Origin of the sequence: Enterobacter sp. HK169 (assembly GCF_001719105.1) — a bacterium.
Classification (GTDB): domain Bacteria; phylum Pseudomonadota; class Gammaproteobacteria; order Enterobacterales; family Enterobacteriaceae; genus Enterobacter; species Enterobacter asburiae_B.
In genome coordinates this window covers 111,885-226,291 of sequence record NZ_CP017087.1, presented here as the reverse complement: position 1 = coordinate 226,291, position 114,407 = coordinate 111,885, and the positions used below count along the sequence as shown (strand labels likewise).

112 protein-coding genes and 2 pseudogenes (2 of these 114 cut by a window edge) are annotated in these 114,407 nt (G+C 55.6%); 47 read left to right on the top strand and 67 right to left on the bottom strand.

Features of this window, described 5'->3' with window-relative positions; all coding sequences use genetic code 11:
* Positions 1-381 carry the 3' portion of a cystine/sulfocysteine:cation symporter gene (gene tcyP, locus EnteroDNA1_RS01180; protein WP_008500667.1) on the top strand. 1,011 nt of this gene lie to the left of the window's left edge, so only the last 381 of its 1,392 coding nucleotides appear in the window; the start codon falls outside the window, past its left edge; the stop codon is at positions 379-381.
* Between the two features lie 48 nt (positions 382-429).
* Here tcyP and cedA read toward each other — a convergent pair whose 3' ends face one another.
* A complete protein-coding gene (cedA, locus tag EnteroDNA1_RS01175) occupies positions 430-669 on the bottom strand; it encodes a cell division activator CedA (protein ID WP_008500668.1) in 240 nt (79 codons plus the stop codon).
* A 203-nt stretch (positions 670-872) separates the two neighbouring features.
* Between cedA and katE the strand changes: the two genes are divergently transcribed.
* Positions 873-3,122 carry a catalase HPII gene (gene katE / locus EnteroDNA1_RS01170; RefSeq protein WP_069302675.1) on the top strand — a complete coding sequence of 750 codons (2,250 nt, stop codon included), beginning with the start codon at positions 873-875 and terminating at the stop codon, positions 3,120-3,122.
* Between the two features lie 129 nt (positions 3,123-3,251).
* Here katE and chbG read toward each other — a convergent pair whose 3' ends face one another.
* From chbG to osmE, 7 genes are all read right to left on the bottom strand, one after another.
* Entirely contained in the window at positions 3,252-4,001 is a 750-nt protein-coding gene (gene chbG / locus EnteroDNA1_RS01165) for a chitin disaccharide deacetylase (protein ID WP_069302674.1), read from the bottom strand.
* A gap of 11 nt (positions 4,002-4,012) precedes the next feature.
* Positions 4,013-5,368, bottom strand: coding sequence for a 6-phospho-beta-glucosidase (locus tag EnteroDNA1_RS01160; protein WP_069302673.1), 1,356 nt, complete (start codon positions 5,366-5,368; stop codon positions 4,013-4,015).
* A 109-nt stretch (positions 5,369-5,477) separates the two neighbouring features.
* On the bottom strand, positions 5,478-6,296 hold the full coding sequence (gene chbR, locus EnteroDNA1_RS01155) for a transcriptional regulator ChbR (RefSeq protein ID WP_033145266.1): 819 nt from the start codon (positions 6,294-6,296) through the stop codon (positions 5,478-5,480).
* Between the two features lie 29 nt (positions 6,297-6,325).
* Positions 6,326-6,673 (bottom strand): PTS N,N'-diacetylchitobiose transporter subunit IIA, encoded by a 348-nt coding sequence (gene chbA / locus EnteroDNA1_RS01150; protein ID WP_023311284.1) that lies wholly within the window; start codon positions 6,671-6,673, stop codon positions 6,326-6,328.
* Positions 6,674-6,720: 47 nt separating this feature from the next.
* Positions 6,721-8,079, bottom strand: coding sequence for a PTS N,N'-diacetylchitobiose transporter subunit IIC (chbC, locus tag EnteroDNA1_RS01145; protein ID WP_023311283.1), 1,359 nt, complete (start codon positions 8,077-8,079; stop codon positions 6,721-6,723).
* A gap of 79 nt (positions 8,080-8,158) precedes the next feature.
* Complete coding sequence (gene chbB / locus EnteroDNA1_RS01140) at positions 8,159-8,476, bottom strand: PTS N,N'-diacetylchitobiose transporter subunit IIB (RefSeq protein WP_069302672.1); 318 nt, start codon at positions 8,474-8,476, stop codon at positions 8,159-8,161.
* Between the two features lie 281 nt (positions 8,477-8,757).
* Entirely contained in the window at positions 8,758-9,102 is a 345-nt protein-coding gene (gene osmE, locus EnteroDNA1_RS01135) for an osmotically-inducible lipoprotein OsmE (protein ID WP_010430142.1), read from the bottom strand.
* Positions 9,103-9,334: 232 nt separating this feature from the next.
* Between osmE and nadE the strand changes: the two genes are divergently transcribed.
* Both nadE and cho read left to right on the top strand, forming a co-directional pair.
* Positions 9,335-10,162, top strand: a complete 828-nt coding sequence (nadE, locus tag EnteroDNA1_RS01130; protein ID WP_047061618.1) for an ammonia-dependent NAD(+) synthetase — start codon at positions 9,335-9,337, stop codon at positions 10,160-10,162.
* Between the two features lie 147 nt (positions 10,163-10,309).
* Positions 10,310-11,188, top strand: coding sequence for an excinuclease Cho (gene cho / locus EnteroDNA1_RS01125; protein ID WP_073001255.1), 879 nt, complete (start codon positions 10,310-10,312; stop codon positions 11,186-11,188).
* Here cho and ves read toward each other — a convergent pair.
* From ves to astC, 7 genes and pseudogenes are all read right to left on the bottom strand, one after another.
* Positions 11,166-11,723, bottom strand: coding sequence for an environmental stress-induced protein Ves (gene ves, locus EnteroDNA1_RS01120; RefSeq protein ID WP_069302671.1), 558 nt, complete (start codon positions 11,721-11,723; stop codon positions 11,166-11,168). The two genes, cho and ves, sit on opposite strands and share 23 nt — an antisense overlap.
* 297 nt (positions 11,724-12,020) lie before the next feature.
* Complete coding sequence (spy, locus tag EnteroDNA1_RS01115; RefSeq protein WP_033145263.1) at positions 12,021-12,515, bottom strand: ATP-independent periplasmic protein-refolding chaperone Spy; 495 nt, start codon at positions 12,513-12,515, stop codon at positions 12,021-12,023.
* A 338-nt stretch (positions 12,516-12,853) separates the two neighbouring features.
* Positions 12,854-13,819, bottom strand: coding sequence for a succinylglutamate desuccinylase (gene astE, locus EnteroDNA1_RS01110; RefSeq protein WP_069302670.1), 966 nt, complete (start codon positions 13,817-13,819; stop codon positions 12,854-12,856).
* A 10-nt stretch (positions 13,820-13,829) separates the two neighbouring features.
* Positions 13,830-15,154: pseudogene (astB, locus tag EnteroDNA1_RS01105) on the bottom strand (N-succinylarginine dihydrolase).
* Positions 15,141-16,628: a succinylglutamate-semialdehyde dehydrogenase gene (astD, locus tag EnteroDNA1_RS01100; RefSeq protein WP_069302669.1), complete on the bottom strand. Its 1,488-nt coding sequence runs from the start codon at positions 16,626-16,628 to the stop codon at positions 15,141-15,143. The pseudogene astB and the gene astD overlap by 14 nt, the downstream one beginning before the upstream one ends.
* Entirely contained in the window at positions 16,625-17,659 is a 1,035-nt protein-coding gene (astA, locus tag EnteroDNA1_RS01095) for an arginine N-succinyltransferase (protein WP_023311275.1), read from the bottom strand. The genes astD and astA overlap by 4 nt, the downstream gene beginning before the upstream one ends.
* Positions 17,656-18,876, bottom strand: coding sequence for a succinylornithine/acetylornithine transaminase (gene astC / locus EnteroDNA1_RS01090; RefSeq protein WP_029742016.1), 1,221 nt, complete (start codon positions 18,874-18,876; stop codon positions 17,656-17,658). Before astC ends, astA begins: the two co-directional genes overlap by 4 nt.
* Positions 18,877-19,309: 433 nt before the next feature.
* Between astC and xthA the strand changes: the two genes are divergently transcribed.
* From xthA to EnteroDNA1_RS01060, 6 genes are all read left to right on the top strand, one after another.
* The gene (gene xthA, locus EnteroDNA1_RS01085; RefSeq protein ID WP_069302668.1) at positions 19,310-20,116 is read left to right on the top strand and encodes an exodeoxyribonuclease III; all 807 of its coding nucleotides are present in this window, start codon (positions 19,310-19,312) and stop codon (positions 20,114-20,116) included.
* 6 nt (positions 20,117-20,122) lie between these two features.
* The gene (locus tag EnteroDNA1_RS01080) at positions 20,123-20,806 is read left to right on the top strand and encodes a TVP38/TMEM64 family protein (RefSeq protein WP_069302667.1); all 684 of its coding nucleotides are present in this window, start codon (positions 20,123-20,125) and stop codon (positions 20,804-20,806) included.
* A 15-nt stretch (positions 20,807-20,821) separates the two neighbouring features.
* Positions 20,822-21,982 (top strand): ABC transporter substrate-binding protein, encoded by a 1,161-nt coding sequence (locus EnteroDNA1_RS01075; RefSeq protein WP_069303905.1) that lies wholly within the window; start codon positions 20,822-20,824, stop codon positions 21,980-21,982.
* Positions 21,955-23,484, top strand: a complete 1,530-nt coding sequence (locus EnteroDNA1_RS01070) for a thiamine ABC transporter permease (RefSeq protein ID WP_069302666.1) — start codon at positions 21,955-21,957, stop codon at positions 23,482-23,484. The genes EnteroDNA1_RS01075 and EnteroDNA1_RS01070 overlap by 28 nt, the downstream gene beginning before the upstream one ends.
* Positions 23,484-24,104, top strand: coding sequence for an ATP-binding cassette domain-containing protein (locus EnteroDNA1_RS01065; protein ID WP_069302665.1), 621 nt, complete (start codon positions 23,484-23,486; stop codon positions 24,102-24,104). The genes EnteroDNA1_RS01070 and EnteroDNA1_RS01065 overlap by 1 nt, the downstream gene beginning before the upstream one ends.
* A 73-nt stretch (positions 24,105-24,177) precedes the next feature.
* Complete coding sequence (locus tag EnteroDNA1_RS01060) at positions 24,178-25,485, top strand: sulfurtransferase (RefSeq protein WP_069302664.1); 1,308 nt, start codon at positions 24,178-24,180, stop codon at positions 25,483-25,485.
* Here the strand turns inward: EnteroDNA1_RS01060 and EnteroDNA1_RS01055 are convergent.
* Positions 25,482-26,099: a CDP-alcohol phosphatidyltransferase family protein gene (locus tag EnteroDNA1_RS01055; protein WP_033145253.1), complete on the bottom strand. Its 618-nt coding sequence runs from the start codon at positions 26,097-26,099 to the stop codon at positions 25,482-25,484. The two genes, EnteroDNA1_RS01060 and EnteroDNA1_RS01055, sit on opposite strands and share 4 nt — an antisense overlap.
* Positions 26,092-26,661 (bottom strand): carboxymuconolactone decarboxylase family protein, encoded by a 570-nt coding sequence (locus EnteroDNA1_RS01050; RefSeq protein WP_069302663.1) that lies wholly within the window; start codon positions 26,659-26,661, stop codon positions 26,092-26,094. Before EnteroDNA1_RS01050 ends, EnteroDNA1_RS01055 begins: the two co-directional genes overlap by 8 nt.
* A gap of 75 nt (positions 26,662-26,736) precedes the next feature.
* Between EnteroDNA1_RS01050 and EnteroDNA1_RS01045 the strand changes: the two genes are divergently transcribed.
* Positions 26,737-27,153, top strand: a complete 417-nt coding sequence (locus EnteroDNA1_RS01045) for a pyrimidine (deoxy)nucleoside triphosphate diphosphatase (protein ID WP_032657918.1) — start codon at positions 26,737-26,739, stop codon at positions 27,151-27,153.
* Here EnteroDNA1_RS01045 and EnteroDNA1_RS01040 read toward each other — a convergent pair.
* On the bottom strand, positions 27,113-27,391 hold the full coding sequence (locus EnteroDNA1_RS01040) for a DUF1496 domain-containing protein (protein WP_029742006.1): 279 nt from the start codon (positions 27,389-27,391) through the stop codon (positions 27,113-27,115). The two genes, EnteroDNA1_RS01045 and EnteroDNA1_RS01040, sit on opposite strands and share 41 nt — an antisense overlap.
* 228 nt (positions 27,392-27,619) lie before the next feature.
* Between EnteroDNA1_RS01040 and gdhA the strand changes: the two genes are divergently transcribed.
* A complete protein-coding gene (gdhA, locus tag EnteroDNA1_RS01035; RefSeq protein WP_048979437.1) occupies positions 27,620-28,963 on the top strand; it encodes an NADP-specific glutamate dehydrogenase in 1,344 nt (447 codons plus the stop codon).
* Between the two features lie 128 nt (positions 28,964-29,091).
* Here gdhA and EnteroDNA1_RS01030 read toward each other — a convergent pair whose 3' ends face one another.
* The 3 genes from EnteroDNA1_RS01030 to EnteroDNA1_RS01020 all read right to left on the bottom strand — a co-directional run bounded on the left by EnteroDNA1_RS01030 (position 29,092) and on the right by EnteroDNA1_RS01020 (position 32,720).
* A complete protein-coding gene (locus tag EnteroDNA1_RS01030) occupies positions 29,092-31,005 on the bottom strand; it encodes a DNA topoisomerase III (protein ID WP_069302662.1) in 1,914 nt (637 codons plus the stop codon).
* Between the two features lie 4 nt (positions 31,006-31,009).
* Complete coding sequence (selD, locus tag EnteroDNA1_RS01025; RefSeq protein WP_069302661.1) at positions 31,010-32,053, bottom strand: selenide, water dikinase SelD; 1,044 nt, start codon at positions 32,051-32,053, stop codon at positions 31,010-31,012.
* A gap of 115 nt (positions 32,054-32,168) precedes the next feature.
* Entirely contained in the window at positions 32,169-32,720 is a 552-nt protein-coding gene (locus tag EnteroDNA1_RS01020) for an NAD(P)H nitroreductase (protein WP_048977355.1), read from the bottom strand.
* A gap of 167 nt (positions 32,721-32,887) precedes the next feature.
* On the opposite strand from EnteroDNA1_RS01020, the gene sppA reads away from it, so the two are divergent.
* From sppA to pncA, 3 genes are all read left to right on the top strand, one after another.
* On the top strand, positions 32,888-34,744 hold the full coding sequence (gene sppA / locus EnteroDNA1_RS01015) for a signal peptide peptidase SppA (RefSeq protein WP_039262030.1): 1,857 nt from the start codon (positions 32,888-32,890) through the stop codon (positions 34,742-34,744).
* A gap of 63 nt (positions 34,745-34,807) precedes the next feature.
* Positions 34,808-35,824 carry an asparaginase gene (gene ansA / locus EnteroDNA1_RS01010; protein WP_008500705.1) on the top strand — a complete coding sequence of 339 codons (1,017 nt, stop codon included), beginning with the start codon at positions 34,808-34,810 and terminating at the stop codon, positions 35,822-35,824.
* A 9-nt stretch (positions 35,825-35,833) separates the two neighbouring features.
* Positions 35,834-36,475, top strand: coding sequence for a bifunctional nicotinamidase/pyrazinamidase (gene pncA, locus EnteroDNA1_RS01005; RefSeq protein ID WP_069302660.1), 642 nt, complete (start codon positions 35,834-35,836; stop codon positions 36,473-36,475).
* Between the two features lie 45 nt (positions 36,476-36,520).
* Here the strand turns inward: pncA and EnteroDNA1_RS01000 are convergent, their stop codons facing one another.
* Positions 36,521-36,784 (bottom strand): YeaC family protein, encoded by a 264-nt coding sequence (locus EnteroDNA1_RS01000; protein WP_196238666.1) that lies wholly within the window; start codon positions 36,782-36,784, stop codon positions 36,521-36,523.
* A 56-nt stretch (positions 36,785-36,840) separates the two neighbouring features.
* Positions 36,841-37,254 (bottom strand): peptide-methionine (R)-S-oxide reductase MsrB, encoded by a 414-nt coding sequence (gene msrB, locus EnteroDNA1_RS00995; protein ID WP_008500710.1) that lies wholly within the window; start codon positions 37,252-37,254, stop codon positions 36,841-36,843.
* A 340-nt stretch (positions 37,255-37,594) separates the two neighbouring features.
* Here msrB and gapA point away from each other — a divergent pair, with 340 nt between their 5' ends.
* A complete protein-coding gene (gene gapA, locus EnteroDNA1_RS00990) occupies positions 37,595-38,590 on the top strand; it encodes a glyceraldehyde-3-phosphate dehydrogenase (RefSeq protein WP_023311257.1) in 996 nt (331 codons plus the stop codon).
* Positions 38,591-38,663: 73 nt separating this feature from the next.
* Positions 38,664-39,548, top strand: a complete 885-nt coding sequence (locus tag EnteroDNA1_RS00985; protein ID WP_064672304.1) for a D-hexose-6-phosphate mutarotase — start codon at positions 38,664-38,666, stop codon at positions 39,546-39,548.
* A 78-nt stretch (positions 39,549-39,626) separates the two neighbouring features.
* On the opposite strand, the gene EnteroDNA1_RS00980 is transcribed toward EnteroDNA1_RS00985, so the two are convergent.
* On the bottom strand, positions 39,627-40,373 hold the full coding sequence (locus tag EnteroDNA1_RS00980) for a MipA/OmpV family protein (RefSeq protein ID WP_032657936.1): 747 nt from the start codon (positions 40,371-40,373) through the stop codon (positions 39,627-39,629).
* A 431-nt stretch (positions 40,374-40,804) separates the two neighbouring features.
* Here EnteroDNA1_RS00980 and yeaG point away from each other — a divergent pair, with 431 nt between their 5' ends.
* The 3 genes from yeaG to EnteroDNA1_RS00965 all read left to right on the top strand — a co-directional run bounded on the left by yeaG (position 40,805) and on the right by EnteroDNA1_RS00965 (position 44,697).
* Positions 40,805-42,739: a protein kinase YeaG gene (yeaG, locus tag EnteroDNA1_RS00975; protein WP_008500713.1), complete on the top strand. Its 1,935-nt coding sequence runs from the start codon at positions 40,805-40,807 to the stop codon at positions 42,737-42,739.
* Positions 42,740-42,814: 75 nt separating this feature from the next.
* Positions 42,815-44,098, top strand: a complete 1,284-nt coding sequence (locus EnteroDNA1_RS00970; protein ID WP_032651499.1) for a YeaH/YhbH family protein — start codon at positions 42,815-42,817, stop codon at positions 44,096-44,098.
* Between the two features lie 98 nt (positions 44,099-44,196).
* Positions 44,197-44,697: a YbaK/prolyl-tRNA synthetase associated domain-containing protein gene (locus EnteroDNA1_RS00965; protein WP_064672303.1), complete on the top strand. Its 501-nt coding sequence runs from the start codon at positions 44,197-44,199 to the stop codon at positions 44,695-44,697.
* 21 nt (positions 44,698-44,718) lie between these two features.
* Here EnteroDNA1_RS00965 and yoaI read toward each other — a convergent pair whose 3' ends face one another.
* Complete coding sequence (gene yoaI / locus EnteroDNA1_RS22250) at positions 44,719-44,823, bottom strand: small membrane protein YoaI (RefSeq protein WP_087822389.1); 105 nt, start codon at positions 44,821-44,823, stop codon at positions 44,719-44,721.
* 145 nt (positions 44,824-44,968) lie between these two features.
* Between yoaI and EnteroDNA1_RS00960 the strand changes: the two genes are divergently transcribed.
* Complete coding sequence (locus tag EnteroDNA1_RS00960) at positions 44,969-45,415, top strand: DUF441 domain-containing protein (protein WP_024908579.1); 447 nt, start codon at positions 44,969-44,971, stop codon at positions 45,413-45,415.
* On the opposite strand, the gene EnteroDNA1_RS00955 is transcribed toward EnteroDNA1_RS00960, so the two are convergent.
* Positions 45,399-46,190 (bottom strand): AraC family transcriptional regulator, encoded by a 792-nt coding sequence (locus EnteroDNA1_RS00955; protein WP_033145241.1) that lies wholly within the window; start codon positions 46,188-46,190, stop codon positions 45,399-45,401. The genes EnteroDNA1_RS00960 and EnteroDNA1_RS00955 overlap by 17 nt on opposite strands.
* A 99-nt stretch (positions 46,191-46,289) precedes the next feature.
* On the opposite strand from EnteroDNA1_RS00955, the gene EnteroDNA1_RS00950 reads away from it, so the two are divergent.
* Positions 46,290-47,477 carry a CynX/NimT family MFS transporter gene (locus tag EnteroDNA1_RS00950; RefSeq protein WP_069302659.1) on the top strand — a complete coding sequence of 396 codons (1,188 nt, stop codon included), beginning with the start codon at positions 46,290-46,292 and terminating at the stop codon, positions 47,475-47,477.
* Positions 47,478-47,509: 32 nt separating this feature from the next.
* Here EnteroDNA1_RS00950 and EnteroDNA1_RS00945 read toward each other — a convergent pair whose 3' ends face one another.
* On the bottom strand, positions 47,510-48,217 hold the full coding sequence (locus tag EnteroDNA1_RS00945) for a CTP synthase C-terminal region-related (seleno)protein (RefSeq protein ID WP_047648075.1): 708 nt from the start codon (positions 48,215-48,217) through the stop codon (positions 47,510-47,512).
* Positions 48,218-48,318: 101 nt separating this feature from the next.
* Between EnteroDNA1_RS00945 and EnteroDNA1_RS00940 the strand changes: the two genes are divergently transcribed.
* On the top strand, positions 48,319-48,663 hold the full coding sequence (locus tag EnteroDNA1_RS00940) for a DUF488 domain-containing protein (protein WP_064672300.1): 345 nt from the start codon (positions 48,319-48,321) through the stop codon (positions 48,661-48,663).
* On the opposite strand, the gene EnteroDNA1_RS00935 is transcribed toward EnteroDNA1_RS00940, so the two are convergent.
* Entirely contained in the window at positions 48,664-48,969 is a 306-nt protein-coding gene (locus EnteroDNA1_RS00935) for a periplasmic protein (RefSeq protein WP_039262013.1), read from the bottom strand.
* Positions 48,970-49,049: 80 nt separating this feature from the next.
* Positions 49,050-49,304, bottom strand: a complete 255-nt coding sequence (locus EnteroDNA1_RS00930) for a putative hemolysin (protein ID WP_069302658.1) — start codon at positions 49,302-49,304, stop codon at positions 49,050-49,052.
* A 310-nt stretch (positions 49,305-49,614) separates the two neighbouring features.
* Between EnteroDNA1_RS00930 and EnteroDNA1_RS00925 the strand changes: the two genes are divergently transcribed.
* On the top strand, positions 49,615-50,643 hold the full coding sequence (locus EnteroDNA1_RS00925) for a sensor domain-containing diguanylate cyclase (protein ID WP_047061889.1): 1,029 nt from the start codon (positions 49,615-49,617) through the stop codon (positions 50,641-50,643).
* Positions 50,644-50,688: 45 nt separating this feature from the next.
* Positions 50,689-50,787: a YoaK family small membrane protein gene (locus EnteroDNA1_RS22245; protein WP_029739841.1), complete on the top strand. Its 99-nt coding sequence runs from the start codon at positions 50,689-50,691 to the stop codon at positions 50,785-50,787.
* Between the two features lie 130 nt (positions 50,788-50,917).
* Here the strand turns inward: EnteroDNA1_RS22245 and EnteroDNA1_RS00920 are convergent, their stop codons facing one another.
* The 3 genes from EnteroDNA1_RS00920 to EnteroDNA1_RS00910 form a co-directional block, all read right to left on the bottom strand.
* Positions 50,918-51,166 carry a GlsB/YeaQ/YmgE family stress response membrane protein gene (locus EnteroDNA1_RS00920; protein ID WP_069302657.1) on the bottom strand — a complete coding sequence of 83 codons (249 nt, stop codon included), beginning with the start codon at positions 51,164-51,166 and terminating at the stop codon, positions 50,918-50,920.
* Positions 51,167-51,451: 285 nt separating this feature from the next.
* Positions 51,452-52,936: a sensor domain-containing diguanylate cyclase gene (locus tag EnteroDNA1_RS00915; protein WP_407057509.1), complete on the bottom strand. Its 1,485-nt coding sequence runs from the start codon at positions 52,934-52,936 to the stop codon at positions 51,452-51,454.
* A 113-nt stretch (positions 52,937-53,049) separates the two neighbouring features.
* Positions 53,050-54,570, bottom strand: a complete 1,521-nt coding sequence (locus tag EnteroDNA1_RS00910; RefSeq protein ID WP_083239567.1) for an EAL domain-containing protein — start codon at positions 54,568-54,570, stop codon at positions 53,050-53,052.
* Positions 54,571-54,805: 235 nt separating this feature from the next.
* Here EnteroDNA1_RS00910 and EnteroDNA1_RS00905 point away from each other — a divergent pair, with 235 nt between their 5' ends.
* On the top strand, positions 54,806-56,305 hold the full coding sequence (locus tag EnteroDNA1_RS00905) for an EAL domain-containing protein (RefSeq protein ID WP_069302656.1): 1,500 nt from the start codon (positions 54,806-54,808) through the stop codon (positions 56,303-56,305).
* Positions 56,306-56,595: 290 nt separating this feature from the next.
* Here the strand turns inward: EnteroDNA1_RS00905 and EnteroDNA1_RS00900 are convergent, their stop codons facing one another.
* From EnteroDNA1_RS00900 to icd, 3 genes are all read right to left on the bottom strand, one after another.
* The gene (locus EnteroDNA1_RS00900) at positions 56,596-56,841 is read right to left on the bottom strand and encodes a YmjA family protein (protein WP_069302655.1); all 246 of its coding nucleotides are present in this window, start codon (positions 56,839-56,841) and stop codon (positions 56,596-56,598) included.
* A gap of 74 nt (positions 56,842-56,915) precedes the next feature.
* The gene (locus EnteroDNA1_RS00895) at positions 56,916-57,263 is read right to left on the bottom strand and encodes a DUF1304 domain-containing protein (protein WP_047061595.1); all 348 of its coding nucleotides are present in this window, start codon (positions 57,261-57,263) and stop codon (positions 56,916-56,918) included.
* 77 nt (positions 57,264-57,340) lie between these two features.
* A complete protein-coding gene (gene icd, locus EnteroDNA1_RS00890; protein WP_032657958.1) occupies positions 57,341-58,591 on the bottom strand; it encodes an NADP-dependent isocitrate dehydrogenase in 1,251 nt (416 codons plus the stop codon).
* Positions 58,592-58,708: 117 nt separating this feature from the next.
* On the opposite strand from icd, the gene rluE reads away from it, so the two are divergent.
* The 8 genes from rluE (at position 58,709) to EnteroDNA1_RS00850 (ending at position 66,516) form a co-directional block, all read left to right on the top strand.
* The gene (gene rluE / locus EnteroDNA1_RS00885) at positions 58,709-59,362 is read left to right on the top strand and encodes a 23S rRNA pseudouridine(2457) synthase RluE (RefSeq protein ID WP_069302654.1); all 654 of its coding nucleotides are present in this window, start codon (positions 58,709-58,711) and stop codon (positions 59,360-59,362) included.
* Between the two features lie 9 nt (positions 59,363-59,371).
* The gene (locus EnteroDNA1_RS00880; protein ID WP_058840814.1) at positions 59,372-59,845 is read left to right on the top strand and encodes an NUDIX hydrolase; all 474 of its coding nucleotides are present in this window, start codon (positions 59,372-59,374) and stop codon (positions 59,843-59,845) included.
* A 40-nt stretch (positions 59,846-59,885) separates the two neighbouring features.
* Positions 59,886-60,998 (top strand): tRNA 2-thiouridine(34) synthase MnmA, encoded by a 1,113-nt coding sequence (mnmA, locus tag EnteroDNA1_RS00875; protein ID WP_069302653.1) that lies wholly within the window; start codon positions 59,886-59,888, stop codon positions 60,996-60,998.
* A 26-nt stretch (positions 60,999-61,024) separates the two neighbouring features.
* Positions 61,025-61,654, top strand: coding sequence for a high frequency lysogenization protein HflD (hflD, locus tag EnteroDNA1_RS00870; RefSeq protein WP_047061594.1), 630 nt, complete (start codon positions 61,025-61,027; stop codon positions 61,652-61,654).
* A 19-nt stretch (positions 61,655-61,673) separates the two neighbouring features.
* Positions 61,674-63,044, top strand: a complete 1,371-nt coding sequence (gene purB / locus EnteroDNA1_RS00865) for an adenylosuccinate lyase (RefSeq protein ID WP_008500757.1) — start codon at positions 61,674-61,676, stop codon at positions 63,042-63,044.
* A 123-nt stretch (positions 63,045-63,167) separates the two neighbouring features.
* A complete protein-coding gene (phoP, locus tag EnteroDNA1_RS00860) occupies positions 63,168-63,839 on the top strand; it encodes a two-component system response regulator PhoP (protein ID WP_033146521.1) in 672 nt (223 codons plus the stop codon).
* A complete protein-coding gene (gene phoQ / locus EnteroDNA1_RS00855) occupies positions 63,840-65,303 on the top strand; it encodes a two-component system sensor histidine kinase PhoQ (protein ID WP_033145232.1) in 1,464 nt (487 codons plus the stop codon). It abuts the gene before it with no gap.
* 91 nt (positions 65,304-65,394) lie between these two features.
* Positions 65,395-66,516, top strand: a complete 1,122-nt coding sequence (locus EnteroDNA1_RS00850) for a ribosomal protein uL16 3-hydroxylase (RefSeq protein WP_023311180.1) — start codon at positions 65,395-65,397, stop codon at positions 66,514-66,516.
* Between the two features lie 92 nt (positions 66,517-66,608).
* Here EnteroDNA1_RS00850 and EnteroDNA1_RS00845 read toward each other — a convergent pair whose 3' ends face one another.
* Both EnteroDNA1_RS00845 and pepT read right to left on the bottom strand, forming a co-directional pair.
* Entirely contained in the window at positions 66,609-67,100 is a 492-nt protein-coding gene (locus EnteroDNA1_RS00845; protein WP_064672295.1) for an REP-associated tyrosine transposase, read from the bottom strand.
* Positions 67,101-67,195: 95 nt separating this feature from the next.
* Positions 67,196-68,419: a peptidase T gene (pepT, locus tag EnteroDNA1_RS00840; protein ID WP_064672294.1), complete on the bottom strand. Its 1,224-nt coding sequence runs from the start codon at positions 68,417-68,419 to the stop codon at positions 67,196-67,198.
* A gap of 237 nt (positions 68,420-68,656) precedes the next feature.
* Between pepT and potA the strand changes: the two genes are divergently transcribed.
* The 6 genes and pseudogenes from potA (at position 68,657) to potD (ending at position 74,510) form a co-directional block, all read left to right on the top strand.
* Positions 68,657-69,805 carry a spermidine/putrescine ABC transporter ATP-binding protein PotA gene (gene potA, locus EnteroDNA1_RS00830; RefSeq protein ID WP_170864495.1) on the top strand — a complete coding sequence of 383 codons (1,149 nt, stop codon included), beginning with the start codon at positions 68,657-68,659 and terminating at the stop codon, positions 69,803-69,805.
* Positions 69,789-70,652, top strand: a complete 864-nt coding sequence (potB, locus tag EnteroDNA1_RS00825; protein ID WP_069302651.1) for a spermidine/putrescine ABC transporter permease PotB — start codon at positions 69,789-69,791, stop codon at positions 70,650-70,652. The genes potA and potB overlap by 17 nt, the downstream gene beginning before the upstream one ends.
* 386 nt (positions 70,653-71,038) lie before the next feature.
* A complete protein-coding gene (locus tag EnteroDNA1_RS21565; protein WP_071891535.1) occupies positions 71,039-72,250 on the top strand; it encodes an acyltransferase family protein in 1,212 nt (403 codons plus the stop codon).
* A 90-nt stretch (positions 72,251-72,340) separates the two neighbouring features.
* A pseudogene (locus tag EnteroDNA1_RS21560) lies at positions 72,341-72,526 on the top strand (hypothetical protein); the annotation flags it as partial.
* A 161-nt stretch (positions 72,527-72,687) separates the two neighbouring features.
* On the top strand, positions 72,688-73,479 hold the full coding sequence (potC, locus tag EnteroDNA1_RS00815) for a spermidine/putrescine ABC transporter permease PotC (protein ID WP_033145228.1): 792 nt from the start codon (positions 72,688-72,690) through the stop codon (positions 73,477-73,479).
* Positions 73,476-74,510: a spermidine/putrescine ABC transporter substrate-binding protein PotD gene (potD, locus tag EnteroDNA1_RS00810; protein WP_069302650.1), complete on the top strand. Its 1,035-nt coding sequence runs from the start codon at positions 73,476-73,478 to the stop codon at positions 74,508-74,510. The genes potC and potD overlap by 4 nt, the downstream gene beginning before the upstream one ends.
* A 46-nt stretch (positions 74,511-74,556) precedes the next feature.
* On the opposite strand, the gene EnteroDNA1_RS00805 is transcribed toward potD, so the two are convergent.
* Positions 74,557-75,786 (bottom strand): EAL and HDOD domain-containing protein, encoded by a 1,230-nt coding sequence (locus EnteroDNA1_RS00805; protein ID WP_069302649.1) that lies wholly within the window; start codon positions 75,784-75,786, stop codon positions 74,557-74,559.
* Positions 75,787-76,022: 236 nt separating this feature from the next.
* On the opposite strand from EnteroDNA1_RS00805, the gene EnteroDNA1_RS00800 reads away from it, so the two are divergent.
* A complete protein-coding gene (locus EnteroDNA1_RS00800; protein WP_069302648.1) occupies positions 76,023-77,954 on the top strand; it encodes a methyl-accepting chemotaxis protein in 1,932 nt (643 codons plus the stop codon).
* A gap of 45 nt (positions 77,955-77,999) precedes the next feature.
* Here EnteroDNA1_RS00800 and cobB read toward each other — a convergent pair whose 3' ends face one another.
* The 5 genes from cobB to lolC are packed head-to-tail and all read right to left on the bottom strand — an operon-like array spanning position 78,000 to position 82,938.
* The gene (gene cobB, locus EnteroDNA1_RS00795) at positions 78,000-78,821 is read right to left on the bottom strand and encodes a Sir2 family NAD+-dependent deacetylase (RefSeq protein ID WP_045888802.1); all 822 of its coding nucleotides are present in this window, start codon (positions 78,819-78,821) and stop codon (positions 78,000-78,002) included.
* 14 nt (positions 78,822-78,835) lie between these two features.
* Entirely contained in the window at positions 78,836-79,747 is a 912-nt protein-coding gene (nagK, locus tag EnteroDNA1_RS00790) for an N-acetylglucosamine kinase (RefSeq protein WP_058840821.1), read from the bottom strand.
* A gap of 53 nt (positions 79,748-79,800) precedes the next feature.
* Positions 79,801-81,045 carry a lipoprotein-releasing ABC transporter permease subunit LolE gene (gene lolE / locus EnteroDNA1_RS00785; RefSeq protein WP_069302647.1) on the bottom strand — a complete coding sequence of 415 codons (1,245 nt, stop codon included), beginning with the start codon at positions 81,043-81,045 and terminating at the stop codon, positions 79,801-79,803.
* Positions 81,045-81,746 (bottom strand): lipoprotein-releasing ABC transporter ATP-binding protein LolD, encoded by a 702-nt coding sequence (lolD, locus tag EnteroDNA1_RS00780; RefSeq protein ID WP_008500772.1) that lies wholly within the window; start codon positions 81,744-81,746, stop codon positions 81,045-81,047. Before lolD ends, lolE begins: the two co-directional genes overlap by 1 nt.
* Positions 81,739-82,938 (bottom strand): lipoprotein-releasing ABC transporter permease subunit LolC, encoded by a 1,200-nt coding sequence (gene lolC, locus EnteroDNA1_RS00775; protein ID WP_032668182.1) that lies wholly within the window; start codon positions 82,936-82,938, stop codon positions 81,739-81,741. The genes lolD and lolC overlap by 8 nt, the downstream gene beginning before the upstream one ends.
* Before the next feature lie 256 nt (positions 82,939-83,194).
* Between lolC and EnteroDNA1_RS00770 the strand changes: the two genes are divergently transcribed.
* The 3 genes from EnteroDNA1_RS00770 to ldtC all read left to right on the top strand — a co-directional run bounded on the left by EnteroDNA1_RS00770 (position 83,195) and on the right by ldtC (position 89,488).
* The gene (locus tag EnteroDNA1_RS00770) at positions 83,195-84,268 is read left to right on the top strand and encodes an acyltransferase family protein (protein WP_069302646.1); all 1,074 of its coding nucleotides are present in this window, start codon (positions 83,195-83,197) and stop codon (positions 84,266-84,268) included.
* Between the two features lie 149 nt (positions 84,269-84,417).
* Positions 84,418-87,864, top strand: a complete 3,447-nt coding sequence (gene mfd, locus EnteroDNA1_RS00765) for a transcription-repair coupling factor (protein ID WP_047061581.1) — start codon at positions 84,418-84,420, stop codon at positions 87,862-87,864.
* Between the two features lie 658 nt (positions 87,865-88,522).
* Positions 88,523-89,488, top strand: a complete 966-nt coding sequence (gene ldtC / locus EnteroDNA1_RS00755; RefSeq protein WP_029739865.1) for a L,D-transpeptidase LdtC — start codon at positions 88,523-88,525, stop codon at positions 89,486-89,488.
* Between the two features lie 75 nt (positions 89,489-89,563).
* Here the strand turns inward: ldtC and bhsA are convergent, their stop codons facing one another.
* A complete protein-coding gene (gene bhsA / locus EnteroDNA1_RS00750; RefSeq protein ID WP_023616599.1) occupies positions 89,564-89,821 on the bottom strand; it encodes a multiple stress resistance protein BhsA in 258 nt (85 codons plus the stop codon).
* Positions 89,822-90,065: 244 nt separating this feature from the next.
* Between bhsA and EnteroDNA1_RS00745 the strand changes: the two genes are divergently transcribed.
* The gene (locus EnteroDNA1_RS00745) at positions 90,066-90,701 is read left to right on the top strand and encodes a TetR/AcrR family transcriptional regulator (RefSeq protein ID WP_029739866.1); all 636 of its coding nucleotides are present in this window, start codon (positions 90,066-90,068) and stop codon (positions 90,699-90,701) included.
* Positions 90,702-90,761: 60 nt separating this feature from the next.
* On the opposite strand, the gene EnteroDNA1_RS00740 is transcribed toward EnteroDNA1_RS00745, so the two are convergent.
* From EnteroDNA1_RS00740 to yceD, 22 genes are all read right to left on the bottom strand, one after another.
* Complete coding sequence (locus EnteroDNA1_RS00740) at positions 90,762-91,301, bottom strand: glycine zipper 2TM domain-containing protein (protein ID WP_008500779.1); 540 nt, start codon at positions 91,299-91,301, stop codon at positions 90,762-90,764.
* Between the two features lie 193 nt (positions 91,302-91,494).
* A complete protein-coding gene (locus EnteroDNA1_RS00735) occupies positions 91,495-92,799 on the bottom strand; it encodes an NAD(P)/FAD-dependent oxidoreductase (RefSeq protein WP_023335290.1) in 1,305 nt (434 codons plus the stop codon).
* A gap of 238 nt (positions 92,800-93,037) precedes the next feature.
* Complete coding sequence (gene ycfP / locus EnteroDNA1_RS00730) at positions 93,038-93,580, bottom strand: alpha/beta hydrolase YcfP (RefSeq protein ID WP_008500781.1); 543 nt, start codon at positions 93,578-93,580, stop codon at positions 93,038-93,040.
* A gap of 34 nt (positions 93,581-93,614) precedes the next feature.
* Positions 93,615-94,640: a beta-N-acetylhexosaminidase gene (nagZ, locus tag EnteroDNA1_RS00725; RefSeq protein ID WP_069303902.1), complete on the bottom strand. Its 1,026-nt coding sequence runs from the start codon at positions 94,638-94,640 to the stop codon at positions 93,615-93,617.
* Positions 94,641-94,651: 11 nt separating this feature from the next.
* Entirely contained in the window at positions 94,652-95,476 is an 825-nt protein-coding gene (gene thiK, locus EnteroDNA1_RS00720; protein WP_069302645.1) for a thiamine kinase, read from the bottom strand.
* Positions 95,457-96,101, bottom strand: coding sequence for a penicillin-binding protein activator LpoB (lpoB, locus tag EnteroDNA1_RS00715; protein WP_103791505.1), 645 nt, complete (start codon positions 96,099-96,101; stop codon positions 95,457-95,459). The genes thiK and lpoB overlap by 20 nt, the downstream gene beginning before the upstream one ends.
* A gap of 13 nt (positions 96,102-96,114) precedes the next feature.
* On the bottom strand, positions 96,115-96,489 hold the full coding sequence (locus EnteroDNA1_RS00710) for a YcfL family protein (protein WP_023311159.1): 375 nt from the start codon (positions 96,487-96,489) through the stop codon (positions 96,115-96,117).
* Position 96,490: 1 nt separating this feature from the next.
* The gene (gene hinT / locus EnteroDNA1_RS00705; RefSeq protein ID WP_069302644.1) at positions 96,491-96,850 is read right to left on the bottom strand and encodes a purine nucleoside phosphoramidase; all 360 of its coding nucleotides are present in this window, start codon (positions 96,848-96,850) and stop codon (positions 96,491-96,493) included.
* Between the two features lie 247 nt (positions 96,851-97,097).
* Positions 97,098-98,531, bottom strand: coding sequence for a PTS glucose transporter subunit IIBC (ptsG, locus tag EnteroDNA1_RS00700; protein ID WP_023311158.1), 1,434 nt, complete (start codon positions 98,529-98,531; stop codon positions 97,098-97,100).
* A gap of 296 nt (positions 98,532-98,827) precedes the next feature.
* Positions 98,828-99,622, bottom strand: a complete 795-nt coding sequence (locus EnteroDNA1_RS00695; protein ID WP_029739870.1) for a metal-dependent hydrolase — start codon at positions 99,620-99,622, stop codon at positions 98,828-98,830.
* Between the two features lie 10 nt (positions 99,623-99,632).
* The gene (gene holB / locus EnteroDNA1_RS00690; protein ID WP_033145217.1) at positions 99,633-100,637 is read right to left on the bottom strand and encodes a DNA polymerase III subunit delta'; all 1,005 of its coding nucleotides are present in this window, start codon (positions 100,635-100,637) and stop codon (positions 99,633-99,635) included.
* Entirely contained in the window at positions 100,634-101,275 is a 642-nt protein-coding gene (gene tmk / locus EnteroDNA1_RS00685; protein WP_023311155.1) for a dTMP kinase, read from the bottom strand. The genes holB and tmk overlap by 4 nt, the downstream gene beginning before the upstream one ends.
* Complete coding sequence (gene yceG / locus EnteroDNA1_RS00680; RefSeq protein ID WP_064672281.1) at positions 101,265-102,287, bottom strand: cell division protein YceG; 1,023 nt, start codon at positions 102,285-102,287, stop codon at positions 101,265-101,267. The genes tmk and yceG overlap by 11 nt, the downstream gene beginning before the upstream one ends.
* A gap of 2 nt (positions 102,288-102,289) precedes the next feature.
* On the bottom strand, positions 102,290-103,099 hold the full coding sequence (pabC, locus tag EnteroDNA1_RS00675; protein ID WP_069302643.1) for an aminodeoxychorismate lyase: 810 nt from the start codon (positions 103,097-103,099) through the stop codon (positions 102,290-102,292).
* 119 nt (positions 103,100-103,218) lie between these two features.
* Positions 103,219-104,460 (bottom strand): beta-ketoacyl-ACP synthase II, encoded by a 1,242-nt coding sequence (gene fabF / locus EnteroDNA1_RS00670; protein WP_024909028.1) that lies wholly within the window; start codon positions 104,458-104,460, stop codon positions 103,219-103,221.
* Between the two features lie 91 nt (positions 104,461-104,551).
* Positions 104,552-104,788 (bottom strand): acyl carrier protein, encoded by a 237-nt coding sequence (gene acpP / locus EnteroDNA1_RS00665; protein WP_003857954.1) that lies wholly within the window; start codon positions 104,786-104,788, stop codon positions 104,552-104,554.
* Positions 104,789-105,065: 277 nt separating this feature from the next.
* Positions 105,066-105,800, bottom strand: coding sequence for a 3-oxoacyl-ACP reductase FabG (gene fabG, locus EnteroDNA1_RS00660; RefSeq protein ID WP_008500795.1), 735 nt, complete (start codon positions 105,798-105,800; stop codon positions 105,066-105,068).
* 12 nt (positions 105,801-105,812) lie between these two features.
* The gene (gene fabD / locus EnteroDNA1_RS00655) at positions 105,813-106,742 is read right to left on the bottom strand and encodes an ACP S-malonyltransferase (RefSeq protein WP_033145214.1); all 930 of its coding nucleotides are present in this window, start codon (positions 106,740-106,742) and stop codon (positions 105,813-105,815) included.
* Positions 106,743-106,757: 15 nt separating this feature from the next.
* Positions 106,758-107,711 carry a beta-ketoacyl-ACP synthase III gene (locus EnteroDNA1_RS00650; protein ID WP_023311150.1) on the bottom strand — a complete coding sequence of 318 codons (954 nt, stop codon included), beginning with the start codon at positions 107,709-107,711 and terminating at the stop codon, positions 106,758-106,760.
* Positions 107,712-107,717: 6 nt separating this feature from the next.
* Positions 107,718-108,752: a phosphate acyltransferase PlsX gene (gene plsX, locus EnteroDNA1_RS00645; protein ID WP_060568787.1), complete on the bottom strand. Its 1,035-nt coding sequence runs from the start codon at positions 108,750-108,752 to the stop codon at positions 107,718-107,720.
* Positions 108,753-108,832: 80 nt separating this feature from the next.
* Entirely contained in the window at positions 108,833-109,006 is a 174-nt protein-coding gene (gene rpmF / locus EnteroDNA1_RS00640) for a 50S ribosomal protein L32 (RefSeq protein WP_003857964.1), read from the bottom strand.
* Between the two features lie 16 nt (positions 109,007-109,022).
* Positions 109,023-109,544 (bottom strand): 23S rRNA accumulation protein YceD, encoded by a 522-nt coding sequence (gene yceD, locus EnteroDNA1_RS00635; RefSeq protein ID WP_014883375.1) that lies wholly within the window; start codon positions 109,542-109,544, stop codon positions 109,023-109,025.
* Between the two features lie 140 nt (positions 109,545-109,684).
* On the opposite strand from yceD, the gene EnteroDNA1_RS00630 reads away from it, so the two are divergent.
* The gene (locus EnteroDNA1_RS00630; protein WP_069302642.1) at positions 109,685-110,269 is read left to right on the top strand and encodes a Maf family protein; all 585 of its coding nucleotides are present in this window, start codon (positions 109,685-109,687) and stop codon (positions 110,267-110,269) included.
* 132 nt (positions 110,270-110,401) lie between these two features.
* Here the strand turns inward: EnteroDNA1_RS00630 and rluC are convergent, their stop codons facing one another.
* Entirely contained in the window at positions 110,402-111,349 is a 948-nt protein-coding gene (gene rluC / locus EnteroDNA1_RS00625; RefSeq protein WP_021240761.1) for a 23S rRNA pseudouridine(955/2504/2580) synthase RluC, read from the bottom strand.
* 572 nt (positions 111,350-111,921) lie between these two features.
* Between rluC and rne the strand changes: the two genes are divergently transcribed.
* A protein-coding gene (rne, locus tag EnteroDNA1_RS00620) for a ribonuclease E (protein ID WP_069302641.1) crosses the window boundary here: on the top strand, positions 111,922-114,407 show its 5' portion. 655 nt of this gene lie beyond the right edge of the window; the window shows 2,486 of its 3,141 coding nt (coding positions 1-2,486); it begins with the start codon at positions 111,922-111,924; its stop codon lies beyond the right edge, outside the window.

Here is a 114,407-nt window from a genome sequence, read left to right as displayed (position 1 = left end):
GGTGCCACCATTGGTCAGAACGGCTGTGCGGGTCTGTACCCGGCGATGCTGGCGGTGATGGTTGCCCCTACCGTTGGGATTAACCCGCTGGATCCGGTCTGGATCGCCACGCTGGTCGGGATTGTTACCGTCAGCTCCGCAGGCGTTGCGGGGGTTGGCGGTGGCGCAACCTTCGCCGCGCTGATTGTGCTGCCTGCGCTGGGTCTGCCCGTGACGCTGGTCGCGCTGCTGATCTCCGTTGAACCGCTGATCGACATGGGCCGTACCGCGCTGAACGTGAGCGGCTCCATGACCGCCGGTACGCTGACCAGCCAGTGGCTGAAGCAGACCGACAAAGCGATTCTGGAAAGTGAAGACGACGCCGAGCTGGCGCACCGTTAATCACTTTAGAAATAAAAAAACCGCCTGATGGCGGTTTTTTTATGGCTGTTATTCTTCAACCTCTTCATCCTGGCGGATCTGCATCGCCCACCGTTGCGCTGACTCCGGCACGGTAAACGTGGGCGAGCGGCGGAAATGTTCGCCGATCAGCACAAAGGCCACGTATTTTCCCCGCAGCTGCCAGACATCGCGAAAACCCTCCACTTTCAGGGCATGGTCAGGCGGCGCGGGCTCAACGCGGGGCACATAGCTAATAACCTGGCGGTTTTGTTGACGAAGAGGTTTCATAAGCGACTGGTTCACTAAAGCAAATTCTTGAAGCAGGAAAATTCTATGATAGCCGATCCTGCTGCCTTCCGTCGCGCCCCGAGTGGGCGAGAAGGCTCCTTTCGTCAATGACGGCATGTGAAAACTCTTAGTTCGCGAGCCATCTCGCGACATTGTTCTATCCTTAATAGGGTTTTTAGCAATGGATAAAGGAGAAGCGTGCAATGTCGAACAAAGATAAAACACATCAATCACCGATTCATGGCACTGAGGAATCTCAACCGGGTATGGACTCTCTCGCCCCTGCTGACGGCTCTCACTGCCCCTCCCCTGGCCCTTCCGCACCGGGCGAACAGCCTACCGCACCGGGAAGCATGAAATCACCGGAGACGGGAAACGAGAAGCTGAAATCGCTTGAGCCGCACCGCAAAGGCGGCGAAGGTTTTGCGCTGACCACCAATCAGGGCGTGCGCATTGCTGACGATCAGAACTCCCTTCGCGCAGGCGCGCGCGGGCCAACCCTGCTGGAAGACTTTATCCTGCGGGAAAAAATCACCCATTTCGACCATGAGCGCATTCCGGAACGCATCGTTCACGCGCGCGGTTCCGCTGCGCACGGCTACTTCCAGCCATACAAGAGCCTGAAAGCGATCACCAAAGCGGACTTCCTCTCCGACCCGGACAAAATCACTCCGGTATTTGTGCGCTTCTCCACCGTACAGGGCGGCGCCGGTTCGGCAGATACGGTTCGGGATATCCGCGGCTTTGCCACCAAGTTTTATACCGAAGAGGGTATTTTCGATCTGGTGGGCAATAACACCCCGGTGTTCTTCATTCAGGACGCGCATAAATTTCCTGACTTTGTCCATGCGGTAAAACCGGAGCCCCACTGGGCCATACCGCAGGGACAAAGTGCGCACGACACCTTCTGGGACTATGTCTCCCTGCAGCCTGAAACCTTACACAACGTGATGTGGGCGATGTCAGACCGCGGCATTCCGCGCAGCTATCGCACCATGGAAGGCTTTGGCATCCATACCTTCCGTCTGATCAACGCCGAGGGTAAAGCCACGTTCGTCCGTTTCCACTGGAAGCCGGTGGCGGGTAAAGCCTCCCTGGTGTGGGATGAGGCGCAGAAGCTGACCGGTCGCGATCCGGATTTCCATCGCCGCGAGCTGTGGGAGTCCATCGAAGCGGGCGACTTCCCGGAGTACGAGCTGGGCCTGCAGCTCATACCGGAAGAGGACGAATTTAAGTTTGATTTCGATCTTCTTGACCCGACGAAGCTGATCCCGGAAGAGCTGGTGCCGGTTCAGCTGGTGGGTAAAATGGTGCTCAACCGTAACCCGGATAACTTCTTTGCCGAGAACGAACAGGTCGCGTTCCACCCTGGGCATATCGTACCGGGGCTGGATTTCACCAACGATCCGCTCCTGCAGGGACGTTTGTTCTCGTATACCGATACGCAGATCAGCCGTCTTGGCGGACCGAACTTCCACGAAATTCCAATTAACCGCCCAACCTGCCCGTACCACAACTTCCAGCGCGACGGGATGCACCGTCAGGATATTGATACCAACCCGGCTAACTATGAGCCGAACTCCATCAACGATAACTGGCCGCGCGAAACCCCTCCCGGGCCGAAACGCGGTGGATTCGAATCGTACCAGGAGCGTATCGACGGCAACAAAATTCGCGAGCGCAGCCCGTCGTTCGGCGAATATTACGCCCACCCTCGCCTGTTCTGGAACAGCCAGACGCCGATTGAGCAGCAGCACATTATCGGCGGCTTCAGCTTTGAGCTGAGCAAAGTGGTGCGTACCTACATCCGCGAGCGGGTGGTCGATCAGCTGGCGCGCATTGATATTCAACTCGCCCAGAGCGTTGCGGATAACCTGGGCATTACGCTGACCGACGAGCAGCGCAACCTTGCCCCGCCGAAAGAGGTTAACGGCGTGAAGAAAGATCCGTCGCTGAGCCTGTATGCCGTGCCGGGTGGCTCGATTAAAGGCCGCGTGGTCGCCATCCTGCTGAACGATAAAACCCGCGCCAGCGACGTGCTGGGGATTATGCAGGCGCTGAAGACCCAGGGCGTGCATGCGAAACTGCTTTATTCCCGCATGGGGGAAGTGACCGCCGATGACGGCTCCGTGCTGCCGGTGGCGGCGACCTTTGCCGGGGCGCCATCGCTGACCGTCGATGCGGTGATTGTGCCGTGCGGAGACATTGACAGCCTGCTGAACAACGGTGACGCCGTGTATTATCTGCTGGAAGCCTATAAGCACCTGAAACCGATCGCGCTGTCCGGCGACGCGCGACGGTTTAAGGCGCACCTGAAGGTGGCCGATCAGGGTGAGGACGGCATTGTCGAGGGCGACAACGTTGACGATGCCTTTATGACGAAGCTGTTTGATTTGCTCGCCGCGCACCGCGTCTGGTCGCGCAGCAGTAAGATTGACCAAATCCCGGCGTAAAAAATACCCTCACCCCGGCCCTCTCCCTGAAAGGGAGAGGGTGAAATGCAGACCTGTGTTCGCATTACAGACCGCACGGCCCAGTCCCCTCTCCCTTTTGGGGAGAGGGTTAGGGTGAGGGGGAATTTCTCACAAATCCCCGAACGTTCCCAACCGATACCCACGCTCGGCAATCGCATACTTCAGCGACGCCGACGTCAGCACGTCCAGCTCCGCCAGGCGCGGCCAGCAGTAGGCGCTTTTCCGCACGGTATTATCGACAAAAGCAGGATGCGCCATCACCTCTACGGACTTTTCACCGCGAGCGGCGGACTCATCCAGCACCTTCAGGAACAGCGCTTCGTCGATCTCGTCGCCGTAAAATGCGCTGCTGAACCCCTCTGTGGTGGTCACGTCGCAGTCGGGCACGCCGCGCGCCTCCCGATCCACGCGCATCGCCACGCCTTTGCGCTGCGCAAACTCCGCGACAATCGGGAAAATCGCCGGGATCATATGCACGTGGTGATGGCTGTCGATATGCGTCGGCGCCGTACCAAACACATCAATAAAGCGGTTGAACTGACGCTCCAGCTCTCCGGCAATCTCTTCGAGCGGCAGAGCGCCCTGCTCCGCCAGTTCCCAAATCCATTTACCCAGCAGGCCGTCGCGCGTCAGGCCCGGCATCGGTGAAAGCGGCATCCCGAGCGTCAGCACAAAATGCATGCCGACGCCCAGATCCGGCACCTCGCGGCTCAACTGCGCCGCGTGTTCAACCGCCTCACCATTCACCAGTGCCGTGGTCGAGGTCACAACACCCCGGCGACAGGCTTCAATAATGCCGTAGTTCTGACCTTTCGAGAGGCCAAAATCATCAGCATTAACGATCAGCAGGTTTTCCATTGTGCGTCCTCTCAGTGGTGTTTGAACTTGAGCTTCTCGATCGTGGCGGCAAAGTTCGGCAACCATTTTTCATGCGCCAGGATCATTTCGCTGGCCAGCTGCTCCGCATCACGGTCGGAATGCACCAGCGGGCTGAGGTTCAGCGCCAGAAGCACGTCATTGAGCTCGCCGCTCAGCGCCGCGTTGCTTGCCGCCACTTCAAAGCCTTTGATGGTGTGGATCAGGCCCATAACCTTATCATCGAAGTGGGTGATGCGTGGATGCGGTTTAGCGCCATCGCGTCCCAGGATGCAGGTCATCTCGACCGCCCAGTCCGCCGGGATATTGTCGATATGGCCGTGGTGCGGCACGTTGACATAGTGCTCCGCCTGCTTGTCGTTGTAGATGGCATTAATCACCTCGCACGCCGCATCGGAGTAGTAGGCCCCGCCGCGCTGCTCCAGCTCTTTCGGTTTGACGTTCAGGTTCGGATCTTTATACAAATCGAACAGCTGCTTCTCGACTTTCTGAACGATCTGCGCGCGCGCGCCGCCCTTATAGTACTCGCCCATTTCGATGGCCAGCATCTCTTTCTGCTTGAAGTAGTAAAGCAGGTACGAGCACGGCAGCAGGTTCAGCGAGCGGATCAGCCCTTCGCTGAACGGCAGGTCAAAGATGTTTTTCACCGATGCCGCCGTCAGGCGACCGGAAGCCACGCCGTCGAGCAGTTCGGCAAAGCGCGATTTACCGTTCACGATCACGTCTTTAATGAACACCATGTGGTTCAGGCCGAACAGGTCGATGGAGAGATCGTCGCTGTCGGTCAGCGCCAGCACGTCGCGGATAAACATCTTCATGCCGATCGGAATATTACAGACGCCGATAAAGCGTTTGAAACCGGTATGACGATAGACCGCCTCGGTCACCATCCCGGCCGGATTGGTGAAGTTAATCACCCACGCGTTCGGGCAGATCTCCTGTACGTCTTTGACGATGTCGAAAATCACCGGGATGGTACGCAGGCCTTTGAACAGGCCGCCCGCGCCGTTGGTCTCCTGCCCGAGATAGCCGTGGCTCAGCGGAATACGCTCGTCCAGTTCGCGCGCCTTCAGCTGGCCAACGCGCAGCTGGGTGGTCACGAAATCCGCATCTTTCAGCGCCAGACGACGGTCCAGGGTTTTATGCACGGTCAGAGGCACGCCCGCTTTCTCCACCATGCGCTTGCACAGGTCGAAAATAATATTCAGCTTTTCCTGACCTTCCTCAACGTCTACCAGCCATAATTCGCTGACCGGTAATTCATGATAACGTTTCAGGAAACCTTCAAGTAATTCCGGGGTATAGCTGCTGCCGCCACCAATAGTTACGACTTTTAATTTCTTCTGCATAATATCTCCCTTAGCGTATCAGGTTAATCGCCTGCAAGGTATAGCGTACTCTTCCCGCCATTTGGGCAAGCCATTAAAGCAATATTTGTGGCGGGTAATCCGCCGAAAGTTAATTAATTACCGTTAAATTCTTCCGGTAACTGTTCGGTGTGAATGAAGTCAATTTCTTAAAGGTCTTAATAAACAGGCTGGGACTGCTGTATCCTGACTCGTACGCAATATCGGTGACAGAGTAGTTGGTAATTTCCAGCTGTTTCCTGGCAAAATTAATGCGGATTTCATTAATAATTTGCACGGGTGTTTTACGATAATAGCGCTGCGTCGCGCGGGTCAGATATTCCTGTGATTTTCCCGACAGTGACACCATATTTTCCAGCGCATTTTCGCTGAACTGGCCTTTATCGTGCATCAGCTCAACGGTGCTGCGCAGCCACTGTGGAATATCATCCGTCACCTGCTGCTCCTCACGATGATGGCGCAGCCGGTTCATCACGTAGAAGGTCACCGTTTCAATAAACTCATCAAATTCATTGTCGCGGAAGTTAAGCGAGGCGATAACCGTTTCAATCCAGGTCATGAACTCGTTTTTGACCCGATAGACCTGGGAGGCCACAAAGCAGAACGGCACCAGCGGCAGATAGTGCTTCTCAAAGAAGCGTCTGCTGACGCCCACATTCAGAATACGGGTGGCACCAAATTCGTAAAAGCTCTGGTGATAAGACCCCATTGGCAGGAAGACAAAATCCCCTCGCTCAAGCAGGACGCGCTTACCGTTGATCTCCTGGTAGTAGCGGCCGGTCAGAACAATCGTGAACTCGTAGTAGTCATGCTGGTGCAGACCGCTGGCGCTCTCCGTCTTGTTGTAGATAACCACGTGAAAATTTTTGCCGTTAAACAGCTGCTGTTCAAGTGCGGTTTTAATTTCCATCGTGCTGACCTCCTGCTGCGAAATCCGACTCAGTGCATTTTCTCGTGAAGCTCGATGAGCTCCGCCACCAGCTCACGCGCCAGCATCGAGGTCATCAGGTGATCCTGCGCGTGGACCAGCACCAGGCTGACCTTCATCTTCCCTTCGCCCTGATCGCCTTCAATCAGCTTTGTCTGCACCAGGTGCGCTTCGTTCAGCGCCGTGCGGGACTGGTCCATCATGGTTTTCGCGGCGGCGAAATCTCCCTGCTTGGCCTGCTTCAGTGCGGCATAGGCCAGGCTGCGGGCCTGTCCGGAGTTGATGATAAGCCCCATCACCACTTCTTCGAGATCGTTCTCGACGGCTTCGTCTGCGACAATACTATCCAAATCTAACATGTTTAAGCTCCTTGTGGCTGGCGCGGGCTTCCCCGCGCCGGTCAATCCTAGAATTTCAGTGAGAGGGCAATATCCTCTTCGCTCTCTTCTTCATCAATAATGGTGGCGGCTTTGTTGGCAATCGCCACAAACGGCATGTACAGCAGGGTGGCAATCCCGAGGTTGAATATCGCCAGCAGGAAGGCCGCGACGCTACCGTTGGTGTTGAAGAAGGCGCCCAGGCCCGCCGGCATGGTCCACGGTGCAATGTTGGTGACCGGTGGAATGATGCCCATGTAATACGCCGTCAGGGTGATCGCGGCCAGCAGTGGCTGAATCAGGATGAACGGAATGAACATTACCGGGTTCATGATGATTGGCAGACCGAACAGAATCGGTTCGTTAATCTGGAAGATGCCTGATGGCAGCGCCAGCTTCGCGACCTGACGGTAGTCAGCACGACGAGAGACAATAAAGACCGCGATGATCAGACCCAAGGTCGCCCCGGTACCGCCCAGGAAGATATAGGAGTCAAGCATCGGCTTCGCCCACACATGGAAGGTTTTACCCGCTGCCAGCGCCGCGTCAACGGAGCCGTACTGCTGGTAAAGCGCAACGTTTTCCAGTGCCCAGGGGGTCATAATCCCGCTGTCCAGCGCGGCCAGTGCCAGTGAACCATGCACGCCAAAGAACCACAGCAGAGAGGTGAAAATCACATACGCCCAACCGACCACGCCACCCATCGACGCCAGCGGCGTAGAGATAGAGTCCATGATGATCTGGTGGAAGTTAGTGCCCCAGTGGGAGAGCGCCCAGGCGATAATCCCCATGATGGAGAGAATAATGAAGCCTGGAATCAACGCGGAAAATGAACGAGAAACGGAAGCCGGTACGCTATCCGGCAGGCGGATAACCCAGTTGCGGCGGATAATAAAGGTGAACATTTCTGCCACCACCAGGCCGATAACAATACCGGAGATGATGTTGGCCCCGCCCAGCCAGTTGGCGCCAACGGCATAGGCTTCGCCCACGCTGTAAGGCGTCACGGTCATAAAAGCGGCGACGGATAATAACCCGGCAGCCAGCGGATCCACTTTACGCTCTTCTGCCAGTGCCATCCCAATAAAGAAAGGCGCCATCAACGACATAATCCCTAACGTACCGTTATAGACGTTGCCGCCAATGGCTTTAAAACCATTAAGGGTTTCAATAGTGGAAGCGTCTAACCGAATTCCTAATGAATAAAAGAAGGAACCTTCACCAAAGCTCAGAAAAACGTTGTTAATTAAAACGAACATGGCCCCGGCCAGCGTCAACGGCATTAATTTAATAAAGCCGTTTTTGATGGCGTTAACGTGAGGCTGCTTTCCTATTTTAACAGCAAAAGGAAGGAGTACCTTTTCAAGTGAAGCGATGACTTTACTCATAGGAAAATACCCTTAAATGCCGTAACGCATGTTACGGCGTATTGTGTGTGAAATAACTCTTTGACGGGAAAAATAAAAATTAATTAGCAGCTTTTTTAATGGCTGCAACAGCAGCTTTAAGAACACCTAAACCATCAATCTTGCCGTACAGCCCCGAGTCGATCACTTCGACCGGTTTATTGGGTAACAGTCGTTGAATTTCGGGCAACATATAGGCAATTTGCGGCCCCAGTAAAACAACATCGGCTGTCTGGCCTTTTTCGCCCGCCAGCGTCTCTGGAAACGCTTCAATCATCACAGGGACTTCATACTTTTCAGCCTGCGCACGCATCTTTGACACCAGAAGCGACGTTGACATGCCCGCTGAGCAGAACAGGTAGATATGTTTCTTTTCCATCGTGATTTCCCTCTTGTATGACTACCTGCCATCGCGCTATCACTCGACTCGCTGTCCCGGCAGACAGGTAGCTTGCGTACTGTTGTTTATCGTTGGAGTGAGTATACGCAATGGTACAGACAGGGGATAATTCTGGATAGGCTCAAATTGTCTCTCATTGACCTGGCTTGTTGACTCCCTTCACATTTCGGGCAAATAATTCGCGCAAAGAAATAAGATTTTCTGATGCATAAAAAAACCGGCCCATGGGCCGGTTTGTTAACATCCTCAGGCAAGCAGGGTTACTGCGCCTTAGGTGCCTGAGGATCGGTATCGTATTCAGCACAGGTCTGATAGCCGGAGTTGATCACATGACCGGTATCATCCAGGGCGACGAAGTAGGTTTCTGCCTTACCATCACGTTGACCCAGGATATAGGTCTGGCAGGTCCCTTTCGCATGAATCATGGTCACTTCAGAAGAAGGTTTACCGGCAATCGCAGCCACCTGCGAACGGGTCATCCCTTTTTTAACGTCTTTTACTACGGGCTGCGTAAACTGATCCTTAGTGCGATCGTAAGCCGTACACCCTGCCAGCATAGTCAGTACCGCCGCTGCGCTAAGAATTCCTGCTACGTTCTTGTTCATATTCCGTCCTCTTGTTTATCAGCGTGTTATCTAAGCATGGGATAAAAAGTACTATTGTTCAACTTTGTGAGTTACGCCAGACGAATTTCGGAAAATTCTAATAAAACAACGATAACCTGCTAAATCGGCGCAAATTAGCGCACTCGAAACTGTGATCCTTGTCGTTTCTCGCCCAAAGGGTTAGTTTTAACAGCTAACACATTCTGTTTATGTACTGCATATGGAGGGCGTGATGGCTCTGCAACAAGAGATTATTCAGGCACTGGGCGCGAAGCCTACGGTAGATGCACATGAAGAGATCCGCCGCAGCGTGGATTTTTTAAAATCGTACTTAAAAAAGAACGCTTTCCTGAAATCCCTGGTGCTGGGCATCAGCGGCGGCCAGGACTCTACCCTGACCGGTAAACTCTGCCAGATGGCGATTTCAGAGCTTCGCGAAGAGACGGACGATGAGAAACTGCAGTTTATCGCGGTGCGTCTTCCTTATGGCGTACAGGCGGACGAGCAGGATTGCCAGGATGCCATTGCCTTCATTCAGCCTGACCGCGTGCTGACCGTGAATATTAAGGGCTCGGTGCTGGCAAGCGAGCAGGCGCTTCGCGAAGCGGGCATTGAGCTGAGCGATTTTGTTCGCGGCAACGAGAAGGCCCGCGAGCGCATGAAAGCGCAGTACAGCATCGCCGGGATGACCAAAGGCGTTGTCGTCGGCACCGACCATGCGGCAGAAGCGATTACCGGTTTCTTCACCAAATACGGCGACGGCGGCACCGACATTAACCCGATCTTCCGTCTCAACAAGCGTCAGGGTAAGCAGCTGCTGGCCGCGCTGGGCTGTCCTGAGCATCTGTATAAGAAAGCGCCGACAGCGGACCTTGAAGACGATCGCCCTTCCCTGCCGGATGAAGCGGCCCTTGGCGTCACCTATGACAACATCGATGATTATCTGGAAGGCAAAAAGCTGGATGAACGGACCGCGAAAATCATCGAAGGCTGGTATCTGAAAACCGAGCACAAGCGCCACACGCCAATTACGGTGTTTGACGACTTCTGGAAAAAATAAAGCAAAGCGGTAACCAGGTTACCGCTTTTAATGTTTGCGCCCTCTCCCGTGGGAGAGGGTTGGGGTGAGGGCATCAAGCCACCCGGCTCTTTTTTAACCACCACACTCCTGCTACACTGTATGCCTGAACAGTATATGGAGCAGTATGTGAGCAGGCGTCAATCCGCCCCGCGTCTTGAATTTGAAGCGGCGGCTATCTACGAATATCCCGAGCACCTTCGCCCCTGGCTTGAGGCGCTGCCTAAACAGCCGGGCGTCTACATCTTTCACGGTGAAAGCGACACCCTGCCGCTCTATATCGGCAAGAGCGTTAACATTCGCAGCCGGGTGTTATCCCATCTCCGTACGCCGGACGAGGCCGCCATGCTGCGCCAGTCGCGACGCATTACCTGGTTCCAGACGGCGGGAGAAATGGGCGCGCTGTTGCTGGAGGCGCGGTTGATAAAAGAACAACAGCCGCTGTTCAATAAGCGCCTGCGCCGCAACCGTCAGCTCTGCTCCCTGCAGATAAACGATGGCAGGCCGCAGGTCGTCTACGCGCGCGACGTCGATTTTTCTCATGCCCCGAATCTCTATGGGCTATTCGCCAATAAACGCGCCGCGCTCCAGGCGCTGCAGACGCTGGCGGACGATTTACAGCTTTGCTACAGCCTTTTAGGTCTGGAGGCTACCACCCGGGGACGCGCCTGTTTTCGATCCGCGCTGAAGCGCTGCGCCGGTGCGTGCTGCGGGAAAGAGAGCGTTGAGGCGCATCACGCCCGGCTTCTCACCGGTCTGGCGGCCATCAGCGTGAACTGCTGGCCCTGGGAAAGCGCCGTTGCGCTAAAAGAAGTGGGCGAGGCCATGACCCAGTATCACATCGTCAACAACTGGCTCTGGCTGGGCGCCGTCGACGACATCAACGACGCGGCAACCCTGCTGCGCACGCCCGCCGGATTTGACCACGATGGCTACAAAATTCTCTGTAAACCGGTCCTGACAGGAAAGTTTGAGATCATTGTGCTCAATGACCCGGCAGCCACGTGATTTCGCTGAACAATAAGGTGCCCTGAGCTTCCAGCAGACGCAGCGTATGGGTACCCTCCTCCCAGCTAGCCCCCTGATCGGCCGTCAGCAATTTATCGCCCAGCTGCCACGCCCCGCTTAGCACGAACACCACGCCCCCGCGTGAGCCAAAGGTGGTGAAGGTTCGGTCAGCAACGCGCACCTTCGCCCGGCAGCAGTCGCGCCGGGTCATGATGTTAAAGTCCATCGCCATCCGCCCATCTGAAAGCAGCGCTTTTACCGGCAGATCGCCGGCAAAACTGTAGGGCTGATGATGCTTGAGGGTATGGGAGAACGCCTGACCCGCGTCCAGCGTCAGTTCTCCCCCTTCCAGCAAGGTAATCACCCGGTCAACACCGGGAAACGAGGAGAATTCGCCGTTGCTGGCAATCGTCGCGATACTGGCACGCCAGTAAAAATCGCGCGTCGCGGGAGGGAAGCAGCAAATCTCACGCGTTTCGCCAGCACCATTGCGCCAGAGGCTGACCGGCATCTTACGGATATCAAAGAACTCCATCACCACTCCTGAATGGCACAACCCGTGCCAGGGCAAGGATATCGCTATCGTTGCTGTCTTGTTTGTTATCGTTAGGTATTCACAGAAACAGTATCGGCAGCAGAGCGGGCAGGCCTTAGCTGAACGTTAATAAAAATTCTAACGCCATGACTCTGCAAACATTCTCTGACGCGACTACAGGAGGATACCGCGCTGGCGGCGGCAGGCAAGAGGGCAGGAAAGAAAAACCGCCGGTCCTGTCCACAGCGGTTGCGCTTTTGTGGACAGGATCCCGGCGGTCTTAAGAGAGTGAACCGATTATTCGGTTGGAGCTGGCATTTTACCTTCCATCGCCGGACGTTCTGTCAGACGCTTCTCAAAATTCGCATTAAATTGCTTTTTCTGTTCCGGGGTCAGAATGTTGTAGATCTTGTTCTGGGTTTCCATGTGAGCCAGCATGCGGGCTTTGTGCTGCTCGGCCATTTTGTCGATCTGCGCTTCGGCTTTCGCCTTATCGAAGCTGTCGCTGGCGATGATGTCATGCATCGCACGACGCTCTTCAAGCGGAGGACGTTTCATCTGGTCGCGTTCGCCTTTTCTGATGTCGCGGATCTGCTGCTTCTGCGCATCCGTCAGGTTGAGATCCTTAAACATCATCATCTCGTTGTGCATACCCGGACCTTTATGATGCATCATCATTTTGCCTTCAGCAGGCGCGGTAGGTGTAGTGGTCGCAGTATCTGCGGCGAACGCCATGCTGGTAGCGCCCAGAGCCAGGGTAGAAGCAACAAACAGTGCAGTAAACTTACGCATAATTTATTTCCTTTCTTTCAGTTATTCTTCGGCGCTATGCCGTGTTGACGAGATTAACTTTACGGGGTTTATCGTCAATTAGTCAGAGCAACGGTAAAACAATGAAAGTGTAAAAAACAAATTTTCGCCAAATGTGGAGGAAATAAGGATAAAGCGTGGAGACTTGCAACAAAAAATATTTAACAGGATGATTTTAAAGAGATTAAGCAGAAGTATAGCGAAGTGAAGATCAATAATAAAGCAATTCACCAGGAATATTCTGCAAAACAAGCGCAAGCGCTTTAATCGTTAAGAAAAGTTTTTTGCTTCCCCCACCCGGATGATGGGAGGGGAAAGGTTCAGGATATTTTTTCCAGCATCAGCCCGGCCCGCAGGCCAAACGCGACGGTGGGGTTAGGGAATAAGACATACTCGGTGGTGTTCTGCACCTCGTAACGTTCCTCGCCATCCTCAGCCAGCAGCGCCCCTTTGCGGAACGGGGTGAAGTTCAGGGTGTGCGCGGCCATATGGAGCTGGAAGGCATCGCTGCGGCGCGTGATCTGCTGTACGACCCGATACCGCTCAACGGGCTGATGCGCGTGCTCGGGAGCCGTTCCTCCCAGCAGCGCCCGAAGGGCGAGATGCGTAGGCGCAAAGCGGGTCAGATCGTTCTGGCCGAACGGCAGCGCTTTTCCCAGTTCCAGCGTGCAGGACAGCGCAGCGAAACGTTCACAGGTGAAATGGGTAAACGTTCCGCCCGGCGACTGATGAAATACCAGCGCCTCCAGCCCGGCGTCACCCAGCCAGCTCAGGAACGCTTCATCCCAAGGCTGACTGCGCTGCGGCAGAACGCCGAAGCGAACGTGGTAGGACGCGCGGATTGCCGTATGCAGATCCAGATGCCAGCGCGCCGGTCCCGCGGCGGCAAAAAACGCGGTCACGACGTTCTCCAGCCACTCAGCCCGCGCCGTTTCATCGCTCTGGGGAAACTGCGACCAGCGGCCGCCGAACATGCGGTTAATGTCGCTCACCAGATACCGTTTGTTTTGCGCCAGCGCAGGGGGATTGCCGAGCACCACCAGCACGCGGCACTTTAGTTCGATCTCATTGCGGTACAGCGCACGCAGCAGCAGATCAACAATCTCAACGGGCGCGGTTTCATTCCCGTGGATACCCGTTGAAAGCAGCAGGGAGAGATCGCTTTTTACGGTCGGCGTCAGCTCAAGCACCCCGCGCCCCAGCCACCGCCAGCGAAATGAGGGGCCGTCCCCCTCTTTCTGTTCCGGCGTCTCGTCGGCCAGGGTCAGCGCCAGTAAATTTTCCATATCCACTCCTTTAGCGCTGGAACGGGTAAACCGATCCCAGCTGCAGGATTGTCGATAACGCGTCCAGCGCCTCGCGCCCTTCACGCAGAAGCTGCGGGTCAACCAGATCCGCCTGCGTCAGACGATCGCGATAGTAGCGATCGACCCAGTCATTCAGCCGCGTAAAGAGCGTATCGTTCATCATGACCGCCGGGTTCACCGCCTGCACTTCGTCCTGGGTCAGGACCACGCGCAGACGTAAACAGGCTGGACCACCGCCGTTGGCCATGCTTTCGCGCAGGTCAAACACGCGCAGTTCGTCAATCGGGTTATCGGCCTTCACCAGCTCCGTCAGGTAGCGCCACACGCCTTTATGATCCCGGGACTCCTGCGGCAGGACCAGCATCATGCTGCCATCGTCACGGCTCAGCAGCTGGCTATTGAACAGATAGGTTTCTACCGCGTCCTGCACGCTCACCGCCTCCGTGGGCACCTGGACTGGCGTGAAGCCGCGCACGCGCTCATGCAGCGTGGCGAGCAGCTTCTCCTGATGGGCAAACGCCTGCTCGTGGCAGAACAGCACCTGGCGGTTAGAAACGGCAATCACGTCGTTATGGAACACGCCCTGGTCAATCACATGCGGGTTTTGCTGGGCAAAAACCACCTGGGAAGGATTGACCTGGTTCAGGCGCGCAACCGCCTGGCTGGCCGCCAGCGTCTGACGAGCAGGATAACGGGTTGGCGCGGCGTGGCCCCCCTCTTCTCGCCCGTAGATAAACAGCTGCAGGCCCGGGTCGCCATAGTCGCCCCCAGGCGGTTATGGTTGGCCGCGCCTTCGTCACCAAACATCGCCACCTGCGGCAGGGCCTGATGCACCTCAAAATGGGCGTCATGGTTGAAAATGGCGCGCAGCACGCGCTCGGTGGTTTCCGCTTCGGTGGCGCGGTGGAATTTATTGTTCAGGTTCGCCACCGTCAGATGAACTTTGCCATCAAGCGTGTCGGATGACGGCGCGACGGTCGCCGCGTTTGCCACCCACATCGAGGAGGCGGAGCTTGCCGCGGAGAGCAGGTGCGGGGTCTGCGTACCCGCTTTTTCGACGACCTGCTCATCGGTACCGCTAAAGCCGAGCTGACGAAGGACCGCCACGTTCGGGCGTTCCTGCGGCGGGATCACCGCCTGCGGGAAACCGGCATCCGCCAGCGCTTTCATCTTCAGCAGCCCCTGCTTCGCCGCCAGCTTCGGGTTGGAGACCTGAAAACGGTGCTTCGTCGAGGCTTCATTACCAAAAGAGAGACCGGCATAGTGGTGCGTCAGCCCCACCAGCCCGTCAAAGTTAACCTCACGCGCTTTCATGACGATCCCCTCCGGTAAAATCCAGCCCCGGATTAAGCGTCTCCGGCAGCGTCAGCGCCGGGGTTTCCAGGCTCGCCATCGGCCACGCGCAGTAATCGGCGGCATACCACGCGCTGGCGCGATGGTTGCCCGACGCGCCCACCCCGCCGAACGGCGCGGTGCTCGCGGCCCCGGTCAGCGGTTTATTCCAGTTCACAATCCCGGCGCGCGCTTCCAGCAGCAGCCGATCAAACTTCTCGCGATGCGGCGAAATCAGCCCGCTCGACAGGCCGTAGCGGGTGTTGTTCGCCATCGCAATGGCCGCATCGAAATCGTCATAGCGCCAGACACAGAGCAGCGGGCCAAAGACCTCGTCATCCGGCACGTTGCTCGCGCCGCTCATCTCTACAATACCCGGCGTCAGCAGCGAGCTACCCGGCTGAACCTGCTTCGGCTCCAGCAGGGTTTTCGCGCCGCGCGCGACGTGGTCCTGCCAGGCCTTCAGCACGTTCAGCGCGGCCTGTTCGGAAATCAGCCCGCCGATAAACGGCTGCGGTTCGGCATCCCATGCGGCAGGCACCAGACGCGCGCTCACTTCTACCAGACGCTTCAGGAAGGCATCCCCCTGCGCGCCGCGCTTGACCAGCAGACGGCGAGCACAGGTACAGCGCTGTCCGGCGGTAATAAAGGCGGACTGAATCGTCAGGTGCACCGCGGCGTCGATATCGTCAGGGTCTTCCACAATCAGCGGGTTGTTGCCGCCCATCTCCAGCGCCAGGATTTTCTCCGGCTGCCCTGCCAGCTGGCGGTGCAGCTGATAGCCCGTACCGGCGCTGCCGGTAAACAGCAGGCCGTCGATATCGCTCAGCGCGCTCAGCGCCTGACCGGTTTCCCGCCCGCCCTGCACCAGGTTCAGCACGCCCGGCGGCAGGCCGGCCTGTTCCCACAGCTTAACCACCGCCTCGCCGGTGAATGGCGTGAGCTCGCTCGGTTTGAAAATGACGGTATTGCCCGCCAGCAGCGCAGGCACAATATGGCCATTCGGCAGATGCCCCGGGAAGTTATACGGGCCAAACACCGCCAGCACGCCGTGCGGACGGTGGCGCAGCGTGGCCGCGCCGTCCGGCATGTCGGTGTGCTGTTCACCGGTGCGGGTGTGGTACGCCTTCACCGAAATGGCGATTTTGTTGATCATCGCCGTCACTTCGGTTGTCGCTTCCCAGCGCGGCTTGCTGGTTTCAGACGCGATGATGCGCGTCAGTTCGGCCTTGTTTGCCTCCAGCAGCCCGGCAAACTTTTCAACAATTTCCTGACGCACGGCGAAAGGCTGTTTTGCCCACGCAGGAAACGCGCGGCGCGCGGCACGGCAGGCTTGTTCCACCTGCGCGGCGCTGGCGTCATGCCCCTTCCAGAGCACCTCTTTTCCAACCGGATTGGTCTTTACGCGCTCTTCGCCTTCGCCCGTGACCCAGTCACCGTTAATCCATAATGTCATGCTGTTTTCTCCTCAGGGCAGAGACGCACCAGGCGAACCGTATCGCCGGCGTTACATTTCAGGGCATCCAGTTCTGCAGCCGTCAGCACCAGACGTTCACATTTCGGGTTGGTACGCACCAGCATGGCGCGGAAGTTGGCGTAATTTTCGTTCGACACCAGACAGGCGGGCCAGTCACCCGGCGCGGGCTGACCTTCAGAGACCTCAACCAGACGGCTTTTACGGATCGCGCGCACGCGGTCGATATCGCACTCAAGCGTTGGGCCGCCGTCAAAGATGTCGACATAGTTCCGGTAGCGGAACCCTTCTTTTTCCAGCACCGCGCGGGCGGGCGCGGTCTGCGGATGGACTTCGCCAATCACCGCCTGCGCTTCCGGGCTGAGGAAATGGGTATAGATAGGATGCTTCGGCATCAGTTCGGCGATAAAGGCTTTCTGGCCGGTGCCGCAGAGATAGTCCGCCCGGCTGAACTCCATCGAGAAGAAGCGCTCGCCCAGGCTCTCCCAGAACGGCGAGTAGCCGGTGTCGTCGATCACGCCGCGCATCTCTGCGACCACTTTTTCGTTAAAGCGATCGCGGAAGGCGGCCATAAACATAAAGCGCGATTTGGAGAGCAGATAGCCGTTGCCCTCTTTGCGCCACGCCGGGTCGAGGAACAGCGTGCACAGCTCGCTGGCGCCCGTGTGGTCATTACAGAGGAACAGCGTGGGCAGCGCGTTATAGACGTTCAGCTCTTTCGAGGCGTGAACCATGGTGCCGACGCGGTAGTTGTACCACGGGTCGTTAAGCCCGACGGCCACTTCAATGGCGCAGATCCCGGCCACGGTCCCCGTGTCGGTGTCTTCCAGCACGAACACATACCCCTGTTCGCTTTTTGGCAACGTCCCCTGCCAGGTTTGCAGGGCGCGCTCAATGCGCGCCGACAGCGTTTTTTCATCGGCAGGAAGCGAGGTCAGCCCGCCTCCCGTCTTACCGGCAAGCTGCATGAGCCCGGCGAGATCGCCGCGCTCAACGGGACGGATGACCATCATGATGACACCCCGGATTTCACTTTTTCACACGCCAGCGCAAAACGGTCCAGACCGGTTTGCACCTCTTCCTCGCTGACGATCAGCGCCGGCGCAAAACGCACCACGTTGGCACCGGCAATCAGCACCATCACGCCCACTTTTGCCGCTTCCTGTGAAATAAGTTTAGCTTTTCCGGCAAACTCGGCGGTGAGCTCGCAGCCGATTAACAGCCCCAGACCGCGAATTTCTTTAAACAGCCCCGTTTTGCCGTTGATGGCGTTCAGACGTTCAACAAACCAGTCGTGACGCTGCTTAACGCCTTTCAGCACCTCAGGCGTGTTAATGATGTCCAGAACCTGCCCGGCGACGGCGGTGGCCAGCGGGTTACCGCCGTAGGTGGTGCCATGGGTACCTACGGTCATTACGCTGGCGAATTTATCGGTGGTCAGCGTCGCGCCAATCGGGAAGCCGCCGCCCAGCGCTTTGGCGGTAGAAAGCACGTCCGGCGTCACGCCGTAGTGCATATAGGCATACAGCTCGCCGGTGCGGCCCACGCCGGTCTGGACTTCGTCGAAAATCAGTACCGCGTTGTGGCGATCGCACAGCTCGCGCAGCCCCTGCAGGAAGGCTTTTTGCGCCGGAAGCACGCCGCCCTCGCCCTGCATCGGTTCGACGATCACCGCGCAGGTGGTGTCGTTAATCAGCTCGCTGGCGGACTGCAGATCGTTATAAATACCGTGACGGATATCCGGCGGCAGCGGGGCGAAATCCTGCGAGTAGGAAGGCTGGCCGCCCGCGCTGACGGTAAATAGCGTGCGCCCGTGGAAGGCATTTTTAAACGCCACGATGCCGCTCTTGTGGGTACCAAATTTATCGTGCGCATATTTGCGCGCCAGCTTCAGCGCCGCTTCGTTGGCTTCCGCCCCCGAGTTACAGAAAAAGACCTTTTCGGCAAACGTCGCGTCGATCAGTTTTTTGGCCAGGCGCAGCGCGGGCTCGTTAGTAAAGCCGTTGCCGGTATGCCAGAACTTCGCCGCCTGGTCATTTAGCGCCTGACGCAGCGCAGGGTGCGCATGACCCAGCGCGTTGACCGCAATCCCACCTGCAAAGTCGATATACTCTTTACCCTGCTGATCCCACAGGCGCGAGCCTTCCCCACGAACCGGAATAAAAGCCGCCGGAGCGTAAACCGGCATCATCCATTCATCGAAATTTTCACGCGTAATTGACAGAGACATAGCGACCTCATCCGGTAAATAAAAAGTTATTTGAATGTTAAATAATTGAGTGTTTGCACTGTGAATGTAGATTGCAGCCTTCGTGCCAGCCAGCGATAAAATTGCATAAACGGGTTGAGGTAACAGAATATCAATAAGTTACAATATGGAGTTATTCACTGTTGGTGCATAAAAAGTGAATATTTTTACGACAAGCGGCGCTTTGCCGCATGAAAATCAGAAAGAGTATGCACAGGCCAAATATAATTCTGGAATTGTGATCGCTCGCGAAATTTATCGGTCATTTACGCCCTGTTTGAGGGCGAGGCGCGTCAGAATGGTGCAAATATTGCACCACCGGCATTAACTGTCGCAGTTATTGGCCGAACCCGGTAACAGTTGACGCAAATTCTGCTACCATCCATGCACTATTCACCTTGCACTGGCAGCGACTATGAAATTTGTCTCTTTTAATATCAACGGCCTGCGCGCCCGCCCCCATCAGCTTGAAGCTATCGTTGAACAACATCAGCCAGATGTGATCGGCCTGCAGGAGACCAAGGTTCACGACGACATGTTCCCCCTCGAAGAGGTGGCGAAGCTCGGCTACAACGTCTTCTATCATGGGCAGAAAGGCCATTACGGCGTTGCGCTGTTGACCAAAGAGACGCCAGTTTCAGTCCGCCGCGGGTTTCCCGGCGATGACGAAGAAGCACAGCGCCGCATCATCATGGCGGAACTTCCTTCCCCGCTGGGGAACATCACCGTGATTAATGGTTACTTTCCCCAGGGCGAGAGCCGCGACCATCCGACCAAATTCCCGGCTAAAGCCAAGTTTTATCAGGATCTGCAGGACTATTTGACCACCGAACTGAACAAAGAAAATCCGGTGCTGATCATGGGTGATGTGAATATCAGCCCGACCGATCTGGATATTGGCATCGGTGAAGACAGCCGCAAACGCTGGCTGCGTACCGGCAAATGCTCCTTCCTGCCGGAAGAGCGCGAGTGGATGCAGCGCCTGCTGGACTGGGGGCTGGTGGATACCTTCCGTACCGCCAACCCGGACACGCAGGATCGCTTCTCGTGGTTTGACTACCGCTCAAAAGGCTTTGACGACAACCGCGGCCTGCGTATCGACCTGCTGCTCGCCAGTTCGCCGCTGGCAGAGCGCTGCATCGAAACCGGGATCGACTACGAGATCCGCAGCATGGAAAAACCGTCTGACCACGCGCCGGTGTGGGCTAAATTCAAGCTGTAATGACGCGTGAACATTCGAAAAATTGCTTTCCTGTGCGCCCTTCTGGGCGCATTTATTCTGTTGTTTGTCATGCTTCCCCCAGGCACGCTCTCCCTGGAAGGGATTAAAACCCACCAGCAGGCACTCCTCTCCCATGTTGACCACGCGCCGCTGCGAAGCGCGCTGATCTTTTTTGCGCTCTATGTGGCGGTTTCCGCCCTGTCGATCCCCGGCGCGGCGATCCTCACCCTGCTGGGCGGAGCGTTATTTCCCCTGTGGGAAGGCACCGTTCTGGTCTCGTTTGCCTCCACGCTCGGGGCGACGCTTGCGATGCTCGCCAGCCGTTATCTGCTGCGCGACGGGGTCCAGCGGCGGTTTGCTCAGCAGATGAAAACGGTGAACGCCGGTATGGCGCATGACGGCGCGGGCTATCTTTTTGCCCTGCGCCTGATGCCGCTGTTCCCGTTTTTCCTGGTGAATTTGCTGATGGGGCTGACCCGCATTGGCGTATATCGCTACTGGTGGGTCAGCCAGGTCGCCATGTTGCCCGCGACGGTTGTGTTTCTGAACGCCGGGCGCGAGCTGGGGAAAGTGGCGTCGCTGCGCGATATTGTGTCGCCGGGCATGCTAATCGCCTTTACACTACTGGGGTTATTGCCGCTGGCGACGCGCCGGCTGTTTTCCCGTTATCTCCCGTCTGTTAAAAAGTGAGGCATTATGCGCCGTGTGCGTTTTTGCGCGTTCCTGACCGGTCTGCTGCTGGCAGCCCCCCTCTGTGCCGCCGAAAGCTGGCACGATATTCAACAGCAGGCCAAAGGCCAGACCGTCTGGTTTAACGCCTGGGGCGGCGATCCGGCGGTCAACCGCTACCTTGAGTGGGTCAGCGGTGAGATGCAAACGCACTACGCCATTACCCTAAAAATCGTCCCGCTGGCGGATGCCGCCGATGCGGTAAAACGGATCCAGACGGAAGCCGCCGCAGGGCGTAAGACCAACGGCTCGGTTGACCTGCTGTGGGTCAACGGCGAAAACTTCCGCACGTTAAAAGAGGCGAACCTGCTGCAAACCGGATGGGCGCAGACGTTGCCAGACTGGCGCTATGTCGATACCCGCAAACCCGTCACGGAAGATTTTGCGATTCCAACCGACGGGGCGGAATCCCCGTGGGGCGGCGCGCAGCTGACCTTTATCGCCCGCAAAGCCAGCATGCCGACGCCGCCCGCGGATCCCCAGGCGCTGCTGGCGTACGCGCAGCAGCATCCGGGCAAAGTCAGCTATCCTCGCCCGCCCGATTTTACCGGCACGGCCTTTCTGGAGCAGCTGCTGCTGACGTTCACCGATCGCCCTGAGGCGTTACAAAAAGCGCCCGATGCAACGTTTGCTGAGGTTACGGCGCCGCTCTGGGCCTACCTCGATAAGCTGCACCCGCTGCTGTGGCGCGAAGGAAAAGATTTCCCTCCCTCACCTGCCCGAATGGATGCCCTGCTTGCCAGCGGCAGTCTGAACCTGTCGCTGACCTTTAACCCGGCTCATGCGCAGCAGAAAGTGGCGAGCGGCGAACTGCCCGCCGACAGCTACAGCTTTGGTTTCGAGAGCGGGATGCTCGGCAACGTGCATTTTGTGGCTATCCCGGCCAATGCCAGCGCGAGCGCGGGTGCTAAGGTGGTCGCTAATTTCCTGCTGTCACCGCAGGCGCAAATCCGCAAGGCCGACCCGGCCATCTGGGGAGACCCGAGCGTCCTGGATGCGAAAGCGCTGCCCGAAGAGGAAGCGAAACAGCTGCTGGCCCATACGCCTCAGGGGCTGCCGCAGGTGCTTGCAGAGCCGCAGTCCGCCTGGGTGAACGCGCTGGAGCAGGAATGGCTGCGTCGTTACGGCACCCGCTGAGCGGGCTTGTCTGGCTGGCGATGGCGGTGATTTATCTGCCGATCCTGCCCGCCGGCGTGATGCTGTTCGCACCGGCGCTTTCTGCGACAAACTGGCAGCGGCTGCTGAACGATCCGCAGCTGCCACAGGCGACCGTCGCCACGCTGGTCTCAACGCTCATCGCCACGCTGGGGGCGTTGCTGATTGCCCTTTTCTTCGTCTGCCTTTTGTGGTCCGGTCAACGCTGGCGACGCCTCACGACCCGCCTGCCGTGGCTACTGGCGATCCCCCATGTGGCTTTCGCCACCAGCGCGTTGCTGCTGTTTGCCGAGGGCGGTCTGTTTTATCAGCTCTGTACCGTCTGTACGGCTCCGTTTGACCGCTACGGCGTCGGGCTGGGCCTGACGCTCGCGGTCAAAGAGAGCGCGTTCGTACTGTGGGCCATTTACGCCGTGCTGCCGGAAAAACGGCTCGCGCAGCAGAAGATCGTCCTGCAAACCTTTGGCTACGGGCGTTATCAGACGCTCAGCTGGCTGATCCTCCCGGCGATCGCGCCTGTCCTCGGCGCGGTGATGCTGGCGGTGCTGGCATGGTCGCTCTCGGTCGTGGACGTGGCGATCGTTCTCGGGCCCGGCAACCCGCCCACCCTGGCCGTGCTGGCCTTTCAGTGGCTAAGCCAGGGTGACGCGCAGCAGCAGGAAAAAGGAATGCTGCTGTGCCTGCTTCTCCTTGTACTGCTGGCCGCGCTGGCCGCCCTCGGATACGGCCTCTGGAAGGCATGGCGTCGCACAATTCCGGAACTCGCGGGAACGCGCCGAAGGTCTCAGCGCGCCCTGCCTGAGCGGGCATTCAGCGGGTTACTGCCCATGTGCGGCGTCCTGTGCGCTGCGGTACTGCTGATGCTGGCGGAAGGGGGAGACGCGGGCCCCGTGGGGACCAGCCTTTCCTTCGGCCTGCTGTCGAGCCTGATCGCCCTCATCGTCATTTTTCTCTGGCTGGAATGGGGACCGCAGCGCGGCGCAGCGTGGGTGTGGTCACCGCTCGCCCTTCCGGCGCTGCCGCTCGTCACCGGGCAATACTTTATTGCATTGCGTCTGGGGCTCGACGGGCACTTTGCCGCCGTGCTGTGGAGCCATCTGCTGTGGGTATTACCCTGGATGCTGCTGGTTCTGCAGCCCGCCTGGCGGCGGATCGATCCCCGGCTTATCCTTACCGCCAGAACGCTCGGCTGGCGACGGGCAAAAATATTCTTACTGCTGAAATGCCCCCTGCTGGTGCGCCCGGCGCTGCTGGCCTTTGCCATTGGTTTTTCCGTCAGCATGGCGCAATACATGCCGACGCTCTGGCTTGGCGCGGGGCGTTTCGCCACGCTGACCACTGAAACCGTCGCGCTCAGCAGCGGGGGCAGCATCCCTGTTCTCGCTAACCGGGCGCTGGGATTACTGCTGGTCACGGGCACGGTGTTCGGTCTTGCCGCCCTGTTATCCCGGCTCGTGGGCCGCTACCGTCAAGGATTACGTTAATGCTGAAGGTAAAAGATCTCACCATCGAACCGCTTTTCCGCGAGGTCAGTTTTTGCGTTCCCCGCGGGGAGATCGTTACCCTGATGGGGCCGTCCGGCAGCGGTAAATCGACCCTTTTTGCGTGGATGGTCGGCGCGCTGTCAGACGATTTCCAGGCCCGGGGCGAACTGTGGCTCGACGCGCGTCGCTGCGACGGCCTTCCCGTTGAATCCCGCGGGCTGGGCATTCTCTTTCAGGATGCGCTGCTGTTTGAACCGTTCAGCGTCGGGCAAAATTTGCTGCTGGCCTTGCCTGAGCGGATCGTCGGACGCGCGCGTCGGGAAGCGGTCGAGCAGGCGCTGGATTCCGCCGGGCTGAGCGGTCATTACGCCAGCGATCCGGCCACCCTTTCCGGCGGGGAGCGTGCCCGGGTCAGCCTGCTGCGCGCCCTGCTCGCAGAGCCGCAGGCGCTGCTGCTGGACGAACCGTTCAGCCGTCTCGATAAAACGCTGCGCATAGCGTTTCGGGAATGGGTTTTTGACGCCGTCCGCGCGCGCAATATCCCGGTGGTGCTGGTCACGCACGATGAGGATGATATTCCGCCTGGCGGCGAGCTGATTGAGATTTCTCGCTGGCAATAATGTGCTAACGCAATGTTTTCCGTTTCGGGAGAGACGACAATGCCCCCCTCTTTTACTGACGTCAGGTTATTCGATGAAACGTGTTTCTCAACTGACCGCGCTGGCCCTGCTCTGCGGCCTCGCGTCCTTTTCCTCTCTGGCGGCTGATATGCCCAACGCGATGACGCTCTCCCAGCTTCAGGCGCAGCACGGCACGCCTGTCGACACCCGTCCCAGCGCGTTTTACAACGGCTGGCCGCAGACCCTCAGCGGCCCCTCCGGGCATGAACCCGCCGCACTCAACCTTGCTGCCGCCTGGCTGGGCGCAATGAGCGACGGGCAGATTGCGCTTTGGGCAAAGCAGCATCAGCTTACGCCCGCGACGGCCATCGCCCTCTACGGCGACGAGAACGATAACCTGGCGGTGAAGTCCCGCCTGGAGAAAGCCGGATACCGCCACGTCTCGCTGCTCAGCGACGCGCTGCAGACGCCCGACCGCCTTCAGCGCCTGCCTCACTTTGAACAGCTGGTTTACCCGCAGTGGATCCACCGCCTCCAGCAGGGTAAACCCGTGACCGCCGCGCCGGCGGGTGACTGGAAAGTGATTGAAGCCGCCTGGGGCGCACCGAAGTTTTACCTGCTGAACCACATTCCCGGCGCAGGCTACATCGACACCAACGAGGTGGAGAGCGAGCCGCTGTGGAATAAAGTCTCCGACGACGCGCTGAAAGCAATGCTGGCGAAGCACGGGATCCGTCACGACACCACCGTCATTCTGTATGGCCGTGACGTCTACGCCGCCGCGCGCGTGGCGCAGATCATGCTGTATGCGGGCGTGAAGGATGTGCGTATTCTCGACGGCGGCTGGAAGGCGTGGTCGGATGCAGGCCTGCCGGTTGAGCGCGGCACGCCCGCGAAAGTGACGCCAGCCCCCGATTTTGGCGCGCCGATCCCCGGCCAGCCGCAGCTGATGGTTGATATGGAACAGGCGCGCGGGATGCTGCACCGTCAGGATGCCTCCCTGGTCAGCATTCGTTCGTGGCCGGAGTTCATCGGCGAAACCAGCGGCTACAGCTACATCAAGCCAAAAGGTGAAATAGCCGGTGCCCGCTGGGGTCACGCGGGCAGCGACGCGACCCATATGGAAGATTTCCATAATCCGGATGGTACCATGCGCAGCGCGGACGATATCGCCGCCCAGTGGAAGCGCTGGAATATTCTGCCGGAACAGCACGTCGCGTTTTACTGCGGCACCGGGTGGCGGGCGTCAGAAACCTTTATGTACGCCCGGGCGATGGGCTGGAAGAATGTCGCCGTCTATGACGGCGGCTGGTACGAATGGAGCAGTCACCCGCAGAACCCGGTCACCACCGGAGAGCGCGGGCCCGAGAGTACTCTCTAACGGGTGAGTGACTTCAGCGTTACATAACCGCTCCAGACGCGCGTTGTGGTGGTCAGCCAGCACAGCGCGCCGAATACCCACGCGAACAGCGCAAAGTGCGCCGGGAAGAGGCAGCACAGCACGAACAGCGCGATGGTCTCCGTCCCTTCCGTTAACCCACCGATGTAATAAAACGACTTGTGCGCATAGCCGGGGTTGTCGATGTCGTGCTTTGCGGCCAGCGCCGCAAACGCCAGAAAGCTGCTGCCGGTACCGATAAACGCAAACAGCAGCCAGGCGGCCGCGAGCGCATTCTCTGCCGGAGCCGCGAGTGCAAAGCCAAACGGCACCAGGGCGTAGAACAGAAAATCGAGCGCGATGTCGAGAAATCCCCCCGCATCGGTCAGCCCTCTCCGGCGCGCCAGCGCGCCGTCCAGACCATCCAGCAGGCGGTTAAGCACGATGGCGGCCAGCGCCGCCGGATACCAGCCGAGGGCCAGAAACGGCAGCGCCAGCACGCCGAAGACAAACCCGGTCAGGGTCAATCCGTCGGGCGTGATGCCCGGCCTATCCAGCACGGAAACCAGACGATTCAGAACGGGCTTTACCCGCGGATGAAGATGGCGGTCAAGCATGAGGAGTCTCGTTAAACGTGGCGCACAGCCCCTGCGCCGGAATATCCAGCGCGGCATTAAAGCGCGCGGAGAGATTCTGAAACGCAATCAGCGCCGTCATCTCGGTGATGGCATCATCCGTGAAGTGGCGCTTCAGCGCAGTTCTGACTGCCTCATCCGCCCGGGGCGGCGTGGCGGTCATCGCCTCGGCGTAGGCCAGCGCCGCGCGCTCTTGCTCGTTGAACAAGGCGGAATCCTGCCAGTCGCTCACGGCCTGAACCTTATCCAGCGCGCCGCAGCGCTCGGCCAGCCGCAGGCTGTTGGCATCAATACAGAAAGCGCAGTGACAGAGCTGGGATACCCGCGTCATGAGCAGCGAACGCAGCGCGGGCGTCAGGCGCGCGTGACGACGCTCCAGAAAGCCGACAAACAGCGCCACCAGCCAGAACAGACGCGGCATTCGCCCCCACCAGCGGGTGGGATTCAGCACCGCGCCAAAATGCTTTTTCTGCATGGCGGCAATCGGTTTAAGGCTGGCGGGAAGGGATTCGAGGGGGGCAACCCAGGCGGTGGACTCTTTCACCTGATTCTCCTGTTTACTGGACTCTGAGAAAGGGCACGATAATATGTCTTTTTTCGCTATCAATTATTGACGACCATGCTGAAAACACTCGATGTCGTTGCCGCCATCATCGAAAAAGACGGCAACATTTTACTGGCGCAGCGCCCTGCCCACGCCGACCAGCCGGGAATGTGGGAATTTGCAGGCGGTAAAGTCGAGGCCGGAGAAACCCAGCCAGAAGCGCTTATCCGCGAGCTGCGTGAAGAGTTGGGCATTGACGCCCTGCCGGGGCAATACGTGGCAAGCCACCAGCGGGAAGTCTCGCAGCGGTTGATTAACCTGCATGCCTGGCACGTTCCTGCTTTCCGCGGCGAGCTCACGGCGCACTACCACAGCGCGCTCGCGTGGTGTACGCCGGAAGAGGCGTTTGGCTACGCCTTAGCCCCCGCGGATATTCCGCTGCTGGAAGCGTTTATTGTTTTACGCGACGCCAGACCAGCGGGTTCGTGCTGATGGCGCGCTCGTCGCGCTGGCACTGCAACAGAATGCCGTCCGCTTTCACAACGGCCCCCTCCGAGTAGTTCTGGTTCTGATAGATACAGCACTGATTGCAGGGCTGCACCGTTTGATTCTGGCCGCTGGAGCTAAACACTTCCGGCGGCACATTCACTTCCACATCCGGGAGAATGGGGTTGGCCTGCACGCCTGCGGTAAAGATCAGACATAACGCGGTGAGTAGATAACGTTTCATAGACACATCTTCCAGTAGTTCCTTGATAATGACTATAACGGTAAACCAGAGCCGAACCTTTAATTTATCTCTTCATCGCTTTTCGTTATGACGCCCGCCCTCTCATTAATTTCCCTTTCCTCATAAATTTCTGCTTGCCTCACAAAGCGGTACGGGTGGTATAGTCAAAAAAACAACACAAATCGCATGAGTAATAAACATAAAATACGATAAGAGGTTCTTATATCTATGGATCAGACACGCTCTCTGGAAAGTTTCCTTGCCCATGTTCAGCAGCGCGACCCGCACCAAAGCGAGTTCGCGCAGGCGGTGCGTGAAGTTATGACCACCCTGTGGCCCTTCCTTGAACAAAACCCGCGTTATCGCCAGATGTCTCTGCTTGAACGCCTTGTCGAGCCAGAGCGCGTGATCCAGTTCCGCGTGACGTGGGTTGACGATCGCAACCAGGTACAGGTTAACCGCGCGTGGCGCGTTCAGTTTAACTCGGCGATTGGTCCGTTTAAGGGCGGCATGCGTTTTCATCCGTCCGTGAACCTGTCGATTCTGAAATTCCTCGGCTTCGAGCAGACCTTTAAAAACGCCCTCACCACGCTCCCTATGGGCGGCGGCAAAGGCGGCAGCGATTTCGACCCGAAAGGCAAAAGCGAAGGCGAAGTGATGCGCTTCTGCCAGGCGCTGATGACCGAACTCTACCGTCACCTCGGCCCGGATACCGACGTTCCTGCCGGTGATATCGGCGTGGGCGGACGTGAAGTGGGCTTTATGGCCGGGATGATGAAAAAGCTCTCCAACAACAGCGCCTGCGTCTTTACCGGCAAGGGTCTGTCGTTTGGCGGCAGCCTGATCCGCCCGGAAGCGACCGGGTACGGCCTGGTTTACTTCACCGAGGCGATGCTCAAGCGTCACGGTTTAGGCTTTGAAGGCATGCGCGTCGCGGTGTCCGGCTCCGGTAACGTGGCGCAGTATGCGATTGAGAAAGCGATGCAGTTTGGCGCTCGCGTGGTGACCGCCTCTGACTCCAGCGGCACGGTGGTGGATGAAGCGGGCTTCACGGCAGAGAAGCTGGCGCGCCTGTGTGAAATCAAAGCCAGCCGCGACGGTCGCGTGGCGGATTATGCCCGGGAGCTTGGCCTGACCTACCTGGAAGGGAAACAGCCGTGGGGCGTGCCGGTGGATATCGCCCTGCCGTGCGCAACGCAGAACGAGCTGGATGCGGACGCCGCGCGTACCCTGATTAGCAACGGCGTAAAAGCGGTGGCCGAAGGGGCGAATATGCCGACCACCATCGACGCGACGGATCTGTTCCTGGAGGCGGGCGTGCTGTTTGCGCCGGGCAAGGCCGCTAACGCGGGCGGCGTGGCGACCTCCGGCCTCGAGATGGCGCAAAACGCCGCGCGTCTCGGCTGGAAGGCGGAGAAAGTGGATGCGCGCCTGCACCACATCATGCTGGATATTCACCATGCCTGCGTGGAGTACGGCGGCGAGGCGTCGCAAACCAACTACGTGCGCGGGGCGAATATCGCCGGGTTCGTGAAGGTGGCGGATGCGATGATTGGTCAGGGTGTGATTTAAGATTTATCGCGTGCGGCCGGATGCCCTCACCCCGGCCCTCTCCCACAGGGAGAGGGAGAAAACCGGGCGTATCAGGCCGCAGAGCTGCTTTTCGCCGGGTAGCGGCTGCGCCTTACCCGACCTACGGTTTAAGAGGCTGCCGCGCTCTTTTTCTTCTTGAACGGTTTCTTCGCGCCGCTACCGGGCGCAACCATCCCTCTGAACGTTTTCACCGGCGTCCTGCGCGCCTGATCGATCAGCTGGTAAAGCGTCCCGACCAGCGGCTGCATAAAGTCCTGATAGCGGCACTGCTTCTCGCTGATCTGCGTCAGCACCGATTCCCAGTGCGCGGTCATGTCCGGCCTCGCGGCCAGCTCCGGCAGAGAATGAATCAGCGCCCGGCCCGGTTCCGTTGAGTGGATGTAGCGTCCCTTTTTCTCCAGGAAGCCGCGCTTAAAGAGCAGCTCGATGATCCCCGCTCGCGTCGCTTCCGTCCCCAGACCGTCGGTGGCGCGCAGGATCTTCTTCAGATCTTTATCTTGCACAAACCGGGCGATCCCGGTCATCGCCGACAGCAGCGTCGCATCGGTGAAATGGCGCGGGGGCTGGGTCTGACGTTCAACCACTTCGCCCTTCTCGCACAGCAGTTCGTCATCTTTAGCGACCACCGGCAGCGGCGTGCCGTCGTTCTCTTCATCGCGCTCTTTGTTACCGAGCAGCGTGCGCCAGCCTGCTTCCGCGAGGAAACGCGCTTTGGCGATAAACTTGCCTTTGGCAATCTCAAGCTCAATCACGCACTTACGGAATACCGCGTCCGGGCAGAACTGCATCAGGTACTGACGGGCGATCAGGTTATAGACCTTCGCTTCGTTCTCGGTCAGGTTGACGTTGCTGGCGCGCGCCGTCGGGATAATCGCGTGGTGAGCATCGACTTTTTTGTCGTCCCAGCAGCGGTTATGGGTGTCAGGGTTTACCGCCGGCTGCGGGAGCAGATCCGGCGCGTGGACGCTGATGGCGTTCATCACCGAGTGGCGACCGGCAAAGTGCTCTTCCGGCAGATAGCGGCTGTCCGAACGCGGATAGGTGATGAGCTTATGGGTTTCGTAGAGCTTCTGACAGATGTCCAGCACGCTCTGCGCGCTCAAGCCAAACTTTTTGGCCGCCTCAATCTGAAGTGCAGAAAGCGAGAACGGCAGCGGCGCGGGTTCTGATTCCCGTTTATCGTTATAGCTGGTGACGATAGCCGGCTGGCCGGTAATGCGGTTAACCACGTGATCCGCCAGCGGACGATGGAGCAGTCGCCCCTCTTCATCCTGATACGATTCACAGGCATCGCTCGGCTGCCAGACGGCGGTAAAGCGTTCGTCCTTAGGCGTGACGATATGCGCTTTCACCTCAAAGAAATCTTTGGCGACGAAGTTCTCAATCTCTTCGTCACGACGCACGACCAGCCCCAGCACCGGCGTCTGCACGCGCCCCACGGAGAGCACGCCCTGATAGCCCGCGTTGCGCCCGAGGATGGTGTAGGCGCGGGTCATGTTGATGCCGTACAGCCAGTCGGCGCGGGCGCGGGCTAAAGCCGAGACGCACAGCGGAATAAACTCGCTGTTGGCGCGCAGGCGCGAAATCGCCCGCTCGACGGCCTGCGGGTTGAGGTCGTTGATCAGGCAGCGCTGCACCTGCTGGCGCTTTTCCGGCGCCAGCTCAAGATAGTCCAGCACCTCATCCACCAGCAGCTGCCCTTCCCTGTCCGGGTCACCCGCGTGCACGATTTCAGCCGCTTCATGCAGGAAACGCTTGATGACGTTGAGCTGTTTGGTGACCGAAGGACGGGGCTGCAGGCGCCATTTTTCCGGCACGATGGGCAGATCGTTCAGGTTCCAGCGGGCGTAGCGGCTGTCGTAAACGTCCGGCTGCGCCTGCTCAAGCAGGTGACCAATACACCAGGTGACCACCTGCCCGTTACCGCATTCGATAAAGCCGTCGCCCTTGCGATGCGGCTTAGGCAGCACGTCGGCGATGGCACGGGCCAGGCTCGGCTTTTCGGCAATAAACAACCGCATCGAATTAACGGATCTCAATCATCGGACGACCGCCGCGTGCGGTCACCAGCTCGCCGATCGCCGTCAGGGTGATGCCGAACTCGGCGGCAGTGGCCTGAACCTCGGCTTCGGATTCCGGCGTGACCGCCAGCAGCAGGCCGCCGGAGGTTTGCGGATCGCACAGCAGGTTGCGCCACTCCTCAGGCATTTCGCCCATCAGGTGACCATAGCTGGCGAAGTTGCGCTGGGTACCGCCCGGGACCGCGCCCTGAGCAATATACTCCTCCACGCCCGGCAGCTTCGGCACGTCCTGATACCAGACCTGCGCCTGCACGCCCGCGCCCTGACACACTTCAGAGAGGTGCCCCAGCAGGCCAAAACCGGTGACGTCGGTCATCGCCTTCACGCCGTCGATATTGGCAAACGCCGCGCCGGCGAGGTTCATCTGGCACATGACTTCGGTTGCCAGGCCTTTGTGCTCCGGTTTCAGCAGGGATTTTTTCTCGGCGGTGGTCAGCACGCCAATACCCAGCGGCTTGGTGAGGAACAGTTTGCAGCCCGCCTGCGCGGTGCTGTTGCGCTTCACGCGTTCGGTCGGCACTACGCCGGTAACGGCCAGGCCAAAGATAGGCTCCGGCGCATCAATAGAGTGACCGCCGGCCAGGGCAATCCCCGCCTGCTGGCAGGCAAAACGTCCGCCATCAATCACCTCACGGGCCACTTCCGGCGGGATGGTGTTGATCGGCCAGCCCAGAATGGCAATCGCCATGATCGGCTTACCGCCCATCGCGAAGATATCGCTGATGGCGTTGGTGGCCGCAATGCGCCCGAAGTCGAATGGGTTGTCGACAATCGGCATAAAGAAGTCGGTAGTACTGATAATGCTGGTGCCGTTACCTAAGTCATAAACTGCAGCATCGTCACGCGTTTCATTGCCGACAAGCAGGTTCGGGTCGACAAACTTCGCCTGTTCACTGTGCAGGATGGTCTCCAGCACTTTCGGGGAAATTTTACAACCGCAACCGGCTCCGTGGCTGTACTGCGTTAAACGAATGGTTTGCTCGTTCATGGACGTCTCCTGTCATCTCAATCGCGCTATGGTAGCGCTCATTCCATAAAGAGGTAAGTATGACTGTCTGAATTCTGCGGCAGATGCTCAGAATCCAGACAGTTTAGGTGCGTTATCAGAAATGGCTGACGAAAGGCGTGGTGTCCGGAATGCTGATGGTGCTGGAGGCTTTAAGCTGCGGGGTGCCGAGATAGAGGAAGCCGACAATTTTGTCATGCTCACCGCAGCCAAAACCGTCACGGACCGCCGGGCTTTCGGTCAGCGCACCGGTACGCCAGATACCGTTAAAGCCCTGCGCGACGGCGGCCATTTGCATCGCCATGACCGCACAGCCTGCGGACATTTCCTGTTCCCAGACCGGCACCTTATGGTCGGCATGGCATTTCGCCACGACGGCGATAATCATCGGGGCGCGGAACGGGGCATTGCGCGCCTTGTCGATACCTTTCTCATCCTGCCCGGCGGCAACCGCGCCCTGCTCCAGCAGCTGGCTGAAACGATCGCGGCCTTCGCCTTCTATCACAAAGAAGTGCCACGGCTGCAGCGTGCCGTGATCGGGGGCACGCATGCCGGCACGCAGAATGTTCTCCAGCTGCTCGCCTGCCGGGGCAGGTTCGGCCAGACGGGAAGCGCTACGGCGGTTAACAAGCAGTTCGAGTGCGTCCATTGGTTAACTCCTTTCTTGAAATTTACTCACAAAATTAACACGACGGCAGATTTTGTTACAGCCTGGCAGGCGATTCCTGCTGACAAGTGGCGGTTGGGTCATTACGATAACCCCACATTACCGTCCAGTGGCGACGGAAACAGTCATTTTCTGGTTAGGGAGAATACATGCGAACCCTTTGGCGAATCATTGCCGGTTTCTTTAAATGGACGTGGCGACTGCTCAACTTCGTCCGCAACCTGGTGATGAACATCTTCTTCATCCTGCTGGTTCTGGTTTGCGCGGGCATCTGGATGCATATCAGCAACGCGAATCAGGCGCAGCATTCGACTCGCGGGGCCCTGTTACTCGATATCACCGGCGTTATCGTTGATAAACCGTCCGCCAGCAACCGTCTGGGGGCAATCAGCCGCCAGCTGTTTGGCGCGACATCAGACCGTCTGCAGGAAAACTCCCTGTTCGATATCGTCGATACCATCCGCCAGGCCAAAGACGACCGTAACATCACCGGGATCGTGCTGGATCTGAAAGATTTCGCCGGAGGCGATCAGCCTTCAATGCAGTACATCGGTAAAGCGCTGCGCGAATTCCGCGACAGCGGCAAGCCGGTGATTGCCGTGGGCGACAGCTACAGCCAGGGGCAATATTATCTGGCGAGCTTCGCCAATAAAATCTGGCTCTCCCCGCAGGGGACGGTGGATCTGCACGGTTTTGCCACCAACGGCCTGTACTACAAATCCCTGCTCGACAAGCTGAAGGTTACCACCCACGTCTTCCGCGTCGGCACGTATAAATCAGCCGTCGAGCCGTTTATCCGCGACGACATGTCTCCTGCCGCCCGTGAAGCGGACAGCCGCTGGATTGGCGAGCTGTGGCAGAACTATCTCGGCACCGTTGCCGCCAACCGCCAGATTACGCCTGAGCAGGCGTTCCCCGGCGCGCAGGGCGTGCTGGATGGCCTGCGTAAGGTTGACGGTGATACCGCGAAATATGCGCTGGATAACAAACTGGTAGATGCCCTGGGCACCAGCGCCGAGATTGAAAAATCCCTGAGCAAGCAGTTTGGCTGGAGCAAAGAGGACAAAAATTACAGCGCCATCAGCATGTATGATTACTCGGCGAAAAAGCCGGATGACAGCGGTGACAGCGTCGCGGTGGTGTTTGCCAACGGCGCCATCATGGACGGCCAGGAGACGCCGGGGAACGTGGGCGGCGATACTACCGCGTCACAAATCCGCGATGCTCGCCTGGATCCAAAAGTGAAAGCGATCGTCCTGCGGGTGAACAGCCCTGGCGGCAGCGTCAGCGCCTCCGAGGTGATCCGCGCTGAACTGGCCGCGGCGCGTGCCGCCGGCAAGCCGGTCGTCGTATCCATGGGCGGAATGGCCGCCTCCGGGGGTTACTGGATCTCAACCCCAGCCAACTACATCGTGGCCAACCCAAGCACGCTGACCGGTTCGATTGGCATCTTCGGGGTGATCAACACCGTGGAGAATAGCCTGGATTCTCTGGGCGTGCATACCGATGGCGTGGCCACCTCTCCGCTGGCGGATGTGTCGGTGACCAAATCCCTGCCGCCGGAAGTCTCTGAGATGATGCAGCTCAGCATTGAGAACGGCTATAAGCGCTTTATCACCCTGGTGGCGGACTCGCGTAAAAAGACGCCAGAGCAGATCGACCAGATTGCGCAAGGCCACGTCTGGACCGGCCAGGATGCGAAGAGCAACGGTCTGGTGGACAGCCTGGGCGACTTCGATGACGCGGTGAAGAAAGCCGCCGAGCTGGCGAAGCTCAAGCAGTGGCATATCGAGTATTACCAGGACGAGCCGTCGTTCTTCGATATGGTCATGGACAGCATGTCCGGCTCGGTACGCGCCATGCTGCCGGAGGCGATGCAGGCTTACCTGCCTGCGCCGGTCGCCACGGCGGCGAAAGCGATGAAGGCGGAAAGCGATAAGCTCGCGGCCTTTAACGATCCACAGAGTCGTTACGCGTTTTGCCTGACCTGCGCTAACGTCCGTTAAAAACCGTCCCCTCTTCCCGCGAAGAGGGGATTTTTTTCTTTTGAAGAACAAGAACTCACTACCATGCAGAAGAAATCGATTTATGTAGCCTACACTGGCGGTACCATCGGTATGCAGCGCTCTGAAAACGGCTATATCCCTGTCTCCGGCCACCTTCAGCGTCAGCTTGCGCTGATGCCAGAATTCCACCGTCCGGAGATGCCTGACTTCACCATCCACGAATACGAGCCGCTGATGGACTCCTCCGACATGACGCCGGAAGACTGGCAGCATATCGCGGATGACATTAAAGCCCATTACGACCAGTACGACGGCTTCGTGATCCTGCACGGCACCGACACCATGGCGTTTACCGCCTCGGCGCTCTCCTTCATGCTGGAGAACCTGAGCAAGCCGGTTATCGTCACCGGGTCGCAAATCCCGCTGGCGGAGCTGCGCTCGGACGGGCAGATCAACCTGCTGAACTCCCTGTACGTGGCGGCGAATTACCCGATCAACGAAGTGTCACTGTTCTTCAATAACCGTCTGTATCGCGGCAACCGTACCACCAAAGCCCATGCTGACGGTTTTGACGCCTTCGCCTCCCCTAACCTGCAGCCGCTGCTGGAGGCCGGGATTCATATCCGTCGTCTGGGCACGCCGCCTGCGCCGAACACCGCCGGCGAGCTGATCGTGCATCCGATCACTCCGCAACCGATTGGCGTGGTCACTATCTACCCGGGTATCTCCGCCGACGTGGTGCGTAACTTCCTGCGCCAGCCGGTGAAAGCGCTGATTTTGCGCTCCTATGGCGTCGGCAACGCGCCGCAGAACGGCGAATTCCTGAAAGAGCTTCAGGAAGCCAGCGAGCGCGGAATTGTAGTCGTGAACCTGACCCAGTGTATGTCCGGAAAGGTCAACATGGGCGGCTATGCCACCGGCAACGCGCTGGCGCACGCCGGAGTTATCAGCGGGTTCGATATGACCGTTGAGGCAACGCTGACTAAACTTCACTATTTACTGAGTCAGGATCTGGACATTCAGTCTATTCGCAGCGCGATGATGCAAAACCTGCGCGGCGAGCTGACCCCGGACGAATAAGGAGTGCTCATGAAGCAACGCGCCCTGTTACTGGTCGATTTGCAAAATGATTTCTGCGCGGGCGGTGCGCTGGCCGTCGCCGAAGGTGACAGCACCGTTGACGTGGCAAACACGCTGATTGACTGGTGCAAAGCCCGCGGTGAAGCGGTTGTCGCAAGCCAGGACTGGCACCCGGCGAATCACGGCAGCTTTGCCAGCCAGCACGACGTCGAGCCTTTCACTCAGGGTGAACTCGACGGGCTGACGCAAACCTTCTGGCCGGATCACTGCGTACAGCAGACGGAAGGCGCGGAGCTGCATCCGCTCCTGAACCAGAAAGCCATCGACGCGGTGTTCCATAAAGGTGAAAACCCGGCTATCGACAGCTATAGCGCGTTTTTTGATAACGGGCATCGCCAGAAAACGGCGCTGGACGCGTGGTTACGCCACCATGAAATCACGGAGCTGATCGTGCTGGGCCTGGCGACGGATTACTGCGTGAAGTTTACCGTGCTGGACGCGCTCCAGTTGGGGTATACCGTCAGCGTCATCACCGACGGCTGCCGCGGGGTAAACATTCACCCGCAGGACAGCGCTCAGGCGTTTATGGATATGGCTGCGGAAGGCGCAACGCTGTATACGCTCGAAGACTGGCTGGAAACACAGGCGTAGTCTTTTACGCCCTCTCCCTGTGGGAGAGGGTATCAACCTGCACCGTTATTGCATTTTCATCGTCGCAATCGGCTTCGGCGTGATGCCAAAGTCTTCTTTCAGCTCGCGCTTGCTCTTCATGACCATCTGGCCTTTGGTGTCGATCGTCATGTGCTGCGCGTCGGTGTTATTGCGCGCCTGCCACAGCATCACCAGCTGCAAACTATTCTCTTTTTGCTCCGGCGTCAGCGCAACGCCGTCGGGCCATTTTCCCAGTTCTACGGCGGTCACCAGACGCTGATAAATCTCCGGCGTCATGCCGCTAATCATGTCATCAATATTCACTCTCGCGCCCTTTCAAAGGAATAATTTGCTGAATCGTTTTTTCAACCCTTAATCTGGTCACCGTTTTCATCATCGGTGAAGCTCATTGAGGCTGAATTTACGCAGAAACGCTCGCCCGTAGGCTGGGGGCCATCCGGGAAGACGTGCCCAAGGTGCGCATCGCAGTTGCCGCAGCGAATTTCCGTACGCACCATGCCGTGCGACGAGTCGGTCAGGTAGCGGATGGCCTCATCGCTCACCGGCTCGTAGAAACTCGGCCAGCCGCAGCCAGAATCAAATTTCGTTTGTGAATTGAACAGAGGCGCATCGCAGACCAGGCAGTGGTAGACGCCGTCTCGCTTGTTGTGCAGTAAACGCCCGGTGAACGGCGGTTCCGTTCCGTGATTCTGCGTCACGTAAAACTGCATTTCTGTGAGGTTTTTTTTCAAATCGTCAGGGTTACGTTGGTTCGACATATGCTTACATCTCGCTGTAGAAACAGACATCTTTCAACCCGGATTCTAACAAAACATTAACACCCTTGCGTGCACTTTTGATCTAAACTTATGTGTCGCGAATAAGCGGTCAGGCAATTGTGATCACGTTCACATTTTTATCCTGCGAGGACTTTAAAATCCCGGCTCAGCCCCCATATGGGTGCAAGCTCAAAGGGAAAGTGAGGCGAGTCAGTCGCACAAACGTTAGTCACAGGATTGATTTGTCGCAATGATTGACACGATTCCGCTTGACGCTGCGTAAGGTTTTTGTAATTTTACAGGCAACCTTTTATTCACTAACAAATAGCTGGTGGAATATATGACTATCAAAGTAGGTATCAACGGTTTTGGCCGTATCGGCCGTATTGTTTTCCGTGCTGCTCAGAAACGTTCTGACATCGAAATCGTTGGTATCAACGATCTCCTGGACGCTGAATACATGGCGTACATGCTGAAGTACGACTCAACTCACGGTCGTTTCGACGGCACCGTTGAAGTGAAAGACGGCCACCTGGTTGTTAATGGCAAAACCATCCGCGTTACTGCTGAAAAAGACCCAGCTAACCTGAAATGGAACGAAATCGGTGTTGACGTTGTTGCTGAAGCAACCGGTATCTTCCTGACCGACGAAACTGCGCGTAAACACATCACCGCTGGTGCGAAGAAAGTTGTTCTGACTGGTCCTTCCAAAGACAACACCCCAATGTTCGTTCGTGGTGCAAACTTCGAAACTTACGCTGGCCAGGATATCGTGTCTAACGCATCCTGCACCACCAACTGCCTGGCACCGCTGGCTAAAGTTATCAACGACAACTTCGGCATCATCGAAGGTCTGATGACTACCGTTCACGCGACTACCGCTACTCAGAAAACCGTTGATGGCCCGTCTCACAAAGACTGGCGCGGCGGCCGTGGCGCGGCTCAGAACATCATCCCATCCTCTACCGGTGCTGCTAAAGCTGTAGGTAAAGTACTGCCAGAACTGAATGGCAAACTGACTGGTATGGCGTTCCGCGTTCCAACTCCTAACGTATCCGTTGTTGACCTGACCGTTCGTCTGGAAAAAGCTGCTTCTTATGAAGAAATTAAGAAAGCAATCAAAGCTGCTTCCGAAGGCGCAATGAAAGGCGTTCTGGGCTACACCGAAGACGACGTTGTATCTACCGATTTCAACGGCGAAATCTGCACTTCAGTATTCGATGCTAAAGCAGGTATCGCACTGAACGACAACTTCGTGAAACTGGTTTCCTGGTACGACAACGAAACTGGCTACTCTAACAAAGTACTGGACCTGATCGCTCACATCTCCAAATAAGTGAGATGAGTGTTTGATCCAAAAAGGCGACTTCGGTCGCCTTTTTTATTGTTTTTAGACAGAGGATTGCTTAATGACTCATAAAATTTTTGCACTTCCGGTAGTCGAACAACTTACCCCTGTGCTCTCCCGCCGTCAGATTGACGGTGCTGATGTCATCGTCGTTGACCACCCACGCGTTAAAGCCTCCGTAGCGCTCAACGGCGCCCACCTGCTCTCCTGGAAACCGGAAGGCGAAGCTGAAGGCTTATGGCTGAGCGATGCGACCTCCTTCAAAAAAGGGGCCGCAATCCGCGGTGGCGTACCGATCTGCTGGCCGTGGTTCGGCCCGTCCGCACAGCCGGGTTTGCCGTCTCACGGTTTTGCCCGCAACCAGCAGTGGACGCTGAAAGCGCATAACGAAGATGACAACGGCGCAGTGCTGACCTTTGAGCTGCAGGCTAATGATGAAACCCGCGCCCTCTGGCCGCACGATTTCACCCTGTATGCCCGCTTCAAGCTGGGTAAAACCTGTGAAATCGAACTGGAAGCTCACGGCGAGTTCGAAACCACCTCTGCCCTGCACACCTATTTCAACGTGGGTGATATCAGCGCCGTGAAGGTGAGCGGCCTGGGCGATACCTATATCGACAAAGTGGATAACGCGAAAGAAGGCAAACTGAGCGACGGCGTCCAGGCATTCCCTGACCGTACCGACCGCGTTTACCTGCACCCGGAAGCGTGCAGCGTGATCCACGACGGCGCCCTAAACCGCGGCATTGAAGTGGTCCATCATCATCACAGCGACGTGGTGGGCTGGAACCCGGGCCCTGCGCTGTCCGTCAGCATGGCCGACATGACGGATGATGGCTACAAAACGTTTGTCTGCGTGGAAACCGCTTGCGTGAGCAACCCGCAAAAAGCGAGTGAGGAAAAACCGTCTCGTTTAGGGCAGACGATTCGCATTGTTAAGCGATAAATTCACTGCACCACGCTAAAGCAAACGGGGCGCAAGCGCCCCGTTTTGATGCATATATTGCACTAAATTAATGCACAATCAGAACTTGTAGCTCACACCCACAGAGAAGATGCCTGCCCAGGACTTATCGACCATCGGGCTATCCTTCACTTCGTCGCTCAGACGCTCATAGCGGCCGGTACCGTACACGCTCCAGTCGCCAAGGAAGTTGTAGCTCGCGGTCAGCTCCAGGTAAGGATCCCAGCCGTCATCTGCACTGTAGCTTTTCAGACCACTGCGGCGGGACTCGTTTTTAGAGACGCCGTAGTAGTAGTCGTTGTAGTTCTCGCTGTTGTACTGCACACCGATACCCGGCGTCAGCGTGAGCCCGCCGTTGGTGTAGCGGTACAACCACGCCAGATCCCAGATAAAGCCGTTGCTGTTATCCAGCGTGTCACCCGCCAGTGCCGTACGCAGGAAGCCATACTCGGTGTTATGTACATAAGAAAGCCCGGCCATCATGGTGCTTTTACGCTTGTCGAGCTGGCGAAGCGCATGGCTGTCGCTGTCGCCCGGCTTGAAGTGCGTTGGGTCGTAGTAGGCCATGATGGAGAGCTTATCGGCCTTATCGTTCCAGAGATAGTAGCCGCCGCCGAGCCCGCGGAACCAGACGTTGTCGCCTTCATAGGTGATAACGGGAACAGGATAAACATCACGGTCATACTGTTTATACGGGCTGTTAATGACGCCAACACCCGCACCAACCGTCCACTGACTTTCCGCCTGCGCGGTGTTCACTGCGGTCGCGGCAAGGATGCCTAATGCCAGAAGTTTGAGTTTGGTCACAATCCATTCTTTCCTGTAGTCAAATAATCAGCGGATGAAGTGTAACCGCCATTCCCGTACATCCCAAAATTTTTTGCCTGCTAATCAGTCTGATTAACCCGTTATTTTTAACTTTTCAGATGACAACACGCTTTCATTTATATGACCACTGAATGAAAAACGTGCATTTGTCTTATAACGACAGTGGAAATTTTTGGATGAGTTATTGATATGTCATTGAAAGTAGATTTTCTGGGCATGCAAGTTTTGCAAATGCCATCTACGCTTTAATTTAAGAAGAGTTTTCCTGAACACCCTGCGGTTCTTAGCGTCTGACCTGGCACACAGGTTGCTGCTCTGGCAGTGAGGTGCGAGAGATTCTCTTCCGGGAGCCTCCACTACTCATACGAACGGCTCTTATCCTGTGCTAAAAAACGAAAGGACGGCATGCCATGAATATATTCGATCACTATCGCCAGCGCTATGAAGCTGCCAAGGACGAAGAGTTCACACTGCAGGAGTTTCTTACCATCTGTCGGCAAGATCGCAGTGCCTATGCCAATGCGGCAGAACGGCTATTGATGGCCATTGGTGAGCCAAACATGGTTGACACTGCCCTGGAGCCTCGGCTTTCCCGTCTCTTTTCGAATCGGGTGGTCGCCCGATATCCGGCGTTTGAAGAGTTCTATGGTATGGAAGATGCCATCGAACAGATTGTCTCCTATCTGAAGCATGCCGCTCAGGGTCTGGAAGAGAAGAAACAGATCCTCTATTTACTCGGCCCTGTGGGGGGCGGTAAATCCTCGCTGGCTGAACGCCTGAAGTCGCTGATGCAGCGCGTTCCTATCTATGTGCTGAGCGCCAACGGTGAACGCAGCCCGGTGAACGACCATCCGCTGTGCCTGTTCAATCCGCAGGAAGACGCGCAAATTCTGGATAAAGAATATGGCATCCCGCGTCGCTACCTCGGCACCATCATGTCGCCGTGGGCGGCAAAACGCCTGCACGAGTTTGGTGGCGACATCACCAAATTCCGCGTGGTGAAGGTCTGGCCGTCTATCCTTGAGCAAATCGCCATCGCCAAAACAGAACCGGGTGATGAGAACAACCAGGATATCTCGGCGCTGGTGGGTAAAGTCGATATCCGTAAGCTGGAAAACTTCGCGCAAAACGATCCGGATGCCTACGGTTACTCAGGCGCGCTGTGCCGTGCGAACCAAGGGATTATGGAATTCGTCGAGATGTTTAAAGCACCGATTAAAGTGCTGCATCCTCTGCTGACGGCTACCCAGGAAGGCAACTACAACGGGACGGAAGGTATCTCCGCCCTGCCGTTTAACGGGATTATTCTCGCCCACTCGAACGAATCTGAATGGGTGACCTTCCGTAATAACAAAAACAATGAGGCCTTCCTTGACCGCGTGTACATCGTCAAGGTGCCTTATTGCCTGCGGATCTCCGAAGAGATCAAAATTTACGAGAAACTGCTTAACCACAGCGAGCTGGTGCACGCTCCTTGCGCACCGGGAACGCTGGAAACGCTGTCGCGCTTCTCCATCCTTTCGCGTCTGAAAGAGCCGGAAAACTCCAGCATCTATTCGAAAATGCGCGTCTATGACGGTGAAAGCCTGAAAGATACCGACCCGAAAGCGAAGTCGTATCAGGAATACCGCGACTATGCCGGGGTTGATGAGGGGATGAACGGTCTGTCCACGCGCTTCGCGTTTAAGATCCTCTCCCGCGTCTTTAACTTCGACCATGCGGAAGTGGCGGCCAACCCGGTTCATCTGTTCTACGTGCTGGAGCAGCAAATCGAACGCGAGCAGTTCCCGCAGGAGCAGGCTGAACGCTACCTTGAGTTCCTCAAAGGTTACCTGATCCCGAAATACGCCGAGTTCATTGGCAAAGAGATCCAGACGGCCTACCTGGAATCCTATTCAGAATACGGGCAGAACATTTTCGACCGTTATGTCACCTATGCTGACTTCTGGATCCAGGATCAGGAGTACCGCGACCCGGATACCGGCCAGCTGTTTGACCGTGAATCCCTGAACGCGGAGCTGGAAAAAATCGAGAAGCCTGCCGGGATCAGTAACCCGAAAGACTTCCGTAACGAGATTGTGAACTTTGTCCTGCGCGCCAGAGCGCATAACAACGGGCGCAATCCGAACTGGACCAGCTACGAGAAACTGCGCACGGTCATTGAGAAGAAAATGTTCTCCAATACCGAAGAGCTGCTGCCGGTGATCTCGTTTAACGCCAAAACCTCAACCGATGAGCAGAAAAAGCACGACGACTTTGTCGACCGTATGATGGAAAAAGGCTACACCCGCAAGCAGGTCCGTCTGCTCTGCGAATGGTATCTGCGCGTGCGTAAATCGTCTTAAAAACAAGTGCCCGGTGGCGGTTAGCGCTGACCGGGCCTACAAAATGCAAGTTGGCAAATGCAGTACGGGGGGTATATGACCTGGTTTATTGACCGGCGTCTTAACGGCAAAAACAAGAGCACGGTGAACCGCCAGCGCTTCTTGCGTCGTTATAAAGCGCAAATTAAACAGTCTATCTCCGAGGCCATCAACAAACGCTCGGTGACCGACGTCGACAGCGGCGAGTCTGTTTCCATCCCCACCGATGACATCAGCGAACCGATGTTTCATCAGGGGCGAGGCGGCCTGCGCCATCGCGTACACCCAGGTAATGACCACTTCGTTCAGAACGACAGAATTGAGCGTCCTCAGGGCGGCGGCGGTGGTTCAGGAAGCGGTCAGGGACAGGCCAGCCAGGACGGTGAAGGTCAGGACGAATTTGTCTTCCAGATTTCGAAAGACGAATATCTCGACCTGCTGTTTGAAGACCTGGCGCTGCCGAATCTGAAAAAGAATCAGCATCGTCAGCTTAATGAATACAAAACCCATCGCGCGGGCTATACCGCCAACGGCGTGCCCGCCAATATCAGCGTCGTGCGTTCGTTACAGAATTCGCTGGCGCGACGAACGGCCATGACGGCGGGCAAACGGCGCGAACTGCGCGAGCTGGAGAGCAGCCTGAAGGTCGTGGAAAACACGGAACCGGCGCAACTGCTGGAAGAGGAGCGTCTGCGTAAAGAGATTGCGGAACTAAGAGCGAAGATCGAACGGGTACCGTTTATCGACACCTTCGACCTGCGCTACAAGAATTACGAAAAACGCCCTGAGCCCTCCAGCCAGGCGGTGATGTTCTGTCTGATGGACGTTTCCGGCTCGATGGACCAGGCCACGAAGGATATGGCGAAGCGTTTTTATATTCTGCTCTACCTGTTCCTGAGCAGAACCTATAAGAACGTGGAGGTGGTTTATATTCGTCACCATACTCAGGCGAAAGAAGTAGATGAACATGAGTTTTTCTACTCGCAGGAGACCGGCGGGACCATCGTATCAAGCGCCCTGAAGCTGATGGATGAAGTGGTGAAAGAGCGTTACGACCCGGCGCAGTGGAACATTTATGCCGCGCAGGCGTCCGATGGCGACAACTGGGCCGATGACTCACCGCTGTGTCACGAGATTCTGGCGAAGAAAATTCTGCCGGTGGTGCGTTACTACAGCTATATCGAAATTACCCGTCGCGCGCACCAGACCCTGTGGCGGGAGTATGAACATCTGCAAGCAATGTTCGATAATTTTGCCATGCAGCATATCCGTGACCAGGATGATATCTATCCGGTGTTCAGGGAGCTGTTCCATAAACAATCTGCTACCAGCAACGCATAATCCAACAGCCAGCGAACCCGCTGGCTGTTTTCTTTCGACCCCGTTCATCCCGTGCTAATGTAGAACCCTGCAAAATGGATTATCACCGGGAAATCGTTATGACTGACGACGTTATTGGGGCAGGAACCCACCAGCAGCTGATTACCTTACTCACCGAGCAGGGCGCGCGTTTTCGCGTCATGGAGCACGAGGCGGTCGGGAAATGTGAAGCGGTAAGTGAAATTCGCGGGACCGATCTGCGGCAAGGCGCAAAGGCCCTGGTCTGCAAGGTGAAGGGAAACGGCGTAAAAAAACACGTTCTGGCGATTCTGGCCGCCGATCTGCAGGCTGACCTGAGCCAGCTTGCCAGCCATTTTGGCGGGCTAAAGGCCTCCCTCGCCAGCCCGGCCGAGGTCGATATCCTGACCGCCTGCGTTTTCGGCGCGATCCCGCCCTTTAGCTTCCATCCTGATTTGGCGCTGGTTGCCGACCCGCTGCTGTTCGAGCGCTTTGACGAAATCGCCTTTAACGCCGGCCTGCTGGAGAAATCCGTGATTATGGATACCCAGGATTACCTGCGCATCGCCCGTCCTGAGCTGGTGACCTTCCACAAAGCGTAACCGCGATGGCTGGCGACCCTGTCAGCCTTTTCTTTCCAGAAACAGCACGGAGGCGACGAGAATAATGGCAATAGCAAAAAACGATGAGGAGATAATCAGCGTTTCAACAAACATGTGATCGTTCATGATGGCGACCCCTTTTGCGATATCTGCCTTCGTTTTAATCCGCGTAAATGACAAGGTTATGACAGCAATATAATCTTTTTAAAACTGTCCTCCGCCGCGTTTGCGCGTAAAGTAAGCAAGTTGATTATTTTGGCAAGGATTCCCTATGTTTGACCCTACTCTGCTCATTCTTCTGGCACTCGCCGCGCTCGGCTTTGTCAGCCATAACACCACGGTCGCCATCTCGATTCTGGTGCTGATTATTGTTCGCGTGACCCCGTTAAATACCTTCTTCCCGTGGATAGAAAAACAAGGCCTTACCATCGGGATCATTATTTTAACCATCGGGGTAATGGCGCCTATCGCCAGCGGCACGCTTCCCGCCTCAACCCTGCTGCACTCGTTTGTAAACTGGAAATCGCTGGTGGCGATCGCGGTGGGGATTTTTGTTTCGTGGCTGGGCGGGCGCGGCGTTACGCTGATGAGCAGCCAGCCCTCGCTGGTGGCGGGTCTGCTGGTGGGCACCGTGCTGGGCGTGGCGCTCTTTCGCGGCGTTCCGGTGGGGCCGCTGATTGCGGCAGGCCTTGTCTCTCTGTTTATTGGGAAGTCGTAGTCAGGCTGGCCATATAACGCGCCGGCGTCTGGCCCAGTCCCTTTCTGAACATGGTGATAAACGCGGTGGTAGAGTCGTAGCCGAGTGTCTGTGCCACCTGCTGTACCGATTTCCCACCGATCAAATGCTGTAACGCCACGATCAGCTGCAGCTGGTGACGCCAGCGGCGAAAGCTTAAACCGGTCTCTTTCACTACCAGCCGCGCCAGGTTGCGTTCGCTCATGGCAAAGTGGCTCGCCCACTGCGTCAGCGTCTGCCAGGCGGCGGGCTCTTCCGCCATTTTCTCGCTCATCAGCCGAATTTTAGGATGGGGCGAGACGGGCAGCTGCAGATGCTCCTGACGCTGGAGCGGCAGCTCGTCAAACAGAACGTCTACCAGGCGCGACGTGGCCGCAAGAGAGAGTTGTTCACGCGATTTTTCCGCCAGGGATAAAATCAGCTCCCGCACCAGAGGGGAGATTTTCAGGGTGCAGCAGCGGTCGGGCAAGCTTGCCGCCCCCGGTTCAATGAACAAAAAGCAGAGCTGCGCGCCCGGGGTGGCCCTGTTGCTGTGCGGCATCTGGCCGGGGATCCAGACGGCGTACTGGGGCGGAACCATCAGCATGGCATTTTCCACTTCGCAGGTGATCGCGCCGCCGAGGGCCAGAATCAGCTGCCCCTTACGGTGATGATGCCGGGGAATATACTGTTCCTCCGCCACCACGCGGATGCGAAATGCGACGGCCGCGTCGTGCTGGCTATCGGGATCATAGCCGTCCAGTCCCAGACCAATCATCAGTTTGTCCGATTTTAGCGATAAACTGTCATTTTAGCCTGATTTAAACCGCCGGGAAAATCGGTATTGTGTGCGCTCGCTTGAACGTATGAGAACATAATGACTACTGCTATTCGCACCTCAGGAAAACACGGCGCGCTGTTGATTGCAGGCATCCTGATGATTGCCACTACGCTTCGCGTCACCTTTACCGGCGCAGCCCCGCTGCTCGACACTATTCGTCTTGATTATGGCTTAAGCACGGCGCAAACCGGTCTGCTGACTACCCTGCCCCTGCTGGCTTTCGCCCTTGTCTCACCGCTCGCCGCAGGCGTTGCCCGACGTATCGGCATGGAGCGCAGCCTGTTTGTCGCCCTGCTGCTGATTTGCGCCGGAATTGCGGTTCGCTCGCTGCCCTCCGCCGCGCTGCTTTTCATCGGAACCGCGGTCATCGGCTGCGGAATTGCGCTCGGGAACGTGCTGTTACCCGGATTAATTAAGCGTGACTTCCCGGGCCAGGTAGCCCGACTCACCGGGGCCTATTCCCTGACGATGGGCGTCTCGGCGGCGTTTGGCTCAGCGATGATTGTTCCCCTGGCGCAGGGTAGCGCAGGCTGGCATGGCGCGCTGCTGATGCTAATGACGTTTCCGCTGGTCGCGCTGCTGCTCTGGCTGCCGCAGTGGCGCCAGAAACACGTTGCGACGGTAACGGGCGCTGGCGCGCTGCATAACCGCGCCATCTGGCGCTCGGCCCTCGCCTGGCAGGTAACGCTCTTTTTGGGGATTAACTCGCTGATTTACTACGTCATCATCGGCTGGCTGCCGGCGATATTGCTCAGCCACGGCTACAGCGAAGCGCAGGCCGGCTCGGTGCACGGACTGTTGCAGCTGGCCACGGCCGTGCCGGGGCTTGCCGTTCCGCTGATCCTCCACCGTCTGAAAGACCAGCGGGGGATCGCCGGCGCGGTGGCGCTGATGTGCGCGGTAAGCGCGGCGGGGCTATGGTTTATGCCTGACATGGCGGTGATGTGGACGCTGGTGTTTGGCTTTGGCTCTGGAGCAACGATGATCCTCGGCCTGACGTTCATCGGTCTGCGCGCCAGCTCCGCGCACCAGGCTGCGGCGCTGTCCGGCATGGCGCAGTCGATTGGCTATCTGCTCGCCGCCTGCGGCCCTCCGCTGATGGGGAAAATTCACGATAGCGCGGGAAATTGGCAAATCCCGCTTCTGGGCTGCGCTCTGGCCGCCGTGATAATGGCGCTCTGCGGCGTGCTTGCCGGGCGAGACCGCGAGATCGCGCCCCGTTAAAGACTCTGGCAGACCATCGGGTCTGCCTTTTCCTACCCGCGAGCCGCGCGCAGCATCGCCTGCACCAGCACGACCGGACGGCCTTCCAGCGCTGCACGCTCATGCTGGAACAAGGTGATCACGAAGAACGGGTGCGTAACCAGCTCTGCGGCGCGAATTTCCCCCTGTTCGTCCCAGCCCGTAACATGCATATCACCGCTTTCCAGCGCCTGGGAAAACGCCGGCGACACGCCATAGTTACAGTGATAACCCTCTTCAATTTCCGGCTTGCCGTACGCCTTTGCGATCAGGGTATTTTTGCGCAGCTCAATCGCATCGGTTTTTTCCACCAGTGAGCAGGTCAGTGGCGCAATCACCATGGTGCCTTCTGTATCCGTCTCGGCATGTGCCGCATCGGCCCAGCCCAACACATTGCGGGCATACTCAATCAGCGCGTGCTGGAATCCGCCGCAGGTGCCAAGGAATGGAATGCCGTTTTCACGCGCATAGCGCGCGGCGATAAAGGCCGCCTCGGTGTTTTTATAGGGGCTGGCAGGCACCAGCCAGATGGCATCGTAGCCCACCAGATCTTCAGGGCTTGTCAGCTCAGTGGTGGCAAGCCAGTCGTAATCGGCGGTGAGGTCAAGGACTGCGGCGGCGTCGTCAATCGCCAGCGGGATCGCCTGATGCGCAATAACACTGGGATTGTAATCGCCAACCAGCGCAATGCGCAGCGTCGTTTTAACCGGGAGGTGTTCCATGAAAGGTTCCTTATGCCAGAGTATTATCAGATAACATAAGGAACCTCAGACTACCGATCTTCTGCAATTATCACAATACCTTAAATTGGGAGGGTGGAATTATGATTCAATGCAAACGCGTATACGAGCAGGCTGGTCCGGACGACGGCTATCGGGTACTGGTGGACAAGCTGTGGCCGCGCGGGGTCAAGAAAACGGACCTCGCGTATGATGAATGGTGTAAAGCGCTCACGCCCTCGAATGAATTACGCAAGGCCTTTCATAGCGAAACCGTTGATTTCGCCGCCTTCAGCAAAGCCTATCGGGAAGAGCTGGCGCAGCATGCTGACGAGGGAATGCGTCTGGCGACGCTGGCGAACAGGCAGACCGTCACCCTGCTCTACGCTGCCAAAGACACGAAGCAAAATCACGCCCTGGTATTAGCCGACTGGCTGCGCCATCTCTGATCAGCCGATCGCCAGCTCATCGAGGATTTGCGGCGCTTCATCGGGAGTGAGCGGCATCAGATGTTCGGCGCGGACAAAGGCAAAGCCGTGCTGATTGTCAAAGGCGTAAACATCGCCAGTCACCAGCCAAAGGGCGCGATCGGCGGTAGCGGGTAATTGCGTCATCACGCCGTTGACCGGGTTAACGAAACGCAGGCCGGGCTGACACAGGCCAAACAGCTCAACAGATTTACCAATATTGCGACGGCCTGACGCCGTGCGGGCACCGATGATCATCGCCATGCTGCCCGGTTTAAGCTGAAACATACTTCTCTCACGGTAACGGTAGCCAGGGACTGGCTAAGAATAATCCTAAAGAGAAGTGTATCGCAGGCAATATACGTCTGTCACCTGGTGGGTTGCGGACGATCGCGACGGTAGAGCGTCCATTCATCAATCACTTCGCCGCCCGGTAGTTTGCACTCCGTGCGTACGCCCTGCGGGCTTTGAACCGGGATCTGTTCCCCACCTTTCTCCAGGCAGTACACGGAGGCCGGGTTCGCCATACCGATAGCGTGAGGCGGTTTCGGGGCATCGGGTGGAGTTGTTTTTGCGGTGCAGGCCACCAGGGGAAGCGCCAGCGCCAGAAGCAGAAATCTCATCTCATTGATCCTTGTGACATCATGACAGTCTAAGGGTAACGGGTCATCGCCCCTTTCTCCATGATTTCTCCATTTTAACTGCACTTTTCAACACTATAGTGTGGCATGTTCTCGATATGACCAGAGAACATCATTCCGTAATCAAGATGTCTTTGCCCCGGTCTCAACAACGGGGCCTTTTTTTCTCTGCTGCTGCCCCCTCCCTGCATATATTAAATTTTCTATATTCATGTTTTACTATGCCTGAAGTCTAAAAACTCAGCATAACATGCAGATGCAGACGTCTTCTGCCTGGGAGTCATTCTACGTCATGTCGGATATTATCCTTGCCCGTGTTTCAGAAACCCTCGCCACTGAACAATCCCTTGAAGGTCTCGTTCGCCAGCTGCTGGAGATGCTGGAGATCGTGACTGACATGGAGTCGACTTACCTCACCAAGGTAGATATCGAAGCCCGACTGCAGCATATCCTCTACGCCCGCAACAGCAAGCAGATGACAATTCCTGAGGGGCTGAGCGTCCCATGGGATGAAACACTGTGCAAGCGCGCGCTGGATAGCGACACCGTATTCAGCAACGACGTTCCCGAACGCTGGCCGGAGTGCGAGGCGGCGAAAGCGCTCGGCATTACGACCTACATGAGTATTCCTGTCCATCTTGCGGATGGTTCACTCTACGGAACGCTTTGTGCCACCAGCACGGCCAGAAAGCCGCTTAGCGAGCGCGGTGAACAGGTTCTGAAGTTATTCGCCGGTCTGATTGCCCAGTCCATTCAGAAAGAGTCGCTGGTAACCCAGCTTCGCGAAGCCAACGCGGCCCTCATCGCGCACTCTTACACGGATGCCCTTACCGGTTTACCCAACCGTCGCGCCATTTTTGAAGATCTGACCACGCTGTTTTCGCTGGCGCGGCACCTTAAACGTAACACCGTCATCGCGTTCATCGATCTCGATGATTTCAAGCTGATTAACGATCGCTACGGCCACGAGGCTGGCGACCAGTTCCTGATTGAAGTGGGCAAGCGTCTGACGGAAGAAAAACAGCAGGACGATATCATTGGCAGGCTGGGCGGCGATGAGTTTCTGGTGGCGTCGTTGAGCACATCCCACAGCGAAGGAGATAACGCGCAGGTCACGCTGCTCAAAACGCGCCTCAGCGCCTGTATTGCCGGTGAATACTGGCTGGGTAGCGTCAACCTCATTTACCCCGGAGCCAGCGTCGGCGTTATCGAAGTGGACCCTCAGATAACCGATCCGGACAGCGCATTACGCGACGCAGATGTCGCGATGTATCAGGATAAGAAAGGAAAAAGCAAAACACGCTTTCTCACTATCGATTAACCCCGTACACTCTACGGCGTTACAAAAACCGAAACAGGTGATGATATGAGAATAGGGATCCTCTTCCCGGTCGTTATTTTTATAACGGCGGTGATTTTTTTAGCATGGTTTTTTGTCGGTGGTTACGCGGCGCCTGGGGCATAAATGAGAAAAACGACCCTCGTTATGCTGATCGTTGCCATCGCGGCGTTTGCCGGCACGCAGCTTGGCTGGTGGTAAACGCCACTACGTAAAAAGGCCGCCATCTGGCAGCCTTTTTTCACGCTTGTAAGCCTTAGCTTTTGATTTTTCTGTAGAAAAACAGAACAACCAGCGCACCGATGACCGCGACGGCAAAGCTGCCGAAGTTAAAGCCATCGACTTTGCCAAAACCGAACAGCGTACTGATCCAGCCGCCGACTACCGCGCCGATAATACCCAGTATTACGGTGACGATAAACCCACCGCCATCTTTGCCCGGCATGATCCACTTCGCCAGAATACCCGCAATAAGCCCAAAGATAATCCAGGATAAAATTCCCATAACTTTCCTCTCTGTATGGTTTTTGTCATTAAATCAACGACACAAAAAAGAATAGCACAGGATTTCAGAAAGGAAATTTGTGATAGGCATCACAATGAGAGAGTGCGCAATTATTCATCAACAAAAAGGTCCAGCCGCATAAACTGTGGGGTTGCATCTTTTGTTGAGAAAGATTATCTTTCTCAACACTGAATAGTTGAGCGTAACACTCAGGTATTTAGTACGACATTGCTCACATTGCTTCCAGTATTTCTTGCCCACTCCTGAGTGGGCTTTTTTTTCTGTTCATACCCCAACAAACGCGTACCGGTTACGTCCTGCGCGTTTTGCCTGGTAGAGCGCCTGGTCAGCGGCAATAATGATATTCTGCTGGCTGCCCGCGATGTCGACCGCACGCGCGGTAGAAATCCCGACGCTTACCGTCACCCGCCCGAAGGGGCTAAAATCATGCGCGATTTGAAGGGAGAACACGTTGCGAATAATCGTCTGCGCCAGTCGAAGCGCCTCCTGGATATCCGTATCAGGCAATATCAGCGCAAACTCCTCTCCGCCATAGCGCGCCACAATCTGATTATCACGGGTAAGGCTCTCCCGGAGACTGTTTCCCAGCAGCGTCAGACACCGGTCCCCTTCCGGATGGCCGTAGTTATCGTTGTATTTTTTGAAGTAGTCCACGTCCACAATCAGTATCGAAATTGCTGCGTCATGCGCGGCACAAGTCGCGATTTCCGAGAGGATTCTTTCATCAAAAATGCGACGGTTGTACAGCCCGGTCAACGCATCCTCGGAAGCGATAATCTTCAGCGCCTTATTATCTCTGGTTTTTCTGGATAAGTCGGAATACAGGAAGTATGACGCGACGATAAGTATCGCAGTGAAAACGAAAATGAGCAGCGCCAGCTGAATAGCCTGCTTGCGCCACGGAGCGAGGGCTTCATCAATGCTGACGGCCACGGTGGTCACCAGCCCGTAGCGTCGGTTTTTCTCATAGGCGTAAATGCGTTCGATTTTATCAAACCGCGAAACGGAACTGGCTATCCCGGTATTTTGTACCTTTAGGTATTTCCTGAAGAGGGGTGAATCAGAAAAAATCGTGCCGACGTAGGTATTTTTAAAGGGGTGACGGACCAGCAGCACGCCGGATTGTGTCGTTAAGCCAATGACGCCCAGGTGACCAATATTAATCTTCCCGTAAAGCGCGAGAAAATTCTCGATACCCAGCGTCACCACCACGACACCGTTAAATGCCCCGGTGTGGGTTTCAAGGCGACGACTAATGGTAATGACCCATTTGCCATTGGTTCTGCTGACCACGGGCTCACCAATAAAAATCTGCTGATTTTTATTTTCCTTGTGATAGATAAAAAATGACCTGTCCGATCCTTTGCGTGGGCCTGTAAAAGTTTCGTGCAACGCGGTAAAGATATCGCCCTGAGCGTCGTAAACAACCACATTATTAATCTGGGTAAGAAGATTATCCTGATTATTTATCATCCGCTGAATATTGGTCGCCTGTTGCGGCGTCATGCCATAAATTTCGATTATGTCGGAAACGGTAGTAATTAACATTTCGCTTTGGCGCATGATCCCCTCGGTGTAGACATCAAGGGTATGGCTCAGGTTAGCAACGCTGGTATTAATTTGCTGAATTGACTGCTGTCTGGACGTGGCAATTTGGACGGCAAGCGACAGCGAGATGATCAATGAGACAATGATGACGGTAATGGTTGTTGTGTAAAAAGTATTTTTCACATGCACGAGCTTTTCCACCTTATCACGCCTGACATCCCTGGCTGACAACTCTTGTCACTGTAACAAAGCTCGGGATAAGAGGAAAATGAATTGCACTTAAGCATACAACAGAAGCTCGTCTTTATTTCGTTTTACAAACTAACAGTCTCCCTGGGTTTAGATAAAATGACTTTAATAAAATCGATATAGGAGACGGGCTTACCAAAATAATATCCCTGTAACAGGGTTATCTCATTACGGTTGAGATACTCCAGTTGCTCTTTTGTTTCTACGCCTTCAGCGACAATGCGCAATGAGAGTTTTTTCGCCAGGTCAATGACGCAGTCCAGCAAGATGGTTGAGTCCTTTTCCTCTGAAACCCGGTTCACAAAGCTTTTATCAATTTTAATATAATCAATGGCAAGCGCATTAAGGCATGACAGCCCGGAATAACCCGTACCAAAATCATCCAGGGCAATAACAAAGCCGGCGTTATGCAGCATGTTAAGGTTCTCCACGAGGTGAGGATTATCGACCAGCGGTTCACGCTCGGTCACCTCGAGAACCAGTTTGACCTCTTTACCCTGAAACCCGTTCCCGAAAACGCGACAGTCACCGATAAATGAAGGCGCATTAATATGCCTGGCGCTGATGTTCACCCCAATATGAAACCCGTCCGGTAGCTTAGGCAAAAGCGGCTTAAGCTGGGTCACCACTTTCGCCATCAATCCTTTGGTCAGCGGAATAATCAACCCGCTACGTTCAGCAATCGGAATAAAGACATCCGGCGGGATAAAGCCTGACTTTGGATGCTTCCATCTTGCCAGGACCTCAACGCCGTACAGCCCGCCGGTATCGCCGTTCACGATCGGCTGGTAATAAGGCTCGATCTCCCCCTGCAAAATGGCCTTACGTAAGTCGTCTTCAAATGAGGTGCTTTTCCCCTTGTATCGGCGGATCAAAATACCCACCGCCACCGATAGCGCGAGAATAAGCAGTATCAGGCTCCATCCCTGTTGCAAAAGCCGCGTCAGGCTGAAAAAGGCAGGAGGTTGCCAGGCAAGGCTAAAGGGAAATTGCGTTGATGCCATAAGCGCCCCCGTCCAGGAGGCCGCTTTCCAGCCCCTCACATCGCCGTTGCGAACAAGCATGCTTTCGCCGACAACCAGCCCCAGATCCACGCTGTTCGATGCGCTTGCAATGACGTCCTGCAAATGCGCGTCACTGATGCTGACAATGACGCGCCCTCCCGCGATGGGCATCTGGAAGATAAGCACCGGAATGCCGTTCACCAGTCGATTGCCGGGTAACAGCATCAATTTTTCGGCAGGTAACGTCTCAGGATGAATAATCAACACGCCATTCCCGGGAAGGGAAGTACAGATGATTTTACCCTGCAACTCGATCATGATGGCGCGCAGATGCGGTTTTAGCGCTGCCTCTGTCCCCAGCGCCAGCTGTCCGCTACTGGTACACCCTTGAGCCGCAACGCGCTTTGCCGTGCTGGCCGCACTGACTGCTTCAGCCAGAATGTTTTCTATTTTTTGGGTGCTCGCCGTGGCGGTATGACTATTACTCAGCTTCGCCATCTGCCATAGCTGCCAGTTAATAATCAAAATGCCGCTCAGAAAAAGAAACAGAGCGCTAAGAATAGGGATCATCACGTTGCGCACGATGTTTTCCTTAATAGAAAAAACAAGCATGGATGTTCTGGTAGAAGAGCCTGTGCTAACCCGGTATTGCTTATAACAATGAAAATAGCTTAGCTGAGAATTGTCTTAAAAAACTGATACTTTCGTATGAGTTCACCTGCCGGCATTTACTCACATGACGTGACTATCAGGCTTGTTCCTTGCCCTGGCTGTGTTAAGATTTGTGAAATCAGGGAGCGGACTGGATAACTGGAAAATGAAAAAGCTCATTGCCGTTGCTATTGTTTCAACGCTTCTGGTCTTCCTGTCTCTTTACGCGGTCAATGCTGTAATCATTGGTCAGCAGAAGAGCAAACAGCGTGAAATATCCCGTACCCTTTTACATTATTCAGAAGACGTGTCCCAAAGCGTGGCGCTGGGTCTCAAAAGCATCACGACGCAGGGATGCGATAAAACCAGCCTCGATCGCTACAGACAAATTAAGCTTAATAATCTTTATTTTGCCGATATCGGCTTTATTGAGAAGGGAAAAATAGTCTGTACCGCTTTTTGGGGGAAACTCGCGACGCCCGTTGCACTTCCTGCAGAACTGCATAAAACGCCGAGGGGCTTTCTCCTGGCCCAGTTTTCGAGAAAAGACTTTTTCACGGGCAATGCGGCAATTTATAATAATATTATTATCTTCACCTCCCGCTATGCTTACGATAAATTCACCCCGGTTACCGCAAGCTATTCGCTCAGTGCTACCACCAAAGACTTCGGCAGAGTCTTTTTTTCGGCCGCCACGGAGCTAAATCAGCAGAGCTGGCTGCATTCGACGTTGTTTACCCTGACCCTGACACAGTGCAGCGCCTTCTGGGACCTGTGCGTCATCGTGAAGCATCACGACGCCGGGCTCGCCTCGTTGCCTCCGTTTATCTTTGCGCTTCTCGCGGTCATTCTCTGTTTTATCTGGATTGCGATAACGTTATTTATCTTCCGTATCTATGAAGACCGTTTTTCTCTGGAACGTACGCTGATAAAAGCCGTCCTCACGAATACCATCAGTGTTAACTATCAGCCCATTATTCGCATTCACGATCAAAAAATCGTGGGTGTAGAAGTTCTGTCGAGATGGCGTGACCAAAAGCACGGGGACGTCTCTCCGGAGCTGTTTATCCCATTAATTAAGAAGATCGGTCTGTATAAAAAATATTACAGTAACATTATCGAAAAATCCCTTTCCGAAATTGCCCCTCTGGCGATAAAACACCAGCTGATAGTCTCAATAAACGTTGGGCACAAGGAAATTGAAGATGGACAGTTCATTACCATTTTGCGTCGTGCGTGTTTTGCCAATCACCTTCCCCTTTCCCTGATGAAGGTCGAACTTTCTGAGAAAGCCGTTTCCACGGCAGATATCCTCGAGGGATTCTGTCAGGAGCTGAAATCGCTCGGCGTTAAAATATCAATAGATGATTTTGGCGTGCAAAACTCCAATCTCGCCCGCCTGTCGCTGCTTGAATATGATGAAATCAAAATTGATAAGTCGCTGGTGGACGGCATCAGCGAGCATTATAAGCAAAACATCTTTGCAATCTTCTGCGATGCCCTGGCAAGATTGAATAAAACGCTTGTTTTCGAGGGTGTGGAAAATGAAATTCAATATCGCTTTATTGCAAGCAGATATCCCGATGCGCTGATTCAGGGATGGTATTTTTCAAAAGCACTCACCCGGAGCGAGCTGGCGAAGCGACTCACCGGGGTCGCAACGTAATCCGAAGCCTTGCGCGTCCGTTTTTTTCCAGTCGGGCATTTCTATTTTTTACGCAAAAACATATAGTCGTCACATTCAGACGGTAGATTACCCTGAAGCACACTCATATTTTGGTTAAAAACGTGAAATTATCCTTACTATTCCCAGTGGTACTCTTTTGTCTGACCGTTATTTTCGCGCTGTTTATCGACGCCCCCGCGTCGCATATTCTGCGGAAAAAATGCATGTGGTCCGATAGCGTGATGCTGAGCTGTATCGCAAAGCATCAGCATAACGGCTTTTGAAGCAGACTATTCATTTCCCCACTGATTGAGGAAGTTCGCAATATCATCAACGCGACCCGCACGGATCCCGGCCTCAGTGGCCATCTCCTGCTGGGCTTCCTCGCTAATCTCCTCATTATTCGATAAACGGGTGAGCAGCAGCTGGAAATAATGTGCCAGCGTGTCGCGCTCTGACTCAGCGACCGGCTCTGCGGCTTCCGTCGCGTACTCATCGGCAATGTCATAATATTTCAGTGGGATATCGTTGTTCATAACAGTCTCGTCGCTAACCTGTAAGGGTAAAGCCATCAGTATATCGGACGCCTTATCTCAACCAAAGCATTGCTTCAGATGAGTAACGCAAGCAGCGCTGCGAGAGCGGGCGCGGCCTGTACATACAAAATTTTTCGGCTGGCGGTGGCTGCGCCAAAGAGTCCGGCGATCAGCACGCAGGCCAGGAAGAAGATGGCCACCTGAATCCCCTTTTCCCCGAGCCAGAGGCTCCAGAGCAGACCGGCCGCCAGAAAACCGTTATACAGCCCCTGATTCGCGGCCAGCACGCGGGTCTCGCGCGCAAAATCAGGACGCAGATTAAAGGCCTTGTGTCCTGTTTTGGTATTCCACAGGAACATTTCCAGCACAAGAATGTAGAGATGAATGAAAGCAACGACAGCGATAAGGACGGTGGCTAACATCGTGTTGTCTCCCGCAGGCAGAGGCAAAAAAAACGGGAACCCTCAGGCCCCCGCTCTTGTTTAACCCAGAATCTGGATTACATGTTCGCGATAATCGCGTCGCCAAACTCTGAGCATTTCAGCAGCTTAGCGCCTTCCATCAGACGTTCGAAATCGTAAGTTACGGTTTTCGCGTTGATCGCGCCTTCCATACCTTTAACGATCAGGTCTGCGGCTTCGAACCATTCCATATGACGCAACATCATCTCTGCGGACAGGATGATAGAGCCTGGGTTCACTTTGTCCTGGCCCGCGTATTTAGGTGCAGTACCGTGGGTCGCTTCGAACAGGGCGCACTCGTCACCGATGTTCGCGCCAGGGGCGATACCGATACCGCCAACCTGTGCTGCCAGGGCGTCAGAGATGTAGTCACCGTTCAGGTTCATACAGGCAATCACGTCGTATTCTGCAGGACGCAGCAGGATCTGCTGCAGGAACGCATCGGCGATCACATCTTTAATGATGATCTCTTTGCCGGTGTTCGGGTTCTTGATCTTCTGCCATGGGCCACCGTCGATCAGCTCACCGCCGAACTCTTCTTTCGCCAACTGGTAGCCCCAGTCTTTGAACGCGCCTTCGGTGAACTTCATGATGTTGCCTTTGTGAACCAGAGTCACAGAGTCACGGTCGTTGGTGATCGCGTATTCGATGGCCGCACGCACCAGACGTTTAGTACCGTCTTCAGAGCATGGCTTGATGCCGATACCGCAATGCTCAGGGAAGCGAATTTTCTTCACGCCCATCTCTTCGCGCAGGAATTTAATCACTTTTTCTGCGTCAGCAGAGTCCGCTTTCCATTCGATACCCGCGTAGATGTCTTCTGAGTTTTCGCGGAAGATAACCATATCGGTCAGTTCAGGGTGCTTAACCGGGCTTGGGGTGCCCTGATAGTAACGAACCGGACGCAGACACACGTACAGGTCCAGCTCCTGACGCAGTGCCACGTTCAGGGAACGGATACCGCCGCCAACTGGCGTCGTCAGTGGGCCTTTAATAGCAACGCGGTAGTCGCGGATCAGGTCCAGCGTTTCTGCTGGCAGCCAGACGTCCTGGCCATAAACTTGAGTAGATTTCTCACCGGTGTAAATTTCCATCCAGGAAATTTTACGCTCGCCTTTGTAGGCTTTCTCAACAGCGGCATCAACCACTTTCAGCATCGCCGGGGTAACGTCTACACCTATACCGTCACCTTCGATGAACGGGATAATCGGATTGTGAGGAACGTTAATCTTGCCGTTTTGCAGGGTGATCTTTTTACCTTCCGCCGGAACAACTACTTTGCTTTCCATTAACCTCTCCTTCGAGCGCTTCTGGTTGTTACTGATCTTATGTTAATAAATTGTAATGAGCCCTTCGATAGTACCTGATTGTCCTGCGCCATGAAAGGTCTTCGTTATTAGGCTATAATGCGGCAATTGATAACGCCTGAAAATACCATGAAGAAAACTTCTTTTACAAAACACCGGGTTGAGCGATTCAGCTCGCGACAAGCCGCCAGAAGACCGCAGGAAACCCAGCCGAAGCGGGTTATTTTGTTCAATAAACCCTACGATGTTTTGCCGCAGTTTACCGATGAAGCCGGGCGCAGCACGCTGAAGGACTACATTCCCGTTCAGGGCGTCTACGCGGCCGGGCGCCTGGACCGCGACAGCGAAGGCCTTCTGGTCTTAACCAACGACGGCGCGTTGCAGGCAAAGCTCACGCAGCCGGGCAAACGCACCGGCAAAATTTACTTCGTCCAGGTGGAAGGCGAGCCGGATGACGCGACGCTGGCAGCGCTACGCAGCGGCGTGACGTTGAACGACGGCCCAACCCTGCCCGCGGGTATTGAACGCGTGAATGAGCCGGAGTGGCTGTGGCCGCGCAACCCGCCGATTCGTGAACGTAAATCCATCCCGACAAGCTGGCTCAAAATCACCCTTTATGAAGGCCGCAACCGCCAGGTTCGCCGCATGACCGCACACGTCGGCTTCCCTACCCTGCGTCTCATTCGCTACGCCATGGGCAGCTACACCCTGGAAACGCTGGCAAACGGCGAATGGCGCGACGTCGCCCCTTAAGGAGTCACTATGTTTAAACCTCATGTCACGGTTGCCTGCGTGGTCCACGCCAGGGGTAAATTCCTTGTTGTTGAAGAGAGCATTAACGGCAAAGCGCTGTGGAACCAGCCTGCCGGACACCTTGAAGCCAATGAAACCCTGCTGCAGGCAGCAAAACGCGAGCTGTGGGAAGAGACCGGCATCCACGCTGAGCCCCAGCACTTCATCCGTATGCACCAGTGGATCGCGCCGGATCACACCCCGTTCCTGCGCTTTTTATTCTCCGTTGAGCTTAGCGAAACGTGCGCCACAGAGCCGCAGGATGACGATATCGATCGCTGTCTCTGGGTCACCGCCGACGAGATCCTGAACGCGCCAAACCTGCGCTCGCCGCTGGTTTCGGAAAGCATTCGCTGCTGGCAGTCTGCTGGCCGCTTACCGCTGGATGTCATCGGCGCATTTAACTGGCCGTTTACAGAGGGTGTCAATGGTGGGGGGGCGTGATAGAATACGCCGCCTTGAAGTTCAATGTCGTGAGTATTCCATGTCAGATAACAGCCAGAAAAAAGTGATCGTCGGCATGTCCGGCGGTGTCGATTCCTCCGTTTCCGCCTACCTGTTACAGCAACAGGGCTATAAGGTGGAGGGCCTGTTCATGAAGAACTGGGAGGAAGATGATGGCGAGGAATACTGCACCGCCGCTGCGGATCTCGCCGACGCGCAGGCCGTATGCGATAAGCTCGGCATTGAACTGCACACCGTTAACTTTGCCGCAGAATACTGGGACAACGTTTTTGAACTGTTCCTGGAAGAGTACAAAGCGGGCCGCACGCCGAACCCGGATATTCTGTGCAACAAAGAGATCAAATTTAAGGCCTTCCTGGAATTCGCCGCGGAAGATCTGGGCGCTGACTACATCGCGACCGGTCACTACGTGCGTCGCGCAGACGTGAATGGCAAAAGCCAGCTGCTGCGCGGTCTGGACGGCAACAAAGATCAAAGCTATTTCCTCTATACGCTGAGCCACGAGCAAATCGCCCAGAGCCTGTTCCCGGTCGGCGAGCAGGAAAAGCCGCAGGTGCGTAAAATCGCCGAAGAGCTGGACCTGATCACCGCGAAGAAAAAAGACTCTACCGGCATTTGCTTCATCGGCGAGCGCAAATTCCGCGATTTCCTGGGACGTTACCTGCCTGCTCAGCCGGGTAAAATTGTCACCGTCGACGGGGAAGAGATTGGCCAGCATCAGGGGCTGATGTACCACACGCTCGGTCAGCGTAAAGGCCTGGGTATTGGCGGGACCAAAGAAGGTAGCGAAGATCCATGGTATGTTGTCGACAAAGACGTCGAAAACAATATTCTGGTTGTTGCCCAGGGTCACGATCATCCGCGTCTGATGTCCGTTGGCCTTATCGCGCAGCAGCTTCACTGGGTCGATCGTGAGCCGCTGAAAGGCACGCTGCGCTGCACGGTGAAAACACGCTACCGTCAGACCGATATTCCTTGCACCATTACCGCGCTCGATGACGATCGCATTGACGTGCGTTTCGACGAGCCGGTCGCCGCCGTCACCCCGGGTCAGTCTGCTGTCTTCTACAGCGGCGAAATCTGTCTGGGCGGCGGGATCATTGAACAGCGCCTGCCGCTGCCTGCTGTTTAATACGATTCACACATAAAGGAGACCGTGTGGCGAAGAACTACTATGACATCACCCTGGCGCTGGCGGGAATTTGCCAGTCAGCCCGTCTGGTGCAACAGCTGGCGCATCAGGGTCATTGCGACGCAGATGCCCTGCACGTTTCACTGAACAGCGTTATCGATCTCAACCCCGGCTCGACCCTGGGCGTGTTCGGCGGCAGTGAAACTAATCTTCGTCTCGGTCTTGAAACCCTGCTCGGCGTGCTTAACGCCAGCAGCCGTCAGGGATTAAACGCGGAGCTGACCCGCTACACGCTGAGCCTGATGGTGCTGGAGCGTAAGTTGAGCGCTGCAAAAGGCGCAATGAATACCCTGGGCGATCGTATTGCCGGGCTGCAGCGCCAGCTCGATCATTTTGACCTGCAGTCCGACACGCTGCTGAGCGCTATGGCCGGCATTTATGTTGACGTCATCAGCCCGCTGGGCCCGCGTATTCAGGTCACCGGATCCCCTGCCGTGCTGCAAAGTCCGCAGGTACAGGCAAAAGTGCGCGCGTCCCTGCTGGCAGGTATCCGCGCCGCCGTGCTGTGGCACCAGGTGGGCGGTGGCCGCCTGCAGTTAATGTTTTCTCGTAATCGCCTGACCACTCAGGCAAAACAAATTCTTGCTCATTGTTAACCTCCCGGAGTTGCGAATTATGGAATTATCCTCACTGACCGCCGTATCCCCTGTCGATGGACGCTACGGCGATAAAGTCAGCGCGCTGCGCGGGATCTTCAGCGAATATGGTTTGCTGAAGTTCCGTGTTCAGGTTGAAGTACGCTGGCTGCAAAAGCTGGCCGCCCAGGCAGCAATCAAGGAAGTTCCTGCTTTTGACGAAAAGGCAAACGATTACCTTGATAAAATCGTTGCTGAGTTTAGCGAACAAGACGCCGCGCGCATTAAAACCATCGAACGCACCACCAACCACGACGTGAAAGCGGTTGAGTACTTCCTGAAAGAGAAAGTGGAAAGCGTCCCTGCGCTGCATGCCGTGTCTGAGTTCATTCACTTCGCCTGTACCTCTGAAGACATCAACAACCTCTCTCACGCGCTGATGCTCTCCACCGCGCGTAAAGAGGTGGTGCTGCCTTACTGGCGTAAAATCATCGACGCGGTAAAAGCGCTGTCCGTGGAATACCGCGACATTCCGCTGCTCTCCCGTACCCACGGCCAGCCGGCCACCCCATCCACGATGGGTAAAGAGATGGCGAACGTCGCGTACCGTATGGAGCGCCAGTACCGTCAGCTGGAGCAGGTTGAGATCCTCGGCAAAATCAACGGCGCGGTCGGTAACTATAACGCCCACATCGCCGCTTACCCGGAAGTGGACTGGCACCAGTTCAGCGAAGAGTTCGTGACCTCTCTGGGCATTCAGTGGAACCCGTACACCACGCAGATTGAGCCGCACGACTATATCGCCGAACTGTTTGACTGCATCGCGCGCTTCAACACCATCCTGATCGACTTCGATCGTGACGTGTGGGGCTACATCGCCCTGAACCACTTCAAGCAGAAAACCATCGCCGGTGAAATCGGCTCTTCCACCATGCCACACAAGGTAAACCCAATCGACTTCGAAAACTCCGAAGGCAACCTAGGCCTGGCAAACGCCGTGCTGCAGCATATGGCGAGCAAACTGCCGGTATCCCGCTGGCAGCGCGACCTGACCGACTCCACCGTACTGCGTAACCTGGGCGTGGGCATTGGCTACGCGCTGATCGCGTACCAGTCCACCCTGAAAGGCGTGAGCAAACTGGAAGTGAACCGCGACCGTCTGCTGGACGAGCTGGATCACAACTGGGAAGTGCTGGCGGAGCCAATCCAGACCGTGATGCGCCGTTACGGTATCGAAAAACCGTACGAGAAGCTGAAAGAGCTGACCCGCGGCAAACGCGTTGACGCCGAAGGCATGAAGCAGTTTATCGACGGTCTGGCGCTGCCGGAAGAAGAGAAAACGCGCCTGAAGGCGATGACCCCGGCGAACTACATTGGCCGCGCCATCACCATGGTCGACGAGCTGAAGTAACGCCCCTCTCCCCCTTTTCGCCCGAAAAGGGGGATGCTTTTCCCCGGTTTACTCAATGTTTATCCCCACAACAACATAATCAGCGTTAAACTATTCATACCAATTATTTAGGGAGAAGAGATGATGCGCGTACTGGTTGTTGAGGATAACGCATTGCTACGCCATCACCTGAAGGTTCAGCTTCAGGAGATGGGACATCAGGTGGACGATGCTGAAGATGCAAAAGAAGCCGATTATTATCTCAATGAACACCTGCCGGATATCGCCATTGTCGATTTAGGGTTGCCTGACGAAGACGGCCTGTCGTTAATTCGCCGTTGGCGCAGCCACGATGTCTCCCTGCCGGTTCTGGTTCTGACCGCCCGTGAAGGCTGGCAGGATAAGGTCGAAGTGCTCAGCGCGGGTGCAGACGATTACGTCACCAAGCCGTTTCATATTGAAGAGGTGGCGGCGCGCATGCAGGCGCTGTTACGCCGCAACAGCGGGCTGGCTTCACAGGTTATTTCCATCCCGCCATTCCAGGTCGATCTCTCCCGCCGGGAATTAGCGATCAATGAGGAAGTGATTAAGCTCACCGCCTTCGAATACACCATCATGGAAACGCTGATCCGTAACAATGGCAAAGTGGTGAGCAAAGATTCCTTAATGCTCCAGCTTTATCCTGATGCTGAACTGCGCGAGAGCCATACCATTGACGTGCTGATGGGACGTTTACGTAAGAAAATTCAGGCGCAGTATCCGCAGGATGTGATTACCACCGTCCGTGGCCAGGGCTACCTGTTCGAATTACGCTAAATGAGAGGGATTTTACGCCACATTCTGCCCCTCTCGCTGCGGGTTCGTTTCTTACTGGCAACAGCCGCCGTCGTGCTGGTGCTGTCGCTCTCCTACGGCATGGTCGCCCTGGTGGGCTACAGCGTCAGCTTTGATAAAACAACCTTTCGGCTGTTGCGCGGCGAAAGCAATCTGTTTTATACCCTGGCGAAGTGGGAAAACAACCGAATCACCGTCGAAATGCCGGAAAACCTCAACCAGCAGAGCCCAACGCTGGCCCTGATTTATAACGAAAAAGGTAAATTACTGTGGGCGCAGCGTGATATCCCCTGGCTGGTTAAAAGCATTCGTCCGGACTGGCTCAAAACCAACGGGTTTCATGAAATTGAAGCCGATCTCAACACCACCAGCTCGCTGATCCGTGAAGATCGCTCCCTGCAGCAAAAGCTGAACGAGATCCGCGCCGACAACGCCGAAACGGAGATGACGCACTCCGTCGCGATTAACCTCTATCCGGCGACGCTGAACATGCCGCAGCTGACCATTGTGGTGATCGACACCATTCCGGTCGAGCTGAAGCGTTCTTATATGGTCTGGAGCTGGTTCATCTACGTTCTGGCTGCGAATCTCCTGCTGGTGATCCCGCTGCTGTGGGTAGCGGCGTGGTGGAGCTTGCGCCCCATTGAATCACTGGCGAAAGAGGTTCGTGAGCTGGAAGAACATCATCGCGAGAAGCTGAACCCGGAAACCACCCGTGAGCTCACCAGCCTGGTGCGTAACCTCAACCGCCTGCTGAAAAGTGAACGCGAACGCTACGATAAATACCGTACCACCCTTACCGACCTGACCCACAGCCTGAAAACTCCGCTGGCCGTCATGCAAAGTACCCTGCGTTCAATGCGCAGTTCGAAGCTGAGCGTCGATGATGCCGAGCCGGTGATGCTGGAGCAGATCAGCCGTATTTCCCAGCAAATTGGCTATTACCTGCACCGCGCCAGCATGCGTTCCGGCAGCGCGCTTCTGAGCCGCGAGCTGCACCCGGTAGCCCCGCTTCTGGATAACCTCACGTCCGCCCTCAACAAGGTGTATCAGCGTAAAGGGGTGAACATCAGCCTCGATATCTCGCCAGAGATAAGCTTTGTGGGTGAAAAAAATGACTTCATGGAAGTGATGGGTAACCTACTGGATAACGCCTGCAAATACTGCCTGGAGTTCGTGGAAGTGTCAGCGCGTCAGACGGAAACCGAACTGCATATTATCGTTGAGGATGATGGCCCGGGGATCCCTCGAAATAAACGCGATGTGGTGTTCGATCGCGGTCAGCGCGCCGATACGCTACGTCCTGGCCAGGGCGTCGGATTAGCCGTCGCCCGTGAGATTGTCGACCAGTACGACGGGAAAATCGAAACCAGCGAAAGTCTGCTGGGCGGCGCCAGAATGGAGGTTATTTTTGGCCGCCAGCAGCCCACATTGAACGATAGTTAACCCGTTATGTGAAAAATGCGAGGATCTCGCAGCCGGGGGGCTGAGCTTCCGTTATAATCCGAGTCAGTAAGAGCCTGCGGAATAAAAAAATATGGATTATCACTTAACGCTTAACTGGCCCGAGTTTATTGAACGTTACTGGCAAAAACGCCCGGTGGTTCTGAAACGCGGATTCAGCAATTTTGTCGACCCTATCTCGCCTGACGAGCTGGCAGGTCTGGCCATGGAAAACGAAGTCGACAGCCGTCTGGTCAGCCACCAGGACGGGAAATGGCAGGTTAGCCACGGTCCTTTCGAAAGCTACGATCACCTCGGTGAAAACAACTGGTCGCTGCTGGTGCAGGCGGTCAACCACTGGCACGAGCCCACTGCCGCCTTAATGCGCCCGTTCCGCGCCCTGCCCGACTGGCGCATGGACGATCTGATGATCTCCTTCTCCGTGCCGGGCGGCGGCGTAGGTCCACATCTTGACCAGTACGACGTGTTCATCATTCAGGGTACGGGCCGCCGCCGCTGGCGCGTGGGCGAAAAAGTCCCGATGAAGCAGCACTGCCCGCATCCTGACCTGCTTCAGGTTGACCCGTTTGAAGGGATTATCGACGAAGAGCTGGAGCCGGGTGATATTCTCTACATTCCGCCGGGATTCCCTCACGAAGGCTACTCCCTGGAAAACTCACTCAACTACTCCGTGGGGTTCCGCGCGCCAAGCGGCCGCGAGATGATCAGCGGATTTGCCGACTATGTTCTGCAACGCGAGCTGGGCAGCTATCGTTACAGCGATCCTGATGTGCCTGCGCGCGAGCATCCGGCGGATATTCTGCCAGAAGAACTCGATAAGCTGCGCGGCATGATGCTGGATCTGATCAACGAGCCGGAGCACTTCAAACAGTGGTTTGGTGAGTTTATCAGCCAGTCTCGTCATGAGCTGGACGTTGCGCCGCCGGAGCCACCGTATCAGGCTGACGAGATTTATGATGCGCTTCAGCAGGGCGACAAGCTGACGCGTCTGGGCGGGTTGCGCGTGCTGCGCATTGGTGAAGAAGTGTTCGTTAACGGCGAGAAGCTGGACTCTCCGCACCGTCCGGCGCTGGAAGCCATTGCCAGCCATCTGGTGCTGACTGCCGACACCTTTGGCGATGCGCTGGAAGATCCTTCCTTCCTCGCGATGCTCGCCGCGCTGGTCAACAGCGGGTACTGGTTCTTTGAGGACTAAGTCGTGATATTTGCCGGGTGGCGGCTTCGCCTTACCCGGCCTACAAAAGCACGATCCCGTAGGCCCGGTAAGCGTAGCGCCACCGGGCGTTTTTATCTCCGCTCACCCGCCGCAAAATCCTCGATCTCTCCCGCCCAATCCACCGGATACAAGCCTTCCCGTACATCGCGATGAAACGTTGAATACGGCCAGTCGCTGACCTTACTGACATAGCCATGTTTCACCGGATTGATGTAGACGTAATCCACATGCCGACGGTAGTCTTTTTCGTTACGGACTGTGTGCTCCCAGAAGCGTGGCTGCCAGATATGGCGCATGCCGATGTAGCGGCTGAATGTCTTTTTAATGTCGCGCCAGCGGGCCGAAAAGTCACTGTCGCCTTCCGGTAAGGTCCAGATACAGTGCATATGTTCAGGAAGGATTACCCATGCGTTGATAGTAAATGGCTTTGCATGTTTAACCGTTGAGGTGGCAGCACGCAGGCTGTCGATATGACGGGTAAGCAAATCGCTTTGGCGGTTTTGCAGGTTGACGGTGAAGAACCAGGTTCCACCAGGGACGTAGTGGCGACGATAGTTTGACATGGCGCTCCTTGCCTGAATGCCGGGTGGCGGCTTCGCCTTACCCGGCCTACATTACGATCGTAGGCTCGGTAAGCGTAGCGCCACCGGGCTTTTTCTTACCGCTTCGCGGTCAACTCCGCTATCCGCACTATCACCTTCACCGCTTTTTCCATTCCTTCGAGCGTCACAAACTCATGCTTGCCATGGTAGTTGTAGCCACCGGTAAACAGGTTCGGGCACGGCAGCCCCATAAACGACAGCTGAGAACCGTCGGTGCCGCCGCGAATCGGCTTCAGCTGCGGTTCAATATCGCAATCGCGCATCGCCTGCTGGGCGATATCGAGAATATGCGGATGCGCCATCACCTTCTCGCGCATGTTGTAATAGCTGTCTTCAATGATCAGCTCAATATAGCAATCAGGGTGTAAACCTTTACCGACCTTCTTGGCGATCTCCATCATCTTGCGCTTGCGCGCCTCAAAGGCTTTGCGGTCGAAATCGCGGATGATGTAGTGCATCTGCGCGCTGTCCACGGTGCCTTTGATGCTGGTCAGGTGATAGAAACCTTCATACCCTTCGGTCTGTTCAGGGCTCTCTTCCGCCGGGACTTCTGCATGAATTCTGGACGCCAGCGACAGCGCGTTCACCATGACACCTTTCGCCGAGCCGGGGTGAACGTTGTTGCCGACAATTTTGATCGTGACGGACGCGGCATTGAAGTTTTCATACTCCAGTTCACCGACGCCACCGCCGTCGACGGTATAGGCCCACTGCGCGTTAAAAGCTTCCACGTCGAAGTGCTTCGCGCCCTTGCCGACCTCTTCATCCGGCGTAAAGGCCACGCGGATATCCCCGTGCGGGATATTTTTGCCCTTCAGCACCGCCAGCGCCGTCATGATCTCCGCGATACCCGCCTTGTCATCCGCCCCCAGCAGCGTTTTACCGTCGGTGGTGATCAGCGTCTGGCCCAGCAGCTGGTGCAGCACGGGGAACATCACCGGCGAGAGCACCTCGTCGCCAATGCCCAGCGCAATATCGCCGCCGCGGTAGTTTTCCACAATCTGCGGGTTCACATGTTTACCGCTAAAATCCGGAGAGGTGTCGACATGGGAGATAAAGCCAATCGCCGGAATATCACCCTTAACATTCGCCGGCAGCGTTGCCATCACAGTGCCTTTTTCACTTAACGTGACGTTGACCAGCCCCATGGCGTCAAGCTGCTCTTTAAGCAGGTTTAATAACTTCCACTGGCCTTCGGTGCTCGGCACCTGGCGAACACCCGGTTTAGATTGGGTATCCAGCGAAACGTACTGTAAAAAACGCTCAAGTAATTTATCCATGCAGTCACCCTCACTTTTCGTGACAACATTATCAGTAAGCATCAAAACGCAAATATTGCGTCAGGTCACTTTTATCCCGCAAACGAGAATATTTTCCGTTTATATGGTTATGCGTTAGTAAATGTAGCTTATGAATCAGTGACAAGGTTTGGCGTTCGCAGGGGATTGCCGTAGAATGTCCGCCCTCATTACGAGTCACCAAGGTGGTTACACACAAACCCCGCTTCAGTCTGCTGCCTGAGGCGTCTATATGGGACAGCGCAAAAATTGAATACACAATCCCGTTCACGTTCACCGCTGGTGCAACTGGAACGAATTCGTAAAAGTTTTGATGGTAAAGACGTTATTTCCGACCTCACTCTGACCATCAATGACGGTGAGTTTCTGACGCTGCTTGGCCCCTCGGGCTGCGGCAAAACAACCGTACTGCGCCTTATCGCCGGGCTGGAAAGCGTCGATAACGGCCATATCCATCTTGAAAACCAGGACATCACCCAAGTTCCTGCCGAAGACCGCCACGTCAATACCGTCTTTCAGAGCTACGCCCTGTTCCCGCACATGACCGTGTTTGAAAACGTGGCGTTTGGCCTGCGGATGCAAAAAACGCCGGCGAATGAGATCGAACCGCGCGTCACCGACGCCCTGCGCATGGTGCAGCTTGAGACGTTTGCCCAGCGTAAACCCCATCAGCTTTCCGGCGGCCAGCAGCAGCGCGTGGCCATCGCCCGCGCCGTGGTCAACAAGCCGCGTCTGCTCCTGCTGGATGAATCCCTCTCGGCGCTGGATTACAAGCTGCGCAAGCAGATGCAGAACGAGCTCAAAGCCCTGCAGCGCAAGCTCGGCATTACCTTTGTCTTCGTCACCCACGATCAGGAAGAGGCCCTGACCATGTCCGACCGCATCGTGGTGATGCGCGACGGCAAAATCGAGCAGGACGGCACGCCGCGCGAAATCTACGAAGAGCCGAAGAATCTGTTTGTCGCCAGCTTCATTGGCGAGATCAATATCTTCGACGCCACGGTGATTGAGCGTCTGGACGACCAGCGCGTGCGCGCCAGCGTCGAAGGACGCGAGTGTAATATCACGGTGACTTTCCCCGTCGAAAAGGGACAAAAACTCAACGTTCTGCTGCGCCCGGAAGATCTGCGCGTCGATGAAATTCACGGCAATACCGAGGCCGAAGGGTTAATCGGCTATATCCGCGAGCGCAACTACAAAGGGATGACGCTGGAGTCCGTTGTCGAGCTGGAGAACGGCAAGATGGTGATGGTCAGCGAGTTCTTTAACGAAGACGACCCTGACTTCGACCACTCTCTCGACCAGAAAATGGTTATCAACTGGGTAGAAAGCTGGGAGGTTGTGCTGGCTGATGAAGAACACAAGTAAATTCCAGAATGTGGTGATCGCCACGATCGTCGGTTGGCTTGTGCTGTTTGTCTTTTTACCCAACCTGATGATCGTTGCCACCAGCTTTCTGACCCGCGACGACGCTAGCTTCGTTTCGCTGGTCTTTACGCTGGACAACTACGCGCGCCTGCTCGATCCGCTCTATTTTGACGTGCTGCTGCACTCGCTCAACATGGCGCTGATTGCCACCCTTGCCTGTCTGGTGCTGGGGTATCCTTTCGCATGGTTCCTCGCGGGCCTGCCGCAAAAGGTGCGGCCCCTGCTGCTGTTTTTACTGATTGTTCCCTTCTGGACCAACTCGTTAATCCGCATCTACGGGCTGAAAATCTTCCTTAGCACTAAAGGCTATCTCAACGAGTTTCTGCTGTGGCTGGGGGTGATTGAGACGCCGATCCGCATCATGTTTACCCCGAGCGCGGTGATTGTCGGCCTGGTCTATATCCTGCTGCCGTTTATGGTGATGCCGCTCTACTCCAGCATCGAGAAGCTGGATAAACCGCTGCTGGAGGCGGCAAAAGATCTGGGCGCTAACAAGCTGCAGACCTTCATCCGCATTATTATCCCTCTGACCATGCCCGGCATTATCGCGGGCTGTCTGCTGGTAATGCTCCCGGCGATGGGCTTGTTCTACGTGTCGGATCTGATGGGCGGCGCGAAAAACCTGCTGATCGGTAAAGTGATCAAGAGCCAGTTCCTGAACATCCGCGACTGGCCGTTCGGCTCCGCGACCAGCATTACGCTGACGGTGATCATGGGCCTGATGCTGCTGGTCTACTGGCGCGCCTCACGCTTGCTGAATAAAAAGGTTAGCGATATTGATGATTAATCATCATAAATCAAAAAATTAAGTCGCGTTTTTTAGCACAAAACCATTGCTAATAAACGCTCCCCTAAAACAACCAAACTCAAGCATTTACGCTTGAGTTTTGGAGAACGATTTTTTAACCATCGTTAACGTAAAAATTTCTTTCATCATAAACGCGTTAGTGATGGACTCAGCCTTCACTACCCTGAGCCACCCTCTATTTCATATAGCGAAGCTGCTCAGTTTGCATCGGACATTTTCAGTGTCATTTGGTTAGACAACTTCACATTTTTAAATCTCTAGCATGTAATTTAGCCTTTTTAATCAGCTGAATTAACTATAGTTCTGTGACAATAAAAATTTCATGATATAATGTTCTTCCAGACTAACTCATCAAATCGCAAAAAATGTATAGTACAAAATCAGCTGTTGCTTATGATAAGCTTCATCACGTTGATGGGCTCAGAGGTATAGCCTGTCTTATGGTCGTTTTTTCACATTTGGCTTTAATTTTTTATCCTGGATTGCACGATTCCAATCTGATTAACAATAACCAATTTGTTAATTTCATATTCAATAGCCCTCTTTCATTTTTTTATTCCGGCACGGCAGCAGTCTTTATTTTCTTCACGTTAAGTGGTTTTATTCTTTCTCATGCATTTATGAATGGGAAAGATTTATTAGAAAATATTACGCCAATGGTCACAAAACGTTATTTTAGACTGGCAATACCTGCAGTTGTCTCTTGTTTTTTTTGTCTAATGGTTCTAACAAGTGATCTTCCAAACCGAGAAATGCTATCAAGTTGGATCCAATCTTATAGGGTCGACAACCCTTCAATTGCAAACGCTTTATATTCAGGTAGTATCAGCGCATTTTTGGGAGATGGTTCTTCTTACAACCCAGTGCTTTGGACTATGAAAATAGAATTAATAGGTTCGTTTCTTACATATTTTTTGTGCACAACTCTTATTAAATCTCATAAGAAAAGCCTAATAATTTTATTCTTTGGAATGATGTTTTTCCTTTCAACCATTCCTCAAAAAGAAAAGTATGGTTACATAGCATTTCTTGTTGGGATTTATCTTTTCTTCTCTAACTTTAGAGTAAGTAATATATCAGCATTCATTTTATTAATCCTTGGCATATATGCAGGGGGGATACATTATGGTTCATCCCCTTATATTTATACAATATATTATACTCGATTCTTTTTAAATGGCGAAGAATCAAATGCATACATCCTATTTAACTTCATATCCGGGGTTATAATCACAACCATTATCCTTAAAAACGTATCATTCAAAAAAACATTCGGGCATGGGATCTTTACATTTATGGGTAAAGTTTCCTTCAGCGTATATCTTTTCCACTTACCCATACTAGTAATCACATCCCCACTTATATTTAATTATTTTTATGGAAAAGGCTTCGGTTATGCAACCTGTGCCCTCAGTGCATCTATCGTATCTGCATTATTAATTTATGCGCTATCAAATTTAGTATTTAAAATGGTCGACAAGCCATCAATGAGACTCTCCAGTAAAATAGCTTCCGTTTTATTTATTAATAAATTCAGGGCTAATGGATACTCATCACTAAAAGAAACCAAAGAATAAAACATAACTAAGTGAATGTTATAAAACATACACATACACATTCACTTAGTTAATAATATATTATAACTACCCCTCAGGCTTATTATGGAGGGAGAAAATCCAACTAGATTTCACGAACAGCGCTCTCTGTCAGAACGTTTATATCGAGCACAAGGGATCGACACGAAAACTCTGTTGGGTCATAAAGTACAGGCCACTACCGACAAATATAATTACAGTAGCGGGCGAGAGTGGAGCAAGCTGGTCATAAGAATGGCCGTTTTTTCCCGATCATAAGAAAATTATTGTAAAATGCGCGGCCTTAGTGATGGTCGCTCTGTGTTGTTGTGGTCGTTGGTTTTGGTGAAAAGCTTTGGAGAGGTTTGGAGAAGGGAAAACTTGAATATTTTCAATATGCTGAAAGCATCATGCCTTCTGAATAAAAAGGTGGAACTCGAATGATCGGTCGACTGCTTCGCGGCGGTTTTATGACCGCCATTTATGCCTATCTCTATATCCCGATCGTTATTTTGATCGTGAACTCGTTTAACAGCTCACGCTTCGGGATTAACTGGCAGGGCTTTACCACCAGCTGGTACAGCCTGCTGATGAACAACGATAGCCTCCTTCAGGCCGCTCAGCACTCGCTGACGATGGCGATCTTCTCCGCCACCTTCGCGACGCTGATTGGCTCGCTCACCGCCGTGGCGCTCTACCGCTATCGCTTTCGCGGCAAACCGTTCGTCAGCGGTATGCTGTTTGTGGTGATGATGTCGCCGGACATCGTGATGGCCATTTCGCTGCTGGTGCTGTTTATGCTGCTGGGCGTACAGCTTGGCTTCTGGTCGCTGCTGTTCTCGCATATCACTTTCTGCCTGCCGTTTGTGGTGGTGACCGTCTTTGCGCGTCTTAAAGGGTTCGACGTGCGCATGCTGGAGGCGGCGAAGGATCTGGGTGCCAGCGAGATGACCATCCTGCGCAAAATCATCCTGCCGCTGGCGATGCCCGCCGTGGCGGCCGGATGGCTACTTAGCTTCACCCTGTCGATGGATGACGTGGTCGTGTCCTCCTTCGTCACCGGTCCGAGCTATGAAATTCTGCCGTTGAAGATCTATTCCATGGTGAAAGTCGGCGTCTCACCGGAGGTGAACGCGCTGGCGACCATTCTGCTGGTGTTTTCGCTGGTTCTGGTGATCGCCAGCCAGGTTATTGCTCGTGATAAAACAAAATCTCAGGGGACAATGAAATGAAAAAAATGCTCGCCGCTGCGGCACTGGTGCTTGGCATGGGTGCCGCGCACGCTGATGACAGCAAAACGCTCTACTTCTACAACTGGACCGAGTACGTGCCGCCGGGCCTGCTGGAACAGTTCACGAAGGAGACGGGCATCAAGGTTATCTACTCGACCTACGAGTCGAATGAAACCATGTACGCCAAGCTGAAAACCTACAAAGACGGCGCGTACGATCTGGTCGTGCCTTCCACCTACTTTGTCGACAAAATGCGCAAAGAGGGCATGATCCAGAAGATCGACAAAACGAAGCTAACCAATTTTTCAAACCTCGATCCTGAGATGCTTAACAAGCCATTCGACCCCAATAACGACTACTCCATTCCGTACATCTGGGGAGCAACCGCGATTGGCGTGAATAGCGATGCCGTCGATCCGAAAACGGTGACAAGCTGGGCCGACCTGTGGAAACCGGAATACAAGGGTAGCCTGCTGTTAACCGACGACGCGCGTGAGGTGTTCCAGGTCGCGCTGCGCACGCTGGGCTACTCGGGCAACACGACGGATCCCAAAGAGATTGAAGCGGCATATGCCGAGCTGAAAAAGCTGATGCCTAACGTGGCGGCGTTCAACTCTGATAACCCGGCAAACCCGTATATGGAAGGCGAAGTGAACCTGGGGATGGTGTGGAACGGCTCCGCGTATGTCGCCCGCCAGGCCGGGACGCCGCTTGAGGTGGTCTGGCCGAAAGAAGGGGGGATCTTCTGGATGGACAGCCTTGCGATCCCCGCCAACGCGAAAAACGCTGAAGGGGCGCACAAGCTGATTAACTTCCTGCTGCGCCCGGACGTGGCGAAACAGGTTGCCGAGACGATTGGCTACCCGACGCCAAACCTCGCCGCACGCAAGCTGCTGAAGCCTGAAGTGGCTAACGATAAATCGCTCTACCCGGATGCCGAAACCATCAGCAAAGGTGAATGGCAAAACGATGTCGGTGACGCCAGCCGCCTCTACGAAGAGTATTACCAGAAATTAAAAGCGGGCCGATAAACGGTATCGCGTTCTTCCTCACGCCATACGTGCGGCGTGAGGAGGATTAACTGACCGCATTCTCCCCAGCCCAGATCGTCGCCTTTCTCATCGCCTCAACCACATCCTCATCCGACAGACCCAGCGCCTGACGAACCCGGGTCGCCTCGTCCCACTGCTGCTGTTCATAGTAACGGCACAGGCTCACCATATCGGCTAACCGTCCCTCCTGGTGGCACAGGGCATTGCTCACGCTCTGCGGGACCGCAATTTGCTTCATCAACTCGGCCATCGGCTGTTCGAGGAGGGTATCGAGCAGCGAAAACAGGCCGCACATGAAGGCATTTTCAGCCAGCGTCGGTTCGTTCATCGTCCCGGCTATCAGCTCGCAGAACTTGCCGCGCATCATGCTCAACGGGTAAAGCTCGCTGACGGTGTCATTGCCTGCGCTCGCCAGGACCACGACGGCAACAAACCGTCTCAGCTGGTTTTCCCCGAGATATCTGAGGACTTCGCTCAGGGTTAACTTGCTGAAATTACAGGCACCGATATGTTTAAAGGCGGTGTGCTTCATGTAGCGCATGATTTTCCAGGACAGCGTGAGATCGGTTTTAATCAACGATTCGACGATCCGAAAATCAGGTTTATTGCGCCCAACCTCCATTTGCAGCCGAAAAATTGCCAGCTGATTTTGCGATAGCCGTTTATATTTAATGACCTCCGGACGGCAGAAAAAATAGCCCTGAAACAGCGAGAATCCCTCTTCCCTGTATTGGCTGAATTCCTCTTTAGTCTCAATTTTTTCAGCGAGATATTTAATATGCCCGGTTAAATGTTTACGCTCTTTCAGATACTGTTTAATTTGCGCTAAGGTATAATTTCTGACGTCAAATTTCAGTATTGAAATATAGGGTAAAAAAGCATCCCATTCTGGAGCAAGGGTGAAATCATCAAGCGCAAACTGATAACCATCCGCACTCATCTCCCTGACGGCCTGCAACAGCTCCGCTCCCGGCACAGCATCTTCCAGGATCTCAATGACCACGCTCTCTTTATCCAGCGCTTCTCCACTGCGGTCTATGACCATCCGCGAAGGGAAGTTAATAAACGACGTATGTGCCCCGGCGATGCGCTGGGACGGCACGCATAAAAACTGATCTGATATCATCCTGGAGGTGGCATATTCCGCCGACACGTCCGGAAAACGGTTTGTCATCCCATCTCTGAAGAGCAGTTCATAGGCCACCGTCTTCATCTCAGGGTTAAAAATGGGTTGTCGCGCAATAAATCCGTACATATCCCATCCTCCTCTACAACTTTATATTTATTAGCATCCTCTTTCTACACGACGATAACGAGCTTTATCGAGCACTATTTTGATTGAATGCACAAAATAAAAGCATCCACACTAATTAACTGGATTTACAAATAAAAATTTAAATTAAATATCCCTGGCGCTCTACAGAAAGAGGAGAAAATATCCGATAAGGAATATGTGCCTGCCCGACATGCACGATATTACGGGAGATGAGAATGAAAGACGCCGTGGTCCAAAGAAAAAAAATAAGAGTCAAGACGTTGATGCTATTGTCCATTTTCCTCACCGTAACGGTGGGCTTTACGGCAACGATCGGGTTTATGATGTGGCAGTGGATGGCCCAGCAGGAGGTTCTGGCCAAAAAGCATATCCGCCAGATTGCCGAGGTGCAAGCGTTGCAGGTCAGTAAACAGCTGGATTCTGCCCTGACTGCCGCCCGGGATATGGCCAACAGCGCCCTGGCGCTGCGCGAGGCGGGCGTGACCGATCGCCAGAGCCTGAACCAGCTGCTCATCCACTACCTTTCGGCTCACCCACAGTTTCTCTCCATGTCGATGGCCTTTGAGCCCAACGCGTTCGACGATAAAGATGCCGTCTGGGCCGGTCAAAGCGGTGAAGATCCTGCCGGGCGCTACGCCCGCTACGTTGACCGGGACGCCACCGGCAAACCGGCATTACACCTGCTGACGGACATCGAAACGCCCGGCAGCGGCGATTATTATCTGCTGCCGAAACAACGCCATAAAGATGTGATCATCGAGCCCTATATCTATCCCTACAACGGCGTCGACGTGATGCTCACCTCGATTGCCGCCCCCATCATGCGTGACGGTCAGTTTCTGGGCTCGGTCACCTCTGACTTCTCCCTCGCCACGCTGCAGTCGACGATCGGCGCGATTAAACCGTGGAACGGCACGGGCTATGCCCTGCTCCTCTCAGCGGGTAATAACGTGGTGTCCAGCCCGGACCAGCGCGCGGCGGGCAAGCCTTACGCCGGTCAGATTGCCGGTCATGACGTCACCCGCATCAACGATCCGCTGCTGAAGGAGGACGTGTTCATCACCTGGCAGGACATCGCCGTCGGTAACAGCCAGACGCCGTGGAAACTCGCCATTATCACGCCGGTCAGCGAAGTGATGGCCGAAGCGCGTGCATTTTTACTGAAAGCCATCATCATGATGGTGTTAAGCATCGTGGCGGTTAGCCTGGTCATGGCACAGATCTTCACCCGCAAAGTTGACCGTCCTGTTGGGGGAGAACCTTCGGAGGCGGCCGGGATCGCCCTGGCCGTTGCCCGGGGAGACCTGAACAACACCATCCCGGTGCGTTCCGGAGATACCCACAGCATTTTTTATGCCCTGCACACCATGCAGATGCAGCTCAAGCGCATCGTCGACAATATCAGCGAAGCCAGCCACTCCGTGCACGGCGGCACCAGCGAAATTTCGGCGGGCAACCTGGACCTCGCCTCGCGAACCGAGGAACAGGCGGCTGCGATTGTTGAAACGGCAGCCAGCATGGAAGAGATTTCGGTCACGGTGAAGAATAACGCCGACAACGCCCACAAGGCGACCACGCTGACCGATCGCGCCGCGAGCCTCGCCGGGCATGGCGAAACGCTGGTGAACGACGTGGTCGTGGTGATTGGGGAGATTGATGAGAGCGCGCGTAAGATCGGCGAGATTAACAGCATTGTCGATGGCATCGCCTTCCAGACCAATATCCTGGCGCTGAATGCTGCCGTTGAAGCGGCACGGGCTGGCGAACAGGGGCGCGGCTTCGCGGTAGTCGCTGGGGAAGTGCGCAATCTTGCCCAGCGAAGCGCTAACGCGGCAAAAGAGATCTCTCAGCTGATTGCCGAGTCCTCAGGGCGTGTGAGCAAGGGCGTTGAGCTGGTCAATGAAACCGGCGTGATGATGAAACAGGTGATTGAAGCGGTGTCGCATGTGCATCTGGTCATCAACGATATCGTTCAGGCGCTGGACGAGCAAAATCGCGGGATTAGCCAGGTCAGCACCGCCGTTAACCAGATGGACAGCACGACCCAGCAGAACGCCTCTCTGGTTCAGCAGATCTCTGCGGCGGCGCTCTCGCTGGATGAGCAGGCTAAATCGCTCGAGAAGACGCTGGCGTTTTTCCATTCATAAATAAAAAGGCACCCGCAGGACGGGTGCCTTTTCACGCGATTGCCGTTATAGCCCTTTCAGCAGCTTGTCGACAAACTCCGGTACGACCGTGCTTGCCAGACCGTAGTGTTTCTCTTCAAACTCGCTGCCCACCTGGCTTGGCTCAAGATTGAGTTCTACCGTATGCGCACCGTGCAGGCGCGCTTCGTGGACAAACCCCGCCGCCGGATAAACATGACCGGATGTGCCGATGGCGATAAACACGTCGGCCATCGCCAGCGCGCTGTAGATATCATCCATTCCCAGCGGCATTTCGCCGAACCAGACCACGTGCGGACGCAGGCGCGACGGGAACTGGCAGCAGTGGCACTTATCCTCTGGCAGCACGTCCTCTTGCCAGTCCAGCACCTGACCGCTCCAGGCGCAGCGAACCTTGAGCAGCTCGCCGTGCATGTGGATGATGTTCTTGTTACCGGCCCGCTCGTGCAGGTTATCGATATTCTGCGTCACCAGCAGAAAACGATCGCCGAGCGCCTCTTCGAGCTTCGCCAGCGCCAGATGCGCCGCATTCGGCGCGACGTCAGGCTGCTGAAGCTGACGACGGCGGGCGTTGTAAAACGCCTGGACGAGATCCGGATCGCGGGCAAAGCCTTCCGGCGTGGCTACATCCTCCACGCGGTGCTCTTCCCACAGCCCGTCCGCCGCGCGGAAGGTTCGAATTCCTGACTCGGCGGAGATCCCCGCCCCGGTCAGCACCACCACTCTGGGTTTATCCATCGCTTCTGGCATTATTCTGTCTCTGAAAAAAATCCGCTGGCGCAAGCGCTCACGCAAGCGGCGTTTGTTTTTGCGAAAACGGCTGAGTCGACCCTGGCGACGCGACAGCATAGAAACCTCGTAAACTAATCGGTGAGATGAAGGAATGCGGCTCCGCGCATGCCTCCTGCGTCCCCGTGTCGCGCGCGTTCAATACGCGGCACGCGGGCAACCGGCAATAAATGTCGGGGCAAACGCCCGGACAACCGTTCCGTAATCGCGGTAAAGTTTGAAAGCCCTCCCCCGATCACCAGCAGATCCGGGTCGACGATGGTGAGAATATTTCCCAGACACACCGCCAGCAGATCCAGATAACGCTCGACGTGCTCACGCGCCTGCGCATCCCCTTGCTCCCACAGGGTAATGATTTGAGGGGCCTCAAGTTTCTGATGATAGAAGTGTTCGTAAAGCCATGCAAACCCGCGACCGGAGAGGGTGTTCTCAATACAGCCGTGCTGGCCGCAGCCGCAGCGGGTCAGCGGGAAATCGCGCCCCACTACCTCCAGGGCATCCACCGGGAGACGGATATGACCAAACTCGCCGGTGATGTAGCTGCGCCCGGTGATTGGCTTCCCGTTGATCACAATTCCCCCGCCGACGCCGGTACCGAGGATCAGACCCATCACCAGCGGATACTGACGGAACTCATCGTCCCAGGCTTCGGAGAGCGCAAAGCAGTTAGCATCATTGTCTAAACGCACGTCGCGTTCAAGGAGGGCAGAGAGATCGGCGCGGAGCGGTTTACCGCTGGCGGCAGGCACGTTGGCGGCATACAGCGTGCCGTCGTCGGTTTCGGGCATACCCGGAATGCCGATGCCGACGCTGCCTTTCACGCCAAAGCGTTCATCGGCCTGCGCCACCAGCGCGGCAATCGCGGTTAAAAATTCGTCGTAGCTTTCGCGCGGCGTGGGAACGCGGGTTTCCCACTGTAGTTTGAGGTCTTTATCAAACACGCCGAGCGCAATCTTGGTGCCGCCAATATCAAATCCGTAATACATAACGCATTCCTCTTTTAACCTGGCGGCCCGAAAGCCGCTAGATCATGACGTAATTACTGGCCACTTAATACCCTCGCCGGATCAATTCGGCTTGCGCGACGCGCCGGATACCAGCTTGCCAGCAGACTCAGTAAAAGTGCTGTAACCAGCACATAAAAAACGTCCAGCCAGTGCAGTTCCGACGGCAGGAAGTCAATAAAGTAGATATCACCCGACAGGAACTGGTGACCAATAAGCTTTTCGATCCCGTTGATAATCGGCGTCAGCTGCAGGGAAACCACCACGCCAATCACCACGCCGCACAGGCTGCCGAACAGCCCTGCCAGCAAACCGTACCAGACGAAGATGGCGCGAATAAAACCGTCTTTCGCCCCCAGCGTACGCAGCACGGCGATGTCGCCGCTCTTGTCCTTGACCGCCATCACCAGCGTCGAGACGATATTAAAGCACGCGACACCAATCACCAGCACCATCGCCAGATACATGATGGCGCGGATCATCTGGATATCACGGTACATATAGCCGTAAGTGCCGATCCAGCTTTTGATGTAGACATAGTTATTGGTCACGCTGCCCGCGTCGCGAACCAGTTTGTTGGCGTTAAAGACGTCGTTCACCTTAATGGCAATGCCCGTCACGCTGTCAGCCATGTCGAGATACTGGCGCGCATCCTCCATCGGCACCATCGCAAAGCTATGGTCAAGCTGACCGCTCAGCTGAAGAATACCGGTGACGTGCAGGCGCACGCGCTTAGGCTGCTGCAGCTTGTGGTCGGCGCTGGCGTTCGGGATCATGATCGACACCCAGTCGCCCTGCTTCACCTTCAGGGCATCGGCCACGCCTTTACCCATGATGATCTGCTGCTCGCCGGCCTTAAAGTTGGCCCACGCGCCGTTCTGCACATAGTTTGGCAGCGCGCTGAGGCGCGCTTCCTGGGCAGGGTTGACCCCTTTCACCTGAATCGCGCGCAGGTTTACCCCGCTCTCCACCAGCCCGGTAAAGTTAATGTAGGGCGCGGCGGCGGCAATGCCCGGCACCTTTTCGACTTTGGCGAGCTCATCGCTCCAGTTCGTCCACGGCTGGTTAACCGGCTCGATCTCCCCGTGCGGCACTACCGCCAGAATGCGGTTATTCAGCTCGCGCTCAAAGCCGTTCATGGCGCTCAAGCCGACAATCAGCACCGCCACACCGAGCGCAATGCCGATGGTCGAGATGACGGAGATCAGCGACACCATGCCGCCGCGACGGCGGCCGCGGCTAAAACGTAAACCGATGAGTAAGGATAACGGTGACGCCATTACTCTGCTCCCATCAGGGTCAGTTCCGCGTTCAGATGGCCGTCGCGCATCTCAAGCTGACGCCCCATGCGTTTTGCCAGCTGCAGATCGTGGGTTACGACCAGAAACGCGGTGCCCTGCGAGGCGTTCAGCTCGCCCAGAAGCTGGAAAATACTGTCCGCATTGCGGGCATCCAGGTTACCGGTAGGCTCATCCGCCAGCACCAGACGCGGGTTGTTGACCAGCGCACGGGCAATCGCCACGCGCTGGCGCTCGCCGCCGGAAAGCTCAGAGGGACGATGGTTACCGCGATGGCCCAGCCCTACCGCTTTCAGCATGTCGCTGGCGCGGGCGTTAATTTCTGCCGGTTTCTTTTTGCCAATCAGCAGCGGCATCGCCACGTTTTCCAGCGCCGTGAAATCCGGCAGCAGGTGGTGGAACTGGTAGATAAAGCCCAGCTCGCGGTTACGCAGCTCGGCCTTCGCCGCGGAGGACATTTTGCTCATCGGCTGGCCGGAGAAAATCACGTCGCCGTTAGTTGGCGTATCCAGCCCGCCCAGCAGGTGCAGCAGCGTACTTTTACCCGAGCCGGAGCTGCCGACAATCGCCATCATCTCGCCTTCGCCCACGCTGAAGCTCACATTGTGCAGCACGTCGGTTTGCACAGTGCCTTCCTGATAGCGTTTGGACAGGTTGTCGCATTGCAACAGGATCTTATTCATAACGTAAAGCCTCAGCGGGTTGAGTGGCGGCAGCGCGCCAGGAAGGATAAAGCGTAGAAAGCAGCGCAATGGCCATCGCGGCCAGCGCAATACCGACCACCTGCAGCGGCTCGATAGCCACCGGCAGCGCCGCGCCGTCGAGCAGGGCGCCGATGATCGGCATTAAGTTATTAAGCTGGCTGGCAAGCAAGGCCCCCAGCACGGCGCCGAGCAGCGCGCCGATGATGCCTGCGCTGGCCCCCTGCACCATAAACACCGCCATAATCTGGCGCGGCGTGAGCCCCTGGGTTTGCAGAATGGCGACTTCGCCCTGCTTCTCCATCACCATCAGGCCCAGCGAGGTAATGATGTTAAATGCGGCCACGGCCACGATCAGGCTCAGCAGCAGCCCCATCATATTTTTTTCCATCCGCACGGCCTGGAACAGTTCGCCTTTACGCTCGCGCCAGTCCTGCCATTTGGTGCCGTCCGGCAGTTTTTGCTGGCTGAGGGTATCGACCTTCAGCGGCGCGTCGAGCCACAGGCGCCAGCCGGTGATATTCCCTGCCGGGTAGCGCATCAGGCGTGAAGCGTCCTGGATGTTAACCAGCATCTGGTAACCATCGACTTCGCTGTTGGCGGCAAAGGTACCAATCACGTTAAACAGGCGCTGGCTTGGCAGGCGCCCCATCGGCGTAAACTGGCTGGCAGAAGGCACCATTACGCGCAGCTGGTCACCGCGGTTGACGCCAAGCTGTCCGGCAAGCTGTTCACCCAGAATCACGTTGTATTTCCCGGCTTCCAGATCGGTCTGCTTCACGTTAACCAGATACGGCGTCAGCGGATCGTTTTGCGCCGGGTCAATACCCAGCATCACGCCGACCGCCACGCTGCGGGCGCTTTGCAGCACCACGTCGCCGGTCGTCAACGGCGCGACGCGCGTGACGCCCTGTAACTTCGCCGCGCTTTCCGGCAGCTGTTGCGGGTTAACCGAACCGTTGGATGATGAAAGAACGGCCTGCGGCATCAGCCCCAGGATGTTGTTTTGCAGCTCGCGTTCGAAGCCATTCATGACGGAAAGCACCGTCACCAGTGCCATCACGCCAAGCGTAATGCCAATAGTCGAAAGCCAGGAGACAAAGCGACCGAAGCGGTCCGCGGCGCGCCCACGCATGTAACGTAAGCCTATGAAGAGTGCGACAGGTTGATACATGAAATCCGTCTGTTTGCTGATAGCAGACCCACGAGTATATAAGCGAATCCGTTAAGCGTAAATGACTGAAACAGTAAGCTTTGGTAATCATTCTTCCGAAAAATTCAGATAAATCAGGGTGCTATTGTCTGAATACTCACCTCGCAACCTCCACCTTTTCCGAAAAACCGCCGGATACAGACTGTTACCCATTACATCCCGGCTTCGTTTTACAACAATTGCTCGTTCGTTTATGGCAATAAGGTAGTGGCGAATAATGAAGCAAAAAGCATTATGGATTAACCAGATAAAAGGGCTGTGTATCTGCCTGGTGGTTATCTATCATTCGGTTATCACGTTTTATCCGCATCTGATCGGGCTACAACACCCGCTCTCCGGCCTTCTCGCCAAATGCTGGGTCTATTTTAACCTCTATCTCGCACCGTTTCGTATGCCGGTCTTCTTCTTTATCTCCGGCTATCTGATCCGTCGTTATATTGACGAAGTGGACTGGCGAACCAGTCTCGACAAGCGGATCTGGAGCATTGTCTGGGTCCTGGCGCTGTGGGGCGTTCTGCAATGGCAGGCGTTGACCCACCTGAACGCCTGGCTGGCGCCCGAGCGTGAGCTTGCCACCGCGTCGAACGCGGCCTACGCCGAGTCTCTCTCAGGATTTGTACGGGGTATGCTCACCGCCAGCACCAGCCTGTGGTATCTGTATGCCCTGGTGGTCTACTTCACGCTGTGTAAACTGCTGAGCCGCTGGAAGCTGCCGGTTCTGGGACTGCTGGCGCTGGCGAGCATCGCGATTAACTTCATGCCGCTGCCGTGGTGGGGGATGAACAGCGTGGTCCGCAACATGATCTACTACAGCCTCGGGGCGTGGTATGGCGCAGCGCTGATGGCGTGGATGAAAAGCGTCAACCTGCGCCGCATCTGGCTGGCAACCGGGGCTTTCGCCGCCGTCTCCGTGGTGCTGTGGTTTGCTAACGTTCCGCTGCTGCTTTCATTGCTGTCGATTGTGCTGATCATGAAGCTGTTCTACAGCCTTGAGCAGCGCTACGCCGTTCACCCGAACAATCTGCTGAACGTGATTGGCTCAAATACCATTGCGATTTATACCACCCACCGCATCCTGATTGAGGCCTTTAGCCTGTTCCTGATTGGCGAGATGAATGCCGCCTCGTGGCCGGTCTGGGCAGAGCTCACCCTAATGCTGGTCTACCCGTTTGCCAGCCTGCTTATCTGTACCCTTGCCGGGCTCGGAGTGCGTAAAATCTCCACCGCGCTGTTTGGGGACGTTTTCTTCTCTCCTCCGTCTACGCTAACCCTGTCACCTTCAACGCGTTAATGCCCTCTCCGCCCCCGTTTCGGGGGCGTTTAGCCCCGCCGTGCGGTTACGATTTGCTTATGTAAAACGATCGAGGATAATAAAGACATTGCGTATCAGTGATATGCCCCAATACTGTTGGTATATCCATAAGAGACTCTGACATAGCTATGCCTGAACACTATCGTTATTCCTTGCCTGTCAAAGCGGGCGACCAACGCCAGCTGGGTGAACTCACGGGCGCGGCGTGCGCCACGCTGGTGGCGGAAATCGCCGAGCGTCACCCAGGCCCGGTGATTCTGGTTGCCCCAGATATGCAAAACGCCCTGCGCCTGCACGACGAAATTCGCCAGTTCACCGATAGCCTGGTGTTCAGCCTGGCCGACTGGGAGACGCTGCCGTATGACAGCTTCTCTCCGCATCAGGAGATCATCTCCTCGCGCCTGTCGACGCTCTATCAGCTGCCGACCATGCAGCGCGGCGTGCTGATTGTGCCGGTGAACACCCTGATGCAGCGCGTCTGTCCGCACAGCTATCTGCACGGTCACGCGCTGGTGATGAAAAAAGGCCAGCGCCTCTCCCGTGATGCCCTGCGCGCGCAGCTTGACGGTGCCGGCTATCGCCACGTCGACCAGGTGATGGAGCACGGGGAATACGCGACCCGCGGCGCGCTGCTCGACCTTTACCCGATGGGCAGCGACCAGCCGTATCGTCTGGATTTCTTTGATGATGAAATCGACAGCCTGCGCGTATTCGACGCCGACACGCAGCGCACGCTTGAGGAAGTAGAGTCGATCAATTTACTGCCCGCGCATGAGTTCCCCACGGACAAAACCGCTATCGAGCTGTTCCGCAGCCAGTGGCGCGATAAGTTCGAGGTGAAGCGCGACGCGGAACATATTTATCAGCAGGTCAGTAAAGGCACGCTTCCAGCCGGGATCGAATACTGGCAGCCGCTGTTCTTCAACGAGCCGCTGCCTGCCCTGTTCAGCTACTTCCCGGCGAATACGCTGATTGTCAACACCGGGGATATCGACGCCAGCGCCAGCCGCTTTGAAAGCGAAACCCGCGCCCGTTTTGAAAACCGTGGCGTTGATCCGATGCGTCCGCTGCTGCCGCCGGAAGCGCTGTGGCTGCGCACCGACGAACTCAACGCCGAGCTGAAGCGCTGGCCGCGCATGCAGCTGAAAACCGATTCGCTTGCCGAAAAGGCCGCCAATACCAACCTCGCTTTCCGGACGCTGCCGGACCTGGCCGTTCAGGCGCAGCAGAAATCCCCGCTGGATAATCTGCGCAAGTTCCTGGAGTCCTTCACCGGCCCGGTGGTGTTCTCCGTTGAGAGTGAAGGCCGCCGCGAAGCGTTAGGTGAGCTGCTGGGACGCATTAAGGTGGCGCCGAAGCGCATCCTGCGTCTGAGCGAAGCGACCGGAAACGGTCGTTATCTGATGATTGGCGCCGCCGAGCACGGATTCATCGACACGCTCAACAACCTGGCGCTGATTTGCGAAAGCGACCTGCTGGGCGAGCGCGTCGCGCGCCGCCGTCAGGACAGCCGTCGGACCATCAACCCGGACACGCTGATCCGTAACCTGGCCGAGCTGCATCCGGGCCAGCCGATTGTTCACCTGGAACACGGCGTTGGGCGCTATCAGGGGATGACCACGCTGGAAGCGGGCGGCATCAAAGGTGAATATCTGATGCTCACCTACGCCAACGACGCCAAACTGTATGTCCCGGTCTCCTCCCTGCATCTGATCAGCCGCTACGCGGGCGGCGCCGAAGAAAATGCGCCGCTGCACAAGCTGGGCGGCGATGCCTGGGCGCGCGCGCGCCAGAAGGCGGCGGAAAAAGTACGCGACGTGGCAGCCGAGCTTCTGGATATCTACGCCCAGCGCGCGGCCAAACAGGGCTTCGCCTTTAAGCACGATAAAGAACAGTACCAGCTGTTCTGCGACAGCTTCCCGTTTGAAACCACGCCGGATCAGGCCCAGGCCATCAACGCAGTACTGAGCGACATGTGCCAGCCGCTGGCCATGGACCGCTTAGTCTGCGGCGACGTCGGCTTCGGCAAAACCGAAGTGGCGATGCGCGCCGCCTTCCTTGCGGTGGAAAACAACAAGCAGGTGGCGGTGCTGGTGCCGACCACCCTGCTCGCTCAGCAGCACTTTGACAACTTCCGCGACCGTTTCGCCAACTGGCCGGTACGTATCGAGATGCTCTCGCGTTTTCGCAGCACTAAAGAGCAGACGCAGATCCTCGAACAGGCCAGCGAAGGCAAAATCGATATTCTGATCGGCACCCACAAGCTGCTGCAAAGCGATGTGAAGTGGAAAGATCTGGGGCTGCTGATCGTCGACGAAGAGCACCGCTTCGGGGTACGTCATAAAGAGCGAATCAAAGCGATGCGCGCCGACGTCGATATCCTGACCCTGACCGCGACGCCGATCCCGCGAACCCTCAACATGGCGATGAGCGGCATGCGCGATCTGTCTATTATCGCCACGCCGCCGGCACGCCGTCTGGCGGTGAAAACCTTTGTCCGCGAGTACGATAATCTGGTGGTGCGTGAGGCCATTCTGCGTGAAGTGCTGCGCGGAGGTCAGGTCTACTACCTCTACAATGACGTGGAAAACATTCAGAAAGCCGCGGACAGGCTGGCGGAGCTGGTGCCGGAAGCGCGCATAGCTATCGGTCACGGGCAGATGCGCGAGCGCGAGCTGGAGCGGGTAATGAACGACTTCCACCACCAGCGCTTTAACGTGCTGGTGTGTACCACCATCATTGAGACCGGAATCGACATTCCGACGGCAAACACCATCATCATTGAGCGTGCGGATCACTTTGGTCTGGCGCAGCTTCACCAGCTGCGCGGCCGCGTCGGGCGTTCGCACCATCAGGCCTACGCCTGGCTGCTGACGCCGCATCCGAAAGCGATGACCACCGACGCGCAAAAGCGTCTGGAAGCCATCGCCTCGCTGGAAGACCTGGGCGCTGGCTTTGCGCTGGCGACGCACGATCTCGAGATCCGCGGTGCCGGCGAGCTGCTGGGTGAAGACCAGAGCGGCTCCATGGAGACCATCGGCTTCTCGCTCTATATGGAGCTGCTGGAGAACGCGGTTGATGCCCTGAAGGCCGGACGCGAGCCGTCGCTGGAAGATCTCACCAGCCAGCAGACCGAGGTCGAGCTGCGTATGCCTTCCCTGCTGCCGGACGATTTTATTCCGGACGTGAATACCCGACTGTCGTTCTACAAGCGCATCGCCAGCGCGAAGAAGGAGAACGAGCTGGAAGAGATCAAGGTGGAGCTGATTGACCGCTTTGGTCTGCTGCCCGATCCGGCGAGAAATTTGCTGGATATCGCGAGGCTGCGCCAGCAGGCGCAAAAGCTGGGGATCCGCAAGCTTGAAGGCAATGAAAAAGGCGGCGTGATTGAATTCGCCGAGAAGAATCACGTCAACCCGATGTGGCTGATCGGCCTGCTGCAAAAACAGCCGCAGCATTTCCGTCTGGATGGTCCAACACGTCTCAAATTTACCCAGGAACTGACGGAGCGCAAAACCCGTATGGACTGGGTGCGTAACTTTATGCGCCAGCTGGAAGAGAACGCGATCGCATAACCTCCCTTCCCCCTGTTAGCTGAGGAGTTTCATGTAGTTTATTAACCGGAAGCGATGAAAGTTGCTTCCGGGAATGAACAGCTTACAGCGCCCCCCTGGTCCGGCTGTAAATCGCTGAGGCGTTTCCTTGCAGGCCGGGGCGAGGCGCAGGGATGCGCCGAGAGGGCGGGCTTTACATGGACGTTGCCTCCGCCCGTCCCCGATAAGCCGGAAGGAATAAGCCGAAGACAAAATTGCCGGGAGCAATTTTGGACAGCGCTTGCGCTGGCCCCGAAGGGGTGAGCCCCAGGGATGGGGCGAACAATCCGCGAAGCGGCGATTTACCGCCGGGAGCCTGGGTCGCCAGGGTGGTGGCGATTGAGCCACCCTGGCACGTTCACCGGTTATGTCGTTAAAGAGTAGCAAGGAACATGAAGTGAACGGAATGACCACCAGAGCCGTATGTTCCCCCTCACCCCAGCCCTCTCCCTCAAGGGAAAGGGGGTCGTCCGTGAAGGCATTATTTTATGGGATCCCTTCCCCCTGTTAGCCCGGCGCTACGGGGGGACAATTTACAAACTCTTTGCACTTCACCCGATCTTCCCGACACACCCATTCGCCATAATTATGTTTAACGCCTTATAAAAAAATAACCTTATCATTTATATGGATTATGGTGATGATGACCTCTTCGCGTTTTACTCGCTGGATGACCCTGTTTGCGCTGGCAGCCACCGTCGCGGTTGCGCTTCCCGCCCGGGCAAACACCTGGCCCCTCCCCCCTCCCGGCAGCAAGGTGGTGGGGGAAAACCGCTTTCATGTGGTTGAAAATAATGGCGGTTCGCTGGAAGCGATTGCCAAAAAATATAACGTCGGTTTTCTGGCCCTGCTGCAGGCGAACCCCGGCGTCGACCCGTACGTCCCGCGCGCGGGCAGCGTACTGACCATCCCGTTACAGACCATCCTGCCGGACGCCCCGCGCGAGGGGATGGTGATAAACCTCGCCGAGCTGCGCCTGTACTATTACCCGCCGGGTAAAAACGAAGTGACGGTCTACCCTATCGGTATTGGTCAGCTGGGCGGCGACACGCTGACGCCGACGATGGTCACCACCGTCTCGGATAAACGCGCGAATCCAACCTGGACCCCGACGGCCAACATTCGTGCCCGCTATAAGGCCCAGGGGATCGATCTTCCTGCCGTGGTGCCGGCTGGTCCGGATAACCCGATGGGGCACCACGCGATACGCCTCGCGGCATACGGCGGCGTCTACCTGCTGCACGGAACGAATGCGGACTTTGGCATCGGCATGCGCGTCAGCTCCGGCTGTATTCGTCTGCGCGATGACGATATCAAAACGCTGTTTAACGTCGTTACGCCGGGAACCAAAGTGAATATTATCAATACGCCGATTAAAGTTTCAGAGGAGCCCGGCGGCGTGCGGCTGGTTGAGATCCATCAGCCGTTATCGAAAAACATTGGTGACGATCCACAGACGCTGCCCATCAACCTGAATGCCGCGATGGTAAGCTTCAAAACGAATGCGAATACCAACAGCGTGGTGATGGAGCGTGCGATGGAAGCCCGGTCAGGCATGCCGACCGATGTCACCCGGCATCACGATGTCGTCCCGCAGTCGATGTAAATCGGAAATAAAAAAACGCCCTGCTCAGCAGGGCGTTTTTTATTGCAGCGGCATAAATGAGGGTTTATGCACGGCTTATTTGTAGATGACAGCAGTGCCGTGCAGGGTGTTAGGACCGGTCACTGAGGTGATGCGGTAAGATTTTGCCCCCATCTCTTGCGCTTTTTGCGCCAGCTGATCTTCCAGGGAACCCAGGTTAGTACCTGCAGACGCAGAGATTGTCCCGACTTTATGCTGGTCGGCAGGGGTGGATTGCACCTGTACAGCAGCAAAGCTTGCGAAAGAGAGTGAACTCAGGACAGCGGCAGCGATGAGAGTTTTTACGTTTTTCATGATGTTTACCTTTAGCAGATGAATTTGGAGGTCGTTAATCATTTAGTTAACGATCGATAGGTAAATCATAAATGTGATCCATGTCACGCGTCAACATAATTTTATAACGAGCGTTAACTTAATTTTAAAATTGTTATTTTTCATACATATATGATTAATTTATTTTTAAGCATTCTGCACTGGTGGTGGGTTGCGTTTATTTTTATAATGGTCATTCACCAAACCAACAGAGGACCAACGGCAAATGACAACCGATGTCACGAGTTGTGCGAAGAAAAGCCGTGGCCGACCAAAAGTGTTTGACAGGGATGCAGCGCTTGATAAGGCCATGACTCTCTTCTGGCAACATGGGTATGAAGCAACCTCGCTTTCCGATCTGGTAGAAGCCACCGGAGCCAAAGCGCCGACGCTGTATGCCGAATTTACCAATAAAGAGGGGCTGTTCAGGGCGGTGCTGGACAGATACATTTCGCGCTTTGCGGCGAAACACGAAGCCCAGCTGTTCTGCGAAGAGAAAAGCGTTGAACAGGCGCTTCGGGACTATTTCACCGCCGTCGCGACCTGTTTCACCAGTAAAGAGACGCCTGCGGGCTGCTTTATGATTAACACCTCTGCCACCCTGGCGGCGTCCTCTAAAGAGATTGCCAATACGGTGAAATCACGGCATGCCATGCAGGAGGAGACCCTCAGCGCATTTCTGGCTCAGCGCCAGCAGCGCGGTGAAATCCCCGCGCAATGCAACCCTCAGCTGCTGGCACAATACCTGAGCTGTATTTTGCAGGGGATGTCGATCAGCGCCCGCGAAGGGGCCACGCTGGAAAAACTGCAGCATATTAGCGAAACCACGCTGCGGCTGTGGCCTGAGCTACTGAAAATCTGAAGCAAAAAAAAAGCTCCTCAGCCTGAGCGCATGAGGAGCTAAATTCAGAGAACATCTTTTTTACACTTTGTTATTCAGAACCAGCTGGCCGTTTCCATCCAGTGGAATTTGCGTGCCCGGGTCTTTATCCATGCGGATTTTGCCCTGCTGATCGCCAATTTTGTACGTCACGTCATAGCCCAGCATTTTTTCCGACTTGTCATAGACGGTTTTGCAGCGTTGCTGAGTCGTGGTGTAGGTATCATTATCCTGCATCGCGCCCTGCACCTGGTTACCGGCATAGCCGCCACCCAGCGCGCCGACCACAGTCGCCACGTCTTTACCCCGGCCGCCGCCAAACTGGTGACCAATTACGCCACCCGCTACCGCACCCAGAACAGAACCGGCAATGCGGTTTTCATCCTGCACCGGACGACGGTGCGTCACGGAGACGTTACGGCACTCCTGACGAGGCGTTTTTACGGTTTCTTTAATCGGTGTAGCAGAAACCACCTGTGCATACTGCGGGCCGCGATCTAATACGTTGAGACTGGCAACGGCAGCCACACCTAACGCAGCCGCGACGCCAATCCCTATACCCGCCAACATTGATTTATTCACGGGACTTCCTCCTTTGTTGCTATTGGTAACAATTTTGCAATGGAGGCACGGCTTCGCCAATAAGATAAAGGATCAAAAAAGGGGCGTTGAGAGGAGATATATTGTATTTAGGAGAACTCTTAAGCAGTCAAACTGTGATCTACAGCATGAAATGCTAAAAACTCCCTCCGGAGGGCCCGGAGGGAGTGAAAGATTAGTGCAGCTTCAGACGCGGACGGATCACGCGGTTGATTCTGCCCACCAGCATCATCAGCCCGGTTTTGAAGTAGCCGTGCAGCGCAATCTGGTGCATGCGGTACAGGGAGATATACACGAAGCGGGCAATGCGCCCTTCTACCATCATTGAGCCGCGCATCAGGTTGCCCATCAGGCTGCCGACAGTAGAGAAGTTTGACAGCGACACCAGTGAACCGTGGTCTTTGTAGACATAGGCTTTCATTGGCTTGCCTTTGTACTGCGCCAGAATGTTGTGCAGCACCAGACTTGCCATCTGGTGAGCGGCCTGCGCGCGCGGCGGCACGAATCCACCTTCAGGACGCGCGCAGGAGGCACAGTCACCGATGGCAAAGATTTCAGGATCGCGCGTGGTTTGCAGCGTTGGCTCGGTTACCAGCTGGTTAATGCGGTTGGTTTCCAGACCGCCGATCTCTTTCATAAAGTCAGGCGCTTTGATACCTGCCGCCCAGACCATCAGATCCGCTTTGATATATTCGCCGTCTTTGGTGTGCAGGCCGCCTTCGTCGGCGCTAGTCACCATGGTTTGCGTCAGCACCCGCACGCCCAGTTTGGTGAGCTCATTGTGCGCCGCACCGGAAATACGCGGAGGCAGCGCAGGCAGGATGCGTTCACCGGCTTCAACCAGCGTGACGTTCAGCGCTTCGTTAGTTAACCCTTTGTAACCGTAGCTGTGCAGCTGCTTCACCGCATTGTGCAGCTCCGCTGACAGCTCAACGCCCGTCGCTCCGCCGCCGACAATAGCGATATTCACCTTACCGTTCGCACCCATATTGCTGGTGTACTTCAGGAACAGGTTCAGCATTTCCTGATGGAAACGACGCGCCTGGTGCGGGTTATCGAGGAAGATACAGTGCTCTTTAACGCCCGGCGTGTTGAAGTCGTTGGAGGTACTGCCCAGCGCCATGACCAGCGTGTCGTACGCCAGTTTACGCTCGGGAACCAGCAGCTCCCCTTTTTCATCGCGCAGCTCTGCCAGGGTGATGGTTTTGCTTTCACGGTTGATGTCCACCACCGAGCCCAGCTGGAATTGGAAATGATGGTTACGGGCGTGCGCCAGATAGCTGAGCGCGTCCACGCCCTCATCCAGAGAACCGGTCGCCACTTCGTGCAGCAGCGGTTTCCACAGGTGGCTATGGTTACGATCCACCAGCGTAATTTTGGCTTTTTTACCGCGACCCAGCTTCTTGCCTAGCTGTGTAGCCAGCTCCAGCCCGCCAGCACCACCGCCTACAATCACTATCTTTTTCAATGGCGTAGTCAACGTGACCCCCTCAAATTATTAACCAATTGTTAATTAAAAGTTATAAAAATAACCCTTAATTAACAACAGGTTACAGCACTGAAACCATTCAGGTGCATTGAGAATACCACGTCAGGCGCATTGGTCATACCAAAATTGATATGCGTCAAGTTTTGATGGCTTAAAAGTAGACAATTCTGGTCAAAAAGAAAGCCCGGCACGCTTTCGCGGCCGGGCTTTGATGCATGCGGGAAATTGATTAACCCAGCGTTTTAAACGCTTTGATACGCTGCAGATGCGGGGAGATGTTTTTGAACTTGTGGGTCTGTTCTTCGTCCCAGACGATCTCATAGTAATGATGCAGGAGCTCTGCTGCCCGATGGCTGTTGAGCGCTTCATCATTACGGGAAAGGATCACCAGGCAGCGGTCGCGGTTTTTCTCACGGAAGTTGCTCACGCACTTGGTCGCAATATCGACATACTCTTCCGGACGGTCAATTTTGCCTTCCATGTTCTCGTTCGGGAACAGGTTAGGATTGAACACCACCTGGCGAATGTCGCACAGGAAGCCAATCCGCTCCGCCCAGTAGCCGCCCAGCCCTACGCCGCAAATCAACGGGCGATCGTCGACGTTGAGCTGCAACATCTTGTCCACCTCTTTGAGCAGATGCTGCATATCATGCTTCGGATGACGCGTGCTGTAGCTGATCAACCGTACATCCGGATCGATAAACTGCAGCTGCAGCACCTTCTCATGATTACCAGGACTGTTTGAGTCAAAACCGTGTAAATAGATGATCATCGTCTTCTCACCACGCTACGCCTTCCGGGAGGGTTTACAGGCTGGCTTTATGTGCCTGCCAGCGCTCATTCAGGTCTTCAAGCCGGGCGTTGACCGTCTTCCAGCGCGCCGAATCCATCAGCTCCTGACGGCTAAATGAACCTTTATGATACAATTGTGTAACACGCTCTGCATTGATCGGCGACAGGTTATCCAGCACGCTAACGGCACCTTTACGATTATTGCAGACCAGGATCATATCGCAACCTGCATCCAGCGATGCCTGACCGCGTTCAGCGTAGCTGCCCATGATCGCGGCCCCTTCCATCGACAAATCGTCAGAGAAAATCACGCCGTTGAAGCCCAGTTCCTGACGCAGAACGGTTTTCAGCCAGTGCGGAGAACCGCTGGCAGGACGCGGGTCGACGTCGCTATAAATCACGTGCGCGGGCATAATGGCATCCAGCTTGTTATAGGTGATAAGCGACTGGAAAACTGACATATCTTTGGCGCGAATTTCCGCTTCCGGGCGCGGATCGCGCGGGGTCTCTTTGTGAGAATCCGCCGTCACCGCCCCATGACCCGGGAAGTGTTTCCCGGTGGTTTTCATGCCTGCGTCGTGCATGCCGTCGATGAACCGGGTCGCCATTGCCAGCGCAATACGCGGGTCTTCATGGTATGAGCGCTCGCCAATGGCAGCGCTGATATGCCCTACATCCAGCACCGGGGCAAAGCTGATGTCGATATCCATGGCAATCATTTCGCTGGCCATCAGCCAGCCGGCCTCCTGCGCCAGTTTTCCACCCTCTTCCGTGCCGAGCAGCGCGGCAAAAGACTGGGCTGCGGGCAGGCGGGTAAAACCGTCGCGGAAACGCTGCACGCGCCCGCCTTCCTGATCGACGGCCACCACCAGATGATTGCGCGACGCGGCGCGGATCTGACGCACCAGCTCACGCAGCTGCGCCGGATCGTGATAGTTGCGGGTAAACAGGATCAGGCCACCCACCAGCGGATGCGCCAGAATTTCACGCTCCTCCGCATCCAGCTCAAACCCTTCTACATCCAACATGACTGGACCCACATCCACCTCTCTTATCCTTTCGTTTGTAACTGACGCCAGGCATCGTCCGCCAGCGCAATAAATTGTTTGTCTCTGGACTGCCGATAGCGCATTTCAAACCAGCCAGCCATTAACATGATGACCCAGGGTCGCCAGCGCCTGACCTGACGCCTCAGCGCGTCGGGGTCAATATGCGCTACCCGGGCGTATTCCCTGATGAGCATCTGCCGCGCGGCTTCACTCTTCGTCCAGACGGCCGCCAGCTCCAGCGCCACATCGCCATCTCCGGCATACTCCCAGTCGATAAGCCTGATCCCCGCTGGCGTATGAACAATATTCCCGGCATGAACATCCATATGCAGCGGCGTGAGCCGAATCGGCTGCGGCTCGCCCGTTTTACGCAACCGCCTGAGAAGTGCCAGCCACACTGGAGTACGCCTGTCAGGCAGGGCTTGCTGCCAGTAATGTTCCAGCAGTGGGAATAACGTAATTCGCCATCCCAGACGTGGCTGCCGGTGCAGATGATACAGCACCGCCGCAAGCTCCGGCGTGTCCGGCAGCGCGCTTTTAACTTCACCTTCCAGATAGTCGACGGCCATCCAGCCCTGTCTGAAAAAACGAGGGGCAGGTACGAGATCCGCCGGAAGACGTCTCAGGGCACGAAACTGACGACGGAAATGGGAGGCAGGCGCGTCGGGGTCGTGATTTTGCCGCAAGACCAGACGTCGTTCGCCCTGTTCTATAATGCAACTCGCGCCGCCAAGCCCGGAATGGGCCTGCGGCGCGATAAGGCGGTACTGAGGAAAATAGCGCGTCAGAATCTCTTCACGCGTGCCGTCATTGTTGCGTAACCGCACCTTTACCTGACCAGATAATTTCGCCTGTCTGAACCAGCATCAGCTGCATCTGCAGGGCTGGGGTATTCACGTTACCGGTGGCGTTAGAGTACAGCACATACTGTGCGCCAACGTTACGGGCAATGCCGATCGCCTTGCTGCGGGTACCGAGGCTATCCTGCGGCGACAGGCCCAGCTGCTGTTTGGCGACGGCGAGCTGCTGAGCCGAGACCAGCGTAAACTTGCCGTTGTTAGCCAGAGCATTACGCAGGGTTTCCGTGGCTTCACCCGCGTTCAGCGAACCGTTGGTACGGTTGTTCACGCTGTCGACCAGCAATACGCTGCCCGCCGTCACGCCCTGCGCCTGCAGCATTTTGCCTACCATCGGCTGCATCGCCCCGTTCCAGTCGTAATGGCGCACGCGCGGCGTGGGCTGTGACGTCTGGTCCGGATGTTCAATCGGACCTGGCTGCGCCGGAATAGACGGTACAGACGGCACGGTTGGCTGCTGCTGCGTTGGCGGTGTCGGCTGTTCAGTACCCGGTTTAGCCTCTTCCACAGGCGCAGGCTGTTCAGTTCGGGTCACACACCCTGCAAGAAACAGAGCGAAAGCTGTCACGAGCGCATAGCGGCTCAAATTTTTAATCAAGGTTCACCCCTCAGAGATAAAGATAAAGTCTCACCTTATGCGCACCCAGATAGTTGGCGCTGCCATAGAGCGTTACCGACGACCTGGCCGGAATGGTGACGCTGCGCGGCGCCTCCAGCGGATGCATTTCAAGACCTCTTACGTCATACCAGAAAAAACGGTAGTGAACCGTCACCGGTTCATGTCTTTCATTAAAGAGCGTAGAGGAGGCAGATGAGTTGATTTCACTGATGGTCAACGCGGGCTGTTGCGCCGTGATGCCCGCGGCAAGCACAGAGGACTCCATGACCAGCGTCTGTTCATCATTCACGGGGATCGCCGGACGCGAGCTGCACCCCACAATCATCATCGCCATTACCAGCGCTGCAATACGCCCTTTCAGCATGTCAAAGACCTTTATGTGCCAGTATCGGCCCCAGAGGACGTCCACCCAGCAGATGCATGTGAATATGATAAACTTCCTGGCCACCATGGCGGTTGCAGTTCATGATCAGACGGTAACCGTCTTCTGCAATCCCTTCCTGTTCAGCGATTCTGGCAGCCACAGTCAGCATACGACCTAACGCCACTTCATGCTCGGTTTTTACGTCGTTTACAGTCGGAATCAGAATATTGGGAATGATAAGGATGTGCGTCGGGGCCTGAGGGGAAATGTCCCGGAAAGCCGTCACCAGTTCATCCTGATAGACGATATCCGACGGGATTTCGCGGCGGATAATTTTACTGAAAATCGTTTCTTCAGCCATGACCTTTTCCTTTTTTGTTTAATCTGGCGCAATGCGTCCGCTGTAAACACACTCCCGGGATCGGTGTGTGACACAATCCAAGAGTATGAGCGAGTTTCTCCTGTCCTTTCAACCTCCTCCCTCGATTTCTTTCCTGAATGTTCATCAGCTGACTGAAGAGTGACCGCTCTCGCGTCTCAGTGGCGTTTTTTAAGACACAAATAAAAAAGGCAGCCATTCGGCTGCCTTAGTCTCCCCAGGTCACAACTTAGTTGCTGCGGATGTACTCATCCATTTCGGTTTTCAGGTTATCGGATTTGGTACCGAAGATTGCCTGTACACCAGAACCTGCAACAACTACGCCCGCTGCGCCCAGTTTTTTCAGACCCGGCTGGTCTACTTTCGCCACGTCGGCAACGCTCACACGCAGACGAGTGATGCACGCGTCCAGGTTAGTGATGTTCTCTTTACCGCCAAACGCTGCGACCAGTGCCGGAGCCATTTCGCTGGTAGCGCCAGCTTTGCTGTCTTCTGTCGCATCTTCACGACCCGGAGTTTTCAGGTCCAGTGCTTTAATCAGCACGCGGAAGATGGTGTAGTAAACAACGGCATAGCACGCACCCACGATTGGGAACAGCCACAGTTTGCTGCTGTTACCGGACAGAACGATGAAGTCGATCAGACCGTGAGAGAAGGACGTACCGTCACGCATACCCAGCAGGATACAGATTGGGAACGCCAGGCCCGCCAGAATCGCGTGGATAACGTACAGGATCGGCGCAACGAACATGAAGGAGAACTCGATCGGCTCGGTGATACCGGTCAGGAACGAGGTCAGCGCTGCGGAGATCATGATACCGCCCACTTTTGCACGGTTCTCTGGCTTAGCAGAGTGCCAGATAGCAATCGCAGCTGCTGGCAGACCGTACATTTTGAACAGGAAGCCACCAGACAGTTTACCTGCAGTTGGGTCGCCCGCCATGTAACGTGGGATATCGCCGTGGAATACCTGACCTGCTGCGTTGGTGAATTCACCAATCTGCATCTGGAATGGAACGTTCCAGATGTGGTGCAGACCGAATGGCACCAGGCAACGCTCGATGAAGCCGTAGATACCAAACGCCACAACCGGGTTCTGGTAAGCAGCCCACTGAGAGAAGGTCTGGATAGCAGAGCCGATTGGTGGCCAGATGAAGGACAGGATCACGCCAGTGAAAATCGCTGCCAGACCAGAGATGATCGGAACGAAACGCTTGCCCGCGAAGAAGCCCAGATACTCAGGCAGCTTGATGCGATAGAAGCGGTTAAACATATACGCTGCAATCGCACCGGAGATGATACCGCCCAGAACACCGGTGTCCGCCAGGTGTTTCGCGGCGATCTCTTCTGCCGGTAAATGCAGAACCAGCGGCGCAACCACAGCCATGGTTTTCACCATGATGCCGTAGGCAACCACTGCAGCCAGCGCAGAAACGCCGTCGTTATTGGTGAAGCCCAGAGCCACACCGATCGCGAAGATCAGTGGCATGTTAGCAAAGACAGAACCGCCTGCTTCGGCCATCACGTGGGACACTACGGCTGGCAGCCAGCTGAAGTTAGCAGAACCGACACCCAGCAGGATACCTGCGATAGGCAGTACGGATACTGGCAGCATCAGCGATTTACCGACCTTTTGCAGGTTAGCAAATGCATTCTTAAACATAATTGAGAGTGCTCCTGAGTATTTGTGCTTTTTTTACGCTTTCACGCATTGGCCCGGGGGAGTACCGTGCCGTGGACAGGACATCTAAGCGCCCTTTATTTATTACACAGAGTAAAATAATTCCCTCTGAGTTTGTTTGACGGCTATCACGTTTCAGCTTAAGACGGTCGAAAAACTTTCAGTTATTTACAAAAAGCATGTCCAGATGTGTCTAAATACACACTCACCGCCCCAAATGAGGCGGTGAACTTTACTCGCTTTACTTATTAATTACGAGCCTAAAAAAAACAGGTGTATCAGACAGATTGCAGGCGGGCGGGGTCGATATGGAACAGCGTGGAGAAGTTTTCCGTCGTCACGCGGGCCAGCTCATCGATGCTGACGCCCTTCAGTACGGCCATGTACTCAGCCACATCTCTCGTCATAGCGGGCTGGTTCTCTTTACCGCGATGCGGTACCGGTGCCAGGTACGGAGAATCCGTCTCCACCAGAATGCGATCGAGCGGAACATAACGTGCAGCATCACGCAGCTGCTCAGCGTTACGGAACGTCACGATCCCCGAAAACGAGATATAAAACCCCAAATCAAGCAGCTTCCCCGCCGTTTCTCTGTCTTCTGTGAAACAGTGTAGTACGCCACCGCAATCCGTCACGTTTTCTTCCCGGAGGATAGCCAGGGTATCCGCACGCGCATCGCGGGTGTGGACGATAACCGGCTTATTCAGTTCCCGACCAATGCGAATATGGTTGCGGAAGGACTCCTGCTGGCGCGGTTTGGTTTCCGGCGTGTAAAAATAGTCCAGCCCGGTCTCGCCCATCGCCACAACGCCCTCTTCTGCTGCCAGTCGGCGCAGATCCTCAACGTCGTAGGCCTCGTCCTGATTCAACGGATGTACGCCGCAGGAGAACACCACGTTATCGCGAACGCCCACCAGCTCACGCATGGAGCGATAGCCCGGCAGCGTCGTCGCCACCGCAAGACAGAATTTCACATCGCGGGCAGCGGCTTTTGCCAGCACGTCATCCACGTTTTTATGCAGGGATTGATAATCCAGGCCATCAAGATGGCAGTGTGAGTCGACTAAAAACATAATGTCTCTCTCAGAGATGGGAAACTGGCGGTGTGACGCCGGGTTGCAGGTAATGTTCGATACGCAGTAACTGGTCGGTCAGTAAAAGCTCGCGATTAAGACCCGTTACGGTTAAAAGCTGTTCACGGCTCTGGCAGATGTCATGGAGCATCGCGTGAAGAACCGTCCCTGAGAGCCGGTTCGCCAGCGTATTCACCAGCGGCAACGCGTCCGGGTTAGTCAGAAGCGTTGCACCTTGCTGGATTTTGAGCGCATCCAGCAGTAGGGAGGCCAGCCAGTGCAGACGATCAACGGCCCGATCGCTGTTAAGCGCAGGCAGTAAACTTAGCCAGTCCTGACTGTTCAGTGAGACATCCAGGGCCCGGCAGAGCGTTTCTCGCTCTGACCAGACGTCAGGCTGCAGTAGTGCCAGCGCCGCCGCGGGCGCGCCGCTGCTCAGGCGCAAGGCGGACAGAGCACTCTCAGGTGACGTTGTCACCTCTCGTTCAAGCCAGCTCAGCGCCCACGATTCCTGAGGTACTGCCAGGTGATGAAGACGACAACGGCTGCGCAACGTCGCCAGCAATCGTCCCGGGTCACGGCATGAGAGGAAAAACCACGTTTTAACCGGCGGCTCTTCCAGGGTTTTAAGCAGGGCGTTAGCTGCCGCCTCGGTAAGCAAGGTGGCGTCTTTAAGCCAGACCACTTTAGCGCCGCCCAGTCGCGCGTGTTCATACAATTTTTCACTGACTTCACGCACGGCATCGATACCGAGCGCGCTTTTGCCCTTCTCAGGCTCAAGGGTGTAGTAGTCAGGATGCGTGCCTGCCTGCATCAGCTGGCAGCCACGGCATTTACCACAGCTCTTGTGCCCTTCCGGCTGCTGACACATCAGAAAACGGGTGATGGCATAAATCAACGCATCATCACCCATTCCTGGCAACGCCTGAATCAGTAACGCATGATGCCCCCGACCCGCCTGATAGCTGCCGATCAGCTGTTCAAAGTGTGGGCGCAACCATGGATACCATTTCATGCCTGCTGCTCCTGCACCCACTGCGTAATGGTGTGCTGAATGTCGCGCGTAACGTCGTCCAGAGACTGCGTCGCATCGATGGTACAAATTGAGCTGTCCTGTGCGGCCAGTTCAAGATAGCGCGCACGGGTGCGGTTAAAGAAATCAAACGACTCTTGTTCAATGCGGTCCAGTTCGCCGCGCGCGCGGGCACGTTTGAGGCCCACTTCCGGGGTCACATCCAGATAGAGCGTCAGGTCGGGGCGAAAATCACCCAGTACGGCATTACGCAGCGTTGCCAGCATTGTCTGGTCGATGCCGCGTCCTCCGCCCTGATACGCCTGAGTCGACAGATCGTGACGGTCGCCGATAACCCACTTGCCCTCGGCCAGCGCGGGTTTGATCACCGTCTCAACCAGCTGAACGCGCGCCGCGTAGAACATCAGCACTTCGGCTTTGTCAGTGATAACTTCGTCGCCGACGGATTTGATATCCAGTACCAGGCTGCGCAGCTTTTCAGCCAGCTGCGTGCCGCCCGGCTCGCGGGTAAATACCATGTCCGCCACGCCAAGCGCTTTGAGCGTATCCACTACCACGTTGCGGGCAGTGGTTTTACCCGCCCCTTCGAGTCCCTCAATGACAATGTATTTACTGCGCATTTTTTTCCTTAAGTGCCTTCAGATAGTCCTGAACAGAGCGATTATGGCTGGCAAGGTTGGTGTTAAAGGTATGTCCCCCTTTTCCATCTGCCACAAAATAGAGATACGGTGTTTTAGCCGGATGCGCGGCGGCTTTAAGCGACGCCTCGCTCGGCGTGGCAATCGGGCCCGGCGGTAAACCGCTAATCACGTAGGTATTATACGCCGTTGGCGTCTCCAGATCTTTTCTTGAGATCTTGCCCGTGTAGCTCTCGCCCATGCCGTAGATTACGGTAGGGTCGGTTTGCAGACGCATGCCGATGCGCAGACGGTTGATAAATACTGACGCTACCCGATCGCGCTCAGCAGCGACGGCCGTCTCTTTCTCGATGATCGAGGCCATGGTGACGAACTGGTTCGGATCGCTGTAAGGCAATCCTTCCATCCGCCCTTCCCAGGCGGCATCTACGGCGGCAACCATTTTTTTGTGCGCCCGCTTCAGGATAGCCACATCGGTCGTGCCTGCCGTGTACATCCAGGTGTCTGGCCAGAACCAGCCTTCCACCCATTCCGGATGTTCAAGCTTCAGCGCTTCTGCCACCGTCTGATAGCTATCGTCTTTTAACGTATGTTTGATATACGGCGCGTCACGCAGCTGTTTGAGGTAATCGCTCAGGCGCATCCCTTCCACAAACCGCAGGGGGAACTGGGCTTCTTTACCGCTTTCCAGCAGCTGCAGCATCTCTCTGACGGTCATTCCCGGCGTAAAGCGATAGGTACCGGCTTTGAAATGTGACAGCTCAGGTTCCACGCGCAATAGCCACTGGAATACGCGTGGACGATTGATAATCTTGTCGCCATAGAGCTGTTCCCCAAGCGCCTGACGGCCGGTTCCCGCTTTCAGGGTAAAGATCGTTTCCTCTTTAACCAGGATCTTGCTGTTCGCCAGCTGGCGAACTTTCCATACGCCTGCTCCGCCGGCGACGCCCAGCGCAACGATGAGGATAAGGACAACGCGCAACATTTTTTTCATGACTATCTGGTTTGCTCACATATCGGGGCTAAAAACTGAAACAGCTCGCGTGAAGACCAGCGTTGTTGGCCATACGCACGGACGGGTACAACAGGCATCAGCGCATTGCAGATGATGACTTCATCGGCGTTCTGTAGCGCTGCTTCTCCTGCGCTAACTTCGACAACGCGAAAGCCAGAGCGTGCCAGCTGTTGCAGACAAAACTGACGCATTAACCCATTTACGCCAGCGTGTTCCAGCGACGGAGTGAACACCTCTTCCCCCTGCCGCCAGAGTAAATTAGCCGCACAGCATTCCGTAATGAACCCTTCGCTGTCAAGAACCAGCGCCTCATCGGCGTCCGTCTGTTCAAGATGAGTACGAATGAGCACCTGCTCTAGGCGATTGAGATGCTTAAGCCCGGCCAGCATCGGGTTTCGTCCCAGTCGTACTGGGCTCAGCGTCAGCGTGATGCCGTCTTCTCGCCAGCGAGTGTAATGCGCGGGATAAGCAGAAACGGAGAGAATACGCGTAGGGTTGATACACGATGCGGCGCTGTAACCCCGGCCACCACTGCCGCGGCTGATGATGACTTTGAGTACGCCGCTGTCCTTCCCGGTTGCCAACTGGCACATTTCCTGGCGCAACGTGTCCCAGTGCGTAAAGGGGATCATGAGCTTTTCACAGCCATGCTGCAGGCGTCGAATGTGCGCCTCCAGCAGGCAGATATCACCTTCCAGAATGCGCGCCGTCGTAAAGCAACCATCACCGAACTGTATCGCCCTGTCGCTGGCAGGCAGCGTGTCCTGCTCAAGGCCATTGATTAAAAACATGGTGGCTCCTTATGCGTGGGCAATTAGTCTGGCAGGATGTCATGCAGCCGACAAGAAGATTAGGCTTAATAAAAAAGGCCCGGCAAGCGGACCTTTTTAAATGCTATCGGGACGTCAGATCAGATCTTTTTGAAGATCAGAGAGCCGTTGGTGCCGCCGAAGCCGAAGGAGTTACACAGAGTGTACTCCATACCGCTAACCTGACGCGCTTCGTGAGGAACGAAATCCAGATCGCAACCTTCATCCGGGTTATCCAGGTTGATGGTTGGCGGAACAGCCTGATCGCGCAGCGCAAGGATGGAGTAGATTGACTCTACCGCACCCGCCGCACCCAACAGGTGACCAGTCATGGACTTGGTGGAGCTCACCATTACGCGGCTGGCAGATTCGCCGAAGATAGACTTAACCGCCTGAGCTTCAGCTTTATCGCCTGCAGGTGTAGAAGTACCGTGCGCGTTCACGTAGCCAATTTGTGCTGGGGTAATACCCGCATCACGAATCGCATTTTCCATCGCCAGCGCAGCACCCGCGCCGTTCTCAGGAGGAGACGTCATGTGGTAAGCATCGCTGCTCATGCCGAAACCAACGATTTCAGCATAAATTTTCGCGCCGCGTTTTTTCGCGTGCTCGTACTCTTCCAGTACGATCATGCCCGCCCCGTCGCCCAGCACGAAGCCGTCACGGTCTTTATCCCACGGACGGCTCGCCGCCTGCGGGTTATCATTGCGGGTAGACAGCGCACGCGCCGCACCAAAACCGCCGACACCCAGTGGGGTACTGGCTTTTTCAGCACCGCCCGCAACCATAGCATCTGCATCGCCGTACGCAATAATGCGCGCGGCCTGGCCGATGTTATGTACGCCAGACGTACAGGCAGTCGCGATTGAAATGCTTGGCCCACGCAGGCCGAACATGATGGTCAGGTGACCCGCCACCATGTTAACAATCGTGGACGGAACGAAGAACGGGCTGATCTTACGCGGGCCACCATTCATCAGAGATGTATGGTTTTCCTCGATCAGGCCAAGACCGCCAATCCCGGAGCCGATAGCGGCGCCAATACGGGTTGCGTTCTCTTCCGTAATCACAAGGCCAGAATCCTGCATGGCCTGAACGCCAGCGACAATTCCATATTGAATGAAGGCATCCATCTTGCGCTGTTCTTTGCGCGAGATGATCTCTTCACAGTTAAAATCCTTTACTAAGCCAGCAAATTTCGTTGCATAGGCGCTAGTATCGAAATGGTCGATTAGGCTGATGCCGCTCTGACCGGCAAGGAGAGCTTTCCAGGTGGACTCTACGGTATTGCCGACAGGAGACAACATGCCAAGTCCGGTCACAACTACACGACGCTTAGACACGTTTGTCCTCCAGGGAGGGATAAAAAAAGAGATTCGTGGGACTAAAAAAGATAAAACTCAGGCGGTCGAATGACCGCCTGGAGATGTTCACTTACGCCTGGTGACCGTTGATGTAATCAATGGCAGCCTGAACGGTGGTGATCTTCTCAGCTTCTTCGTCCGGAATCTCAGTATCAAACTCTTCTTCCAGAGCCATTACCAGCTCAACGGTGTCAAGAGAATCTGCGCCCAGGTCTTCAACGAAGGAAGCGGAGTTCACAACTTCTTCCTGCTTAACGCCCAGCTGTTCGCCGATAATTTTCTTAACGCGTTCTTCGATAGTGCTCATACTCTTAAATTTCCTATCAAAACTCGCTTTCGCGATGGTTTTCGTAGTGTATAAAATGTTGAAAAATTTGCAACTAAATCCCGGCAGTTCGTACCACGATTTTACGTTATTTTGAGGCCATTTGCCCTAATAACGCAAATATTTTTCTACACGTCATCATCCAGGCTGCCTCTGCGTTGGCTGCGCCCTCTAATCCCGGTCACATAGTAATCTATGCTCCCAGGCTTCTCGGTCTTGCCGCCTTGATCCAACCAGAATGATTTAGTGTATCTCGTGGTTAAACCATATACATCCCGCCGTTGACGTGGAGGGTCTCACCAGTGATGTAACCCGCTTCGTCAGAGGCTAAAAATGCAACCGCACTGGCGATTTCTTTAGGGTCGCCAAGACGACCCGCCGGAACTGCCGCCAGCGTACCCGCACGCTGCTCATCAGTCAGCGCACGCGTCATGTCCGTTTCAATAAAGCCCGGAGCAACAACGTTTACCGTAATACCGCGGGACGCGACTTCACGCGCCAGCGACTTACTGAAACCAATCAGACCTGCTTTCGCCGCAGCGTAGTTAGCCTGACCAGCATTTCCCATGGTACCAACCACAGAACCGACAGTGATAATACGTCCATGACGCTTTTTCATCATAGCGCGCATTACCGCTTTTGACAGACGGAATACAGATGACAGGTTGGTTTCGATGATATCGTTCCACTCGTCGTCTTTCATTCGCATTAACAGGTTATCGCGAGTGATCCCGGCATTGTTTACCAGAATATCCACTTCACCAAACTCTGCGCGAATATTTTCCAGAACAGATTCGATAGATGCAGGTTCGGTCACATTCAGTACCAGACCTTTACCGTTTGCACCCAGATACTCGCTGATGGCCTGAGCGCCATTCTCGCTGGTTGCTGTACCAATCACTTTCGCGCCGCGCGCAACCAGTGTTTCAGCAATTGCACGCCCGATACCGCGGCTTGCGCCAGTGACCAGGGCGATTTTTCCTTCAAAACTCATGGTATTCCTCTTTTATTGCGAGAGTGCCGCTGACATCGCTTCCGGCTCGTTAATCGCCGAGGCTGTCAGGGTGTCAACAATACGTTTTGTCAGACCGGTGAGGACTTTACCTGGGCCGACTTCATACAGGTGCTCAACGCCCTGAGCGGCCATAAACTCAACGGTTTTAGTCCACTGTACCGGGCTGTAGAGCTGGCGAACCAGCGCGTCACGGATCGCTTCCGGCGTGGTTTCGCATTTCACATCGACGTTGTTCACAACGGAAATCGTCGGTGCGTTAAACGTAATTTTTTCCAGCTCAACCGCCAGTTTTTCGGCAGCAGGCTTCATCAGCGCACAGTGAGACGGCACGCTGACCGGCAGCGGCAGCGCACGCTTAGCACCCGCTGCTTTACAGGCCGCACCCGCACGTTCAACCGCTTCTTTATGACCGGCAATAACCACCTGGCCCGGCGAGTTGAAGTTTACCGGAGAGACAACCTGGCCTTCAGCAGATTCTTCACACGCTTTTGCAATTGCAGCATCATCCAGACCGATGATGGCAGACATGCCGCCCGTGCCTTCCGGCACCGCTTCCTGCATGAATTTACCGCGCAGTTCAACCAGACGTACCGCGTCAGCAAACGCGATCACGCCGGCACACACCAGCGCAGAGTATTCACCCAGGCTGTGACCCGCGAGCAGCGCTGGCGCTTTACCGCCCTGCTGCTGCCAGACACGCCACAGCGCAACGGACGCGGTCAGCAGCGCTGGCTGGGTCTGCCAGGTTTTGTTCAGTTCTTCGGCCGGCCCCTGCTGGGTCAGCGCCCATAAATCATAACCCAGTGCATCAGAAGCTTCACGGAAAGTCTCTTCAATTACCGGATAGCGTGCTGCCATTTCAGACAACATCCCAACGGTTTGAGAGCCCTGGCCCGGGAACACAAAAGCAAATTGCGTCATTTTTTATTCCTTATACTAGAAACGAACCAGCGCGGAACCCCAGGTGAACCCGCCACCGAAGGCTTCAAGCAAGACCAGCTGGCCCCGTTTGATTCGTCCATCGCGTACCGCTTCATCAAATGCGCACGGTACCGACGCCGCAGAGGTGTTGCCGTGACGATCCAGCGTCACCACAACGTTATCCATCGACATGCCCAGCTTTTTCGCGGTCGCGCTGATGATACGCAGGTTCGCCTGATGCGGCACCAGCCAGTCGAGTGCGGTACGCTCAAGGTTATTCGCTTCCAGCGTTTCATCAACGATGTGTGCAAGCTCGGTTACCGCCACCTTGAACACCTCGTTCCCTGCCATGGTCAGGTAAATCGAGTTGTCCGGATTAACGCGATCGGCGTTAGGCAGGGTCAACAGTTCGCCATAGCTGCCATCAGCATGCAGATGCGTAGAGATGATACCTGGCTCTTCGGACTGCCCCAGCAGCACCGCACCCGCACCATCACCAAAAATAATGATCGTTCCACGATCGGTTGGATCGCAGGTACGCGCCAGCACGTCAGCACCGATCACCAGCGCGTATTTAACGGCACCGGATTTCACGTACTGATCGGCGACGCTCAGCGCATAGGTGAAGCCTGCGCACGCGGCAGCGACGTCAAACGCCGGACAGCCTTTAATGCCGAGCATGTTCTGCACCTGGCATGCCGCGCTTGGGAAAGCATGCGTGGCAGACGTCGTGGCGACCACGATCAAACCAATCTGTTCTTTATCAATGCCCGCCATTTCGATAGCACGCTGTGCGGCTTCGTAACCCATGGTCGACACGGTTTCGTCTGGCGCGGCAATACGACGTTCACGGATACCTGTGCGCGTGACAATCCACTCGTCAGACGTATCTACCATTTTTTCCAGATCGGCGTTGGTACGCACTTGTTTTGGCAGGTAGCTGCCGGTACCTAAAATCTTCGTATACATGTACGCTCAGTCACTTTTAGCTAATACAGATTCCAGGCGAGCGGCAATCCGCTGAGGGACTTGTCGCTGCACCGCCTGCACTGCCTGTTCAATCGCGACAGCAAATGCTCGCTGATTGGCGGCGCCATGACTCTTAATCACGATGCCGCGCAATCCTAACAGACAGGCGCCATTATACTGGTCGGGGTTGAGGTGACTGAATCGCCGCGTCAGGCTCTTTTGTAACCAACGCTTCAATAAAATCAGCCACCAGGCGCTTTTTTTGCCTTCTCCCTGAGATTTCAGCAGAGAAAGAAACATGCGTACGACCCCTTCCATGGTCTTCAACGTGACGTTTCCGGTGAAGCCATCGCACACCAGAACATCCGTTTTACCCGTCAACAACTCATTGGCTTCGAGATAACCAATATAGTTGATGGAGGGAACCTGTTTGAGCAATTCAGCCGCTTCGCGAATGCTGTCCAGGCCTTTGGTCTCTTCTTCACCAATGTTCAGTAATGCAACACGGGGAGTGTTGATCCCGACAACTTCTTCTGCCAGCACCGATCCCATCACGGCAAACTGAGCCAGCATAGTACTATCACAGTCGACGTTAGCGCCCAAATCGAGCACTACCGTCTTGCCCTTCTGCTGATGCGGTAACACCGTTACCAGCGCCGGACGCTCAATACCTTCAATAGGTTTGAGCAGCAATTTCGAGAGGCCCATCAGCGCGCCGGTATTTCCCGCGCTGACGCAAGCCTGGGCTCGCCCTTCTTTCACCAGTTCCAGCGCTATCCGCATAGAGCTGCCACGACTATTGCGAATGGCCTGCGAGGGTCGGGCATCACTGGCAATAACTGACTGCGCAGGAATAATCTGCAGACGCGAACGTTGTTCAAAGTCAGCTTTTGCGAGTAATGGCGTGATTGCGTCGGGATTGCCGACTAAAAGAAGTGTGAGTTGCGAATTAGAATTCAGTGCCTGCAATGCTGCAGGCACTGTCACGGAAGGGCCAAAATCTCCCCCCATGACATCTAACGCCAGGGTTAGACGTGTCAAGGTATCGTCGCAGCCTGGTTCGGTAAATTCCCCGTTTGCACGGGGAAATCCTCACTAAGCCTAATCACGCTTGCGCGTGATTACTTAGTGATAACCTTGCGGCCGCGGTAGAAACCGTCAGCGGTGATGTGGTGACGCAGGTGTTTCTCACCAGAAGTCTTGTCTACAGACAGGCTGGTAACTGCAGTCAGCGCGTCATGGGAACGACGCATGCCACGTTTGGAACGGGTTGGTTTATTCTGTTGTACGGCCATGGACCTTACTCCTCAATTACTTACGCTTTAAGCTGGCTAATACGGCAAATGGGTTTGGTTTTTGCGCTTCATCAGGCAGTTCCCCAAAGACCATGTCCGCCTCGGACACTTCACAGTGTTCAGAATCATGCACCGGAACCACTGGCAAGGTGAGGATGATTTCATCTTCAACCAGAGCCAGAAGATCGATTTCACCGAATTCGTTAACCTCAATCGGCTCATACGCTTCCGGGAGTGCTTCAGCCTGTTCGTCAGAACGAACCGGACTGAAACAATACGTTGTGTGAACATGCTGTACAAACGGTTTCCCGCAACGCTGACACTCGAGCGTTACCGTCACCTTTGCATCACCGGTTAAAACGGCGAGACGCTGGTTGTCGATAGCGAACGACATGGAGCATTCTACATCACTGTCCACACTGACTACGGATTCGGCAATACGCTCAGCCTGATCGGAAGTATAGATACCTTCGTAATCGAGGCGTTTTTGAGCCGTACGAACCGGATCAAGAGTCAGGGGTAATTTTACCTTTTGCATAGGGCGCGCATATTAACTTTGTAACGTCATAGAGTCAAAGAAAAAGGCAACCAGAGCTGCCTTTTGCCAATTATTCGCACACATTGCGGCCTGTAGTTTAAAATGGCTGGCATCGATACGCTATATCTGGTGATAAAAATATGCCAAATCTCGTCCTTGCTTCCACGTCTCCCTACCGCCGAATGCTGCTGGAAAAGCTCGGGATCCCGTTTGAATGCGCCGCGCCAGAGGTTGATGAGACGCCACAGTCGGGCGAATCACCGCGTCATCTGGTGATGCGTCTTGCTAAGGAGAAAGCGCAGTCGCTGGCCGCACGTTACCCCGCACATTTGATTATAGGCTCAGACCAGGTTTGCGTGCTGGACGGCGAAATCACCGGCAAGCCACATACGGAGGAGAACGCCTGTCAGCAGCTTCTGCGGGCGCGAGGCACTATCGTGACCTTTTATACCGGCCTGGCACTCTATAACTCCGCCACCGGTCATCTGCAAACCGAATGCGAGCCGTTCGACGTACACTTCCGCCATCTCAGCGAGCAAGAGATTGTGGATTATGTGCGCCGGGAACGTCCGCTGAACTGTGCGGGAAGCTTTAAAAGTGAAGGACTGGGGATTGCGCTGTTCGACAAGCTGGACGGTCGCGATCCCAACACGCTGGTGGGGTTACCGCTGATTTCCCTGTGTCAGATGTTAAGGCGAGAAGAGTGTAATCCGCTGACCATGTGACTTTTGCCCAGCGGCGCTTCGCTTGCATGGGCCTACTAAACTGCGGCCTGATGCCCTCACCCCGGCCTTCTCCCACAGGGAGAGGGAGCAAACATTAAAAACGACAACATTCGTTGCCGTTTTACGTTTACCTTAGCCGCGCAGAACCTTAAGACAGCGTTTCAGCTGCTCATCCAGCGGCGCTTCAATACGGATGACTTCCCCCGTATTAGGATGGGTAAACTTCAGCGCTGCCGCATGCAGGAACAGACGCGACAGCCCCGTCCCCGCCAGCTGCTTATCAAACTCGCGGTCGCCATAGCGGTCATCAAAGGCAATTGGATGCCCTGCAAACTGCGTATGCACGCGGATCTGGTGGGTACGACCGGTCACCGGACTGCAGCGCACCAGCGTGGCAAACTCATAGCGCTCTTCAACCTTAAAGCGTGTCTCAGACGGTTTCCCTTCCTGGCTTACGCGGACAATACGTTCGCCGCTTTGCAGAATGTTCTTCAGCAGCGGCGCCTGCACCACTTTTACATGGGACTGCCACTGACCGCGCACCAGCGCCAGGTAGTCTTTCTGCATCCCTTTCTCACGCAGCTGTTCATGCAGAGAACGCAGCGCAGAACGCTTTTTCGCCACCAGCAGTACGCCAGAGGTGTCACGGTCAAGACGGTGCACCAGTTCAAGGAAACGCGCTTCCGGGCGCAGGGCACGCAGCCCTTCAATCACGCCGAAGCTCAGACCGCTGCCGCCATGAACAGCCGTTCCTGACGGTTTATTGAGCACCAGAATGTGGTCATCTTCGTAAAGGATCACATCGCTCAGGGCCGCCACTTTCTGTAGCTTCGGTGAAACGGTCTCTTCTTCACGTTCCGCAACGCGCACCGGCGGAATACGTACTTCATCGCCCGCCTCGAGTTTGTACTCGGGCTTCACGCGTTTTTTGTTCACCCGTACCTCGCCCTTGCGCAGGATGCGGTAAATCATGCTCTTTGGTACACCTTTCAACTGGGTGCGCAAAAAGTTATCGATACGTTGCCCCGCTTCATCTTCGGCGATGGCAACCATTTTTACGGCTGGAGTCTCTGTTTTCATGGTTGGCGATTCTAAATATCGTCAGCCATTAGCGCCACTCATTTTTCTATGCTTATATTTACTTTTATTCGGCCAGCTCCCCTTTTCGCGCAACCGATTTGGTGGTTATTAAACCAATCGCCATTCTGAAGTGAAGAAACTGTGAGTAACCGGGTGATAATTGGTAAAAGTCATCTTGCTATAACCCGGCGAGCAGTGGAATAATGAGGCTGTTTTCCGTGTTAAATCCTGGTTAAGTAAGGATGTTGACGGAATGACCAATTTTGTCTGACCGATCATCCACGCAGCAATGGCGTAAGACGTATTGATCTTTCAGGCAGTTAGCGGGCTGCGGGTTGCAGTACTTCCCGGTATAAGGATTGTTCTCTGGAGAGTTCTACCCAGGCAATTCCCCTGATAATTGCGCTGTGTTTCCGTATGAAACACAGGCAACCGACACTCTGCGCCTCTTAAGCGAGCGACAACCGTGAGGTTGGCGACGTGAACAGACACGAGGCCATCGGTTCATACCCCGGAAAGCGTCACCTTGCCCGCAGCTTTGTCGTCAATGTAAGAATAACGAGTAAGTTACGATGAAAAGAATGTTAATCAACGCAACTCAGCAAGAAGAGTTGCGTGTCGCCCTTGTGGATGGGCAGCGCCTGTACGATCTGGATATCGAAAGTCCTGGACACGAACAGAAAAAAGCGAACATTTACAAAGGTAAAATCACCCGCATTGAACCAAGCCTTGAAGCTGCATTTGTCGATTACGGTGCTGAGCGTCATGGTTTCCTCCCTCTGAAAGAAATCGCCCGCGAATATTTCCCCGCAAACTACAACGCCCATGGCCGCCCAAACATCAAAGATGTTCTGCGTGAAGGTCAGGAAGTTATCGTTCAGATTGATAAAGAAGAGCGTGGCAACAAAGGTGCCGCACTGACCACCTTTATCAGCCTGGCAGGGAGCTATCTGGTGCTGATGCCTAACAACCCGCGTGCGGGTGGCATCTCTCGCCGTATCGAAGGTGATGACCGTACCGAGCTAAAAGAAGCGCTGGCAAGCCTCGAACTGCCTGATGGCATGGGGCTTATCGTGCGTACCGCAGGCGTTGGCAAATCAGCCGAAGCGCTGCAATGGGACCTGAGCTTCCGTCTGAAGCACTGGGAAGCCATTCAGAAAGCAGCCGAAAGCCGCCCTGCTCCGTTCCTGATCCATCAGGAAAGCAACGTTATCGTGCGTGCCTTCCGTGATTACCTGCGTCAGGACATCGGTGAGATTCTGATCGATAACCCGAAAGTGCTTGAGCTGGCGCGCCAGCACATCGCCGCGCTGGGTCGTCCGGATTTCACAAGCAAAATTAAACTGTACACCGGTGAAATCCCGCTGTTCAGCCACTATCAGATCGAATCCCAGATTGAGTCCGCCTTCCAGCGTGAAGTGCGTCTGCCATCCGGCGGTTCTATCGTTATCGATACCACTGAAGCGCTGACCGCTATCGACATCAACTCCGCGCGTGCAACGCGCGGTGGCGATATCGAAGAGACCGCCTACAACACTAACCTCGAAGCCGCTGATGAAATCGCCCGCCAGCTCCGCCTGCGCGACCTGGGTGGTCTGATTGTTATCGACTTCATCGACATGACCCCGGTACGCCACCAGCGTGCGGTTGAAAACCGTCTGCGCGAAGCGGTGCGTCAGGACAGGGCGCGTATCCAGATTAGCCATATCTCACGCTTTGGCCTGCTGGAGATGTCCCGTCAGCGTCTGAGCCCGTCTCTCGGCGAGTCCAGCCATCACGTTTGTCCGCGCTGCTCCGGCACCGGTACCGTGCGTGATAACGAATCTCTGTCCCTCTCCATTCTGCGTCTGATTGAAGAAGAAGCGCTGAAAGAGAACACCAAAGAGGTTCACGCTATTGTGCCGGTGCCCGTTGCCTCTTACCTGCTTAACGAAAAACGTGCAGCGGTAAGTGCGATTGAAGCGCGTCAGGGTGGCGTTCGCTGCATCATCGTGCCAAACGATCAGATGCAGACCCCACACTATCACGTGCTGCGCGTGCGTAAGGGCGAAGAGACGACCACCCTCAGCTACCTGCTGCCGAAGCTGCATGAAGAAGAGATGTCCCTGCCTTCCGATGAAGAGCCAGCCGAGCGCAAACTGCCAGAGCAGCCTGCATTAGCGACCTTCATCATGCCTGAAGCACCACCGGAAGCAGCCCTGGAAAAACCTGCGGCCAAACCTGCAGCGCAGAAACCAGAAGCCGCGGTAGCGAAAGCTCAGCCGGCGCAACCGGGTCTGCTGAGCCGCTTCTTTGGCGCGCTGAAGAAGATGTTTGCTGAAGAAGTTCAGCCAGAGCAGCCGAAAGAAGAGCCAAAAGCAGCCAAGCCAGAGCGTCAGCAGGATCGCCGTAAGCGTCAGAACAACCGCCGCGATCGTAACGACCGCAGCGATCGCAATGACCGCAGCGAGCGTCGTGACAACCGTGACAACCGTGACAACCGCTCTGAGAATGGCGAAGGCCGTGAGCAACGCGAAGACAACCGCCGCAACCGTCGCGAGAAACAACAGCCGAATGTTGAAGATCGTGAAATTCGCCAGCAGGCGGGCGATGAGTCTGAGAAGAGCAAACAGCGTGACGACCAGCAGCCGCGCCGTGAACGCAGCCGTCGCCGTAACGACGAGAAGCGTCAGGCACAGCAGGAAGTCAAAAACCTGAACCGCGAAGAGCCTGTTGAACAGCAGGACGGCGAGCAGGAAGAACGTACTCAGGTTATGCCGCGTCGTAAGCAGCGCCAGCTTTCTCAGAAAGTTCGCTTCGCCTCTGAAGCAACCGAAGAGTCAGGCGCTATCGCGGTTGAAACCAGCGAGATCGCAACCGGTACACAAGTGGCAAAAGTTGACCTGCCAGCGGTCGTTGAAAACAACGTTGAGCAGGATGATAACGGTGAAAACCGTGATAACGCCGGTATGCCGCGCCGTTCACGTCGTTCTCCACGTCATCTGCGCGTCAGCGGCCAGCGCCGTCGTCGCTATCGTGACGAGCGTTACCCGACTCAGTCGCCAATGCCGCTGACTAT

Coding starts and splice junctions, on each gene's coding strand:
- EnteroDNA1_RS00650 (WP_023311150.1), bottom strand. CDS start 107,711: ATGTATACGAAGATTTTAGGTACCGGCAGCTACCTGCCAAAACAAGTG.
- ves (WP_069302671.1), bottom strand. CDS start 11,723: ATGGAGTTCTTTGATATCCGTAAGATGCCGGTCAGCCTCTGGCGCAAT.
- gapA (WP_023311257.1), top strand. CDS start 37,595: ATGACTATCAAAGTAGGTATCAACGGTTTTGGCCGTATCGGCCGTATT.
- chbA (WP_023311284.1), bottom strand. CDS start 6,673: ATGTTAGATTTGGATAGTATTGTCGCAGACGAAGCCGTCGAGAACGAT.
- nagK (WP_058840821.1), bottom strand. CDS start 79,747: ATGTATTACGGATTTGATATTGGCGGCACCAAGATTGCGCTCGGCGTG.
- EnteroDNA1_RS00845 (WP_064672295.1), bottom strand. CDS start 67,100: ATGTCAAACTATCGTCGCCACTACGTCCCTGGTGGAACCTGGTTCTTC.
- EnteroDNA1_RS01000 (WP_196238666.1), bottom strand. CDS start 36,784: ATGATTAGCGGCATGACGCCGGAGATTTATCAGCGTCTGGTGACCGCC.
- EnteroDNA1_RS00880 (WP_058840814.1), top strand. CDS start 59,372: ATGTTTAAACCTCATGTCACGGTTGCCTGCGTGGTCCACGCCAGGGGT.
- nadE (WP_047061618.1), top strand. CDS start 9,335: ATGGCTCTGCAACAAGAGATTATTCAGGCACTGGGCGCGAAGCCTACG.
- EnteroDNA1_RS00895 (WP_047061595.1), bottom strand. CDS start 57,263: ATGTTAGCCACCGTCCTTATCGCTGTCGTTGCTTTCATTCATCTCTAC.
- EnteroDNA1_RS00970 (WP_032651499.1), top strand. CDS start 42,815: ATGACCTGGTTTATTGACCGGCGTCTTAACGGCAAAAACAAGAGCACG.
- EnteroDNA1_RS01045 (WP_032657918.1), top strand. CDS start 26,737: ATGCTGAAAACACTCGATGTCGTTGCCGCCATCATCGAAAAAGACGGC.
- pncA (WP_069302660.1), top strand. CDS start 35,834: ATGAAGCAACGCGCCCTGTTACTGGTCGATTTGCAAAATGATTTCTGC.
- yceG (WP_064672281.1), bottom strand. CDS start 102,287: ATGAAAAAAATGTTGCGCGTTGTCCTTATCCTCATCGTTGCGCTGGGC.
- mfd (WP_047061581.1), top strand. CDS start 84,418: ATGCCTGAACACTATCGTTATTCCTTGCCTGTCAAAGCGGGCGACCAA.
- phoQ (WP_033145232.1), top strand. CDS start 63,840: ATGAGAGGGATTTTACGCCACATTCTGCCCCTCTCGCTGCGGGTTCGT.
- EnteroDNA1_RS00945 (WP_047648075.1), bottom strand. CDS start 48,217: ATGGAACACCTCCCGGTTAAAACGACGCTGCGCATTGCGCTGGTTGGC.
- EnteroDNA1_RS01020 (WP_048977355.1), bottom strand. CDS start 32,720: ATGGACGCACTCGAACTGCTTGTTAACCGCCGTAGCGCTTCCCGTCTG.
- sppA (WP_039262030.1), top strand. CDS start 32,888: ATGCGAACCCTTTGGCGAATCATTGCCGGTTTCTTTAAATGGACGTGG.
- ycfP (WP_008500781.1), bottom strand. CDS start 93,580: ATGATCATCTATTTACACGGTTTTGACTCAAACAGTCCTGGTAATCAT.
- ldtC (WP_029739865.1), top strand. CDS start 88,523: ATGATGACCTCTTCGCGTTTTACTCGCTGGATGACCCTGTTTGCGCTG.
- ptsG (WP_023311158.1), bottom strand. CDS start 98,531: ATGTTTAAGAATGCATTTGCTAACCTGCAAAAGGTCGGTAAATCGCTG.
- potD (WP_069302650.1), top strand. CDS start 73,476: ATGAAAAAAATGCTCGCCGCTGCGGCACTGGTGCTTGGCATGGGTGCC.
- EnteroDNA1_RS00800 (WP_069302648.1), top strand. CDS start 76,023: ATGAAAGACGCCGTGGTCCAAAGAAAAAAAATAAGAGTCAAGACGTTG.
- lolE (WP_069302647.1), bottom strand. CDS start 81,045: ATGGCGTCACCGTTATCCTTACTCATCGGTTTACGTTTTAGCCGCGGC.
- EnteroDNA1_RS00930 (WP_069302658.1), bottom strand. CDS start 49,304: ATGAGATTTCTGCTTCTGGCGCTGGCGCTTCCCCTGGTGGCCTGCACC.
- bhsA (WP_023616599.1), bottom strand. CDS start 89,821: ATGAAAAACGTAAAAACTCTCATCGCTGCCGCTGTCCTGAGTTCACTC.
- EnteroDNA1_RS00955 (WP_033145241.1), bottom strand. CDS start 46,190: ATGATTGGTCTGGGACTGGACGGCTATGATCCCGATAGCCAGCACGAC.
- phoP (WP_033146521.1), top strand. CDS start 63,168: ATGCGCGTACTGGTTGTTGAGGATAACGCATTGCTACGCCATCACCTG.
- rpmF (WP_003857964.1), bottom strand. CDS start 109,006: ATGGCCGTACAACAGAATAAACCAACCCGTTCCAAACGTGGCATGCGT.
- chbR (WP_033145266.1), bottom strand. CDS start 6,296: ATGGAAATTAAAACCGCACTTGAACAGCAGCTGTTTAACGGCAAAAAT.
- fabG (WP_008500795.1), bottom strand. CDS start 105,800: ATGAGTTTTGAAGGAAAAATCGCCCTGGTCACTGGCGCAAGCCGCGGT.
- yeaG (WP_008500713.1), top strand. CDS start 40,805: ATGAATATATTCGATCACTATCGCCAGCGCTATGAAGCTGCCAAGGAC.
- rluE (WP_069302654.1), top strand. CDS start 58,709: ATGCGGCAATTGATAACGCCTGAAAATACCATGAAGAAAACTTCTTTT.
- tmk (WP_023311155.1), bottom strand. CDS start 101,275: ATGCGCAGTAAATACATTGTCATTGAGGGACTCGAAGGGGCGGGTAAA.
- potB (WP_069302651.1), top strand. CDS start 69,789: ATGAAGAACACAAGTAAATTCCAGAATGTGGTGATCGCCACGATCGTC.
- EnteroDNA1_RS01160 (WP_069302673.1), bottom strand. CDS start 5,368: ATGCAGAAGAAATTAAAAGTCGTAACTATTGGTGGCGGCAGCAGCTAT.
- selD (WP_069302661.1), bottom strand. CDS start 32,053: ATGAACGAGCAAACCATTCGTTTAACGCAGTACAGCCACGGAGCCGGT.
- spy (WP_033145263.1), bottom strand. CDS start 12,515: ATGCGTAAGTTTACTGCACTGTTTGTTGCTTCTACCCTGGCTCTGGGC.
- yceD (WP_014883375.1), bottom strand. CDS start 109,544: ATGCAAAAGGTAAAATTACCCCTGACTCTTGATCCGGTTCGTACGGCT.
- EnteroDNA1_RS00920 (WP_069302657.1), bottom strand. CDS start 51,166: ATGGGAATTTTATCCTGGATTATCTTTGGGCTTATTGCGGGTATTCTG.
- acpP (WP_003857954.1), bottom strand. CDS start 104,788: ATGAGCACTATCGAAGAACGCGTTAAGAAAATTATCGGCGAACAGCTG.
- katE (WP_069302675.1), top strand. CDS start 873: ATGTCGAACAAAGATAAAACACATCAATCACCGATTCATGGCACTGAG.
- EnteroDNA1_RS00940 (WP_064672300.1), top strand. CDS start 48,319: ATGATTCAATGCAAACGCGTATACGAGCAGGCTGGTCCGGACGACGGC.
- EnteroDNA1_RS00950 (WP_069302659.1), top strand. CDS start 46,290: ATGACTACTGCTATTCGCACCTCAGGAAAACACGGCGCGCTGTTGATT.
- EnteroDNA1_RS01065 (WP_069302665.1), top strand. CDS start 23,484: ATGCTGAAGGTAAAAGATCTCACCATCGAACCGCTTTTCCGCGAGGTC.
- chbC (WP_023311283.1), bottom strand. CDS start 8,079: ATGAGTAAAGTCATCGCTTCACTTGAAAAGGTACTCCTTCCTTTTGCT.
- cedA (WP_008500668.1), bottom strand. CDS start 669: ATGAAACCTCTTCGTCAACAAAACCGCCAGGTTATTAGCTATGTGCCC.
- EnteroDNA1_RS01055 (WP_033145253.1), bottom strand. CDS start 26,099: ATGCTTGACCGCCATCTTCATCCGCGGGTAAAGCCCGTTCTGAATCGT.
- EnteroDNA1_RS00900 (WP_069302655.1), bottom strand. CDS start 56,841: ATGAACAACGATATCCCACTGAAATATTATGACATTGCCGATGAGTAC.
- mnmA (WP_069302653.1), top strand. CDS start 59,886: ATGTCAGATAACAGCCAGAAAAAAGTGATCGTCGGCATGTCCGGCGGT.
- holB (WP_033145217.1), bottom strand. CDS start 100,637: ATGAAATGGTATCCATGGTTGCGCCCACACTTTGAACAGCTGATCGGC.
- EnteroDNA1_RS01040 (WP_029742006.1), bottom strand. CDS start 27,391: ATGAAACGTTATCTACTCACCGCGTTATGTCTGATCTTTACCGCAGGC.
- EnteroDNA1_RS00805 (WP_069302649.1), bottom strand. CDS start 75,786: ATGTACGGATTTATTGCGCGACAACCCATTTTTAACCCTGAGATGAAG.
- EnteroDNA1_RS00850 (WP_023311180.1), top strand. CDS start 65,395: ATGGATTATCACTTAACGCTTAACTGGCCCGAGTTTATTGAACGTTAC.
- icd (WP_032657958.1), bottom strand. CDS start 58,591: ATGGAAAGCAAAGTAGTTGTTCCGGCGGAAGGTAAAAAGATCACCCTG.
- EnteroDNA1_RS22245 (WP_029739841.1), top strand. CDS start 50,689: ATGAGAATAGGGATCCTCTTCCCGGTCGTTATTTTTATAACGGCGGTG.
- chbG (WP_069302674.1), bottom strand. CDS start 4,001: ATGGAAAACCTGCTGATCGTTAATGCTGATGATTTTGGCCTCTCGAAA.
- pabC (WP_069302643.1), bottom strand. CDS start 103,099: ATGTTTTTAATCAATGGCCTTGAGCAGGACACGCTGCCTGCCAGCGAC.
- yoaI (WP_087822389.1), bottom strand. CDS start 44,823: ATGAACGATCACATGTTTGTTGAAACGCTGATTATCTCCTCATCGTTT.
- xthA (WP_069302668.1), top strand. CDS start 19,310: ATGAAATTTGTCTCTTTTAATATCAACGGCCTGCGCGCCCGCCCCCAT.
- gdhA (WP_048979437.1), top strand. CDS start 27,620: ATGGATCAGACACGCTCTCTGGAAAGTTTCCTTGCCCATGTTCAGCAG.
- ansA (WP_008500705.1), top strand. CDS start 34,808: ATGCAGAAGAAATCGATTTATGTAGCCTACACTGGCGGTACCATCGGT.
- rluC (WP_021240761.1), bottom strand. CDS start 111,349: ATGAAAACAGAGACTCCAGCCGTAAAAATGGTTGCCATCGCCGAAGAT.
- EnteroDNA1_RS01060 (WP_069302664.1), top strand. CDS start 24,178: ATGAAACGTGTTTCTCAACTGACCGCGCTGGCCCTGCTCTGCGGCCTC.
- EnteroDNA1_RS00770 (WP_069302646.1), top strand. CDS start 83,195: ATGAAGCAAAAAGCATTATGGATTAACCAGATAAAAGGGCTGTGTATC.
- osmE (WP_010430142.1), bottom strand. CDS start 9,102: ATGAACAAGAACGTAGCAGGAATTCTTAGCGCAGCGGCGGTACTGACT.
- EnteroDNA1_RS00925 (WP_047061889.1), top strand. CDS start 49,615: ATGTCGGATATTATCCTTGCCCGTGTTTCAGAAACCCTCGCCACTGAA.
- purB (WP_008500757.1), top strand. CDS start 61,674: ATGGAATTATCCTCACTGACCGCCGTATCCCCTGTCGATGGACGCTAC.
- fabD (WP_033145214.1), bottom strand. CDS start 106,742: ATGACGCAATTTGCTTTTGTGTTCCCGGGCCAGGGCTCTCAAACCGTT.
- cobB (WP_045888802.1), bottom strand. CDS start 78,821: ATGCTGTCGCGTCGCCAGGGTCGACTCAGCCGTTTTCGCAAAAACAAA.
- EnteroDNA1_RS00935 (WP_039262013.1), bottom strand. CDS start 48,969: ATGTTTCAGCTTAAACCGGGCAGCATGGCGATGATCATCGGTGCCCGC.
- EnteroDNA1_RS01030 (WP_069302662.1), bottom strand. CDS start 31,005: ATGCGGTTGTTTATTGCCGAAAAGCCGAGCCTGGCCCGTGCCATCGCC.
- potC (WP_033145228.1), top strand. CDS start 72,688: ATGATCGGTCGACTGCTTCGCGGCGGTTTTATGACCGCCATTTATGCC.
- lolC (WP_032668182.1), bottom strand. CDS start 82,938: ATGTATCAACCTGTCGCACTCTTCATAGGCTTACGTTACATGCGTGGG.
- EnteroDNA1_RS00960 (WP_024908579.1), top strand. CDS start 44,969: ATGTTTGACCCTACTCTGCTCATTCTTCTGGCACTCGCCGCGCTCGGC.
- EnteroDNA1_RS00695 (WP_029739870.1), bottom strand. CDS start 99,622: ATGTTTTTAGTCGACTCACACTGCCATCTTGATGGCCTGGATTATCAA.
- astC (WP_029742016.1), bottom strand. CDS start 18,876: ATGTCTCTGTCAATTACGCGTGAAAATTTCGATGAATGGATGATGCCG.
- pepT (WP_064672294.1), bottom strand. CDS start 68,419: ATGGATAAATTACTTGAGCGTTTTTTACAGTACGTTTCGCTGGATACC.
- hinT (WP_069302644.1), bottom strand. CDS start 96,850: ATGGCTGAAGAAACGATTTTCAGTAAAATTATCCGCCGCGAAATCCCG.
- astE (WP_069302670.1), bottom strand. CDS start 13,819: ATGGAAAATTTACTGGCGCTGACCCTGGCCGACGAGACGCCGGAACAG.
- chbB (WP_069302672.1), bottom strand. CDS start 8,476: ATGGAAAAGAAACATATCTACCTGTTCTGCTCAGCGGGCATGTCAACG.
- EnteroDNA1_RS00965 (WP_064672303.1), top strand. CDS start 44,197: ATGACTGACGACGTTATTGGGGCAGGAACCCACCAGCAGCTGATTACC.
- EnteroDNA1_RS00630 (WP_069302642.1), top strand. CDS start 109,685: ATGCCAAATCTCGTCCTTGCTTCCACGTCTCCCTACCGCCGAATGCTG.
- EnteroDNA1_RS00905 (WP_069302656.1), top strand. CDS start 54,806: ATGAAAAAGCTCATTGCCGTTGCTATTGTTTCAACGCTTCTGGTCTTC.
- EnteroDNA1_RS01070 (WP_069302666.1), top strand. CDS start 21,955: ATGGCTGCGTCGTTACGGCACCCGCTGAGCGGGCTTGTCTGGCTGGCG.
- msrB (WP_008500710.1), bottom strand. CDS start 37,254: ATGTCGAACCAACGTAACCCTGACGATTTGAAAAAAAACCTCACAGAA.
- EnteroDNA1_RS21565 (WP_071891535.1), top strand. CDS start 71,039: ATGTATAGTACAAAATCAGCTGTTGCTTATGATAAGCTTCATCACGTT.
- astD (WP_069302669.1), bottom strand. CDS start 16,628: ATGACATTATGGATTAACGGTGACTGGGTCACGGGCGAAGGCGAAGAG.
- astA (WP_023311275.1), bottom strand. CDS start 17,659: ATGATGGTCATCCGTCCCGTTGAGCGCGGCGATCTCGCCGGGCTCATG.
- EnteroDNA1_RS00745 (WP_029739866.1), top strand. CDS start 90,066: ATGACAACCGATGTCACGAGTTGTGCGAAGAAAAGCCGTGGCCGACCA.
- EnteroDNA1_RS00710 (WP_023311159.1), bottom strand. CDS start 96,489: ATGCTGAAAGGGCGTATTGCAGCGCTGGTAATGGCGATGATGATTGTG.
- lolD (WP_008500772.1), bottom strand. CDS start 81,746: ATGAATAAGATCCTGTTGCAATGCGACAACCTGTCCAAACGCTATCAG.
- EnteroDNA1_RS00985 (WP_064672304.1), top strand. CDS start 38,664: ATGACTCATAAAATTTTTGCACTTCCGGTAGTCGAACAACTTACCCCT.